At 30.9% G+C, this 115343-nt stretch carries 94 protein-coding genes, 1 tRNA gene and 1 other RNA gene (2 of these 96 running past the window's edge); 59 read left to right on the top strand and 37 right to left on the bottom strand.

What is annotated here, in order from left to right; translation table 11 throughout:
• From corA to AC3VJB_RS08610, 7 genes are all read left to right on the top strand, one after another.
• Positions 1-584: the 3' portion of a magnesium/cobalt transporter CorA gene (corA, locus tag AC3VJB_RS08640; protein ID WP_073181574.1), read on the top strand. The gene continues 481 nt to the left of window position 1, outside the view; only the last 584 of its 1065 coding nucleotides appear in the window; the start codon falls outside the window, past its left edge; its stop codon occupies positions 582-584.
• Positions 585-634: 50 nt separating this feature from the next.
• Positions 635-1054 carry an HYC_CC_PP family protein gene (locus AC3VJB_RS08635; RefSeq protein WP_047788424.1) on the top strand — a complete coding sequence of 140 codons (420 nt, stop codon included), beginning with the start codon at positions 635-637 and terminating at the stop codon, positions 1052-1054.
• Positions 1055-1157: 103 nt separating this feature from the next.
• A complete protein-coding gene (locus tag AC3VJB_RS08630; RefSeq protein WP_437822999.1) occupies positions 1158-4904 on the top strand; it encodes an efflux RND transporter permease subunit in 3747 nt (1248 codons plus the stop codon).
• Positions 4894-6129, top strand: a complete 1236-nt coding sequence (locus tag AC3VJB_RS08625; protein WP_497667038.1) for a TolC family protein — start codon at positions 4894-4896, stop codon at positions 6127-6129. Before AC3VJB_RS08630 ends, AC3VJB_RS08625 begins: the two co-directional genes overlap by 11 nt.
• Positions 6130-6133: 4 nt before the next feature.
• The gene (locus AC3VJB_RS08620) at positions 6134-7834 is read left to right on the top strand and encodes an efflux RND transporter periplasmic adaptor subunit (RefSeq protein ID WP_437822995.1); all 1701 of its coding nucleotides are present in this window, start codon (positions 6134-6136) and stop codon (positions 7832-7834) included.
• Positions 7835-7847: 13 nt separating this feature from the next.
• Positions 7848-8294, top strand: coding sequence for a heavy-metal-associated domain-containing protein (locus AC3VJB_RS08615; protein ID WP_349264437.1), 447 nt, complete (start codon positions 7848-7850; stop codon positions 8292-8294).
• A 125-nt stretch (positions 8295-8419) separates the two neighbouring features.
• Positions 8420-8998: a YdeI/OmpD-associated family protein gene (locus AC3VJB_RS08610; protein ID WP_497667037.1), complete on the top strand. Its 579-nt coding sequence runs from the start codon at positions 8420-8422 to the stop codon at positions 8996-8998.
• A 73-nt stretch (positions 8999-9071) separates the two neighbouring features.
• Here AC3VJB_RS08610 and AC3VJB_RS08605 read toward each other — a convergent pair whose 3' ends face one another.
• From AC3VJB_RS08605 to AC3VJB_RS08590, 4 genes are all read right to left on the bottom strand, one after another.
• Positions 9072-9515, bottom strand: a complete 444-nt coding sequence (locus AC3VJB_RS08605) for a carboxymuconolactone decarboxylase family protein (protein ID WP_047788419.1) — start codon at positions 9513-9515, stop codon at positions 9072-9074.
• A 186-nt stretch (positions 9516-9701) separates the two neighbouring features.
• A tRNA-Arg gene (locus AC3VJB_RS08600) sits at positions 9702-9775 on the bottom strand.
• Positions 9776-9850: 75 nt separating this feature from the next.
• Positions 9851-10084: a putative signal transducing protein gene (locus AC3VJB_RS08595; protein ID WP_047788418.1), complete on the bottom strand. Its 234-nt coding sequence runs from the start codon at positions 10082-10084 to the stop codon at positions 9851-9853.
• Positions 10085-10095: 11 nt separating this feature from the next.
• The gene (locus AC3VJB_RS08590) at positions 10096-10248 is read right to left on the bottom strand and encodes an SsrA-binding protein (RefSeq protein ID WP_274639318.1); all 153 of its coding nucleotides are present in this window, start codon (positions 10246-10248) and stop codon (positions 10096-10098) included.
• Between the two features lie 590 nt (positions 10249-10838).
• Between AC3VJB_RS08590 and AC3VJB_RS08585 the strand changes: the two genes are divergently transcribed.
• The 3 genes from AC3VJB_RS08585 to AC3VJB_RS08575 all read left to right on the top strand — a co-directional run bounded on the left by AC3VJB_RS08585 (position 10839) and on the right by AC3VJB_RS08575 (position 15416).
• Positions 10839-13223: a TonB-dependent receptor gene (locus AC3VJB_RS08585; protein ID WP_497667036.1), complete on the top strand. Its 2385-nt coding sequence runs from the start codon at positions 10839-10841 to the stop codon at positions 13221-13223.
• A 90-nt stretch (positions 13224-13313) separates the two neighbouring features.
• The gene (locus AC3VJB_RS08580) at positions 13314-14396 is read left to right on the top strand and encodes a PepSY-associated TM helix domain-containing protein (RefSeq protein ID WP_281979713.1); all 1083 of its coding nucleotides are present in this window, start codon (positions 13314-13316) and stop codon (positions 14394-14396) included.
• Positions 14397-14474: 78 nt separating this feature from the next.
• Positions 14475-15416 carry a calcium/sodium antiporter gene (locus tag AC3VJB_RS08575; RefSeq protein WP_047788414.1) on the top strand — a complete coding sequence of 314 codons (942 nt, stop codon included), beginning with the start codon at positions 14475-14477 and terminating at the stop codon, positions 15414-15416.
• A 71-nt stretch (positions 15417-15487) separates the two neighbouring features.
• Here the strand turns inward: AC3VJB_RS08575 and AC3VJB_RS08570 are convergent, their stop codons facing one another.
• Entirely contained in the window at positions 15488-16498 is a 1011-nt protein-coding gene (locus AC3VJB_RS08570; protein ID WP_073181556.1) for a glutamine synthetase beta-grasp domain-containing protein, read from the bottom strand.
• A gap of 184 nt (positions 16499-16682) precedes the next feature.
• On the opposite strand from AC3VJB_RS08570, the gene AC3VJB_RS08565 reads away from it, so the two are divergent.
• The 8 genes from AC3VJB_RS08565 to AC3VJB_RS08530 all read left to right on the top strand — a co-directional run bounded on the left by AC3VJB_RS08565 (position 16683) and on the right by AC3VJB_RS08530 (position 26061).
• Entirely contained in the window at positions 16683-18866 is a 2184-nt protein-coding gene (locus tag AC3VJB_RS08565; protein ID WP_073181554.1) for a glutamine synthetase III family protein, read from the top strand.
• 412 nt (positions 18867-19278) lie between these two features.
• Complete coding sequence (locus AC3VJB_RS08560) at positions 19279-20187, top strand: hypothetical protein (RefSeq protein WP_073181552.1); 909 nt, start codon at positions 19279-19281, stop codon at positions 20185-20187.
• A gap of 130 nt (positions 20188-20317) precedes the next feature.
• Positions 20318-20716, top strand: a complete 399-nt coding sequence (locus tag AC3VJB_RS08555) for a hypothetical protein (protein WP_047788411.1) — start codon at positions 20318-20320, stop codon at positions 20714-20716.
• 1 nt (position 20717) lies between these two features.
• Entirely contained in the window at positions 20718-21458 is a 741-nt protein-coding gene (locus AC3VJB_RS08550) for a CsgE family curli-type amyloid fiber assembly protein (RefSeq protein WP_281979712.1), read from the top strand.
• Between the two features lie 12 nt (positions 21459-21470).
• Positions 21471-21887 carry a curli assembly protein CsgF gene (locus AC3VJB_RS08545; protein WP_047788409.1) on the top strand — a complete coding sequence of 139 codons (417 nt, stop codon included), beginning with the start codon at positions 21471-21473 and terminating at the stop codon, positions 21885-21887.
• Between the two features lie 31 nt (positions 21888-21918).
• Entirely contained in the window at positions 21919-23265 is a 1347-nt protein-coding gene (locus AC3VJB_RS08540; RefSeq protein ID WP_159613149.1) for a CsgG/HfaB family protein, read from the top strand.
• An 11-nt stretch (positions 23266-23276) separates the two neighbouring features.
• Positions 23277-24776 (top strand): carboxypeptidase regulatory-like domain-containing protein, encoded by a 1500-nt coding sequence (locus tag AC3VJB_RS08535; RefSeq protein ID WP_281979711.1) that lies wholly within the window; start codon positions 23277-23279, stop codon positions 24774-24776.
• Between the two features lie 106 nt (positions 24777-24882).
• Positions 24883-26061 carry an AIR synthase related protein gene (locus tag AC3VJB_RS08530; protein WP_281979710.1) on the top strand — a complete coding sequence of 393 codons (1179 nt, stop codon included), beginning with the start codon at positions 24883-24885 and terminating at the stop codon, positions 26059-26061.
• A gap of 46 nt (positions 26062-26107) precedes the next feature.
• Here AC3VJB_RS08530 and AC3VJB_RS08525 read toward each other — a convergent pair whose 3' ends face one another.
• Positions 26108-26539 (bottom strand): DUF6265 family protein, encoded by a 432-nt coding sequence (locus AC3VJB_RS08525; protein ID WP_053056640.1) that lies wholly within the window; start codon positions 26537-26539, stop codon positions 26108-26110.
• Positions 26540-26617: 78 nt separating this feature from the next.
• On the opposite strand from AC3VJB_RS08525, the gene prfA reads away from it, so the two are divergent.
• The 7 genes from prfA (at position 26618) to AC3VJB_RS08490 (ending at position 36104) form a co-directional block, all read left to right on the top strand.
• A complete protein-coding gene (gene prfA, locus AC3VJB_RS08520; protein WP_047788405.1) occupies positions 26618-27694 on the top strand; it encodes a peptide chain release factor 1 in 1077 nt (358 codons plus the stop codon).
• A gap of 318 nt (positions 27695-28012) precedes the next feature.
• On the top strand, positions 28013-28201 hold the full coding sequence (gene rpsU, locus AC3VJB_RS08515) for a 30S ribosomal protein S21 (protein ID WP_047788404.1): 189 nt from the start codon (positions 28013-28015) through the stop codon (positions 28199-28201).
• A 201-nt stretch (positions 28202-28402) separates the two neighbouring features.
• Positions 28403-29590, top strand: a complete 1188-nt coding sequence (locus AC3VJB_RS08510) for an efflux RND transporter periplasmic adaptor subunit (RefSeq protein WP_159489964.1) — start codon at positions 28403-28405, stop codon at positions 29588-29590.
• A gap of 121 nt (positions 29591-29711) precedes the next feature.
• Entirely contained in the window at positions 29712-32852 is a 3141-nt protein-coding gene (locus AC3VJB_RS08505) for an efflux RND transporter permease subunit (RefSeq protein WP_281979709.1), read from the top strand.
• A 2-nt stretch (positions 32853-32854) separates the two neighbouring features.
• Positions 32855-34333: an efflux transporter outer membrane subunit gene (locus tag AC3VJB_RS08500; protein WP_073182654.1), complete on the top strand. Its 1479-nt coding sequence runs from the start codon at positions 32855-32857 to the stop codon at positions 34331-34333.
• 75 nt (positions 34334-34408) lie between these two features.
• Complete coding sequence (locus AC3VJB_RS08495; RefSeq protein ID WP_073181540.1) at positions 34409-35302, top strand: helix-turn-helix domain-containing protein; 894 nt, start codon at positions 34409-34411, stop codon at positions 35300-35302.
• Positions 35303-35426: 124 nt separating this feature from the next.
• Positions 35427-36104, top strand: a complete 678-nt coding sequence (locus AC3VJB_RS08490; RefSeq protein ID WP_047788401.1) for an SDR family NAD(P)-dependent oxidoreductase — start codon at positions 35427-35429, stop codon at positions 36102-36104.
• A gap of 124 nt (positions 36105-36228) precedes the next feature.
• Here AC3VJB_RS08490 and AC3VJB_RS08485 read toward each other — a convergent pair whose 3' ends face one another.
• The 5 genes from AC3VJB_RS08485 to AC3VJB_RS08465 form a co-directional block, all read right to left on the bottom strand.
• Positions 36229-38127 carry a monovalent cation:proton antiporter-2 (CPA2) family protein gene (locus AC3VJB_RS08485; protein WP_253056053.1) on the bottom strand — a complete coding sequence of 633 codons (1899 nt, stop codon included), beginning with the start codon at positions 38125-38127 and terminating at the stop codon, positions 36229-36231.
• Between the two features lie 3 nt (positions 38128-38130).
• A complete protein-coding gene (locus AC3VJB_RS08480) occupies positions 38131-38724 on the bottom strand; it encodes an NAD(P)H-dependent oxidoreductase (protein ID WP_047788399.1) in 594 nt (197 codons plus the stop codon).
• A gap of 243 nt (positions 38725-38967) precedes the next feature.
• Positions 38968-39810, bottom strand: coding sequence for a DUF4437 domain-containing protein (locus AC3VJB_RS08475; RefSeq protein WP_047788398.1), 843 nt, complete (start codon positions 39808-39810; stop codon positions 38968-38970).
• A gap of 10 nt (positions 39811-39820) precedes the next feature.
• Complete coding sequence (gene nfsB / locus AC3VJB_RS08470) at positions 39821-40480, bottom strand: oxygen-insensitive NAD(P)H nitroreductase (RefSeq protein ID WP_167713373.1); 660 nt, start codon at positions 40478-40480, stop codon at positions 39821-39823.
• A 611-nt stretch (positions 40481-41091) separates the two neighbouring features.
• Positions 41092-41451, bottom strand: coding sequence for a winged helix-turn-helix transcriptional regulator (locus AC3VJB_RS08465; RefSeq protein WP_073181533.1), 360 nt, complete (start codon positions 41449-41451; stop codon positions 41092-41094).
• A 104-nt stretch (positions 41452-41555) separates the two neighbouring features.
• Between AC3VJB_RS08465 and AC3VJB_RS08460 the strand changes: the two genes are divergently transcribed.
• The 5 genes from AC3VJB_RS08460 to AC3VJB_RS08440 are packed head-to-tail and all read left to right on the top strand — an operon-like array spanning position 41556 to position 44769.
• A complete protein-coding gene (locus AC3VJB_RS08460; protein ID WP_281979708.1) occupies positions 41556-42149 on the top strand; it encodes an NAD(P)H-dependent oxidoreductase in 594 nt (197 codons plus the stop codon).
• A gap of 50 nt (positions 42150-42199) precedes the next feature.
• Positions 42200-42718 carry a peroxiredoxin-like family protein gene (locus AC3VJB_RS08455; RefSeq protein ID WP_437822977.1) on the top strand — a complete coding sequence of 173 codons (519 nt, stop codon included), beginning with the start codon at positions 42200-42202 and terminating at the stop codon, positions 42716-42718.
• A 9-nt stretch (positions 42719-42727) separates the two neighbouring features.
• The gene (locus tag AC3VJB_RS08450; protein ID WP_073181530.1) at positions 42728-43360 is read left to right on the top strand and encodes a transglutaminase-like domain-containing protein; all 633 of its coding nucleotides are present in this window, start codon (positions 42728-42730) and stop codon (positions 43358-43360) included.
• Positions 43361-43367: 7 nt separating this feature from the next.
• The gene (locus AC3VJB_RS08445) at positions 43368-43946 is read left to right on the top strand and encodes a Crp/Fnr family transcriptional regulator (protein WP_073182651.1); all 579 of its coding nucleotides are present in this window, start codon (positions 43368-43370) and stop codon (positions 43944-43946) included.
• Between the two features lie 58 nt (positions 43947-44004).
• Positions 44005-44769, top strand: coding sequence for an MBL fold metallo-hydrolase (locus AC3VJB_RS08440; protein WP_437822974.1), 765 nt, complete (start codon positions 44005-44007; stop codon positions 44767-44769).
• 161 nt (positions 44770-44930) lie between these two features.
• On the opposite strand, the gene AC3VJB_RS08435 is transcribed toward AC3VJB_RS08440, so the two are convergent.
• Positions 44931-47072: a S46 family peptidase gene (locus AC3VJB_RS08435; protein ID WP_437822972.1), complete on the bottom strand. Its 2142-nt coding sequence runs from the start codon at positions 47070-47072 to the stop codon at positions 44931-44933.
• Between the two features lie 402 nt (positions 47073-47474).
• Between AC3VJB_RS08435 and AC3VJB_RS08430 the strand changes: the two genes are divergently transcribed.
• The 15 genes from AC3VJB_RS08430 (at position 47475) to AC3VJB_RS08360 (ending at position 66757) form a co-directional block, all read left to right on the top strand.
• On the top strand, positions 47475-48719 hold the full coding sequence (locus AC3VJB_RS08430) for a tyrosine-type recombinase/integrase (RefSeq protein WP_497667035.1): 1245 nt from the start codon (positions 47475-47477) through the stop codon (positions 48717-48719).
• A 14-nt stretch (positions 48720-48733) separates the two neighbouring features.
• Positions 48734-49585, top strand: a complete 852-nt coding sequence (locus tag AC3VJB_RS08425) for a hypothetical protein (RefSeq protein WP_497667034.1) — start codon at positions 48734-48736, stop codon at positions 49583-49585.
• Positions 49586-49800: 215 nt separating this feature from the next.
• Entirely contained in the window at positions 49801-50097 is a 297-nt protein-coding gene (locus AC3VJB_RS08420; protein ID WP_497667033.1) for a helix-turn-helix domain-containing protein, read from the top strand.
• Position 50098: 1 nt separating this feature from the next.
• Complete coding sequence (locus AC3VJB_RS08415; RefSeq protein WP_497667032.1) at positions 50099-50419, top strand: hypothetical protein; 321 nt, start codon at positions 50099-50101, stop codon at positions 50417-50419.
• A gap of 6 nt (positions 50420-50425) precedes the next feature.
• Positions 50426-51634, top strand: coding sequence for a primase-helicase family protein (locus AC3VJB_RS08410; RefSeq protein ID WP_497667031.1), 1209 nt, complete (start codon positions 50426-50428; stop codon positions 51632-51634).
• 427 nt (positions 51635-52061) lie between these two features.
• A complete protein-coding gene (locus AC3VJB_RS08405; protein WP_497667030.1) occupies positions 52062-55220 on the top strand; it encodes an Eco57I restriction-modification methylase domain-containing protein in 3159 nt (1052 codons plus the stop codon).
• Between the two features lie 65 nt (positions 55221-55285).
• Positions 55286-57103, top strand: coding sequence for a DUF6119 family protein (locus AC3VJB_RS08400; protein WP_497667029.1), 1818 nt, complete (start codon positions 55286-55288; stop codon positions 57101-57103).
• A 26-nt stretch (positions 57104-57129) separates the two neighbouring features.
• A complete protein-coding gene (locus AC3VJB_RS08395; RefSeq protein WP_497667028.1) occupies positions 57130-58089 on the top strand; it encodes a phospholipase D family protein in 960 nt (319 codons plus the stop codon).
• Positions 58090-58244: 155 nt separating this feature from the next.
• On the top strand, positions 58245-61022 hold the full coding sequence (locus AC3VJB_RS08390) for a KAP family P-loop NTPase fold protein (protein ID WP_497667027.1): 2778 nt from the start codon (positions 58245-58247) through the stop codon (positions 61020-61022).
• Positions 61023-61041: 19 nt separating this feature from the next.
• Complete coding sequence (locus AC3VJB_RS08385; protein WP_497667026.1) at positions 61042-61428, top strand: DUF6979 family protein; 387 nt, start codon at positions 61042-61044, stop codon at positions 61426-61428.
• Between the two features lie 47 nt (positions 61429-61475).
• The gene (locus tag AC3VJB_RS08380; RefSeq protein WP_497667025.1) at positions 61476-61703 is read left to right on the top strand and encodes a hypothetical protein; all 228 of its coding nucleotides are present in this window, start codon (positions 61476-61478) and stop codon (positions 61701-61703) included.
• A gap of 6 nt (positions 61704-61709) precedes the next feature.
• On the top strand, positions 61710-63887 hold the full coding sequence (locus AC3VJB_RS08375; protein WP_497667024.1) for an AAA family ATPase: 2178 nt from the start codon (positions 61710-61712) through the stop codon (positions 63885-63887).
• The gene (locus AC3VJB_RS08370; protein WP_497667023.1) at positions 63874-65112 is read left to right on the top strand and encodes a hypothetical protein; all 1239 of its coding nucleotides are present in this window, start codon (positions 63874-63876) and stop codon (positions 65110-65112) included. The genes AC3VJB_RS08375 and AC3VJB_RS08370 overlap by 14 nt, the downstream gene beginning before the upstream one ends.
• A gap of 13 nt (positions 65113-65125) precedes the next feature.
• On the top strand, positions 65126-65986 hold the full coding sequence (locus AC3VJB_RS08365) for a GIY-YIG nuclease family protein (protein ID WP_497667022.1): 861 nt from the start codon (positions 65126-65128) through the stop codon (positions 65984-65986).
• A 42-nt stretch (positions 65987-66028) separates the two neighbouring features.
• Positions 66029-66757, top strand: a complete 729-nt coding sequence (locus tag AC3VJB_RS08360) for a hypothetical protein (protein WP_497667021.1) — start codon at positions 66029-66031, stop codon at positions 66755-66757.
• A gap of 110 nt (positions 66758-66867) precedes the next feature.
• On the opposite strand, the gene ssrA is transcribed toward AC3VJB_RS08360, so the two are convergent.
• Positions 66868-67263: a transfer-messenger RNA gene (ssrA, locus tag AC3VJB_RS08355) on the bottom strand.
• Between the two features lie 230 nt (positions 67264-67493).
• Between ssrA and AC3VJB_RS08350 the strand changes: the two genes are divergently transcribed.
• Together AC3VJB_RS08350 and AC3VJB_RS08345 are read left to right on the top strand one after the other, a co-directional pair.
• On the top strand, positions 67494-68702 hold the full coding sequence (locus tag AC3VJB_RS08350; RefSeq protein ID WP_125343621.1) for an NAD(P)-dependent oxidoreductase: 1209 nt from the start codon (positions 67494-67496) through the stop codon (positions 68700-68702).
• Positions 68703-68741: 39 nt separating this feature from the next.
• On the top strand, positions 68742-68957 hold the full coding sequence (locus tag AC3VJB_RS08345) for a DUF3820 family protein (RefSeq protein ID WP_047789880.1): 216 nt from the start codon (positions 68742-68744) through the stop codon (positions 68955-68957).
• Here AC3VJB_RS08345 and AC3VJB_RS08340 read toward each other — a convergent pair.
• The 4 genes from AC3VJB_RS08340 to AC3VJB_RS08325 are packed head-to-tail and all read right to left on the bottom strand — an operon-like array spanning position 68937 to position 71758.
• Complete coding sequence (locus AC3VJB_RS08340) at positions 68937-69317, bottom strand: ribosomal maturation YjgA family protein (RefSeq protein WP_047789879.1); 381 nt, start codon at positions 69315-69317, stop codon at positions 68937-68939. The two genes, AC3VJB_RS08345 and AC3VJB_RS08340, sit on opposite strands and share 21 nt — an antisense overlap.
• Positions 69318-69376: 59 nt before the next feature.
• Positions 69377-70762 carry a cell envelope integrity protein CreD gene (creD, locus tag AC3VJB_RS08335; protein ID WP_167713390.1) on the bottom strand — a complete coding sequence of 462 codons (1386 nt, stop codon included), beginning with the start codon at positions 70760-70762 and terminating at the stop codon, positions 69377-69379.
• Between the two features lie 58 nt (positions 70763-70820).
• Positions 70821-71117 carry a winged helix-turn-helix domain-containing protein gene (locus AC3VJB_RS08330; RefSeq protein ID WP_047789877.1) on the bottom strand — a complete coding sequence of 99 codons (297 nt, stop codon included), beginning with the start codon at positions 71115-71117 and terminating at the stop codon, positions 70821-70823.
• A gap of 32 nt (positions 71118-71149) precedes the next feature.
• Entirely contained in the window at positions 71150-71758 is a 609-nt protein-coding gene (locus tag AC3VJB_RS08325) for a hypothetical protein (RefSeq protein ID WP_047789876.1), read from the bottom strand.
• A 78-nt stretch (positions 71759-71836) separates the two neighbouring features.
• On the opposite strand from AC3VJB_RS08325, the gene AC3VJB_RS08320 reads away from it, so the two are divergent.
• The gene (locus AC3VJB_RS08320) at positions 71837-72208 is read left to right on the top strand and encodes a DUF1801 domain-containing protein (protein ID WP_047789875.1); all 372 of its coding nucleotides are present in this window, start codon (positions 71837-71839) and stop codon (positions 72206-72208) included.
• 94 nt (positions 72209-72302) lie between these two features.
• Here AC3VJB_RS08320 and AC3VJB_RS08315 read toward each other — a convergent pair whose 3' ends face one another.
• The 3 genes from AC3VJB_RS08315 to kdsA form a co-directional block, all read right to left on the bottom strand.
• Entirely contained in the window at positions 72303-73199 is an 897-nt protein-coding gene (locus AC3VJB_RS08315) for a transporter family protein (RefSeq protein ID WP_437822966.1), read from the bottom strand.
• A gap of 90 nt (positions 73200-73289) precedes the next feature.
• Positions 73290-74039 (bottom strand): transglutaminase domain-containing protein, encoded by a 750-nt coding sequence (locus AC3VJB_RS08310; protein ID WP_497667020.1) that lies wholly within the window; start codon positions 74037-74039, stop codon positions 73290-73292.
• Positions 74040-74277: 238 nt separating this feature from the next.
• On the bottom strand, positions 74278-75096 hold the full coding sequence (gene kdsA, locus AC3VJB_RS08305; protein ID WP_497667019.1) for a 3-deoxy-8-phosphooctulonate synthase: 819 nt from the start codon (positions 75094-75096) through the stop codon (positions 74278-74280).
• Between the two features lie 67 nt (positions 75097-75163).
• On the opposite strand from kdsA, the gene AC3VJB_RS08300 reads away from it, so the two are divergent.
• From AC3VJB_RS08300 to AC3VJB_RS08290, 3 genes are all read left to right on the top strand, one after another.
• Positions 75164-76162, top strand: coding sequence for a M28 family peptidase (locus AC3VJB_RS08300; protein WP_497667018.1), 999 nt, complete (start codon positions 75164-75166; stop codon positions 76160-76162).
• Positions 76163-76333: 171 nt separating this feature from the next.
• Entirely contained in the window at positions 76334-77818 is a 1485-nt protein-coding gene (locus AC3VJB_RS08295) for a S8 family peptidase (protein ID WP_173359819.1), read from the top strand.
• Positions 77819-77921: 103 nt separating this feature from the next.
• A complete protein-coding gene (locus tag AC3VJB_RS08290; protein WP_437822959.1) occupies positions 77922-78437 on the top strand; it encodes a DUF4136 domain-containing protein in 516 nt (171 codons plus the stop codon).
• A gap of 187 nt (positions 78438-78624) precedes the next feature.
• Here the strand turns inward: AC3VJB_RS08290 and AC3VJB_RS08285 are convergent, their stop codons facing one another.
• From AC3VJB_RS08285 to AC3VJB_RS08270, 4 genes are all read right to left on the bottom strand, one after another.
• Positions 78625-79698 (bottom strand): phytase, encoded by a 1074-nt coding sequence (locus tag AC3VJB_RS08285; RefSeq protein WP_437822957.1) that lies wholly within the window; start codon positions 79696-79698, stop codon positions 78625-78627.
• Positions 79699-79700: 2 nt separating this feature from the next.
• Positions 79701-82448 carry a TonB-dependent receptor gene (locus tag AC3VJB_RS08280; protein ID WP_437822955.1) on the bottom strand — a complete coding sequence of 916 codons (2748 nt, stop codon included), beginning with the start codon at positions 82446-82448 and terminating at the stop codon, positions 79701-79703.
• Between the two features lie 260 nt (positions 82449-82708).
• Positions 82709-83182: a hypothetical protein gene (locus AC3VJB_RS08275; RefSeq protein ID WP_159613098.1), complete on the bottom strand. Its 474-nt coding sequence runs from the start codon at positions 83180-83182 to the stop codon at positions 82709-82711.
• Positions 83183-83224: 42 nt separating this feature from the next.
• A complete protein-coding gene (locus AC3VJB_RS08270; protein ID WP_497667017.1) occupies positions 83225-89344 on the bottom strand; it encodes an alpha-2-macroglobulin family protein in 6120 nt (2039 codons plus the stop codon).
• 197 nt (positions 89345-89541) lie between these two features.
• Here AC3VJB_RS08270 and AC3VJB_RS08265 point away from each other — a divergent pair, with 197 nt between their 5' ends.
• On the top strand, positions 89542-90897 hold the full coding sequence (locus AC3VJB_RS08265; protein ID WP_497667314.1) for a UDP-N-acetylmuramate--L-alanine ligase: 1356 nt from the start codon (positions 89542-89544) through the stop codon (positions 90895-90897).
• Here AC3VJB_RS08265 and AC3VJB_RS08260 read toward each other — a convergent pair.
• The 7 genes from AC3VJB_RS08260 to trkA all read right to left on the bottom strand — a co-directional run bounded on the left by AC3VJB_RS08260 (position 90878) and on the right by trkA (position 100980).
• A complete protein-coding gene (locus tag AC3VJB_RS08260) occupies positions 90878-91945 on the bottom strand; it encodes a nucleotidyltransferase domain-containing protein (RefSeq protein WP_281979679.1) in 1068 nt (355 codons plus the stop codon). The two genes, AC3VJB_RS08265 and AC3VJB_RS08260, sit on opposite strands and share 20 nt — an antisense overlap.
• Positions 91935-93056, bottom strand: coding sequence for a phosphoenolpyruvate carboxykinase (ATP) (locus tag AC3VJB_RS08255; RefSeq protein WP_281979678.1), 1122 nt, complete (start codon positions 93054-93056; stop codon positions 91935-91937). The genes AC3VJB_RS08260 and AC3VJB_RS08255 overlap by 11 nt, the downstream gene beginning before the upstream one ends.
• A 63-nt stretch (positions 93057-93119) precedes the next feature.
• Positions 93120-93302: a hypothetical protein gene (locus AC3VJB_RS08250; protein WP_047789856.1), complete on the bottom strand. Its 183-nt coding sequence runs from the start codon at positions 93300-93302 to the stop codon at positions 93120-93122.
• Positions 93303-93325: 23 nt separating this feature from the next.
• The gene (locus tag AC3VJB_RS08245) at positions 93326-97093 is read right to left on the bottom strand and encodes a beta strand repeat-containing protein (RefSeq protein ID WP_497667016.1); all 3768 of its coding nucleotides are present in this window, start codon (positions 97091-97093) and stop codon (positions 93326-93328) included.
• Between the two features lie 169 nt (positions 97094-97262).
• The gene (locus AC3VJB_RS08240; RefSeq protein ID WP_047789854.1) at positions 97263-97853 is read right to left on the bottom strand and encodes a phage tail protein; all 591 of its coding nucleotides are present in this window, start codon (positions 97851-97853) and stop codon (positions 97263-97265) included.
• 281 nt (positions 97854-98134) lie between these two features.
• Positions 98135-99634: a TrkH family potassium uptake protein gene (locus tag AC3VJB_RS08235; RefSeq protein ID WP_159613088.1), complete on the bottom strand. Its 1500-nt coding sequence runs from the start codon at positions 99632-99634 to the stop codon at positions 98135-98137.
• On the bottom strand, positions 99634-100980 hold the full coding sequence (gene trkA, locus AC3VJB_RS08230; RefSeq protein WP_047789852.1) for a Trk system potassium transporter TrkA: 1347 nt from the start codon (positions 100978-100980) through the stop codon (positions 99634-99636). The genes AC3VJB_RS08235 and trkA overlap by 1 nt, the downstream gene beginning before the upstream one ends.
• Before the next feature lie 164 nt (positions 100981-101144).
• Between trkA and radC the strand changes: the two genes are divergently transcribed.
• From radC to AC3VJB_RS08200, 6 genes are read left to right on the top strand one after another with little or no spacing between them, the layout of a single operon-like run.
• A complete protein-coding gene (gene radC / locus AC3VJB_RS08225) occupies positions 101145-101831 on the top strand; it encodes a RadC family protein (protein ID WP_073181449.1) in 687 nt (228 codons plus the stop codon).
• Between the two features lie 26 nt (positions 101832-101857).
• Entirely contained in the window at positions 101858-103165 is a 1308-nt protein-coding gene (locus AC3VJB_RS08220) for a polysaccharide deacetylase family protein (RefSeq protein ID WP_047789850.1), read from the top strand.
• A gap of 5 nt (positions 103166-103170) precedes the next feature.
• Complete coding sequence (locus AC3VJB_RS08215; RefSeq protein ID WP_073181445.1) at positions 103171-103845, top strand: YjjG family noncanonical pyrimidine nucleotidase; 675 nt, start codon at positions 103171-103173, stop codon at positions 103843-103845.
• The gene (locus AC3VJB_RS08210; protein WP_125064442.1) at positions 103846-104418 is read left to right on the top strand and encodes a hypothetical protein; all 573 of its coding nucleotides are present in this window, start codon (positions 103846-103848) and stop codon (positions 104416-104418) included. It begins immediately after the preceding gene.
• Complete coding sequence (locus AC3VJB_RS08205) at positions 104418-105800, top strand: DUF5723 family protein (RefSeq protein WP_281979676.1); 1383 nt, start codon at positions 104418-104420, stop codon at positions 105798-105800. The genes AC3VJB_RS08210 and AC3VJB_RS08205 overlap by 1 nt, the downstream gene beginning before the upstream one ends.
• Positions 105801-106544 carry a hypothetical protein gene (locus AC3VJB_RS08200; RefSeq protein WP_281979675.1) on the top strand — a complete coding sequence of 248 codons (744 nt, stop codon included), beginning with the start codon at positions 105801-105803 and terminating at the stop codon, positions 106542-106544.
• Positions 106545-106564: 20 nt separating this feature from the next.
• Here the strand turns inward: AC3VJB_RS08200 and AC3VJB_RS08195 are convergent, their stop codons facing one another.
• The 3 genes from AC3VJB_RS08195 to AC3VJB_RS08185 all read right to left on the bottom strand — a co-directional run bounded on the left by AC3VJB_RS08195 (position 106565) and on the right by AC3VJB_RS08185 (position 109737).
• Complete coding sequence (locus AC3VJB_RS08195) at positions 106565-107488, bottom strand: YeiH family protein (RefSeq protein WP_281979674.1); 924 nt, start codon at positions 107486-107488, stop codon at positions 106565-106567.
• 77 nt (positions 107489-107565) lie between these two features.
• A complete protein-coding gene (locus tag AC3VJB_RS08190; protein WP_159613077.1) occupies positions 107566-108447 on the bottom strand; it encodes a LysR family transcriptional regulator in 882 nt (293 codons plus the stop codon).
• Positions 108448-108465: 18 nt separating this feature from the next.
• Positions 108466-109737 (bottom strand): replication-associated recombination protein A, encoded by a 1272-nt coding sequence (locus AC3VJB_RS08185; protein ID WP_047789843.1) that lies wholly within the window; start codon positions 109735-109737, stop codon positions 108466-108468.
• Between the two features lie 22 nt (positions 109738-109759).
• On the opposite strand from AC3VJB_RS08185, the gene AC3VJB_RS08180 reads away from it, so the two are divergent.
• On the top strand, positions 109760-110521 hold the full coding sequence (locus tag AC3VJB_RS08180; protein WP_437822941.1) for a rhomboid family intramembrane serine protease: 762 nt from the start codon (positions 109760-109762) through the stop codon (positions 110519-110521).
• 30 nt (positions 110522-110551) lie between these two features.
• Here AC3VJB_RS08180 and rlmB read toward each other — a convergent pair whose 3' ends face one another.
• From rlmB to AC3VJB_RS08165, 3 genes are all read right to left on the bottom strand, one after another.
• A complete protein-coding gene (rlmB, locus tag AC3VJB_RS08175; protein ID WP_437822939.1) occupies positions 110552-111289 on the bottom strand; it encodes a 23S rRNA (guanosine(2251)-2'-O)-methyltransferase RlmB in 738 nt (245 codons plus the stop codon).
• An 85-nt stretch (positions 111290-111374) separates the two neighbouring features.
• Positions 111375-112886: a RagB/SusD family nutrient uptake outer membrane protein gene (locus AC3VJB_RS08170; protein WP_159490046.1), complete on the bottom strand. Its 1512-nt coding sequence runs from the start codon at positions 112884-112886 to the stop codon at positions 111375-111377.
• A 20-nt stretch (positions 112887-112906) separates the two neighbouring features.
• Positions 112907-115343, bottom strand: the 3' portion of a protein-coding gene (locus tag AC3VJB_RS08165; protein ID WP_281979671.1) for a SusC/RagA family TonB-linked outer membrane protein. It continues 845 nt past the right edge of the window; 2437 of the gene's 3282 nt are visible here — the last part of the coding sequence; its start codon lies off the right edge, out of view; its stop codon occupies positions 112907-112909.

The raw sequence follows: 115343 nt of genomic DNA, 5'->3' as shown, positions 1-115343 counted from the left end.
AAGGAAGAGTTAGAAGTTATAACGTAACATATTTAAAGTATTGTTTATTAGATGTAATTGTAGATAATTATAATTTCTTAATGGAAACCTTTGGAGAAAAAGTAGAAGATTTAGAAGATAAAATCTTACTTCAACCTAATAAAAATATATTACAAGAAATTAATAAATATAAAATAGAACTTAATTACTTTAGAAAAGCAATAAGACCAGCCCGAGAAGCAATAAATAACTTTAAAGCTTTAAAAACAGAATTAATTACTAAAAAGGAACAACCTTTTTTTAATGACTTACATGATTTAGTACAACGAAGTTATGACTCAGTTGAAAATTATAAAAACATGTTAAGTGAGCAATTAACGGTATATTCAACGAATGTAAATAATCGTTTGAATGATATTATGAAAATACTAACCATATTTTCAGTAATATTTATTCCTATTACTTTTATAGCGGGTATATATGGGACAAACTTTGAGTATATACCAGAACTTAGGTACCGTAGTGGGTATTTTGTAATGTGGGGAGTTATCCTACTTACAGTGTTGATTATGTTAGGGTATTTTAAATACAAAAAGTGGTTTTAAGGATTGTTTAAGTTTTTGAAATTTAATTTTTTGTACTTTTGTGTTGTAAAATGAAAAAAGTATTTCATAAAATAGCATCTATTGTAATGGCTTTTGTAGTGTTGTTATCTACAATGTCATTTACCGTTAATAGTCACTTTTGTGGAGACATGTTAGTGGGTACAAGCTATTTTGTAAAAGCTGAATCTTGTGGAATGGATATGAAGCAAGAAACAAAATCTGAAGACTGTTCAGTGATGAAAAAGAATTGTTGTCAAGATGTGGCTTCAGTAGTTGAAGGTCAAGATACTTTAAAGATTACATCTTTGGATCAACTATCTTTTGATCAACAAGTCTTTATAGCTTCATTTTACTATAGCTATATTAATTTATTTGAAGGAATTCACAATAAAGTAATTCCTTTTAAAGATTATACACCTCCACTGGTCATCAAGGACATTCATGTACTTGATGAAGTATATTTAATATGATTTTTAAACAATAACTAGTTATCCTTTTGAGAAACTCATTAGGATGATTTGTCGTATTCGATGTTTTTTAACATCAATGTTTAATTGTTTAAAATCATTTTTTATGCTAAATAAAAGCATTAAATTTTTAATAGAAAATAAACTGGTAGCAGTTATATTACTCGTTTTATTTGTAGGATGGGGAACTGTAAATGCACCATTTAATTTAGATACAGACTTTTTACCAAGTAATCCTGTAGCGGTTGATGCCATTCCAGATATTGGGGAAAATCAACAAATTGTTTTCACAAAGTGGGATGGACAATCACCACAAGATATAGAAGACCAAATAACCTATCCATTAACAACATCTTTGTTAGGGATTTCAGGAGTAAAAACCATTCGAAGTTCTTCTATGTTTGGATTATCTAGTATTTATGTCATTTTCGACGAAGATGTTGATTTTTACTGGAGTCGCTCAAGAATTCTAGAAAAACTAAATTCATTACCAAGTAATTTATTGCCAGAAGGAGTAAGTCCGTCTTTAGGACCAGATGCAACAGGATTAGGTCAAATTTTTTGGTATACATTAGAAGGACGAGATGAAGATGGAAATGTAACTGGAGGTTGGGATTTGCATGAATTACGTAGTGTACAAGATTACTATGTAAAATATGCGCTTTCATCGGCTAGTGGAGTGTCTGAAGTAAGTTCAATAGGAGGTTATGTTCAAGAATATCAAATAGATGTAAAACCAGAGTTGATGCGTCAATACAATATCAGTTTACAACAAATTGTAGCGGCAGTAAAACAAAGTAACCAAGATATTGGAGCGCAAACGATAGAAATAAATCAAGCAGAATATTTAGTTCGTGGTTTAGGATATGTAAAGTCTATAGCAGATATTGAAAATGCTGTAGTAACTGCTAAAGATTATACTTCAATACGAATAAAAGACATCGCAAAAGTATCGTTAGGAGCTGAACCCCGTAGAGGGATTTTAGATAAAGAAGGTGCTGAGGTAGTAGGAGGTGTAGTGGTAGCTCGTTACGGAGCAAATCCTTTAGAAGTAATTACAAATGTAAAGGCAAAGATTAAAGAGTTAAGTGCAGGTTTACCAAGTAAAGAGTTAACAGATGGTAGAACTTCTCAATTAACTATTGTTCCGTTTTATGATCGTACAGAATTGATTCATGAAACGTTAGATACGTTGAATGAAGCACTTACGTTGGAAATATTAATAACTATTTTGGTAATTGTTGTAATGGTCTTCAATTTAAGAGCCTCTGTATTAATATCAGGATTATTACCTGTGGCAGTGTTGATGGTTTTTATTGCAATGAAAGCCTTTGGAGTAGATGCAAACATTGTAGCCTTATCAGGAATTGCTATTGCCATTGGAACCATGGTTGATGTCGGGGTTATACTCTCCGAAAATATTATAAGTCATTTAGAAAAGGACGAGAATAAATTACCGATAAATACATTAGTTTACAATGCAACAGCAGAAGTTTCAGGAGCAATTGTAACTGCAGTAATGACAACTATTATTAGTTTTATTCCAGTATTTACCATGATTGGTGCTGAGGGAAAATTATTCCGCCCACTAGCATTTACCAAAACTTTCGCTTTAATAGCAGCTATTATAGTAGCATTGTTTTTAATACCACCATTTGCAGCTGTCTTATTCAAGAAAAAAGAGTTGACAAAAAACTTTAAGTATTTTATAAATGGAGTTTTAATAGTATTAGGTATTACAGCTGTTTTTTACGGAAGTTGGCTAGGAGTTGTATTAGTAGCTTTTGGAGCTGTACAATTTTGGAGTAACTATTTAGGAAAAACAAAGGTTAGTTTTTCACTTTTCACTTTTCACTTTTCATTTTCAGTAAATACCATCAATATCGTTATATCTGCATTAGCAATTGTAGGTTTGTTAGCAGAATACTGGAGACCTTTAGGAGTAGATAAAAGTATTGTAACCAACCTTTTATTTGTAGCGCTTATTTGTTTCGGATTGTTAGGCTTTTTCAGTTTACTTCAAAAATATTACAATCAGATATTACAATGGGCATTGAATAATAAGCTACTGTTTTTAACCATCCCGCTAACAGTATTAACTAGTGGATTCTTAATTTTTAAAAATACAGGAAAAGAGTTTATGCCTTCGTTAAATGAAGGATCATTTTTATTGATGCCAACTTCAATGCCACATTCGGGAACAGAAGAAAATAAGCGAGTATTACAACAGTTAGATATGGTAGTTGCCAATATTCCAGAAATAGCAACAGTCGTAGGGAAAGCAGGAAGAACAGATTCAGCACTAGATCCAGCACCTTTATCGATGTATGAAAATGTGATTAACTATAAGCCTGAGTATGCATTAAATTCTGATGGAGAACGCCAGCGATTTAAGGTTGATGAAAATGGTGATTTTATACTGAAAGAAGGAATGTCATTGCGAGCGAAGTATGATGAAGCGTGGCAATCTATTGATGCAAATACGGAACTTATTCCCGATGAAGATGGAGAGTTTTATCGTAACTGGCGTCCGCATATCAAATCACCTAATGATATTTGGAATGAGATAGTAAAAGTAACCAAGTTGCCAGGAGTAACATCAGCACCTAAATTACAACCTATTGAAACTCGATTGGTAATGTTACAAACAGGAATGCGAGCTCCAATGGGGATCAAAGTAAAAGGACAAGATTTAAAACAAATTGAAGCTTTTGGAGTAGAACTTGAAGGAGTTTTAAAAGAGGTTGAAGGTGTTAAAAAAGAAGCTGTTTTTGCTGATAGAATTGTAGGAAAACCTTATTTGTTAATTGATATTGATAGAGAAAAATTAGCTCGCTACGGAGTTGCTATTCAAACGGTACAAGATGTGTTGAAAGTAGCGGTAGGAGGTATGCAATTATCACAAACGGTAGAAGGAAGAGAGCGTTACGGAATTCGAGTTCGTTATCCAAGAGAATTACGTTCCGATCCAACGGATTTAGAAAATATTTATGTGCCAGTAGCCAAAGGAGCTCCAATTCCGTTAAGTGAATTAGCAACGATTCGTTATGAGCAAGGACCGCAGATGATTAAGAGTGAAGATACTTTTTTAATAGGGTATGTGTTGTTTGATAAGTTAGATGGTTTTGCTGAGGTAAACGTGGTAGAAGCTGCTCAAAAAGCAATTCAACAAAAAATAGATTTAGGAGAGCTAGTTGTTCCTAAAGGAATCTCTTATCAGTTTACAGGAACTTATGAAAATCAATTAAGAGCAGAAAAAACATTATCGGTAGTAGTACCATTAGCATTGATGATTATCTTTTTAATACTGTATTTCCAGTTCCGTTCAGTAGCTACTTCATTAATGGTATTTACAGGGATCACAGTAGCTTTTGCAGGAGGATTTATCATGATGTGGTTATACGGACAAGACTGGTTCTTGAATTTTAGCGTCTTTGGAGAGAACTTACGAGAGCTGTTTCAAATGCATCCAATTAACTTGAGTGTTGCAGTTTGGGTAGGGTTTATTGCGTTGTTCGGAATAGCAACCGATGATGGTGTGGTAATGGCAACTTATTTAACGCAAACTTTTAAAAGAGATAAACCTCAAACAATTGAAGCTATTCGAGCATCTGCATTACACGGAGGAAACAAACGTATCAGAGCATGCTTAATGACAACAGCAACTACTATTTTAGCCTTGTTGCCAGTATTAACTTCAACAGGAAGAGGTAGTGATATTATGATTCCAATGGCAATTCCTGCTTTTGGAGGAATGATTATAGATGTGACTTCATACTTTATAGTACCAGTACTGTACAGTTGGAGGGAAGAATTTTTATTAAAACGAAAAACGAAAAGAGATGAGTTTTAAAATGAAAAATAAAAAAGTAGTCTTGTTTCTTGTTTCGATAATCTTTGCATTTAAAATGCAAGGACAAGATCTACAGGAATATATAAACATTGCCTTAGAAAATAATCCAGAAGTACAGCAGTTCGATACAAAGTACAAGCGTATTTCAGAAAAGAAGGAGGAAGTAAATACACTACCCAATACTGAATTTGGAGCGGGTTATTTCGTAAGTACACCAGAAACACGTACAGGTCCGCAGCAATTTAAACTTTCTGTAAAGCAAATGATTCCTTTTTTCGGAACCATAACAGCACGAGAAAACTATGTGTCTTCATTAGCTGATGCAGCTTATCAGGATATCGTAGTTGTAAAACGTAAACTAGCAACATCAGTAGCACAGTCGTATTACAGGCTTTATGAGGTTAAAGCAAAACAAAAAGTATTAGACGAAAATATTGCGTTACTTGAAACGTATGAAAAGTTAGCGTTAACTTCTGTTGAAGTGGGAAAAGCTTCCGCAGTAGATGTGTTAAGGTTACAAATAAGACAAAACGAGTTAGCACAACAAAAAGAAGTGTTACAAGAAACTTTTTTAGGAATGCAAAAAGCATTTAATAAACTACTGAATCAAGATGTTAATACATCAATTTCAGTGGTTGATAGTTTGCATATTCCGAAAGAAACGGATAAAATACAACCAAGTACTTTAAAGTTGCATCCAGAGTTGGTGAAGTTTGACAAGTTGTATACTTCTGTAGAAAAGTCTGAATTCTTAAACCAAAAAGATAAACAACCAATGATTGGTTTTGGACTTGATTATGTGAATGTTGGTAAACGTACAGATATGAACGTGGTAGATAATGGAAAAGATATTGTAATGCCTATGGTGTCGTTATCAATTCCCATTTTTAATAAGAAAAATAAATCTATAAGCAAGCAAAATAAGTTACAGCAAGAGGAAATTTTATCGCAAAAGGAACAGCGATATAATATGCTGGAGTCTGTATTATACAGAGCAGTTTCAGATAGAAAAGCATCTGTAATAAATTATCAAACACAACTTAAAAATTTAGAGCAAGCTAAAAATGCAGAGCAAATTTTGGTAAAAAGTTACGAGACAGGAACCATAGATTTTAACGATGTGTTAGATATTCAAGAATTACAAATGAAGTTTCAAACGAATATGATAATGTCAGAAGTAGCTTATTATACACAAAGTGCCACTATTAATTATTTAATAAAGTAAACAGATGAAAAAATATATAGTATATATAGTAATTTTAATTGCCGGGGTATTCTTAGGATGGCTACTTTTTGGTGGAGGTTCTTCAAAAAGTGAGGCAGCTCATGATCATACTGCAGCAGAAAAAGGTAAAATGTGGACATGCTCTATGCACCCACAAATTATGCAACCAGAACCAGGAGACTGTCCTATTTGTGGAATGGATTTAATCCCTGCGGAAGCAGGAGCTGAAGGACTAGCTGCAAATCAGTTTAAATTGACTAAAAATGCATTGGCACTAGCAAATGTACAAACTACTGTGATTGGTAATGTTATGAGTGCAGATAATACAATTACACTATCAGGAAAAATAGCAGAAAACGAAAAGTCGAATGCAGTACAAGTGAGTTATTTTGCAGGAAGGATAGAACGTTTAAACGTGAACTTTACAGGAGAAAAAATAAGTAAAGGTCAGTTGTTGGCAACAGTATATTCTCCTGAATTGGTAAAAGCACAGCAAGAATTATTAACAGCAGCGTCAGTAAAAGAAAATCAGCCAGCATTGTATAAAGCAGTTAGAAATAAGCTAAAATTGTGGAAGCTGTCTGAAAACCAAATTAATCAAATTGAAAAAACAGGGAAAGTCAAAGAAAACTTTCCTGTGTATGCTACAGTTTCTGGTACAGTATCAGAAAAATTAGTAGAACAAGGAGATTATGTAAGTCAAGGACAGGCCTTATTGAAAATAGCTAATTTGAATTCAGTATGGGCAAACTTTGACGTATATGAGAATCAAATCAGTAATTTTAAAGTAGGTCAAAATATATCAATTACAACAAATGCATATCCTAACGAAACTTTTAAAGCAAAAGTTTCGTTTATCGACCCTGTGTTAAATCAAGAAACTCGTACGGTAACTATGCGTGCTGTTCTTAACAATAGCAAAGGAAGGTTTAAGCCAGCTATGTTTGTTACAGGAAAGGTGGAGGCTACAGAAAAGCAAACAGAACAACAATTGAGTATTCCAGCTACAGCAGTTTTATGGACAGGAAAACGTTCAGTTGTATACATAAAGCCTGACGCAAGTAAACCAGTTTTTGAAATGCGAGAAGTGGTATTAGGAAGAAGAGCAGGAGAGAGTTATTTAGTAGAGAAAGGGTTGAAGTCAGGAGAAGAGATTGTTACGAATGGAGTGTTCACAATTGATGCATCGGCACAATTACAAGGGAAGAAGTCAATGATGAATCATACAAAAGAGATTATGGAATCTTTTAGTACATCAAAAAAGTTTAAAGAGCAATTGCAAAAAGCTTATGAAGCCTACATTGTCTTAAAAGATGCTTTGGTAAAAACTGATGCAAATGCAGCAAAAATAAGTGCAGGCAACCTACAAAAAGCCTTAACATCGGTTGATATGAAGTTGTTAACGAATGAAGAAGCTCATAAACAGTGGATGCAATTAGTTCCTGCATTAAAATCAAGTAATGAAGAAATTACAAAGACAACTGATGTTGCTATACAACGAAAATATTTTAAAGTATTATCAGAGCATTTTATTATGGCAGTTCAATCTTTCGGGATAAGTGAGGTTACCTATAAGCAATACTGTCCTATGGCAGATAGTGATAAAGGAGCTTATTGGTTAAGTAAAGAGAAACAAGTGTTAAATCCATATTTTGGTGAGGGTATGCTAAAATGTGGTGAAGTAAAAGAAATAATTAATAATTAAATATCAATTCAAAATGAAAAAAGTAATCTTAGGAGTAGCTATGTTGGCTACAATTGGTTTAGTAAGTTGTAAAAATGAAGCTAAAAACGAAGCCGAAACAAAAGAAGCACAAACAGAGCAAACAACAACTCAAGAAGTAGCGATGACTACTACAACTTTTGGAGTAAGAGGTAATTGTGGAATGTGTAAAAATACAATTGAAAAGGCAGTAAATGGTATTGATGGAGTAGCGTCAGCAGATTGGGATAAAGTAAGAAAACAAGTTAATGTATCGTTTGATGGTTCTAAAACAAATGTAGATGCAATTCATAATGCTATTGCAGCTTCAGGATATGATACTGATAAGGTAGCAGGAAATGAAGAAGCTTATGGAAACTTACCAGGATGTTGTCAATATGATCATGGAATGGAAATGAGCTTAAAAGGTGAAGTAAAAGCAGACGAAACGTCTAACCACTAATTGGAAAAAAGTGTAACGAAAGTTTAAAATCGTTACACTTTTTTTAAGTTATACTTAAAAAATCAATAACTTTAAGCAAAGTTTCTGTTGAAGCTGCATATTTAAAAAGAACACAAAAAGTTGTAATGGAGAAAGTAGATAAATACATAGAAAAAATAAAAAACTGGAAAGAAGAAACAAAGCTGTTACGACAAATTTGCTTGGACTGTGGTCTTGAAGAAGATTTTAAATGGATGCATCCTTGTTATACCTTTCAAGGAAAAAATATTGTATTGATTCATGGTTTTAAAGATTATTGTGCACTACTTTTTCATAAAGGCGCATTGTTAAAAGATACAAACGAGGTTTTAATTCAACAAACAGAAAATGTACAATCTGCTCGTCAAATTAGGTTTACAAAGCTAGAAGAAATAGTTGTTATAGCAAAAACGATTAAAGAATATATTTTTGAAGCGATAGCAGTTGAAAAAGCAGGTTTAAAGGTGGAAACTAAGAAAACTTCAGAATTTGAAATGGTAAGTGAGTTTAAAGAAACCCTAAAAGAAAACTCAGATTTACAAAAAGCTTTCGAAGGCTTAACACCAGGAAGACAAAGAAGTTACTTACTGTATTTTTCTAAAGCTAAACAATCAAAAACACGTTTGTCAAGAATAGAAAAGTCCATACCTAAAATGTTCCAAGCTAAAGGACATAATGAAAGGTAATAAAGCTACTCAAAAAGAATAGCTTTATTGAAAATTTAGATAAGACTTTATTTATTAATCTTATAACAAACCATTATGATGATTGATGAAACATTAGTGTAGATACTGCAATACGATTCCAAATATTAATTTCTCCTATTTGTATAATAATTTGTGCTATTTCATTATCGGTAAAGTGTTCCTTAAGTTCCTGAAAGGTGTTTTCTGATAATCCATTATTACTTACTTGTGTTATTTCATCAGTAGCAGCTAACAAGGCTTTTTCTTTTTTAGAAAATAAAGGAGATTCTTTCCAAGCGCTTAAAGCAAAAATTCTGTTTTGTTTTTCTCCATTTTTTAGAGCCTCCGAAGTATGCATTTCTATACAATAAGCACAAGAATTAATTTGAGAGCTTCTTATTTTTATAAGATTTTTAATGTCTTTTGAGAGGGATGTTGTTTCAAGATATTTAAAAATTTCTAAAATAGCTTTGTAAGAATTTGGCTCTAATTTTTGAATGTTTAGTCTTTGTTTCATGATTTTTATTTTATAAAATCAAAGGTATTATTATGACTATTGTTACAACTTAAGCTGGTTTAAGAAAGAATAATACTTTTCTATTAGAAGTAATTTAAAAAAATCAATTTGATTTTTATGTAGTATGTTTTGAGTAGGAAATATTATAAAAAATAAAACCCTGTTAGATTTCTAACAGGGTTTTTGTGACCTCGGCAGGATTCAAACCTGCAACCTCTTGAGCCGTAATCAAGTGCACTATTCAGTTATGCTACGAGGCCGTTTTGCGGGTGCAAATATAAGAATGTTTTTTAAATTGTAAAGCAAAAAAATAATATTTTTTCACCTTTTTTAATTTATTTTTCTTCTGCTATTTCTTCTTTAAAACTATCAATAGTGTCTTGAGCTTTTTCAAGGTCTGATTCATAGATAAATACGTCAATAGAATTGCCTAAAGTTCCAAAACCAGCAACTCTTCCAGCTTCTTTATTATCTTTTACTAAATATGGAACTTCAATTTCGTTAAGTAGCTGACTTAATCTGTTCACAAAGATTTGAGAGCCTGAGAAAACTTTAATATGCTTGTTCATAATGGTAAATTTTAATCCAACGAATTTATTGTAATATAAGCACGCCATCCAATAATAGCCAATTGAAATTTTGATGCTTTCGAAATATCCAATTCCTTTTTAGTAAAGGAAGGTAGTAGCGCCTTGTTTAGTTTGGCTAAAAACTTAAAAAAACTTTTTTTCATTAGTAGTTGATTCTACTATCAAAAATAACGAAAAATAATTTGTTCTGATAAGAAAAACTAAACTTAACTTAGTTTAAAACGAAAAGTATAGGTTTAGGTTAATCAATCTCTTAAAAGATCAATTCCAGTAATAAATAAGCAATTTTAATAGTTATTAGAATTAGTTTTAAAGCAAGTATAATCATGTTAGGTTCATGTGTTTTTAGTTAGTAAATAATGATGAATTCCGGAATTGTTTTTTCAATATAGGAGAAAGGAAATATTACAACCAAACTTTGGAATCTAATTTAATTAGATTGAGTTTAGATTTAAATCTATAAAAACACTATTAGTTTTAATTTATAACCTTATAATCTATGTTTAAATTATTAAATGAAACTTAAAAGTGTTCTATTAGTCATGTTTAATAAGCTTTTAAAGAGGCTTTTTTTACGGAATTTGAAAAGTAAAGGAAAAAGTATCTTTAAAATAAGCAGTTTTTAGGTGTTTCATTTCTTCAGAAAGAAAAAAATAAGTTTTTTGTAATAAATGTTTGCTACTATTTTGAGAGGAGATATATTCGCGATTTAAAATAAATCTAAATAAATATAATGAAATTTTACATAGCAGCAGTGGCTTTATTTTTAACCTTAGGAGTATCAGCTCAGTCTAGTTTAAAGGGAAAAATAAAGGATGAACAAGGTCAACCAATTTATGGGGTTAATATTCATATTTCAGAACTTCAAAAAGGTACTACCTCTGATGAAAATGGAGGCTTTATATTAAAAAATATAAAAGAAGGAGTTTTTAAGGTAACTTTTAGTATGGTAGGTTTCAAAACAGAAATAAGAAAAATAGCATTTACTCAAAACAACACTGTGGAGATTTTACAAATATTAAAAGAAGATTCGGAGAGTTTAAGCGAGGTTGTTGTCTCTGCTAGTAGACGTTCAGAATACCTTTCCGAGATACCAGCATCAATTACTGTTGTCAACCAAAAACAATTGGCAGACTTATCAAACTCAACAACTAATATCAATGAAATTTTAGAATTTACTGTTCCAGGTTTAGCTGTGTCTACAGGAACCTTTTCTAACTGGGGACAAACATTACGTGGTCGTTCTTTATTAGTTATGATTGATGGTGTTCCTCAATCTACTCCTTTACGCAACGGTCAATTAGGAATAAAATCTGTGAGTCCTAACGATATTAGTCGTGTAGAAGTAATAAAAGGAGCAACCTCTATTTTTGGAAATGGAGGAAATGGAGGTTTTATTAACTACATAACAAAAAAGCCAAATGCAAATGAAAAGATAGAAGGAACTACTAATATTTGGGGAACTTCTAACTTAACAAAAACGAAAGATGCTTTTGGATTCGGAGCTTATCAGTCATTACGAGGAAAAATAGATAAGTTTAATTACTACGTAAGTGGTAGTTATGAGGAAACAGGAAATAAATACGATGCAGATGGTAAAGTTATACTTCCTACTTATGGATTAGATAATACAAGAATTTATACAGCTTTAGCTAAGTTAGAGTATGAAATATCTGATAGACAAAAAATAAGTATTGGAGGAAACTTGTATAATTCTTTACAAGACACTCCATTTGTACCTGTTCTTGGATCTTTTGAAGTGTATAATGAGAATGGAGATTATACTTTAACACCTGGTTATGGTGTTGAAGGCTCTATTGAAGGACAAGAACCTACAGGATCTAAACTGTATAATGGTAACTTGAAATATGATTTAAATAATATTTTTGATGGAACAACAGATTTTACAGCTGATGTGTATTATCAAAAAACAAAAAACATATTCTTTTATTCAGATAAATTTGAAAACGGAGGTCAATCAGTAATTAATGCAGAAAAGTATGGTTTAAGACCAAATTTTAACACTACACTTACTCCAAATGAATCAACAGAGATTTCATTAACCTATGGTTTAGATTTGTTAAAAGATAAAACCAATCAAGGATTGTTAGATGGTAGATTATGGGTGCCAAATATTGATATGTTTAGTTGGGCACAATACATACAATCTACAGTAAAATTTAATGACGAATGGGTTTTAAAAGCAGGGTTAAGATATGATGATATGAATCTTACAATAGATGATTATAATACGTTACCATACTCACCTTTAGGAGATGGTAATTTTAATCCATCAGTAGCGGTAACAGGAGGTGAAATAGGGTTTGATAATTTAGCGTTTAATGCGGGTGTAAGGTATATTAAGCATCAAGAGTTTATCCCTTATGTAAGTTATTCACAAGGTTTTTCAATTGCCGATTTAGGTTCTGTTTTACGTTCTGCAACTGCCGATAATATTGAAGATATTCAATTAGAACCAGCAGTAACCAAAAATTATGAGTTCGGATTTTTATCAAAGTTTAAAAATTTTAGGTTAGAAGCAGTAGGGTATTATAGTGTTTCTAATTTAGGTACAGGGGTTGCATTTGATGAAAATATAAATTCTTTTGTGCCATCTAAAAAGCCGCAGAATATTTATGGTGGAGAAATAGCAATAGATTATACTGCTTTTGATAGTAAGCTAAAAGTAGGAACATCATATTCTTATGTTGAAGGTTTAACTCACAATGTGGGAGATGAAAATAACTTAACTTATTTAGGAGGTGATGTAATTGCTGCTCCAAAATTAACAGCTTATGTGACTTGGGTTCCAACAAAAAAAATAAGTACTTCTTTACGTATGACTAATTTAGGAGATAGAAATCGTTTTAATCCGTATTTAGATGCAAACGATAATTATACGTTTAGACATACACAATTTCCTGTAGAAGGATACACTTTACTTAACTGGTCTATGAACTATAAATTACAAGAAAATATATCGGTTTCATTAGCTGTAAATAATTTGTTAAACGAATATTATTTACCAGCAAGATCACAATGGGCAGCACCTTTAAGAACTTTTACAGGTACAGGTGAAGGAACAAATGCTAAATTAAGTGTGTTGTATAACTTCTAAAATAATAAACAACATCTTACATTTGCAAAAGTATAAACCTAGTGTCTATTTTATTTTAGACTCTGGGTTTTAAAAATAAAGAGATATCAATTGCAGCAGATACATAAAATAATTTGGAAGATACACTTATGGCTAGGACTTAGTTGTGGGGTTATTGCATCATTTTCAGGTTTAACAGGAGCATTGTATGTTTGGCAACCAGAAATAACTGCATTACTAAATCCGAAATTGTTAAAAGTTGAAGATTTTTCTAAAATAAACGAAAAGACAATTTTAAGTTCTGCTTATTTTTTAGCTATACAGAATAAGGGAGAAGTAAATAAAGTTTTTTTGCCTTATAGAGAGCAGCAAACGATTTCAATAAATTATAAAAACGGTAAAACATTGTATTATCACCCGAAAACCAGAGTTTTGTTAGGTGAAAAATCGGTGTCAATACAGTTTTTTGAAACCCTCCTGAAGTTACACCGTACGTTAGGAATGCCTACAATTGGCAAGTATGTTATAGGTACAAGTGCTTTATTGTTTTGTTTCTTCTTATTAACAACAGGGTTTTATATGTGGTGGAAAATATATAAAAACAACCTGTCAAAAGGATTTACGATGAAGTGGAAACCCAAAAAGAAACGATTTTACTTCAATCTACATAAAGTATTCGGAATTTATTTTTTGTTGCCTTTATTGATAATAGCATTTACGGGAGGTTACTTCACGTATCATAAAACCTATAAATCTACTTTATCTATATTTAATAGTTCAGATAAAACTGTATTGGATGAAGAAGCAAAGCAAGAAAAGATATTTTCATTAGAAGAAGCAGTTTTACAAACTGATGGAAAATATGCTTTAAGAGCTATTTATTACCCGAAAGACAGTTTAGGAGTATATAGACTTCGGTACATAAAAGATCGATTTATTAAAGCAGGGTTTAGAAAGACAAAAGAAATGGAGTTAAATCAGCAAGGTAAATTACGAACACTATCAAGTTTTGATTTTGATGCAAATAATAATCGAATAGCGGCTCAGTTTTACCCAGTACATATAGGAGAAATAGGAGGAATATTGGGTAGAGTTTTAGTATTTGTATCTGGTTTAGTGCCTTTGGTGTTATTGATAACAGGCTTTAAAGTTTATAGTTCAAAACGTAAGAAACTAAAGAGGCAACTTAATTAAGGTTTTATTGGTTCAGGAGCTTGAATTTGTTTTCATTTTTGCTGGGTAAAAACCTTATCTTCGCCTAAAAAATATTTTATGAGCATTCTATATATTATTATTGGTTTAACATTGTTGGTTTTAGGAGGAAATTGGCTGTTAAAAGCAGCGGTAGGCTTATCACTTAAACTACATATACCAAAAATAGTAATAGGTATGACAGTAGTGTCGTTTGCAACATCAGCACCAGAATTAATTGTAAGCATAAAGTCTGCTTTGAATGGAGCTACCGGGTTAGCGGTAGGAAATGTTATTGGGTCTAATATTGCAAACTTAGGTCTGGTTTTAGGAATAACAGTTATATTATCGTCAATTGATGTAGAAAAAAGTTTTTATAAAACAGATTGGCCAGTAATGATGATTGCTTCAGTACTACTGTATTTTTTTATAGCGAATGACAAGACCATTCAATTTTATGAAGGAGCTATATTATTTGGAATGTTGGTAGTATTTTTAATTTATTTATTACGTTTTCAAAAACAAGCAGTTGTTGATGAGATGCCTGAAGACGATGAAGAGTTACCCTTATATAAAATAGCCTTGTTTCTAGCTGTTGGAGGAGTTGGTTTATGGGGCGGTTCAGAACTATTGATTAATGGTTCGGTAGCTATGGCTCAACATTTTGGAGTAAGTGACGCGATTATTGGAGTAACTGTAGTGTCAGTAGGGACAAGTGTTCCAGAATTGGCTGCCTCAATTATTGCAGTGTTAAAGAAAGAAAAAGCCATCTCATTAGGAAACCTTGTAGGATCTAATGTGTTTAATATTTTAGCCGTTTTAGGTATTACAGCAATGATTACGCCTGTTCAGGTAAAACCAGATGCCTATAGTTTGATTAATAATGATATTTATTGGATGTTAGGAATTTCGTTTGCCATATTACCTTTAGTATTTATTCCAAAAGGATTACGTTTAGGTTGGAGAGACGGAGTGCTGTTGTTGGTTTCTTACATTACTTTTGTGTATTTAACGATCTCTTAAAAGTGAGGGAGAAAGAAAGTATAAAAAAAGCCGCTATTAGCGGCTTTTTAGTTGTGTTGTTGTTGTGTTAATTATATATTGGCACCTTTTACGGTTTCTATAATTCTTCCAGCTACTTTGTAAGGATCAGCGTTTGAAGCAGGTCTTCTGTCTTCTAGCCAACCTTTCCATCCTTTTTCTACAGTGATGATAGGAATTCGGATTGAAGCACCTCTATCTGAAACTCCATAACTGAAATCAGATACGTGAGCAGTTTCATGTAAACCAGTTAAACGCTCGTCATTATTTGCTCCATATACATCAATATGTTCTTCTGTAACAGGTCTAAAAGCTTCACAAATTTTCTCGTAAGTTTCTTGAGAACCACAAGTTCTTAATGTAGTATTAGAAAAGTTTGCATGCATACCAGAACCATTCCAATCTCCTTTTACTGGTTTTGGATGGTATTCAATGTAGTAACCATATTTTTCAGTTAAACGGTCTAATAAGTAACGGGCAACCCAAATTTCATCACCAGCTTTTTTTGCTCCTTTAGCAAATAATTGGAATTCCCATTGTCCTGGAGCAACTTCTTGGTTAATCCCTTCAAAGTTTAAACCTGCTTCAATACATAAATCGGCATGTTCTTCAACAAAATCTCTTCCCCAAGTGTATCTTCCTCCTACAGAACAGTAGTATTTTCCCTGAGGTCCAGGGAATCCGCCACGAGGGAATCCTAAAGGTAAATCAGTTTTAGTATCCATTAAAAAATACTCTTGCTCAAAACCAAACCAAAAGTCATTATTATCATCATCAATCTTAGCACGTGCATTTGAAGCATGTGGAGTTCCATCAGCATTTAAAACTTCAGACATTACTAAGAATCCATTTTTTCTAGTCGGGTCAGGATAAATAGCAACAGGCTTTAATAAACAATCAGAAGCACCACCAGATGCTTGCTCAGTAGAACTTCCGTCAAAAGACCACATAGAACAGTCTTCTAATTTACCGCTAAAGTTTTCTTCAACTTTAGTTTTACTACGCATGTTTTGAGTTGGCTCATGACCATCTAACCAAATGTATTCTAATTTTGATTTACTCATGATTTTTGTTTTTGTGTTGTTTTGAGTTAATTATGAAGCAAAATTCAGTATTTTTTGTTAAAGGGCAAAATTTTTAAGGGTCTTTTTGTTTAAAGTTAACTTTAAATTAATTTAACCCCTATTTTTTTAGGGGTGTTTAGTTTAAAGTTTGTATTTTTGAGTATCTAATTTAATATTTTATTATATGTCAACTTTAAGATTCAGTGCATTACAAGAGGTTTTACATAGAAAAACTGTTGTAGTAGAAGAAAACGAACGTCGTTCAGAATTGTTTGGTAAAAACGTATTTAATGAGCAAGCAATGCGTCAATATATGACCAAAGAGGCATATCAAAGTGTAATGGATGCTATTGAATTTGGGACTAAGATTGATAGGAAAACCGCTGATCAGATTGCGGTAAGCATGAAAGATTGGGCATTATCTAAAGGAGCAACGCATTATACACACTGGTTTCAGCCTTTAACGGGATCTACAGCAGAAAAGCACGATGCGTTTTTTGAAACTGTTGACGGAGGAGGAGCAATGGAGAAGTTTGATGGAGGTCAGTTAGTACAACAAGAGCCAGATGCATCAAGTTTTCCTAATGGAGGAATTAGAAATACTTTTGAAGCACGTGGTTATACGGCATGGGATCCAACATCACCAGCGTTTATTTATGGTACGACCTTATGTATTCCAACTGTTTTTGTGGCATATACAGGTGAAGCGTTAGATAATAAAGCACCCTTATTAAGAGCATTACAAGCGGTTGATACTGCGGCGACAGCAGTTTGTAAATATTTTGACAAAAATGTAACAAAAGTAAACGCAACCTTAGGTTGGGAACAAGAATACTTTTTAATTGATACAGCATTAGCAGCAGCACGTCCTGATATAATGATGACAGGAAGAGCATTGTTAGGACATGCACCAGCAAAAGGACAACAGTTAGACGATCATTATTTTGGATCAATACCTACTAGAGTATTGAACTTTATGCGTGATTTGGAAAATGAATGTATGCTCTTAGGAGTGCCTGTTAAAACACGACATAATGAAGTAGCACCAAATCAGTTTGAGTTAGCGCCAATTTTTGAAGAAGCAAACTTAGCAGTAGATCACAATTCATTATTAATGGATGTGATGGAGAAAGTGTCTCAACGTCATAAATTCAAAGTGTTATTCCATGAAAAGCCATTTGCAGGGATTAATGGTTCAGGAAAACATAATAACTGGAGTTTATCTACCAATACAGGAGTTAATTTACTGAGTCCAGGGAAAACCCCGATGAAAAACTTACAATTCTTAACCTTTTTTGTAAATACCATCAAAGCAGTTCACGATTACGAAGAATTAATTAGAGCGTCGATAGCAAGTGCTAGTAACGATCATCGTTTAGGAGCTAATGAAGCACCACCAGCAATTATATCAGTTTTTATAGGTTCACAATTATCATCGGTATTAGATGAGCTAGAAAATGTAACGAAAGGAAAACTATCACCTGAAGAAAAAACAGATTTAAAATTAAACATTGTAGGGAAAATTCCAGAAATTTTATTAGATAACACAGATAGAAACAGAACTTCACCTTTTGCTTTTACAGGAAATAAATTTGAGCTACGTGCAGTAGGTTCATGGTCTAACTGCGCAGGGCCTATGACTGTATTGAATACAATTATAGCAAGACAACTGAATGAATTTAAAGAAGAAGTTGATAAGTTAATTGATACCAAAAAACTTAAAAAAGATGAAGCCATATTTAATGTATTGAGAGAATATATTAAAGCATCAAAGAATATTCGATTTGAAGGAGATGGTTATGGAGAAGCATGGGAAAAGGAGGCTAAGAAAAGAGGGTTGTCGAATAACAAAACAACTCCAGAAGCATTAAAAGCAAAAGTTTCTGAAAAAGCAATTTCTCTTTTTGAAGAAATGAAAGTGATGAATAAGGTTGAGGTAGAAGCTCGTCATGAAATCGAGTTAGAAGAATATTCAAAGAAAATACAAATAGAAAGTAGAGTGCTAGGTGATATTGCAAGAAACCATATTATACCTATTGCTATTCAATACCAAAATACGTTGATAGAAAATGTAAGAGGACTGAAAGAGATTTTTGGAAATAATTTTGAGAAATACGCTAACGAACAAATCGATTTAATTCAGAAAATATCTAATCATATCGCTGAAATTAACTCTAAAGTAGAAGATATGATTGAAGAACGTAAAAAGGCAAATAAACTAGAAGGACAAAAAAATGCAGATGCTTACTGTAACAAAGTGAAACCTTATTTTGACGAAATTCGTTATCACTGTGATAAATTAGAATTAATGGTAGATGATAATTTATGGCCTTTAACTAAGTACAGGGAGCTTTTATTTACTAGATAAAGTAACCTGTTTTGAATGAGAAAAAACATTTGTTAAAAAAGGGGGAAAACCCCTTTTTTTAATAAAAATTAAAATAAAAAAAACAAAGCCAAAGACTACGTTTATAGCGTGTTTTTGGCTTTTTCTTATTTTATTTTTTTAAGTAAAGAAATCTTGATTGGTTTTTGAAGCTAAAAAAAATTGTATATTAGCTATGTTTAAACAAACAGTCTATATATAGATTCTTACAGTTTTATTTTAAACTGATGGATGTAATTACAGTTACCAAACTAATCTTACATTTTACCCCATAATTTTATCTTACCCTTATTTACTTAGCATTCTCCTATAATAAGCATTATTAGTATTTGTATGCTTATATCATACATAGAGTATGCTAAAAATCAATTAACGTATTTTAAAATTATCTATTATGAAAAATTTTTTATTAGCAGCTATTTTTTTAGCTTCAGGAACCGTTTTCGCACAGTTCGCAAACCCATTACCAACACCAAAAGCTAACTGTTTAGGGTGTTCAGTAGCACAAGTAGGACCTTCTTATGGAGATAGAGGAGCAGCAATAAACACGAGTTACGTAGATCAAACAGGACACATGAATGATGCAAGTGTAGTTCAAACTGGAGTAGGTAACTTATCAAATATCGATCAAGATGGTCAAAACCAAGGATTTTCTGGAGGTTTAGGAAACGAAGCGACTGTATACCAAAGAGGAAGAAAGAACGAAACCGACATTAAACAACATGGAGATTACAATTCTGGTTTTGTAAATCAAGTAGGATATAAAAACTACGCACAACAAGATGTAGGTGTAGGTTGGGCAGAAAATAACAGAGCATATGCTTACCAAACAGGACGTCAAAATACTTCTATTCAAAAACAACGTTATGATAATAATGTAGCTATTGTAGCACAATCTGGTAGAAGAAATTTAGCTCACCAAGATCAAAGTACAGGAACTAATGGTGCACCAGGTAGTGTAGCAGGTATTTTACAAGTCGGTAACTACAATAAGGCTAAACAAGTACAAAGAGGTAGTTTTAATATAGATGGAATAGCTCAATTTGGAAACGGAAATATGGCTTCTACTACGCAAACATCAACAGGGGGAATAAATATTTCTGGTATTGGACAGACAGGTTCGGGGAATGAAGCTTGTGTTGATCAAAACGCTGATGCTGGTATTAACTTAAGTTTAATTAGTCAGTTTGGTGTAGAAAATCATGCGTCTGTTATTCAAGACGCACAAGGTTCAGGTAATGCTAGCTTTATCGGTCAAGCAGGTTATATGAATAAGGCTTGTGTTGAACAAACAGGACTATAATTTATTTATTAATAAAACTTTAAGAGAAGGGAGAAACTCTTCTCTCTTCTCTTAACTTATTAAAATGAAGGTAATGAAAGATATGAAAACAATATTATTTATAATGCTGGTTACTTTTAATCTGACTATTATGTCACAGCAAAAAACATCTACATATTTTGTATCTGTACCTCAAATAGGAAATGATGTTTCTTTTGTAATACTAGAGAAAAATATTAATTCATTAAATAATTCACAAGATTTTACCTATTCAGCAGCTAATCAAAATTACCTAACAATAAATCAAGTAGGAATAAATAATGTAGCAGAATTAAAAAGTGGAGTTAGAGATGTACAGTTAGTGGGGCAAAAGGGAAAAAACAACTATTATAGCTTTATAGATTATTACAATGCTTCTCCTACAAAAATGAATATTCTTCAACAGGGGAATGCAAATTCATTACAGGTGTACGGAACAAACTCTTTAATGGAAAATGTAAAAATCATTCAAAAATCTAATTATAAAACAATTATAGTTAGGAACTATTAAAATGATGCTAAGGTTTAATTTCTTTAAAAGAAAAATAAAATATATTACTCTGTTTTTACTTTGTATAACAACAAGTTATGCTCAAGAAATAAATGAGGTAAAAGCCAAAATTCTAGTTCTTAAAAAAGACAATTTTATAGCAGTAAAAGCACAAGCTGAAAATGAAGGAGTATTGTTTAAAGATGAGTTTAATTACAACTTATTGGTGTTAAAAAAGAGTAAAGATGGAAGCTACTCTAACAATAAACAATCAGGAGAATTTTCTTTAAAACCTAATGAAAAAAAAGAGCTATCATTAATAAGGTTAAGCTTAAACCCTGATGAAGAGCTAAGAGCTTATTTATTTATAAAGCACAAGGAAACTTTAATAGATAAAGATACTTTATTAATAGTACCTAAAAAGGTAGGTATAATAAAAAAAGAAAAAATAGACGAATCTAATTTTGTGTTAAAAGGATTGGTTATTGAAGAAGCAATAACAAAAATAGGGAAAGACTTTTATGATTTTTTTTACCAAGAATACCTGCTTTCAGGCTTAAAGTATCCTTTCATTATAAAAATAAAAGAGAAACCAGGATTAAGAAGAACTACAGTTTTAATTATTGAAGCTGATGATAAAAAGGTTTTTGAGTTCATGACAATGCCAGGAGAAGATTTTCTTAAACGAGCTGTTAAAGCATCTTTGGTAAGATTAAGTAGTTACTCAAAACAGAGAAATACATTATTAAGTTATAAAATTTAAACAAAGTAAGTTATGAAAATAGCAACCAAACTTATAACAATTGTTTTATTTTTAATAAGTTCATTTACTTTTTCACAAGAACTAGTTTATAAACCAGTTAATCCATTTTTTGGAGGAAATAATCCATTCGGGTATCAGCAAATTTTGGCATCAGCAAATGCACAAAACGATTTTCAAGAAGAAACACAAGATCCTTTTCAACAACCATCAGACTTAGAAAACTTTACTAATAGTTTAAACAGGCAACTACTAAACTCATTATCTCAAGATTTATTTCAAGAACAATTTGGAGATCAAGGATTAACTGTTGGAACTTATGTGTTTGGATCTTTAGTAGTAGAAGTAACACCTACCAGTGGAGGTTTATCTGTAAATATTTTAAATACCCAAACAGGTGAACAAACACAAATTATAATACCAAACAATTAACAACAAAACGACTAACCATAACTTAAATTTTATGAGAAAATTATTATTCAAATTACTATTCTCTTTAAGTTTTATTTTGTTTTCTAGTTGTGGAGCATACCTAAATCAGCCATTCCAAACAACGAATGCTAGAATAGGGGAAAACACCTCTTTACAAAACGATTTAATTAAGAATATTCTACCTGTCGAAAAAGTAATCGTAGGAGTTTATAAATTTAGAGATCAAACAGGACAATACAAGCCGACTGAAAACGGTTCTACATTTAGTACCGCGGTAACGCAAGGAGGTACATCAATTCTATTAAAATCACTAGAAGAGTCAAAATGGTTTACTCCAATAGAAAGAGAAAATATCGCTAATTTATTAAATGAACGACAAATAATAAGGTCAACAAGGCAAGAATATCAAGGAGTTAATTCCACAAAAATGCCACCATTACTTTTTGCTGGAATTATTTTAGAAGGAGGCGTGGTTTCTTATGATTCTAATATTATTACAGGAGGTTCAGGAGTTAGATATTTTGGAGCAGGAGCATCTAATCAATATAGACAAGATAGAATAACCGTTTATTTAAGAGCCGTATCTACATCAAATGGACAAATTTTAAAAAATATTTACGTATCAAAAACAGTACTCTCTCAAGGAATTTCAGCAAACTTGTATAGATATGTTTCTTTAAGAAGATTGTTGGAAGTTGAAACAGGAGTAACCAAAAATGAGCCTATGCAATTAGCTGTAAAAGAAGCGATAGATAAAGCAGTCGAACAGTTGATTATAGAAGGTGTTGTAGATGGTTTATGGACTCCTCAAGGAGGTGATAAGGTTGTTAACCTCTTTAAAGAAGAGTATTTAAAAGAAAAAAATGAAGCAGACAATACATTACTTTTTAATAGAAAGCAGGAAACAAGAAGAGCAAAAAATTCAATGAGTGTAATGGGAGGAGCTTCAATAATTTCAGGAGATTATTCAAAACCCGTAGCAAGATTTGGTTTTGACCTAAAATACAGATATTTTTTTAAGAACCCTCGATTTAGTTTTGGAGGAAGCATAGGAAGGTTTGAGTTAGAAAACGAACAATCTTTTAAAAATACTTTTTTAACATCTAGTATTTTTCTAGAATACAATATGATGCCTTACGATAGGTTAACACCGTATGCATACATAGGTGTAGGTTCAGTTTTAGAGAAAAACCTAGACAATCCTATGTTTAAATTTCAATATGGTTTAGGGTTAGAGTATTTAGTAACAAATAAAATAGGATTAACTCTTTATGGAGAAAATTATCTTTTAGGTTCAGACAACTTAGATAAGCTAGTTAGAGGAAAGAGAAATGATTTTATTTGGAGAGTAGGAGCAGGTATAAATGTTTATTTTTAAGAAAAGAAATAATGAAAAAAATAATAAAAATAACAATACTCTTAATTTGTGTAACCTTATTTAATTGTAGTGAAGATACTGTAGATTATGTAGAGTTCGGAACAATTAAAGGTCGTGTAGTTAAAAAGAAAAGTTTCGAACCTATTACAAATGCAAAAATAGCATTATCACCTACCAATAACACAAGTTTTACCGATGAAGATGGTTACTTCTTAATGGAAGATGTACCAGCACAAGAATATTCAGTAAGTGCCACTAAAGAGGGGTATTTAACAGGTTTTCAACCTGTAGGTTTAGATGCAGGGACAGAAATTAATATAGTATTTGAATTAGATATAGAAACAGCATTAAATGACCCACCAACAGCACCAGAGCTTAGAGCTCCAGCTAATGGCATAGAAGATTTAAATAATACAGTAGAATTAAGTTTTAAATCAAATGATCCTGATGAAGATGAAATAACATACAGGATAGAAATTAAAAACGACTTAAATAATGATGTTATATCTTTTGAAAATGTAAAAGACACTTTATACACAGTTTCCGATTTAAAATTCGGAGTAAAATATTTTTGGCAAATAGGAGCATCAGATGGTATTAATGCCGAAGTATTAAGTACAGTGAGTACATTTAAAATTACATCAACACCCAATAACAGATATTTTTATACACGACAAGAGGGAGGAAATAATGTAATATACTCTGGAGATTTTATCAATGAAGCCTCTGTAAATGAATTACTGTTAACATTACCAACAACAAACTCTTGGAGACCAAGAAAAAACTCAGCGGCAAATTTGGTAGCCTTCTTACGAACAGATAATAACGAAACTCATATTTATACAATGAAAACAGATGGTTCAGATGTTAAAAAAGTTACATCTAATGTTCCTGTAGTTGCATTTGACTTAAACGAAGTTGATTTCTCCTGGTCTTCAAACGGAGATCGAATTATATATCCGCATTACGATAAATTATACTTGATAAATAAAGATGGAAGTGGTTTACAGCAAATTTATCAAACAACAGACGGTAGTTACATTACTGAATGTGACTGGAATAATGATGAATCTAAAATAGCACTGAAAACCAATAACACAAGTGGCTATAATGCACAAATCTATACGATTGATATGGCAGGAAATATAATTGATACTGTTTTAACAGGAATGCAAGGAGCTGCAGGTGGAATTAATTTTACAATAGATGGAAGCTCACTGTTGTATACCAGAGATGTTTCTGGATATGAATCAAGTAATTATAGGCAACTAAACAGTCATCTATTTTTATATGAATTTGCTACGGCAGAAGTTACTGATTTATCAGAAGGAAAAGCAGATGGAACAAATGATTTAGACCCACGTTTATCACCTAATGAGGCTGAAGTTATCTTTGTGAATACATCCAATGATGGTATTTCTACAAAAACAATTTATAAAGTACCTTTTAGTGAAGGATCTACAACTAGAACAGCATTGTTTGAAAATGCGACAATGCCAGATTGGGAATAAAAGAAAACAAACTATTACTTAGAGAGCGAACGTATAAAAAACGTTCGCTTTTTTCTTGATAAAAGCGTAATAAAACCTAAATTTGCAGGTAACAACAACACAACAAATGAGTAACGAAGTATCTAAACGCTACGCACAACGCGGAGTATCGGCATCTAAAGAAGATGTACACAATGCTATAAAAAATATTGATAAAGGATTATTTCCAAAAGCTTTCTGTAAAATAGTTCCAGATTATTTAACAAATGATGATGATTACTGTTTAATAATGCATGCAGATGGAGCAGGAACAAAATCGTCTTTAGCATACATGTACTGGAAAGAAACAGGAGATATTTCGGTATGGAAAGGCATTGCTCAAGATGCTTTAATCATGAATATTGATGATTTATTGTGTGTGGGTGCTACCGATAACATTATGTTATCTTCTACTATTGGACGTAACAAAAATAATATTCCAGGAGAAGTTTTATCGGCAATTATTAATGGAACAGAAGAGTTAATTAATGAGTTGAAAGAATTCGGAGTTACGATTCATTCAACAGGAGGTGAAACTGCTGATGTTGGTGATTTAGTACGTACTATTATTGTAGATTCTACGGTAACCGCTCGTATGAAGCGTACCGATGTAATTGATAATGCAAATATTAAAGCAGGAGATGTAATTGTTGGTTTAGAGTCATTCGGACAAGCAACGTATGAAAAAGAATACAACGGAGGTATGGGAAGTAACGGATTAACTTCTGCACGTCACGATGTGTTCCATAATTATTTAGCAGAAAAATATCCAGAAAGTTTTGATGCTTCAGTACCGTCAGATTTAGTGTATTCAGGAAATACAAAATTAACAGATGAAGTAGAAAATTCTCCAATTGACGCTGGTAAACTAGTGTTATCGCCAACAAGAACCTATGCGCCAATTATCAAGGAAATTTTATCGAAATTTTCTTCGGAAGAAGTGCACGGAATGATTCACTGTTCAGGAGGAGCTCAAACAAAAATTTTACATTTTGTAGATAATTTACACATCGTAAAAGATAATATGTTTCCAATTCCACCATTGTTTAAATTGATACAGGAGCAATCAAAAACAGATTGGAAAGAAATGTATCAAGTGTTTAACTGTGGACACAGAATGGAGTTATATGTATCTCCAGAAATAGCAGATGAGATTATTACTATTTCAAAAACGTTTAACGTAAATGCACAGATTGTTGGTAGAGTTGAAACTTCTGATAAAAAGAAATTAACAATCAAAAGTCAATATGGAACTTTTGAATATTAATACTGTAAAATAAAAGTATAATCCTCAGATTTCTCTGAGGATTTTTTTATTTCATTTTTTCAAATACAAAATCAATTGAAAACTCATCGTTACTAACGTTAGCTTTCAGTAGATTGTTTTCTTTCCAGTATTGTATTGTTTTAGGGAATTCGTTTAGTTTGTTTTCCGCAGTAAAAGAAGTATCAGTTTGTTGTGTAAAAGCAAATAATGTCGAGGTTTCATTCACGCCTGTAACCTGTAAAAACAAAGAATCATTTTTAGTAATGATGTGTAAGACTTCTTTAAATACAGTATCGTTTTTTTGTAAGGAAAAACCAATTCCAGAAAAATCATTTTCCCAAAACTCGTAAGTTCTTTTACCAGCTTCGTTATAAATACGTTTCCATTTACCAAACAGCCAAGTAGGTTTTTTAATTTTCTTTTCTTGTAGACAAGAAAAAAGTAGTGTACAAGTAAAAAATAAGATTAAAATTCGCATAACAAAAGCCTTAATGAATTAAAGATATGAATAAAATTCGATAAAAAATCGTAAATTCGCACCCCAAGAAAAGATACTATGCTAGATAAATTACAGATAGTTAAGCAACGTTATGATGAGGTATCAGATTTAATCATCCAACCAGATGTTATCTCTGATCAAAAACGTTATGTGCAATTAAATAAAGAGTATAAAGACTTAGGAAAGGTTGTAAAAAAGGCAAACGAGTACGAAACTTTATTAAATAATATAGAAGAAGCTAAGGAGATTATTGCTGACGGATCGGATGCAGAAATGGTAGAAATGGCTAAAATGGAAATGGATGAAGCAAAAACTCGTATTCCAGAATTGGAAGAGGAGATTAAGTTTTTACTAATTCCTAAAGACCCAGAAGATGCTAAAAACGCGGTAGTAGAATTGCGTGCAGGTACGGGTGGAGATGAAGCAAGTATTTTTGCTGGTGATTTATTTAGAATGTACACCAAGTACTGTGAAAGCAAGGGATGGAAAGTATCTACGGTAGATTTTTCTGAAGGAACCAATGGTGGATTTAAAGAAATTCAGTTTGAAGTTTCTGGTGAAGATGTATACGGAACTTTAAAGTTTGAAGCTGGTGTACATCGTGTACAACGTGTACCGCAAACCGAAACCCAAGGACGTGTTCATACATCGGCAGCAACATGTATGGTGTTTCCAGAAGCAGAAGAGTTTGATGTAGAAATCAACCCAAAAGATGTACGTATTGATTATTTCTGTTCGTCAGGACCAGGAGGTCAATCGGTAAACACTACCTATTCAGCAGTACGTTTAACGCATATTCCTACAGGGTTAGTGGCGCAATGTCAGGATCAAAAATCACAGCATAAAAACAAAGAAAAAGCATTTAAGGTATTACGTTCTCGTTTATACGATTTAGAGTTAGCTAAAAAGCAAGAGGAAGACGCTGCAAAACGTGGATCGATGGTAACCTCAGGAGATCGTTCCGCGAAAATTAGAACGTATAACTATCCGCAAGGACGTGTAACTGATCACAGAATAGGGTTAACCTTATACGATTTATCAAATATTGTAAATGGAGATATTCAAAAAATTATAGACGAGTTAATGCTTGCGGAAAATACTTCTAAACTAAAAGAATTAGGAGAAACTATTTAGTAAAAAGCGTTACCATATTGGTAACGCTTTTTTTTATAGAAAAGAATTAGAACTATGAATACTTGTAGAGCCAATAAAGAAACCCTACCTTTGTCATAATATTAATGTTCTATCCTTTTTTTAGGAGAAAATCTACAAGTCTCTACACTATTTTTCTGTTATACATCAGTTTTTTAGTCTTCAGTTTCTTTATAAATTTATTTTCAATAGAATTTTTAATCAAAAAAATAATATCATATAAAAATCATAGAACTTATTATGAAGTGCTGTGAAGTTACTTTCATGTTGTAAGATTTAATAATTAAAAAACCATATCATATGTTAAGAATAGTAGTAAAAGAAGGCGAAAATATTGATAGAGCTTTGAAACGTTATAAACGAAAATTTAGAGACGTAAAAGTTTTACAAGAATTAAGAGAAAGAAAGCAATATGTAAAACCATCAGTAACAAGAAGAGCTCAAATTCAAAAAGCAGCTTATAAAGAGCAATTATTTAACGAAGAATAATTTTGATACAACACAAAATATAAAACGCAATCCGAAGGGGTTGCGTTTTTTTGTAGAATAGCTTTTAACATTTAATAGTTTTTTTTATTAGCTAAATAAGCAAAAGATTAAATTTTGGTCATTCCTGCAAAAATTTTGGTTAAAAAAGACATTAACATCTAAATTAATTTTGCCCTTCAAATAATAAATGATTAATTTAAGATGAAAAAAAAGAATACTTCACAAAAAAATAAAGTATTAACTTACACAATTATAGGCTTATTTATAGTTATAGTTTCTAGTTATGCATTTAGTTCTTCAGAAGTAAAAAAAACAGAATTAGTTTCTCAAAAGTTACCTGTAAAAGTTACAACACCTATATACAAAACTATTACGGAATGGGATGAGTATACAGGACGTTTCGAAGCAAGTAATAAAGTAGAAGTTCGTGCACGTGTAAGTGGTTTTTTAGAGCGTGTAAATTTTAAAGCTGGACAAATTGTAAAAAAGGGACAGACGCTCTTTATTATTGATGACAGACCTTTTAAAATAGCCTTAAATAAAGCTAATGCCAATTTAGCTCAAGCCAAAGCAAATTTAGAAATTGCACAAGACAATTTTAAGCGTGTCGAAGATTTAAAGGAAACAGGTGCAGTATCTATTGAAGAATTCAATCGTAGAAAACAAGCTCTAGAGTATGCTAAAGCTAGTATTCAGGTGTCGGAAACACACGTGGCTGATGCTAAATTAAATTTAGAGTTTACACGTGTTAAAGCTCCAATTTCAGGTTTAGTGAGTAGAGATCGTGTGAACGAAGGAAACCTTATAGATGGAGGTTCTTCAAACTCTACATTATTAACCACTATTGTAGCTACAAACCCTATTCACTTTTATTTTACAAGCAGCGAGTCTGATTACTTGCGTTATGTACGATTGGCAAATAATGGGGAAAGAAAAGCGGTTCGCACAGACGGACTTCCGGTACATATTAAACTTCAAGATGAAGATGAGTTTTTACACAAAGCAAAAATAGACTTCGTAGATAATCAAATTGATAATAGTACAGGTACAATAGAAAACAGAGCCATTTTACCAAATAAAGACTTACTGTTAGAGCCAGGAATGTTTGGTAAAGCTAGAATAAGTGAAAGCACAGCACATAAAGCGATTATGATACCAGAGGATATTATTGGTACCAACCAGTCACTACGATATGTTTATGTTTTAGGAGAAAACAATATTGTAACCAGTAAAAACATCATTTTAGGACCATTACATTCTAACGGATTTCGTATTGTTAGAGAAGGATTATTAGAAACAGATAAGTTGATAATTAATAATATTCAAAAAATTAGGCCAGGTACAGTAGTTACCCCCGTTGAAACTAATTTAGAAATCCCAAAAAGCTAACTGTAAATCAATAACAAGTTAGTAGTAAAACCATATTAAAAAATAAACTCATTTATAGTTTTATGTCTTTAAATAAGGATATGAAAATCTTAGAGTTATGTTCAAATTTTAACAAAATACAATGAAATTTAGTCACATATTTATCAAAAGACCAATATTTGCTGCAGTACTAAGTGTACTCATACTTATTGTTGGTGGTTTATCCTATTTTTCATTACCCGTTTCACAGTTTCCAGATGTAGCCCCACCAACGGTAGAAGTAGTTGCTATGTACCCTGGTGCGAGTGCCAAGACACTGTCAGAAACTGTAGCAGCGCCTTTAGAAAAAGAAATTAATGGTGTTGAAGGTATGATTTATATGACCTCCCAATCATCAGCTGATGGTAGAGTAACAGTACAAATTGCCTTTGAACTGGGTACAGATTTAGATCGCGCCCAAGTACAAGTACAAAACCGAGTTGCTATCGCAGAACCACGTTTACCAGAATCGGTAAGACGTTTAGGAATCACTACAAAGAAAATATCACCAGATATTTTACTGTTGGTTAACTTAATTTCACCTAATGAGACCTATGACCAGATTTATATGGGTAATTACGCTACGTTACAGCTTAAAGATGAGTTGGCACGATTAAAAGGTATTGGTGATATCCAAATTTTTGGAGCGGCAGAATACGCCATGCGTATTTGGTTAGACCCAGATAAAATTGCTAATTTAGATATGACAGCTGGTGAAGTAGTTGCAGCCTTACGTGCTCAAAACGTACAAATAGCTAGTGGTACATTAAACACCTTACCATCAGGCACGCAATCAGCATTCGAGGTAAATATTCAGACGCAAGGAAAACTAATTACACCTGAAGAATTTGAAAATGTGATCGTTAAATCAGCAGAAGATAACAGAATAGTAAAACTTAAAGATGTTGGTCGTGTTGAATTAGGTGCACAAAATTACGCTACAAAAGGCTATTTAGGCAAGAAGCCAGCAATTGCTATGCCTATTTTTCAACAACCAGGAGGTAATGCGTTAGAAACCGCTAGAAGTATTAAAGAAACTATGGAAAGGTTATCCAAAAGCTTTCCAGAAGATTTGGAGTACAAGATAGAATATAACCCCACTGAATTTATTCAAAAATCGGTAGATCAAGTATACAGTACAATTTTAGAAGCCGTAATCCTTGTGATTTTAGTAATTTTATTATTCCTACAATCATGGCGTGCAGCTATTATTCCAATTTTAGCAATTCCGGTATCATTGGTAGGTACATTTGCTATTATGCAAGGTATTGGTTTTTCTCTTAACAACTTAACCTTATTTGGGTTGGTGTTAGCCATTGGTATTGTGGTAGATGATGCAATTGTAGTAGTAGAAAATATGGAACGTTATCTCGAAGAAGGCTATTCACCAAAAGAAGCAGCTTTTAAAACTATGGACGAAGTTGGAGGTGCTTTAATAGCAATTGGATTGGTGTTAATAGCTGTTTTTATTCCTACTGCTTTTTTAGACGGATTTTCAGGTCAGTTTTATAAACAATTTGGAGTAACCATTGCTGTGGCAACAGCTATTTCGGTATTTGTATCGTTAACTTTAAGTCCAGCTATGGCAGCTTTATTAATGCGACACGAAGATAAAATTAAAAAGAAAAATACACCATTGGTATTAAAGCCGTTTGTGTTTTTGGGGAATACCTTCAATCGTTTTATGGATACGATTTCTGAAAAGTATGGTAGTAGTGTTCAAAAATTAATACGTACAAGTACTATGGTTATGCTAATTTATGGTGGATTAATAGCTTTAACAGGATTTGAGTTCAGTCGTGTTTCGCAAGGGTTTGTACCAGCAATGGATCAGCAGTACTTTGTAACGGTAGTACAGTTACCCCCTGGTTCTTCAATAAGTAGAACTGATGAGGTGGTAAAAAACATTTTAGATTTAACCTTAGATACTGATGGTGTAAAAACAGCTGTATCTTTTACAGGATTTGATGCACCTTCATTTACCAATTCATCAAATGCAGCAGCTATTTTTATAACATTAGAAGATTTTGATGAAAGAACAAAAAAAGGAATTGATTACCACAATTTATTAAATACATTGCGTGGTAAAGTAGCTGTTGTAGACGATGCGGTTGTATTTATTATTCCACCTCCATCGGTTGCAGGAATAGGTAATGCTGGTGGATTTAGAATGATGCTGCAAGATCGTGCTAACTTGGGTACAGCAGCGTTAATAGAAGCTACAAATAATTTAGCATTGGCTGCCAATCAAGACTCTGTTTTAAGTAATGTGTTTACTTTTTTTAACGATAAAACACCTCAGTTGTATTTAGATATCGATAGAAACAAAGCGCAACAATTAGGAGTTAATATCAATGAAATATTTCAATCATTGGAAATCTATATGGGGTCTGCATTTGTAAACGATTTTAATTATTTAGGTAGAACCTTTCAAGTAACAGCACAGGCAGATTCACCAAACCGTTTAACACCAGACGATATTACTCGTATTAAAGTACGTAACAATAAAGGAGAAATGGTGCCATTAGGAACCATAGCTACACAGAAAGATATTTCTGGTCCAGCTAGAATACCACGTTTTAACTTGTATCCTTCAGCATCTTTAAATGGAGATGTCGCTGCAGGATTCAGTTCAGGTCAGGCATTAGAGCGTATGGAACAATTAGCAAAAGAAATTTTGCCACAGGGAATTTCATATCAATGGACAGAAATGGCCTACCAAGAAAAACAAACGGGTAACACAGCAGGTATCGCTTTTTTATTAGCTGTGGTGTTTGTATTCTTATTATTAGCTGCTCAATTTGAAAGTTTAGTTTTACCATTAGTGGTTATTTTTATTGTGCCTATGGTATTACTGTCGGCAATTGTTGGTATTGATTTAGCAGGATTAGACAACAATATTATGGTACAAATTGGTTTAATTGTATTAGTTGGTTTAGCAAGTAAAAACGCGATTCTTATTGTTGAGTTTGCAAAACAATTAGAAGACCAGGGAACAGATTTAAAAACAGCCGTTATACAAGCATCAAAATTGCGCTTACGTCCTATTTTAATGACAGCAATGGCTTTTATTCTTGGAGTAGTACCATTAGCAATTTCAACCGGTGCTGGTGCAGAATTACGTGTATCTTTAGGTATCGCAGTATTTAGTGGAATGCTAGGAGTTACCATCTTCGGTATTTTTTTAACACCTGTATTTTATTATTTAGGTAGAAAATGGACAACCCCAAAAAAAACAGTATAATAATGAAAAAAATAAACTATATAAATCTTGTCGTACTAACTATAATACTAACATCTTGTGGTATTACAAAGCGCGATTTTAATGTGCAGTCTGGTGTGAATGTATCTAACTATTTTTTAAAAGATAATGTAAAGGAGGGTATTTTTGTAAGTAAAGAAACTGCTCAAAAATGGTGGACAGAATTTAATGACCCTATTTTAGATACATTAATTAATAAAGTTATGCAGCATAATTTAGATATTAATGTTGCTGTAGCTAATTTTGAAGCATCTCGTGCCTTTTTAAAAAACACAAAATTAGACCGTTTTCCAACGGTAACGTTAAACGGTAATTACACCAGAACACGATTAGGAGAAAATGTTTTTGTACCCGGTGCAAACCCAACGTACAATAACTTTAATGGTAGTTTTGATGCATTTTGGGAAGCCGATGTTTTTGGTCGTGTGTCTAACCGTATTAAAGGCGCTTATGCTAACAGTCAATTAGCTTTAGCAGATATGCAAAGCGTATACATTAGCATGTTTGCAGAAACTGCTAGAAACTATATGGAGTTACGAGGTACACAACACATGTTAGGTATTGCTGAACGTAATTTAAAAGGTCAACAAAATACTTACGATTTAACAGTAAAATTATTAGAAGCTGGTACAAGTAGTAATTTAGATGTTTCAAGAGCATTGGCACAATTAGAAAATACCAGAGCTACAATTCATCCTTTAAAAGCACGTATTGAAGCCTTAAAAAATAGTTTAAATGTGTTAATTGGCGAAATACCAGGAGAGATAGATGATACCTTATTAACAGAACAGCCATTACCAAGCTTACCTGAATCGGTTGCATTAGATGATAATATTAACGAGTTGTTACGTCGCAGACCAGATGTTAGAAGTGCCGAAGCAACCTTGCAAATCCAGATTGCAAAATACAATATCTCGGTAGCTGATTTATATCCTAAAGTACAATTTGGTGGTTCTATTGGGTTTTCGGCAGTAGATTTTTCTAACTTTGCACAAAAAGAGTCTTTTACATGGAGTATTTTACCTAGTATATCTTGGGAAGCCTTTAATTTAGGTCGTGTAAAACAACGAATTAAAGAAAATGATGCATTAACGCTTGCAGCTTTAAATAAGTACGAAAAAACAGTTTTAAAAGCTCTAGAAGAAACCAAAACTGCATTAACAAATTATGTTAACGAGTTACAGCGACGAGAAAATTTACGCGCGTCATCAGCAGCCAGTGCTAAAGCAGCTACCATAGCTAAACAACGTTACGAGGCAGGTTTAGATAATTTTATAGATTATTTAAGTGCTGAAAATACCATGTTGGTTTCAGAAAATTCATTAGCAACAAGCGAAATTGCAGCAACTACATATCTAATTGCTATATATAAAACCTTAGGTGGTGGATGGGATATTATAACAGAAGAAGATATAGATGTGAAAATGATGCAATTAAAGCAAAAAGAAACTACAATAAATTAAGTAATGAAATGCAAAACGGAACGACCGATATAGGGTCGTTTCGTTACCAAAAAAGTATTTAATCAACAGAACAATATGTCTAAAACACAAGTTCCTGTTTTTAAAAATAGTAATGATTTATATAAAGCTATTGGTTTTCCTCATAGAAGTCATATACCTAATTTTGATGTTCACGCAATTGATGAGTTAGAGCCTGCTTCTAGTCGATGCATGCCTCCGTATAGACAAGATTTTTTTCAAATAGCTTTGTTAACCTATGTTGGTAACAGCCGATTAAACATTAATACAGATTGGTTAGACTTAGGAAATCACCCTTTGTGGTTTACAGTTCCAGGGCAAGTGGTGTCTTGGATTAGAGATGAAGATATTGCAGGGTATAACATAATGTTTAAAAAGGAGTTTTTAATAAATGGAATACCTAAGTTAACAGATGATTTTCCGTTTTTAAAAATGACTGAAAATCAAGTGTTGATGATGACAGAAGATGAAATGAATTCTTTGCTTTTTGATGTAAAACGTATGGTTTCAGTATTTGAAAACCCACACCCTTATCAAGAAAAAATGTTGGAAGGTATGTTGGTGTCGATACTCTACTATTGTAAGGCTATTTATGAACGACATAAATCTACTCAAAACAATTTATCTAGAGAGCAAATTATTACACAGAAGTTTGAAAATTTGGTAGAAAAAATGTATGTCGATACTAAAAATGTAAGCGATTATGCTAGAGCATTAAATATTACACCAAGTTATCTAACCACTATGATAAAAAAACAAACAGGCAAAAGCGCTAAAGATATTATACAAAACCGTTTATTGTTAGAAAGCAAGAGTTTACTGAAGTTTTCAGATTTAGATATTGCAGAGATTGGCTATCGTTTAAATTTTCAAGAGCCAACGCATTTTACCAGATTTTTTAAAAAATTAAGCGGCACTACACCAAACCGTTTTAGACAAGAGGGCATGTAAATTATTATTTAACCACTTACCAAAAGTTTAAAAATAGAGCTTTTAATTTTAAATGCCTTAGTAAAGAAAGTGGTTATTTTTTAAGTTAATTTATATTTAAATTTGATTATTAAAATTAGAATGTATGAATGTAAAAAGAACAGCAGTAGTTACAGATTCTGGCAATGGGTTAGGAAGAACTTTTGCCAATACTTTACTTAAAAATGAGTACAACGTTATTCTAGCTGCAACCCAAGATAGTTTTGATAACCTGTCTATAGAGACAGATGATTTGCATAAATACAAATTAGTTAGAACAGATTTTACATCTGACGAAAGTGTTTTTGAGTTAAAAAACACAATTATTAATACATTTGGTCATTTAGATTTATTGTTTAACAATGTTGAAAAAGCTAATGGTTTTGGTCAGAAAATAGAACAAATAAATATTGAAGAGGTAAAATCTCTTTATGAGATGAATGTTTTTGCTGTAATGCGTACTGTAAAAATATTAAAGTCTTTGTTTGAGAAAAGTGAAGACCCTAGAATTATTAATGTTACAAGCGCTATGGGAGACCTTAATAAAATGTCGGATGAGTCATTTTGTTATTCTAATTATTGTATGACTGCTTATGCTAGTTCCAAAGCAGCCTTAAATATGTATACACATTTACAGAGTAAAGAATTTAGTCCTTCAAGAATAAGTGTAAAAGGTTTTGACCCAATTGCTCTAAAAAATTGTACTCATAATTCAGTTGTAATTTGTAATGACGTTATGGATGAATTACTAGAGCTTATTAGTTATGAAAAAAGAGTTAAATAAAATTTATACTTTTAAGTAAGTATAAAGTATAAAAGCCTTCGTTTCAAAAAACGAAGGCTTTTATATTCTAAGTTAAATATGATAAATTTAACTTTATATGCACACAAAATAAAGCACTCAGAAATTAAGAGTTTTTACTTTTTTTATTTTTACTTAATATATTTCGAATATGTTCTCCATCCCAATGTTTATCAAAGGTAACAATTCCTCTTTTAAAATCATCTTCCAATAATTGTTCTTGTTGTTCTAGTTCTTTTCTAGCTTTAAAAATATAATTTTCATTTCTATTAGGGTCTGCTGCTAATCTTTTTAAACTAGCTTCATCATATTTAATAAAGTTCTGTACCTGACGATTTAAGGTGTATTTTCTGAAACCTAATTTATTAAGAGCATCACTTGCTAATGCTAAAGAGGTATCTAATGATTCTCTGTAAATATTATTAACATTTAAATTAAGTAATTCATAAGCATCAAATCTACTTTTAGTTCTAACCATTAACTCTATATGTGGATACTTTCTTTTTACAATTTTTGAAATTGCTTTAGAAACAGAAACTTCATTAGTAGCGCAAATTAAAATTTTAGCCTCAGCTATTCCAGCAGACTCTAATAAATCTTCTCTTGTTGCATCTCCATAATATACTTCAAACCCCATTTTTCGTAGAAAATCAACACGATTAGAATCAAAATCTAAAATAGTTGTTTCAACACCATGTGAACGTAAAAAACGTCCAACAGTACTACCAAACTGACCAAAGCCTACTAATATGACTTTTTGAGATTTAGCTATATGATCCATAGGTCGTTTAATAAATTCTTTGGTGCCAATTCTTGGAAGAATTAAACGTTCGTTTACTACTGTTAAAATAGGTGTTAAGGACATTGAAACTGCGGTAACCACTAACATTATGTCCATTTGTTCTTGTTCTAAAATATTAAGCTGAAAGGCGAAAGACAATAAAACAAAAGCGAATTCACCAACCTGAGCTAAACTAAAAGTAAGCAGTATATTTTGGTCTATTTTTAAATTAAAAATACGACCTGTAATAAATAAAACCAATGCTTTTATAATAATAATAACGAGCAAAATACCACTAATAGTTAACGGGCTATTCGCAATAACTACAAAGTTAATAGACGCACCAACTGCCATAAAAAAGAGTCCTAGTAAAAGGTTTTTAAATGGTTCTAGTGTGCTTTCTAGCTCGTGTTTAAACTCACTAGTAGATAAAACAACACCACCTAAAAAAGCACCTAATGCAGGGCTTAAACCAACAAATTCCATTAAGTATGAAATTCCAAAAACGATTAAAAAAGCAGAAGCTATTAATAACTCTCTAACGCCAGTTTTAGCTACTTTGCGTAACATTGGTACCACTATAAAACGACCAGCTAAAATAATAATCACAACAGAAAGTATAATTGCCAATGTTTGTAAACCAATAGGTAAACTTTGAATTAAAGTTGATGCTGAATGAGAAGCTTCATTACTTGTGTGTTCCGACGAATTACTTAATAGTGGTAAAGCACCAATCATAAATATTACAATGATATCTTGAAATAATAGTATGGAAAAGGAGCTAGAGCCAAAAGTAGTATTCATTAGGCCTTTTTCTTTAATGGTCTGCAAAGCTATTGCGGTGGATGATAAAGCAACAGCCATACTAATGGCCAATGCTACTTGCCATTCGTAACCTATAAATGTAAACAATATATAAGTTAAGCCAATTGTTAAAGCGACTTGTATTCCTCCCATACCGAGAATAGTTTTTCGCATATTCCAAAAATTTTTAGGTTCAATTTCTAATCCTATTAAAAATAGCATTACAACTACTCCAAACTCAGCAAAATGTAGAATATCTTCACCTTCTTCACCAATAAAGCCAAGTACATATGGACCAATAAGTACACCAGCTAGTAGATAACCTATAACAGAACTTAACCCTAATCGTTTTGCTATAGAAACGCAAATAATAGCACCAGCAAGAAATACAATAGCTTCAAATAATAAATTTCCAGACATACCTTAGGTTGTTAAAATTTCTAAATCGTTAAGAAAAGAACAATTTGATAATTGCGTTGTATTAAAATCACCTTGTAATAAATCTATTAATTGTTCGTACTGGTTGGTATAATCCAGTAAATCTTCATCAGATAAATTATGTGTACCCATTACTGCAAATGGAGATAAATAATTCATTCCACATAATTTAGCAGTTTGTTCATATGGTCTTAAAAACTCGTTAATTGTATAGGTATTATAACCCTCGGTACAATACACCTCTCGAGAACCGCCCGTGGTTATAACATTAAAAATAGTTTTGTTATGAAGTACTTTTCCTTCAGGACCATAAGCCCAATTAAACTCTAACACCAAATCTTTCCATTGTTTTAAAATAGCAGGGCTACTGTACCAATATAAAGGGTGATGCCAAATAATAATATCATGTTGGAGTAATAATTCTTGTTCACGCTGTATATTAATATGAAAATTAGGATAGTTTTCGTATAAATCATGAAAAGTTACATGCACTTTATTTTTTAAACGATTAACTAGAGTTGAATTAACTCTTGATTGTTCAAACTTTGGGTGGGCAAAAAGAATAAGTACTTTTTTCATGAGTTTATTTAGTTTTATGTTGGAAAATATGTTTTTTATGATTGTATTTTGATAAAGTTAATAATTTAAAATCATTGTTGTTTATGCTAAAAGCGCAAGAGTAATTTTTTTTAGTAATTATTAAGCTAGTTTATAAATTATAAAAATAAAAGCCACACAGAATGTTTTACATTTGGTGGCTCTTATATTTTTTTATTATGAAAATAAATTTATAACACTGTTATTTAGTGTTTTAGGTTTTTGTTAGTGAATTTTAAAGTCTCCGTTGCTTCTTATGTAGAGAATAGACTCTTTGTTGTTTTTTACAGCTATTGTATGTTTAGTTCCTTTTTTAGAACTAAAGTAGTTCCCTGCTTCAAGCACATTTATAACCTTATTATTTTCTATTTGATGCACTATTTTACCCTTTATTATTATAGCTCTAAAATTCTCGCTTAGGTTTTTAATATTACCTTTAAAACCAGCAGGTAATTTAACTAAAATAGCCTGAAGTTTATTGTTTTTATGTGTTTCCCATAAAAATGCAGTTTTAATATCACTTTTATTTGTAACCCAAGTAATATCGTTTGCATTTAACCATACGAGGTTGTGTTGGTCTACATTTATTGGTCGTTCACCATTATCAAAAGCTTCATCTGTAGGTTTTACTAAATATGGACCTTCTTGAATTTCAATATATGCTAAATTGTCTTCAGCATTGGCAGCAGTAATATGCGTTTCGCCTGCAGGCTGCATCCAAAAAGATCCTGTAGGTAACCATTGTTTTTTTGCGTTTTCATCATCGTTATGCAATAACCCTTTAATAACTACACCTCGATAAGTGACATTATGAATGTGTGGTGGAGATGAAAAACCTTTTTTAAATTTTACTAAAAAACCTGAAGGTTCGTTTTTGGTACGATCACCCCAAAGTTTTCCCGCAGCTGGACTTTTGTCTCCACGTAACGGATTAAGCCAGCTCCATTCTATTTGTTCAGTGGTTACTACTTCGTTTTTAGTCTTTGTGTGATCTATAGTTGAAGTCTGAGCATTGATTTTAACTGTAAACATTAAAAAAAATGAAGCTAACAGGACAGTTTTAATCATTTTAATATTTTTAGATTTCTGTAAAAACTTCAGATTGTGACAATCTTGATTTAGGAGTTTTATCAGTAGAATTAAAGTCGGATTTTGCCCTGTATCCAATAGAAACAGCAACTAATGAGGTATAACCTTTTTCTCTTAAACCAAATTCTTCATCTAATGCTTTTACATCTATACCTTCCATTGGTGTGGCATCTATACCTAAACTTGCAACACCTAGCAAAAAACTTCCTACGTTAAGGTATACTTGCTTTTCCATCCAATGTTGAAGATCTTTTAAGTCATATTTATGAATATCTGCAAAGGTTTTAACGGCGCCTATAAATCCATTTTTAACATCTTGATTAGGAAATCGTCCATTTTTATCATCTACCTCCGCTATATATTTATAATAATCTTCATCAGCATTAGTCTTTACACAAAATAAAATAACAGCTGAAGCATTAGTTACTTTAGGTTCATTAAAGTGGAAAAAACCTTGAGTGCCTTTTGCAATACGTGCTTTACCCTCTCTAGTTTCAGCGATAATAAAGTGCCAAGGTTGAAGATTAACACTTGAAGGACTCATTTGTAGTAAATGTTTTACTTGCTCCATATTTTCTTTAGAAATTGATTTAGATGGATCAAATTCTTTTGTGGTATATCTCCAATTTAATATGTCTTTTAAATTCATTTTAATTGTTTTTTATTTGTTTAATTCAAACTATCAAAAGTATAGTGTCAAAAGTATTGATAGTTTAAGGTTTTTGCAATAACGGTCAAAAATGATAGTATGTTTTTTATGTTAAAAAACACTGTTAGCTACTATTTTTAATAGCTTTATAGGTAATGTTAAATTTACTATAAAAAGTAAAGTTTTATAATTAATGATAGTATAATGTTTTTGGAACATTAAATTATAGTAGCATTTGGAGCAGGCAAAATAAAAGATTAATTAAGTATAATTATAGAGAGCTTTAGAGTTCTACAAGTATTACTATTTAATTGATAGGAGGTAAAAGGAAAAGTATAATCTTTTATTTATTTTTGAACGAAAAAAGTGCTGTAACAAATTATACGAGTTAACTTCCATCATTATATAACATACATTAAGTCTTCAATTAAAACAGTTAGAGAAAGACGGCTTAATAACTAGAAAAGGGTATACAAAAAACATGTCTTTAAAAGTAAAGTACGAATAAACTCCGTTTGAAGAAGTCGTAAGAATTTTGTTGGCTACTATAGTTAAGTAGAGAGAAGTTGTTGTTAAAAAGGGAAGAGTATTAGGGTAATTTTACTGGTATTTTATAAAGTTACTATTCTACAGGCTTCAAACTCAATGTCCTTAAAACTATCTTGGGTCCATTCACTCAAACTTTTAAGAATTGGCAGTAAAGCTTCACCTTTTTTAGATAGTGAATATTCAACTCGTGGTGGTATTTCAGCATATTTTTTTCTAATTATGATACCATCTTCCTCAAGCTCTCTTAATTGCTCTGTTAACACTTTTTTTGATATAGTAGGAGTAAATATTAAGAGTTTTCCAAAGCGTAAACTTCCGTTTGCTAATAAGTAAATTAAAATAGGCTTCCACTTATTTCCAATTACGTTCATCGCGTGAACTAACGAACACACATTTGGATTATCAATTACTTTTCTTCCCATTAGTTACCATTTTGTAACCACTATTTAATGTGGTTATATTATTTTGGTTTCAAAAATAAACTATTATTAGTTTCTTTGTAATACTAATTTAAAGTTTTATAAAAATGAAAAACATTTTAATCATTAATGGTCATCAATATTATCCATTTGCAGAAGGAAAATTAAATCAATCTTTTATTGAAAAACTATCAGCTCAATTAAAAGAAGCTAACTTAAATATAAAGATTACCGTAACTCAAAATGACTATAATGTAGATGAGGAAGTAGAAAAGTTCCTTTGGGCAGATGTTGTATTTTTACAAACGCCTTTAAACTGGATGGGAATTACTTGGTCGTTTAAAAAATATATGGATGATGTATTCACTGCAGGTATGATGGGGAAACTATCGCAAGGTGATGGTCGTACTTCTGAAGCACCAAAAAAGAATTATGGTTTAGGTGGTTTGTTAAACGGAAAATACATGATGTCAGTAACTGCAAATGCGCCTAAAGAGGCTTTTAACAATCCTGATGAGCCTTTTTTTGCTGGTAAAAGTGAAGACGACTTGTTATTACCAATGCATCTCAACTTTAAATGGTTTGGTTTAGAACCTTTAAAAACATTTTTTGCTTACGACGTGATGAAAAATCCGGAGATTGAAAATGACTTTGCAAGATTTGAAAAACATATAAATGAAGAGTTACTTCAAAAACTATAATCTATTAAGAGTTTTCACGTTTAATAAATCATAACTAATACATATATAAAATGAATAGACCAACACCAGAGCACACAGCACCAAATTTAACTTTTCCAGTATTAGATGGTAACGAATGGCAGATTAACAATCAGCAACCAGAAAATTTCACTTTAGTGGTTTTTTATAGAGGTTTACATTGCCCATTGTGCAAAAAATATTTACAACAATTAGAAGAGTTATTACCAGAATTTAAAGAAAGAGGCGTTAACGTTATTGCTGTAAGTATGGATTCTGAGTCTAGAGCACGCTTATCACGTCAAAAATGGGAACTATCAGAATTAAAATTAGGGTATAACTTAGATTTAGAAACTGCTAAAAACTGGGGGTTATATTTAAGCAAAGGTATAAAAGATGGTGAACCAAACACATTTAGTGAACCAGGACTTTTTTTAATAGACAATAACAATCAAATCTATTATTCTGCTATGAATAGTAATCCTTGGGGAAGACCTTATTTACCTTCATTTGTAAAAGCTGTAGATTATATTGTGTCTTCAGATTATCCTGCAAGAGGCGAAATGTTATAAATTTGTAATATGAAATACACCGAAAAAACCTATTATTTCGATTATAATAGTTCAGTTATTGAAGATGTTATAAAAGACGTTAAGCATTTTACCTCTCAACAAGATATTATAGAGCAATTATATCTAAAGGTTAGAGATGGTTGGCGTTATTTACCTTTTAATATTGGTTTAACTAAAGAGCACTTTAAAGCTAGTAATATAGCAAAAAAGCCAGATGGACATTGTATTGATAAAGCTATTTTATACATTGCTTGTTTACGTGCCTTCAATATTCCAGCAAGATTACATTTAGCCAAAGTATCCAACCATATTGCTACAGAACGCTTAGAAAAAGTGATTGGAACTAATGAATTAGCTCCTCATGGTTTGGTAGATGTATTTTATAATGATAAATGGGTTAAATGTTCGCCTGCGTTTAATAAAGAACTGTGTGCCATTTACAATGTTGATGTTTTAGATTTTAATGGTGTCGAAGATGCAGTGTTGCAAGAATACAATAAAGACGACCATAAATTTATGACCTATATAGAAGATTATGGTCATTTTGATGATGTACCTTTGGAATTTATAAAGGAAACATTTAAATCAAATTATCCTAGTCTTTATGAAAAATTTAAAGATCAGGATCATATCAAAATATAAGAATGATTTGCAATCAGAACTAAGTCAAATACAAGCATTTTTTAACACCGAATACCCTCTGAATCAAGAAGGTTTAAAAGAATTATTCGGTTTATTTAAAGTTGAAAAAGTAGCTAAAGGCGAAATGCTTCTTGCTGCAAATACCACTGAAAATTATTTAAGGTTTCTTAATTCTGGTGTGGTGCGAGAGTATTATGCTACACCAGACAAGGAGACCAACATTAATTTTTACGCCGAACCACAATTTATCACAGACTTAAGTTCGTTTATTAATAATATCTCTACTAACAAAAACCAAGAATGCATAACAGAAGTAGAACTATTATCTGTTGAAAAAAGTGCCTTTAGAAAGCTGTTGGATAATTACGAATGCGGAAAATCGTTTATAGAAATTTCGTTTCAACGATTATTGAAACAAAAAGAACTTTTTGAATATAATCGTATTACTAAAACAGCAGATGAACTATACAAAGAGCTAATTATTTATAGACCTAACTGGCTAGACAATATTCCACAATACCACATTGCATCTTACCTAAATGTTACACCAGAAACTTTAAGTCGTATTCGAAAACGCATTTCTTGATTTGAATCAATGCTTAAGTGTAATACGTTTGTAACCTTTGCAAAAACATTTAAGCATTATGAAAATTCATCACTTTAGAAATGCCACAATGGTTATTGAAGCTAATAGTCATTTTATTTTAATAGATCCTATGTTAGGCTCAAAAGGATCTTTGCCTCCATTTACATTTTTTAGGTTCAAACCTGTTAAAAATCCTATTGTAGAATTACCAGAAATTAGTAAAACCTTTTTAGATAAAATTACGCATTGTGTTATAACGCACAACCATCCAGATCATATTGACAAACCTGCAGAAGATTTCTTAAAAGAGAAGAATATCCCTGTGTTTTGTAGTGTAAAAGATGAAAAAACATTTTCAAAGAAAGGTTTAAACATTGTAAAAACTATTGAATATTGGACTAAATCTGAATTTTTAGATGGTAGTATAGAAGGAATTCCGGCAAAACATGGTTATGGTTTTGTAGCCAAACCAGCAGGTAACGTTACGGGATTTTTTATACAATTACCTCATCAGCCATCAATTTATTTAAGTAGTGATACTATTTATACAGATGCAGTAGATAAAGTATTTAGAGACTATAAACCAGAGATTAGTGTTGTTGCAGCAGGATCGGCTCAGTTTGATATTTTTAAACCTTTATTAATGACTATGGATGATATTTTAAAATTTGCTAAAAATGCACCAGGTAAAGTCATCGCCAATCATATGGAGGCAGTAAATCATTGCCCTACAAGGCGTGAAGAATTGAGAGCAGAAGTTTTAAATTTAGATTTGTCTAAAAAAGTATATGTACCTGATGATGGAGAAACTATAAGTTTTTAAGGTTAGTTATATTAATTAGTAAATATTTTAAATATGATTTTTTTATAAAACGTTTATTAAAAGAAATATCTTATGTGTAAAAAAAATCATGAATTATCTAAAAAAGAAAAACGTAGCTAAAGAAGTAGCTACGTTTTTTTAGTTCGTGTCAGTGTTATACTTTATTTCACAATAGTAAGTTCATCTACAATACGTTTAGCACCAGCATACTTATCAATTAACCAAAGTACATATCTAATGTCTACATTAATAGTTCGTTGTAGGTTTTTGTCAAAAATAACATCACCAGCCATCGCTTCAATATTACCATCAAATGCTAGCCCGATTAATTCACCTTTTCCGTTTAATACTGGAGAACCAGAGTTTCCACCGGTAATATCATTATCAGATAAGAAGTTTACAGGTAATTCACCTTTACTGTTAGCATATCTTCCGTAATCTTTTTTCTCATAGATATCTAACATATCTTTAGATAAATCAAACTCGCTATCGTTTGGCTTATATTTTTTAACCATTCCTTTTAACGTTGTGTAGTTGTTAATGCTAGCGTCGTTTCTAGAATCTTTAGGTAAAGCTCTTACTTTTCCGTAAGTTAAACGTAAAGTAGAGTTAGCATCTGGATATTTAATGTTGCTTAGACCAGACTTACGTAAACCATCTACTAATAGTCTAAATGATTTTTGATAATCGTTTAATGGTTGTACTAAGTTTTCAGGTTGCTCTCTATACTTATCTAGTAATTGAGAAGATAAGATATATAAAGGATCGTTAGCTAACAATTCTTTATTAGGATATTTTAAGAAAGCCGTAGCACGCTCTTTAGATGTAAAAATACTTAATTCAAAAATAGAATTTACGTAGTCGTTAAAATTACCATCCTTAGCAATTTTAGCTACAATCTCTGGTAATTCGTAATTTGCTTTAGCTGAATATAACTTTAGTTGCTCAGTTAAAATTTCTTTTTCTAAAGGTAAATGATAATTTGTGTAGTTACTTTCTATAAAAGCATTCAATCGAGGCATTAAATTCTTACGAGCAGCTTCATTAGCATTAATATAAGACTCAAATCCTTTACCTATTTGATATGGTAAAACTGCAAATTTACTAGAACGTAATAATAACATTAAGTAATTGTCATGCTTTGCTTTGTTGTTGGTTAAGTTGTAGTAATTATTGATGTTAGTAACAACATCTCCGTAAATTACTTTGTTAGACTTTTTGTTAGCCCATTTGTCAAATTTCTTTTCTACGTTACGTTTAGCCTCGGCAGTTTTATGAGCTGTTAAAGCATCAATCATACCTTGTCTGTTTTTCCAATAGTTGGCAATTCTAGCATATTGAGATGCATACATTAAATTGATAGATGCATCTTTATCCATGTATTTTTTCATTACATCCATGCTAAGTTTAGATCCTTCTACCCAAGCAGGATATGCGTAATTTACGTTTTGTTCGATTCCTTCTGCAGGCATCCAACGGTTTGTTCTACCAGGGTATCCTAAAATCATAGCAAAATCATTTTCTTTTACCCCTTTAATGTTAACAGGTAAGTGATATTTTGCTTTCAATGGCACGTTGTTTTCAGAATACTCTGCAGGGTTTCCTTCTGCATCTGCATATACTCTAAATAAAGAAAAGTCTCCTGTGTGACGTGGCCATTCCCAGTTATCAGTGTCTCCACCGTATTTACCAACTTTATCAGAAGGTGTACCTACTAATCGTACATCTTTATAATCTTCGTATACAAAATAGTAATATTCATTACCTTGGAAAAAAGAACGTACAGAAACAGTGTATTTACCACCTTCGTTGTTTTCTTGTTCTATTTTTGCAATTTCTTTGTTAATAGCAGCTTCACGTTCTTTTTCTGTCATAGAATCGTTTACTTTAGATAAAATACGTTTAGAAACGTCATCCATTCTCACAAAGAATCTTACAAAAAGACTTTCTGGTTTAAGCTCGTCTTTTAATGTTTTAGCCCAGTACCCATTTTTAAGGTGATTTTGCTCTTCAGAAGATAATTCTGCAATGGCGTCATAACCACAGTGGTGATTTGTAAGTACTAATCCATTATCAGAAATAATACTAGCTGTACAACCACCGTTGAATTGAACGATAGCGTCTTTGAGACTTTGATTATTGATACTGTAAATTTCTTCAGCGGTTAGTTGAAGTCCCATTTTTTGCATATCACGTTCGTTTAAACGCTTAATATGCATTAAAAACCACATTCCTTCATTAGCGAACAATGAAGCAGGTAGTAAGATTAAAAAAGCAATTAAAAAAAGACTTGTTTTTTTCATAATATAATTTGAATAATAAAAATTAGGTTGATTTTGTTTTTTAGTTTTAGAATATCTTCTTTTAAAAAACATTAAGTTCTTTAATCAATTAAAGAATCAGTTCGTAAAAATACTCAATAATTTATTTTGTATAAGGAAGTAAACGTTAAAAAAATATAAGGATACGCATGTTAATTTAGCGTAGAAATGAGCTTTAATAATAAAAAAATCCCTTACAAAACCAGACTTGTAAGGTTTTTTTTGTGGAGACGCCGAGAATAGACCTTTTTTTGCCTTAGTATATCTCATCCCTTGCTGTATCTGCTGAAAACGTTGGGTTTGTTAAATTTTTATAATTATTTTTATGGTGGTTTATATAGAGAATATTACCTTTATTGACACCTAAATTGACACCCATTCGCTATGACATGTACATTTAACCTTAAGGATAAAAATAAAGATGGACTAACCTTAATTTATCTAAAAGCCTATTTTAAAAAAGAGGGAAAAAGGTTTGTTTATTCAACAGGAGAATCTATTCATCCCAAGGAATGGGATTTTAAAAATAGATTACCTAATAATTTAACAGGAAGAACTTCGCAAGCAGATAGTCATAGAACTATAAAAAGACAATTAGATAGATATTCTAATTTGTTTTTGCTCATTACTGAAACTTATAAGAATACAAATCAAGAGTTAACAGTAGAAAAAATTAGGCAAGAATTCGATAAAGAATTTAAAAGAGTTACTGCTGGAAAAAATAAATTTTATGAAGCCTATGATGAGTTCATGTCTTTTAAGCAAAAAAATCAAGAATGGTCTAAAGCAACGATAAAAAGATATAATAACATAAAAGCTTTACTAGAAGATTTTGAAAAAACAAAAAAGTACAAAATTACATTTGATACTATTAACCAAAAATTTTATACTGAGTTTACCGATTTTTGTATGGTAAACAGAGGGCATATAAATAATACGTTTACTAGAAATGTAGGGTTGGTTAAAACTTTTCTTTTTTGGGCTTTGAAAAACGGTCATACCTATAAAGCAGATTTTATAAATTTTAAGAAAAAACCTAAAGTTATTACAAACCAAATAGCTCTTAGAAAAGAAGATTTAGAGATTCTGTTAAAATCTGAAATGCCTTCTAAGAAATTAGAACGAGTGAAAGATGTTTTTATCTTTTCTTGTGTCACTGGTATGAGGTTCGGTGAATTAAAGTTTGTTTCTAAAAACATTATTGAAGGAAAAACTTTATTACTTAAAGAAGAAAAAGGTTCAGGCAAAAAAAGTAGAGAGATTCCTTTGAGTAGTATTGCCTTACATGTTTTAGATAAGTACGATTATACTTTACCAATAATTGCTAATCAGAAATACAATGATTACATAAAAGATGTTTTTGAAGAAGCAGGTTATACTCATGATGTTGTGAAAACCTCTACTAGAGGTAAAGAAGTAATACGAGAAACGATACCTTTTAACAAAAGAATAAGTTCTCACACAGCTAGAAGAACATTTATTACCATGATGAAAAGAAATGGAAAAAGTGATAAACTTATTGCTGAAATATCAGGTCATAATGATATGAAAACACTAAATCAATATTACCAAGTATCAAATGAAGATGTAAAAGATGCTGTAAATGAAACTTTTGATATAGAATTTTAAAAAATAGCTTAATAATGAATTACGGAGAAAAATTTGTTGACTCATTTAATGAAAAATTTGAAGAGATATGTAGTCATGCTAAAGAAAAGTTTGAAAGTTGTTATGATACAAACTACTCATTTAGAAAAGTAGAATTAATGATTGTTAATTCTCTAGGGGATGAAAAAAGCAAAATAGAAAAATCAATAGACCTTAATCAAGAAGTATTTGATAAATGTCATAATCATCTAAATTGGTTTACTGCAAATTATACTTCTAATGTTTCAGTTTCTTTGATTAATGATGAAGTAAGAGAAGAGTTTTTAAGGCAAATAAAAAAAGAAAGCGAATCGGTTAATTACTCTAAGTTTATAGACTTATTTTCAAAATGGGAAGCTATTCGTCGTTATACCATTTTTGTAAAAGAAAATAATAGTGAATTAGCAAAAAAATTTAAGTCAAAAAAGATTGGAGATTTTTTAAGTGTTGTGAAAACAAAAAGAGAATTACATAGTCTACAAAATCTTAAAAAACCTAAAAAAGAAATTGAAGGGGCAAGTTATGATTTAACACAAAATGAAAAAATGATTCTTTTACATGTTTTAATGCATCGATTTGTTAAAGAAGATTGTGAAAATAAAAGTACTCAATACTTTAGAATACTGTCCTTAACATCGGGATGTTTGATTGAAGATGATGTTAATAATGCGAAAACCAATAATACTAAGTATAATTATTTTCTAAGTGGAGTACTTACTTCTAATAAATCAGATAATGATAAAGGTAAAATGATTGATGATATTTTAACGAAAATAAAAGATGTGAAAAATATTAATGACTTTAAAAGAAGTCTTAAAATGTATAAAATGCGTTATAATAACCATTAAAATACTGTTTATTTTACGGTATTTTTTATTTTATGTTGTTGTAGATCAGTTTTTTAAGTTTTTTTTAATGGCACTAAACTACCATTGAGTTAATATGTTTTATAATTAAACCACTAATCTTTGCGGTAATAAAACATAAATATTCATCCATGGATATTAGTAATTACTGAATATGATGTGTTTTTAAATATTAATTAAAATAAAAAAAGCATATTATGAAAAGTAGTATAATAGTAACAACACCAGAAGAACTTATAGGTATAATTGATACAGCAGTATCATCAAGAATTAACCCACTAGAAGAGTTAATCAACAGTAAGTTAAATCCTAAAAAAGAAAATGTAACAGTAAAAGAAGCTGCAAAAAGGTTGAACGTTACAGAGCTTACAATAAGAAACTATATTAAAAAAGGTGTGATTGATGCTTCAAAAATTGGAAGAAGGATTGTTATAAATCTTGAAGCTTTAGAAGGTACATTAAAGGAAGTTAAATCTTTAAAGTATCGCAGATAAGATGGAAGATTTAAACACACAAAGCGAAGTTTTTAAAAACAACTTGATTTTTATTGCGGATAACCTCCAATCTGAAATGTATAAATTAAAAATTAATAGAGCGACTGATTTTCTTTTAAACAAACATTTAGATTTTTATACCAATGAGCTGGATAGGATTAAAGAATTAACAACTAATAATCCAAGGTTTAAATGGCAACTTTTAGAACAAGAAATTGATTCTAATTTTAAAAAAGATAAGTCATTAACAGGAGCAACTATTTTTTTTGACTGGAAACATGATGTAAGTCCTAATAGGGTAGTGTTAAACTTTAAACTATAGGTTGTTATGGATTATGTTAGAATAGGTACAGATTATTACAAGATTTGTAGTGTACCGCTTTATAGTGGAGACGCAACTAGAACATTGCTTAAATGGTCGAAAGGAGAAATAATTACTGATAAAGGCAAAGACTTTTTACAATCAATCAAGAAGTATGATGGCTTTATTACTATACCAGATCATCAGAACTATAAGCAAGAAATAAATTCTTTTTACAATCAATATGAAAAGTTAGAACATAAATTGGTTGAAGGTAAGTTTGATAAAACAAAGGAGTTTTTGAAACATATTTTTGGAGAACAATATGAGTTAGGTTTAGATTACCTTACAATATTATGGCAAATTCCAACGCAAATTTTACCTATACTATGTTTGGTTAGTAATTCTCGGAACACAGGAAAAACTTCTTTCTTAAAATGGTTGAAACTTATATTTCAAGGAAACATGACTATTAATAAAAATGAGGATTTTAGAAGTCGATTTAATAGCGACTGGGCATCTAAATTAATTATTTCGGTCGATGAAGTTCTTTTAGATAGAAGAGAAGATAGTGAACGGATTAAAAACCTTTCTACTGCGGGTACATATAAGATAGAATCTAAAGGAAAAGACAAAGTAGAAACTAATTTCTTTGGTAAGTTTATATTGTGTTCTAATAATGAAGAAAATTTTATTCAAATAGATGAAAACGAAATTCGTTATTGGGTAATTAAAGTAAACTCTTTTCAAGTTGAAGATGTAGATATGTTGGAGAAGTTAAAAAGTGAAATTCCGTATTTTCTATACTTTTTAAATAGTAGAAAAATAGTTTCTGAAAGAATGACTCGAATGTGGTTTACAAAACAGCAGATTTATACACCTGCGTTAGATAAACTTGTAAAAGGAAACAAAACATATTTAAGTCAAGAAATCAAAGAAATTATAACAGATGACTTCATTGCGTTTGAAGTTGATGTTTTGTGTTACGCCGCAAAAGATTTAGTTGAAAAGTTAAGTAAAGGATTAAGAACCACTAGCTTTAAAGTTTCAAAAAGTTTGAAAGACGATTATAAATTAAAACCTTTTAATGGAAGTTATAAAAAATACTATTTCTCCCTTAGCACTTCACAAAAAACAATTGTCGATTTTGAAACAATAAAAGGAAGACACTATAAGTTTTTAAAAAATGATTTCATAGATAGCTCGTTGACTGTTGACGAAGCGACCCATTCGTGAGTAAGATAGCAACATTCAGAGGGTAACAAGAGTTCAACAGTTAGTCAACACAAAATGTAAAAAGCGCATGTTGACTAACTGTTGATTTTTTGTTGAGCTTATAAGCCCTTATTTTACGGTGGTTTATTGGAGTTGTTCAACACAACAACGAAAATTTAACTGTTTGTTTCTTTTTTTTAAGTGTATTGTTGCGTTTTGCGTTATTTATGCAAAAACCAACTATCAAATTCATAGTTGGTTTCTTTGTGCCGTATTGTAAGCTTTTAGTTATACTTCTTTGCTAATTGCGTTTTGCTCTTTCAAAAAAAATTAAGGGTTTTATTCTGTGTAAGAAAGCAATGCTACATCAGGATTACTAAATATTAATAATAATTGCATATTATTTTTTTTAAAGTAATTTTATAGCTAATAAAAAAAATAGCTATTAATGGCATTATATCAACCGTCAGTACTTAAACACTATTTAAAATTACAAGATAGTGATGCACTAAATAAAGCCTATAAAAAATATACAAAGTACTTTCTTAATCCTACTATTCAAGATAATATACGTAGTTCTAAAGAAGAAGAATATCAAGGTCTTTTTTTAACTGAATTATTCGTAAATGTATTAGACTACACATTAAAGCCTAATGCAAATTATAATTTGGTTGCAGAGTATAAAAATCAAAACAATGCACGTAAAGCAGATGGAGCTATTTTAAGCAATGAAACTGCAATTGGAGTTATAGAACTAAAAGGTACAAATACAAAAGATTTAGAAAGTATTCGTAAACAAGCTTTTGATTATAAAACCAATCAAAAAGGATGCGTTTATGTAATAACTTCAAACTTTGAAAAATTACGTTTCTATATAAATGACGTAACCGAGTTTGAAGAGTTTAACTTGTTTGCACTAACGCAAGACCAATTTGCGTTGTTGTATTTATGCTTGCAAAAAGATAATATTCTTAATAACGTACCACTAGCAATAAAAGAAGCATCGGTAGTTGAAGAAGAAAAAATTACCAAACAATTTTACAAAGACTACTCGCTATTTAAACGAGAGTTATATAGAGATTTAGTAAAACGTAATGCAAGGCAATTAAAAAACGAAGCGCAATTGCGTATAACTGCAACGCAAACGCAAGAAGCAACAGAAGAAGAGCAAAAAGAATTACTACGTTTAGAGAAAAATGTAAAACTTACGTTGTTTAAGAAGTCGCAAAAATTAATAGATAGGTATTTATTTATCTTTTTTGCGGAAGATCGTGCGTTATTACCTCCTAATAGTACACAGCAAATCCTAGGCAAGTGGAAAAATGATGTAGATTTTGGAGATGAAAGACCGTTGTATGATTTGTTTAAGCAATATTTTAATTTTTTAGATCAAGGTAGGGTAGGAACTAAAAGTAGGGCAGAAATATATGCCTATAATGGAGGGTTGTTTAAACCTGATACAATACTTGATGCACTTGAAATAGATAATGAACTCTTATATAAGCATACCTGCAAATTAGCATCCTACGATTTTGAAAGTCAGGTAGATGTTAATATTCTAGGGCATATTTTTGAAAATTCGTTAAATGAGATTGAAAGTGTTAATGCTGAAATTGAAGGAGGAGATTTTGACAAACAAAAAAGTAAACGTAAAAAAGATGGTGTTTTTTACACTCCAAAATACATTACCAAATACATAGTAGAAAATACAGTAGGTAAACTGTGTGAAGAAAAGAAAACCGAATTAGGTTTTAAAGAAGAAGAATATTTTAAAGGACGTAAAAAGCGACAAAAAGCAACGATTGAAAAGTTAGTTGGTATTTTAGACGCCTACCGAGATTGGTTATTGCAACTTACTATTTGCGACCCTGCTTGTGGTTCAGGTGCGTTTTTAAACCAAGCTTTAAACTTTTTAATTGCTGAGCATAATTATATAGATGAGCTTAAAACAAAAGTGTTAGGTGGAGGGTTTCAGTTTCCTGATATTGAAAATACCATTTTAGAAAACAATATTTACGGGGTTGACTTGAATGAAGAATCTGTAGAAATTGCGAAACTATCCTTGTGGTTGCGTACCGCACAACCACGACGCAAGTTAAACGATTTAAGTAGCAATATTAAGTGCGGTAACTCTTTAATAGATAGTAAAACTGTTTCGGGTGACAAAGCTTTTAATTGGCAAGAGCAATTTCCGCAAGTTTTCGCAAAAGGAGGTTTTGATGTCATTATTGGAAATCCACCTTATGTTACTAATAAACTAGGAAAGAAAACAAATTCTACCAATCAAGAGGAAATGAAGTTTTATGAAAATAAGTTTGGTGATTTGGTTGAATATAAAGGAAATCTTTTCTCTCTATTCATAGGTCAATCATTTTCTCTTCTTAAGGAAAAAGCTTCTTTTTCTTTTATTATACCTAACTCTATAATGTTTAACTCTACATTTAAAAATATTAGGGAATTTATTAGAGACAAATTTAGTATCATTGAATTTGTAAATTTAACTTACGAGCCATTTGAGGATGCTAATACAGGAGGGTGCTTAGTTTTTACTCTGAAAAAAGAAAAAGAAAATAGGTTGTCTAGAGTTATTGAAGTCAACTCGGAAGAGGAGTTTTTATTAGATGACTACAGTGTTAGAACAATAGATTACAACAATGATATTGAAATATCACAAGGGAAATTTTTAACAAATGTAGATAGTATTTCTATTATAAAAAAGTGTTATAAAAAATCTGAATTATTAGGTGATTTGGTAAAGTTTTATCAAGGGATAATAACAGGCGATAATAAAAAGTATATTTCTAGTACAAAGGTTGATGAACGATACAAAAAGATTATTAGAGGAGCTGATGTACAAAAATATAGTTATAATTTTAATGATAATTATGTTTTATTTGATAAGGATTTATTGTGGAGTAATACTAATGAAGAGATTTTTGAGACATCCCCTAAATTAATTAATAGACAGACCAGTAGTAGTTTGATTGTAGCTTATGATGAAAGTCAAATTTATTCCTTAGATTCTACACATTGTCAAACATTAATTTCTGATAAATGCAGTTTAAGATTTCTTTTATGTATAGAAAATTCCAAATTGATGAATTTTATATACAATTTCTTAGTTAATGAAGGGGGAAGAACTTTTGCACAAGTTAAAACTGTTAATTTGAAAAAGTTACCTGTGAGAATAGGTAATACTGAGGAGCAAAAAAACTTTGATTTAAAATCTGAAATCATTATAGCTTTATCAAGTGAATTAGGAAGTTTTAATATAAAATTTATTAAATATCTAAAGCAAACTTTTCAATTAGAAAAACTCTCTAAAAAACTGCAAAATTGGTATGAATTAGAATTTGGAGACTTTATAAAAGAATTAAACAAAGCCATAAAAGCCAATAACAAACTACGTGTTAAAGATGGTTTAGAAGAAGTGCCAACCTTAACCAAAAAAGATGAGTTTGAATGGTTAGACCTATTTGAAGAGAACAAACAAAAAGCGCAAGAGCTACAAACGCAAATAACGCAAACCGACGCAGCAATTGATGCTATGGTGTATGAGTTGTACGGTTTAACTGAAGAAGAAATAAAAATTGTAGAGAATAGTTAACCTGATTGCTATAAGGCAACTTAATAATTTTTTGAAAGAAGAAATGTCTATTAAAAAATAAAAAAATGGAAAAAGAAATTGAGTCATTAAGTACAAAATTGCGTTTAAAGTCTGAAAGTCAGTTTACAATAAAAATATACCAGCTAGATTTATGGCATCATAAATTAAGAAACTTATCATCTGTTAATGATAAAATTCAAACAATAATTAAGCTTCATAGAGAAAAAATAGGAGAAGAAGTAATTAACATTAAACCGATAAGTATTGAAGGTGTAAATTATTACAGATATCTGTATAGAGAAGATGAAAAGGAATCTTTTTGGTTTGATTTTTTACCTAAAGAACTAAAAGAAAACTTAGACTTTAAAGTAGATAAAATTTCATTTGTACTTTTTGCACATGTTGATAATAGTGTTTTTGCTATTATTGGGGGAGGAGGAACAAGAGTAGTGAAACCATACTTAAATGATAGGTTTGGGATTGAATTATTTGAACGATTAACGGAAGAGAATAGCGAGGAAATTATTTCTATAACTTATAGAGGTATATCAGGTACATTAAATCAAAGTAACTTAATTTATAAGGAAGGTCAAAGGTTAAGTGATACGTTAGAGTTTGATAGCGTTCCAACAAACATTGTTTTAAGCTTAACAGACTATATTAAGGATAGTTTTTTTGAATTTATAGACTTTGATGATAGAAATGTTAAACTAGAAATAAGTTCTTCTTTCTTTATAAAACAAAGAATTAATTTTTATGAGTTACATAAGCTGTTTATTAGAATTGATGAGATCTTAAAAGAAAGAGAGAGGCTTTATTTAACTTCATTTGTTCAAGTAACTGATAAAAAGTTTGAAGATGATGAATACCCTAAGGTTTTAATGAAAGAATTAAGGGATGTAATGGTTTATGAATTTGGTTCAGATAGAAAAAGAGTGAAAAAATTTGACATAGATTTTGTGCATCCATCTAAAATAAAAGACTTTTATGAAAGTGATAAATATGTGATTAAATGGAAGGGAGATCATAAAGGAATTGAAGTTAATGATAGGAGTGAAATTTTTAAAACTGGATTGAAGTATATTTATGATGATTTAGGAGAACAAGTAGGTCAAGAAGATTTTAATAATTCGATGTGGAGGTTATTAGTATTGTGTTATAAGTCAGGTAGAGTTATTAAAGCACCTTTTTTTAAGTATATCACATGTGAATTAGAATTCAATAAGCAGCCAATTTTTCAGATAGATGCTAATTGGTATAAAGTAAAAAGTGATTTTAAAGAAAGAGTTAATGAATTATGTGAAAATTACTTAGACGAATATTGTTTAGAAAAGAATTTTTTAGAAGAAACTTGGAATGAAGATGTCTCCGAGGGAAAATACAATTTACAATATTCCAATCGCCTTAATTATTGGGTTTTTGATAAATGTTTGGGAGATAATATTGAATTATGTGATGTGATGATTGAAGCTGATGAGAAAATTTACTTAGTACATGTAAAGTCAGGTTTTGATGCTAAAATGAGGGATTTGTCAAATCAAATAATAATTTCAGCAAAAAGATTAAAAAATTCTTTAGACTCAGGTGATTTTAAATTTATAAATCAAGTTATTGATAGTTATAATCAAAAAGAAGAAACAAGACCAAAAATTGAAAGTAAACAAAGTTTTTTTTCAAAATTTAAAGAGAAGGATATAGTATATGTTTTGGCTTTTAAAAGTACTTGGAAGTCGGGAGAAAAGGTTAAAGATAACATTGATAAAGCAAATTCAAATATTGCAAAATATTCATTAATACAATGTGTAAAAGAAATGAAAAGTTCAAGTTTTCAAATTTCAATAGCAGAGATTGATAATGGTTTTAAAATAGAGAAGAATTTATAGTTAAACCCTGAAAAGATAAAAGAAAAATGAGTAAATTTTTAACAGGAAAAGAATTAGAAGATAAACTAACAGATATAATCTGGAACGCAAAAAAGTACATTGTTATAATATCGCCATTTATTAAGTTAGATGATTATGTAAAAAACATACTAGAAAAAGTAAAAACGCATCACGATATAAAATTTTACCTATTATTTGGTAAAAATGAGAATAGTCGTAATCGTAGTATAAGTAAAGAAGACTTTAAGTACTTTACTGAATTTAAAAATATAACTATTCTTTATAATAAAGACTTACACGCAAAACATTATTGCAATGAAAATGAGGGATTAATAACCTCTTTAAATTTATATGATTATTCTATGATAAATAACGTAGAATATGGAGTACATTTTACAGATAGTCTTATAAGTACAGATAAGCTTTTTCGAGAAACAGAAGCATTTACAGATGAATTGATGTATGTAAAGTCAGATGTTATTTATCTGAAAAAACCGCAATATTCTAAGGGGCTTTTAGGTTTAGGTAAAAAGTATCAAGATTCTAAAATTATATATGATATTTCAGAAGATTTCTTTGCAAACAACGAAAATTATGAAAAAAGAATTCTCGATAGTTTTGATTTAGAGGTTGAATCTGTTATAGAAAAGAAGTTTAACATTAAACCTACTAGAGAAGTTAAAAAAGAAAAGGTCTCAGAAGAAAATATAAACTCTAATGAGAATTTAAAAGAAACAATTGAAGTTGATAAAGAGTTACAATTTTCAAAAACAACAAATGATTATAAAGAAGAAGTAGGTTACTGTATAAGAACAGGTAGAGAAATACCTTTTAATCCAGATAAGCCATTTTCTTTAAGTGCTTACCGTATGTGGGATGTTTATGGTAATTATGATTACCCAGAAAATTATTGCCATAAAACAGGGAAAGAATCGTACGGTAAAACTAGTATGGCAAGCCCAATATTAAAAGGGATTTATAAATAAAATAATTATTCCTGAAATATTTAATAAATATATTGAGCATATTGTGAGGCTTTTAGGTGTTGTTTAATCAAAATGGATGTATAAAAAAAGAGAATAAATAAGAGCTGTTTCTAAGGAAAAGCTAAGTGATAAACAGAAAACAAAAAGTATAAGTAATGAAATTTATTAAAATGAACACTAAACCATTAATAATGTTTATTGTGCTAATGTGTCTTGTATTAGTCTTTTTTAATCAAATAGGTGTTTTATTAATAAGTATAGGTAACAGTATAGATTATAAATCTAATACGTTTATTACGGGTTATTTTATCTTTTCTATTTTATTAATAGCCATTTACGTAGTGTTAATTTCTAAACGTTATATTCACAATAAGTGGTTAACATTTTTAATCTCATTTATTACAGTTTCTTTTATCTTATACAGATTTGTTTTTGATCAAGATGTCTTTTTTTACAAAGTTTTTAGTCCAATTGCTTTTGCTGATATTATTATAGTTATAATAATATTACATTACTTAAACTTCTTGTTAGTATGGAAGAAAGAAGCAAGAATTAACAAGCAAAAAAATGTTGTAAAAGATAACTTTTTTATAGAAGACAATGTTTTTAATGATGGAGAAATAGATAATGAAATACATCTTCAAAAATTATTAAAAGAAATAAAAGGATTTAAGCCAAAGGAAGCTTTTAGTATTGGACTAAATGCTGTTTGGGGCTATGGTAAAACAAGTTTTTTACATAGATTTAAAAAAAAATATGAAGAAGAAAACCCAGACGAAATTATTTTTTGGTATCGTATTTGGAAAAATAAAGGGTCTGATTCCGTTATTGAAAACTTTTTTGAGGAACTCAAAAAACATTTAACCGCTTTCTCTGGTGAGATTTCTGGCACTATAGATAAGTATGTGTCTTCTATTTTAAGTTTATCAGGGTCTGATTTAGAAAAAATAGCTGATATAGGTAAAAGCATCTTGTTTGATGATAAAAGTTTAGAAGGATTCTATGAAAATATTAATAATGAAATTAAAAGAATAGATAAACAAATAATAATCTTATTAGATGATTTAGATCGATTAGAAACTGAAGAGATTTTAAATACATTAAAATTAATTAGAACCCTATCAGATTTTAATAATGTTATTTTTATAAGTGGATACGATAGGGAGTATGTGATTGAAAAAATAAATGCCACAAAAAATAATTATTTAGACAAGGTTTTTAATGTTGAAATTAATTTGCTTCCTTTTGATTCAAGGTTAATAGATGACGAATTACTTAGAATAGTTGATAAAACTTTTCCAAATACAGAAGAGCAAAGAGATGTAAATATTTTCAATTATACTTTTAAAAACTTATTTCAACAATTAAAGGAACAACTTTCAATAGAAAATGATACAGTCCAAGGAGAAATTACCATAGAGCCAATTGTATCTTCATCTTCTAATGAGGGCGACGAGATCAACACCAATAATTGTGAAGAAAGTTATAATTTTAATTATCAATCTTTTTTACCAACGTATAGGGATGTTAAACGGTTTATAAATGAATTTAAATTTTATGCTTCATTCATAGAAGATAAAAATTTAGAAGGAAAAGCGGATGTTATTATTAGTGAATATATACTATTAAGACTTCTTACCTATAAGTATAGGGATGTAAATACGAAAGTTTTATATAAAATAAATGATTTCCTGTCGAGGGAATACATAGATTTTGCAAATGAAAGAACTATTGTTTTAAGTGATGTCAATTTACATAATGTTTATATTTATAATAAGAGTTTTGATGAGTTAAAAATAATTTTCAGCTATTACAACAACGAAGATGTTAAAATAATACATGGTGTTTTGTGTAGGCTTTTTGGAAAAAAGCCCGTAGGTTATTATAAGAAATACTATAACACTATCTCGAAAATATATTACACAAGTATATATATACAAAACAATGTATTAAATAATATTATATCTATCTCAGATCTTCAAGAATCATTAAGTGAAAATAGGTTGCATTCTTTTGTTAAAGAATTGTCAGAAAAAATATCTTTAGATGGAAGGTATCATTTAGTTAGTGAAATTAAATATTTCATTTTTGATGTGTTTATGACTATTGATTCGAAGGAAAAGTTCAGAGATATACTGAAGACACTACAAACTATATTAGAAAGAATAGATTTTAAAGATGCTCAAAAAATCATCCAATTTATAAATAAAGTATTTAATGAACTTTATGAAGGAAATAAAACTAATATTAAAGAGGATGTAATTGAAGTTATAAAGCAATCTAATTTTAAAGGGGGGTTAGATTATTTATTTAGTGATATAAACTTGAATAAAAAAAGAAAAGATAGTGGCTTATATAATAATCTAGTTACTTATGAAGACTTGCCTTTTGAAAAAGATTTAAAAGAATTATATTTAAATAAGTTATCTCTTTTAGTAGAAACAAAAGAGGAATGTAATAGTATATATTCAGTCTATGTATTATACATTGAGGCTATAATTTTTGATAAAAAAATACTTTTTAGTCCTGAAGCCAATAAATTAATAAGAAAGGATATTGAAAATAGGTTCTCAGATTATTTTAATTCTAGCCTTTTTGATTCTTTAAGAACTATTAAAACAAATGATGAACTTGATGTCTTTAATGGTTTTGAACCCTTATTTAGTATTGCTCAAATTTTTTCTAGTTCAGAAACTTTAGAACAGTTAAAAGAGAATCCAGAAAATAAAGACCTGTTTAATATATTTTATAAAGAAGGATGGAAAAATTTATTTGCTTTTTTTGAATCTTTCGAAATTACAAACAGTGATTTAAGAGATGAAGGAGCTTTTAACAGAGCAAAAAAAATATTAAAAATATATATAATTAATAATTGTAAAGCATTGGATAGGAGACAATATAAAGAGGCTACTGAAGGAGATTTACCATTTTAAAAGAAGAGGCTTCAATTAAATGAATAATTATAATAAATATGGTTCAGTAGCAAAACAAGCTTCAGAAATAGATGAAAATCCTGTTGACTCTTGGGAACAAGTGGTGTCTAAATATTTTTCATCTGAAAGCTCAAGACAAAAAGCTTGCCCTAGAAATGCTTTTTTAGGATTATGTGAAGCAGGTTTAGTTAAAGGAATAAAGGCAGGAGTTTACCTTAAAAGTAAAAATGAAAACCTTAATAAAAAATATGCGATAGCAGCTATTGAAATACTAAAAGAAAATCCAAACTTATTTAAAAAAGAACTATGGAATAAAGTAAGAGAAAGATTAGCTTTAGGTAAAAAAAAACACAATTCCCAAATGGATGTCGTGCTAGCACTTTGGGAAAATAATTTAATTAAATGAAAAGCTTGTGACTTAGAAACAAAACTAACTTAAAAAATTATATGAACATGAAAAAACATCCTCCGTTTGAAATTGGTAGTACTTTAAAACATATACCAACAGGAACAATTATAATATTAGAAAAGTATGATACTCAACTTGTGAAAAGTTTAGGCTTGTCTATTGGTGGGGGTAGCACTAAAAGTGCTCCGAATTATAACTTTTTGTATGGAAAAGTAAGTGATTCCAATACTTCTTTTAAGGGGTTAACAGAAGAGTTTATAATAGTAAAATAGTAAGGTGTGAGTGGATTTAAGTTGTTAGGAATTAGAACTAAGAAAAACCTGAGTAAAGAATTTCATGGTAAGGATTATATTAACTTTTTTAAAGTTTTAGAAAAAAATAGTTTTTATAAGTTTTATTCTGAATACGACTATTATAATAATAAAAGGAATAAAGTTAAAGATAGTAACGAAGAAGTAGCTTTTATAAAATATACTCCATCTATACCTCAAGAATTTTACAACAGAAAAAATATAGATATTAACATATCAGCAGTAGTAGGTAAAAATGGAAGTGGTAAAAGTACTCTTTTAGAATTGTTTTATATATCTGTTTATCTTTTGTCAGTTGGAAAAGAATTATTGGAGTATAACTTTAATTCAATAAATGAAAAATTAGTAGAATTAAAAAAAAAATCAATTAGACATGGTGAAAAGTTAAATAATTTACTAACAAAATTTGATAATTTCACAGAAATAGAAGAGTTAATTGACAGAATTAAAGAACATTTGGATGCATTTGATGCAAATAACTTGGAATTTTTACCTCAATATGATTTTTTAAAAAAACAGATAGAAAAATATAAAGAAATTAGTGATTCTGCTTATGAACAAAATTATTATTGGGAACAATATGATGAATATATAGAATGGATTGAAAACACTAAAAGAATTATAAATTCTTTAGATCTTGAAATTTTTTATCAGTTAGATAATAAGTTTTATATGTTTAAGGTAGGTATTCATGAAGAGGAGGATAAATTTGTTTCGATAAGAATTATTCCTGAATTTCCGATTGAAAAGAAGAAAGAAGAACATTTTGAAATAAAAAACGTTGAAAACCTCTCTGAACACTTTTTTTATACTGTTGCTGTATCCTATTCTCATTATGGTTTAAATTCTCTAGAAGAAGGAGTGTGGTTAAATGATTTATTTCATAAAAATGATAGTTACCAAACTCCTATTGTTATAAATCCTATGAGAACAAATGGGAATATTGATGTTAATAAAGAAAAAAGTTTAGTTAAACAAAGATTACTTTCAAACTTATTAGAACCAGTTGACGATAGCTCTAAGGAGACTTTAAGGAATTTAACACCAGAAAAGAAAGCGGTTACACTAAGGTTAAAATTTAATGATGACAAATTTGAAAGATATAGAAAGAATCATGAATTAAACTCAATAACTGATATAGAAGATATAGCTAAAAAGTTATATGAGAAATATACAGGAGATAGCCTACCAAAACTCAATAAACGTGTTTTTGTAGCGATGCATTACTATATCCAAAATAAAATTATTAGGATATGTAAAGTTTACAAACGTTATAAGGTTTTTATAAAAGGAGATAAAGTTGTTGATAGAGATAAATTGATAGAAGAGTTAATTAAAGATAAAAGTCATATTACATTTAAATTAAAACAAGCTATAAACTTTATAAGACATGATCACATAAAATGGTATTCTGAAATTGAGTTTGATGAAGAGATAAGTAGTTTATCAAAAAGAATAAATGATATTATCCACTCTGAAAATGAAAAAGGTAAAAAATTTACAGTAATAGAGTTTTTACCTCCTTCAATATTTGATGTTAAAATAGAATTGGAAAATGGTAGTTTGTTTGAAAAAATGAGCTCAGGAGAAAAGCAGAAAATTTATACCATTAGTTCTATAGTTTATCATTTAATTAACTTGAATTCTGTTTTTAACAATAACGATAATGATTCTAAAGGAAAGTTATTAAAATACAAGTATGTCAATATACTTTTTGATGAAATAGAGCAATATTTTCACCCAGAAATGCAAAGAGCTTTTATAAATGATATGCTAGATTATATAGAAAAAATGAATGAACTTAATAGAAATTATATTAAAGGAATTAATATTCTTTTTGCAACACATTCTCCTTTTATATTATCTGACATACCACATCAAAATGTTTTAAAATTAGATGGTGGAAAGATCATAGAAAATGAACAATTAACTTTTGGAGCGAATATTCATGAACTCTTAGCGGATAGTTTTTTTATGAAAACTTTAGTTGGAAAGTTTGCAGAAAAGAAAATACTAGAATTAATTGGCGACATTAATGATGGTTTAAATGATAAAAGCCATAATAAACTTATTGAGTTGATAGGTGATTCTTTTTTAAAAGAAAGTATATTACAATATATAAAGCAAAAAAATGATCAAAATTGAAATTTCAAATAAAGAAAAAATAAAAGGTGATTATTTTAAGTTGTTAAAAGATCTTATTCAAGAAAGAGCAAGATTACTGCGTATTTCCTTAAAACATTTGAATGGTAGTTCTATAAACATAACCATTAGTGATCATAAAAAATATAAATATATCACCAAAGGTATTGTTAATAAACTTTCTCCAAGTATAAAAAATAAAATTAAAAAGTTTGAAGAGCGTAATTACTTAAATACAGTCCAAAATTATCTTAAAACCAATAGCTCTGATCTAACTAACGTAAGTTTTACAGGTCTTTTTTTATTTTTAAACGATATATTATCTAATAAAAATGATTTACTAAAAGATATATTAGTTTGTGAAGCGTCAGACTTGAGTAAAACCAATACTGATATATTAACCTACTATAATATTAGCACTACTGAAGACTTACAAATTCTAAAGTATGTTTTTGATTATGAGAATAATAGTATTAATTCCGAAATTAAATCTTTTTTTAGAAGTAATAATTTTGTTGACTATTGCCCATATTGTAACTTAACTGAAGTTAAATTTAGATCAACTCAAGAAGGCACTCAAATTGCCACTTCTCATGAATTAGATCATTTCTTTAGTAAAAGTGAACATCCTTTGTTAGCTTGTTCTTTCTTTAATCTCATACCAAGTGATAGTATGTGTAATGGCCCAGGAAATAAAGGAAAAATACAATTCACAGATGAATATCACTTGAACCCATATATAAGAGGTTTTAATAGAGATTTAACTTTTATTCCTATTTTAAAAGGTAGTTATGTGTCCAATATAGATATGCAAATTAATGTTGCAAAGGGATCCAAAATTAGAAAACAAATGTTGGGGTCATTACAGGAAATACATGAAGATATACACAGCCAAAAAAAACATCAAGAGGGTAATGTAAATGTGTTTAAACTCCATAGTAAATATGAAGATAGAAAAAAAGAAGCTCAAAATGTTCTCGATTGTATTAGAGCCAAAGATAATGGTATGAGTGCATTGAAGAATTTTTTTAAAAAAATGAAAAGTTTAGATCAACAAGAAGTCTATTTGAGTTGGTATGAGAAAAAAACACAGACTTCATTTAATCCTAAAGAATTTAATAAAGAACGTTTTTCTAAACTTAAAAGAGATATTCATGATTATTATTATGAACTAAACTCTAAAAAGAGAAATAACTTTATTAAGGAGCTTATAGATAAGTATGTTTAAAAGGAAAAAGAATATGACAAACCGCCCACAAACAATACAAATATTTTTACCAGATGGTTCACCAACTAGCATAAGGGAAGCAGAAATTACTAGTAGACTCGTAAAAGCTATTTTATTTCCTAGAAACAAAATACAAGAAGTAAGTCAGCGGGAAATGGTTCGTTACACAGGAGTGTACTTTTTATTTGGTATTTTAGAAGATGAAGCAAAACCTATGGTTTACATCGGTGAAGGAGAAGATTGTTTAACAAGAATACAATCACATAACCGAGAAAAAGACTTTTGGACACATTGCGTCATTGTCGTTTCAAAAACGAATGACTACAACAAAGCTGATAGTAAATTTTTAGAACATTACTGTATAAAAAAAGCAGAAGAAATAGGAAGATATAAATTATACAATGGTACAGGTTCTAATAAACTATCAATTTCAGAAAGTAGAGAACATGATTTATTAGATAGTTTTGAAACAGCAAAAATTTTACTTGCAACTTTAGGTTACCCCATTTTTGAAGAAAAACGAAAGGCAAAAACTAACAAAGAATTATTCTATTGTAAAGGTAAAGAGGCTTCTGCAATTGGAGAACTAACAGATGATGGTTTTCTTGTTTATAAAGGGTCTAAAAGTAATTTTAAAGAAACTAAATCAATTGGTTCTTGGGTGTCTAGAATTAGAAAACAACTTATAGAAGACTCTACTTTAAAAGAAGAGGAGGGACTGTATATTTTTCAATCAGATTATGTTTTCAATTCACCAAGTGCAGCTGCTGCAATTGTCTTAGCGAGAGCTGCTAATGGTTGGACAGAATGGAAAGATAAGAATGGTAAAACCTTAGATGAGTTAAAAAGAAAGATCAAAAATCTAGATAATTAAAAAACAATTCAAGCCCCAGTAATCAACTGGGCTTTTTTATACATGAAAAACACATACCATCCACTCGTTCAAAAAACAAAAATAGAATTATTAAAACTAGATAAGCTAAAACGTATTAGTTGGGAAGTTCAACAAGATTATAATTCACAATTTTTACCTATTTCGGTAGAACCCAAACTAAGAAAAAGAGCATTAGATTTCATGGATGCTCTAATCAAGTTACTAGAAGAAAACAACCATGCGATTAAGTTTGAACATAAACGATGTCATGTCGAAATGTATGGGCAACTAACAGGAATCCATTTAAGACAAAAACACTATCGTAAAAGAGTTAAAAATGAAGGAGGATATACACATGAGTACTATGAAAAAAGTAATAAACTAGAGTTTCGAGTGGGGTCTTGTTATCGTAAAGGCTGGATTGATAGGAAAACAAAAAAGTTGGAAGATTATCTACAAATAATTTATAATTATATTGAAGAGGATAGTAAAGGGTGGGCTGATTTAAGAAAGAAGCAAAAATTACAAGAAGAGGAAAGAAAAATCGAGCTTAAGAGAGAAGAAGAGGAGGCTAGGAGTATAGAAATTGAAAATAAAAAGCTAGATCAACTGATCACTGATTCAGAAAGCTTCATAAAAGCAAGAAACATTCGAGATTACCTAAAAAAAATGGAGGATGAATGTTTACAAACTGGTAATTTAACAAATGAAGTGAAAGAATATATTAAATGGGGTTATATGAAAGCTAATATTTTAGATCCGACTAAATAATTTTAGTGGTTTTTGGCTTTCTAATGTAATATGATGTAATTATTTTTTTGACACCTAAATTGACACCTTAAAAATAAAAACCCTGTAAATATAGTGTTTACAGGGCTTTTTGGTGGAGACGCCGAGAATCGAACTCGGGTCCAAACAAGTAGCTCAAAGGCTTTCTACATACTTAGTTTTTGTTTAATTTTCGATTAAGACCTGACCAAAAACCGTCCAATCTTAACTTATCTTCTTTAGTTTCGAAAACCTATCGAAGCCCTAAGTTTTCTATGTTTACTTTTACGATGCCCAAAAGTGAAACGCCGTAAACCAAGGCTTTTCGTGGACATTTAGCTTGCGCACCTTGTGCGCCGAGGCTCTATCTTACTATTAATTCAGATTAAGCAGCTAAAGCGTAGTTATCTTCGCCGTTTAAATGTTTGAAATAAGTTTAACGAGTTGTCATTTCACTCCTCGGTATGCTTACATTTTTACTAATCTTGCTGTCAAAACCAGTCGTCCCCAATATGTCAAAGATGCTATATGTACCCGTGCAAAAAATATACCAGATAATCTTTTTGATTCTATGCAATTTCGTTTAACAGCAATATAAAACAATACTGTTGAAACAAGAGGATGCAAATATAAAAAAATACTACTTGTACAATCATTTTAAAACAAGTATTTTCGCTGCAATTGTTATAAACTATAACATTATATGTAAAATTGTTTAATTTTAATACAAAGGTCAATTATGAAATTCGGAATTATTAAAGAACGTAAAAATCCACCAGATAGAAGAGTTGTGTTTTCTCCAGAAAAATTGCAAGAGTTTAAAGAACAGTTTCCTCAAGCAGAAATAGTCGTGGAAAGTTCCGATATCCGAGTTTTTTCTGATGAGGCTTACACAAAAGCAGGTTTTGAAGTAACAAATGATATTTCTGATTGTGATGTGTTATTAGGAGTAAAAGAAGTTCCTGTAGACAATTTAATTCCAAATAAAAAATATTTTTTCTTTAGTCATACGATTAAAAAGCAACCATATAATCGTAAGTTGTTAAAAGCAATGCTTGATAGAAATATAGAAATGTTTGATCATGAAACCATTATTGAAGAAAATGGAGCTCGTTTAATTGGTTTTGGTCGTTATGCAGGTTTGGTAGGTGCTTATAATGGTTTTAGAGCCTTAGGCATACGTGAAGGATTGTTCAAATTACCCAAAGTAGAAACGTTACCAGATTTAGATGCTGTAAAAGTTGAATTAGATAAAATAACTTTACCAAACATCAAAATTTTACTAACAGGAACAGGAAAAGTAGCTAAAGGAGCACAAGAAATTTTAGATCATTTGCAAATTAAGCAAGTAAGCGATGCTTTATATTTAACAAGTGAGTTTACTGAACCAGTATATTGTATAGCCGATGTTATGGAGTATGCCAAACGAAAAGATGGTAAAGTAGGAGATAAGTTTGAGTTTTATAAAGATCCAACAGGATACGAAAGTAATTTTATGGCGTATGCGAAACAAACTGATTTCTTTATAGCAGGGCATTTTTATGGAGACGGAGCTCCGTATTTATTTACACGTGAAGATGTAAAACATCCTGAGTTTAGAATAAAGTATGTAGCAGATATTTCATGTGATATTGATGGACCAGTAGCAACAACACTTCGTGCGTCAACAATTGCAGACCCTATTTACGGCTATAACCCAGAAACGGAATCAGAAATTGATTTTAAAGACGAAAAAGCCATCACGGTAATGGCAGTAGACAATTTACCTTGTGAGTTACCAAAAGATGCAAGTGAAGGTTTTGGAGAAATGTTTTTGGAGCATGTAATTCCGGCATTTTATAATGATGATAAAGACGGAATTTTAGCTCGATCAAAAATGACAACAAATACTGGTAAATTAACCGAACGTTATGCATATTTGCAGGATTACGTAGACGGAAAAGAATAACACTTAATAACTCCCGCTTCAGCGGGATTTTTATTTAATATGATACCAGACAAACAGTTCTTAATTGATACAGCAAACATGAGAATGCCTTTTGGTAAATACAAAGGAACGTATTTAATTGACATTCCTGAGTATTATATTGTTTGGTATAAGAATAAAGGATTTCCACAAGGGAAACTAGGCACAATGCTAGAGCTAGTTTACGAATTGAAGTTAAACGGACTAGAAGACATTTTACGAAAGATTAGAAGATAATTTGCGAGTTAAAAATTTTTCTAAAAGTAAAACAGTGACAATTCCTAAGGTATAAGCTACTAAATCACCAATACTAAAAGTAGTACCAAATACGATTACTGCCAATCGGTTATTTTCTAAACCGAGAAATTCTAGAAGAGGAGTTAACTGTAAAAATTCTACTAAATAAGCAAAAATAAGTACTGAAACTCCAGTGTTTTTATCAGAGAAGTTAAAGAAAGCTTTCACCAAATAAAAAAGTAAGATAACGACTAAAAAGTCACCAAAAGTATGTCTTATAAACCCTGAAGTTTGAGCTATTATAATTTCTAACAAAAGAAGAAATATAAAGGCAAGGAAGTATTTTATATTGAATTTCATAATCATATATTAAGCAAACTATTACATAATATAATAGTTTGCTTATTTATTGTTGTTAATTAACCGTTTTGCCAATCTATTTTTCTTGAAGCATACATCACTGAAGCAAGAATTATAAACAGTCCTACACTACCTACCAAAAGAGCATAATTTTCTAGTTGAATAATTACAAAAATAAAGGCATATAATGTGGTAAGAGAAGCTCCAACAAATAAAGGAAATTTATTACTTTTTAAAATGGATTTAGAATACAAAGAAATTAGCAATACAACAGCTATCGAAGCTATTAAGTAAGCTTTTAAAAAGCTACTATGTTCAGAAATTGATATTAGTAAGGTATAAAACATAGTTAAGGCAACGCCAATCATTAAATATTGAAAGGGATGAATGGATATTTTACTCATTGTTTGAATTAGAAAGAAAATTAAGAATGTAAGTCCAATAACCATAAAGCCATATTTAGCAGATCGTTCACTTTTTTGGTATTCGTCTACAGGAATCATAAAGTTTACACCAAAAGCATATTCTTTTAAGTTAGGAATTCCGTTAAAAGATTGTTGAGAGAAAGGTCTATTTATATCCAGTATTTTCCATTTAGCATTAAAGCCATTTTCAGAGATTTTGTCGGAGTTAAAAGGAAGGTATTCTCCAATAAAATTAGCGGTTTTCCAGTCAGAATTTATATGAACAGTTGTTTCTTTTCCGATAGGAATAAAACGAATTTGTTTGCTACCATTGATGCTTAGTGATAGATTAAAGTTCGTGTCTGATTTTTTAGGAAGGTCTTCTTCATTTAAAAATTTACTTTCTAATTTATGAAGGTTTAAATAGTTGTAGTAGGCTTTTTCATTACTAGCATCATCTTCATATTTAGAAGTAAAAGCGTAGTTGTTTTTATTCAGTTTTATTTCAACTAAATTGTTTACCCCCTTTAAATTAGAAGTTTTAATAATTAAACGAGCTTTGTTCCAAAGTATGTCTTTTTCATTAATATCTTTTTCACTAAAATCAGGTGTTGTAAAACTGCCATCAATATCTATTTTACTATTATATACAGCTGTTTTATAAATACCACGCTTTTTCTCTTCAGGGTTTATAGAAGATTTGACATTTAGTTTCTTCGGAAAAAAGTAAGCATATTTAATCTTTTCTTCAATCTCAGTTTGAGTTTCTTTTGTCTTTTGATTTCGAACAAATTTCTCTTTATAAGTTTTGTAGGGAATTTTTAAAATAGGTCCATATAGCAAGACCTCTTTACCCCATTTTTGATTGATTTCTTGTACAACTTCTTGCTGTCGATTCATTCGCTCAACAATTAAACTTTTAATAAAAGATAAAGGAATTAAAAGTATGAGAATTAAAAATCCAATCATTAACATTCTAGCTGTGATTGATGTTTTTACCCACTTTCCGAATTTTCCGTTTTGTTTGTTTGATATTTCCATAGTTTATTGTCTTAAAAGAACTTTGAATTTCAAAGTTTAATAATAAAAAAATTAGTTTTTATTTATTTTTAATTAGTTTTTCTAAAGCGTCAATATGTTTTTTAAATTCTTGCTTACCAAGCTCTGTAGCATAGTATCTTGTATTGGGTTTTCTACCAATAAATTGTTTTTCTATCCTAATAAATTCAACTTTTTCTAAGGCTTTGGTATGGCTTGCCAAATTACCATCTGTAGCACCTAATAATTCTTTTAATGTAGTAAATTCAGCATATTCATTAACCATAAGAACAGACATAATTCCGAGTCTGATTCTATGATCAAAAGCTTTATTTATATTTAGAATAATGTTTTTCAAAAAAGATAAATTTTAAAGTACGAAAATAGTGCTTATTTTCTATCGTGTTTAAAATACATGACAGTACCATAAACAATATGCATAACTCCAAACCCTAGAACCCAAAACCAAAAACCATAACCGGGAAGCATAGCAGCAATAAGTCCTAAAACAACTTCAGTATACCCTAAATACTTAATATCACCTACAGTATATTTTGAAGCATTAATCAATGCTAAGCCATAAAAAAGTAACATCAAAGCTCCAGTTTGTCCATATTTCTGATGTCCTAAAATAATAATGATATAGATGGCTCCAGAAACCAGAGGAATAAGGAAATTCAATAATAACCTTCTTGTGGTGGCATCCCAAATTCTTTCACCGTTTTTTTTAGCTTTTCTCGTAGTTAAAAAAATGGCGGTAGTAATGCTCAAAAAGCCAACTAACAATAAATCAAGGATGACCATTTGGAAAGTTTTTCCATCTAGTATCAAATAACCACTAGAATTAATATTGACTAACCAATATGCATAAGCTGCACCAATTAGAGCATAAATTCCTGCTAAAATACCAGACAAGCCGCTTAATGATATAAATCTTGATGATTTATTCATTAAGTTTTTAATTTCTGATATGTCTTTTAAATAATCTTCTGAACTCATTTTTAAAGAACTTTGAAAAACAAAGTAAGCTTAATTTTATGAAACATACAAATAAAAATTTGATGTATTTTTGAAAGAATGAAACCAGCCGAAGAATACATACTTAAACAGCCAGAACCATTCAAGTCTATTTTACTGCATTTACAAGTACTGATAGAAGGGAATTTTCAAAATTTAGAATTAAAATACAAATGGAAAATTCCAGTATATTATATTAATGGTAAGCAATTATGTTATATAAATGCATCCCATAAAAAAGGATTTGTTGACGTTGGATTTTGGGCAAAAGGTATTTTACAGGACTTTGATACTTTTTTAGTTTCAGAAGGTAGAGCAGTTGTAAAATCACTTCGTTATTCATCAATAGAAGAAATTAATGAAGAAATACTACTACAAGTTATAGGAGAAGTAGCAAAACACAATCATAAAGGTTTTTGGAGGAAAGATTAACTAATTGAATTTATAACGTCACTAATCTTGTTAAAGCATATCTATAAAAAAGAGCTTTTTTTAAAAGCTCTTTTTTTTATCTAATTGTGTTTGATTATAGGACATTATATGTTAGGCTTACAGAGTAAGTAGAAGATTCACCAATATTTCTACCATCTATTACTTTACCGTAACCAACTCCAATTCCTAGTTTAGGAAGAATATTTTTATAAACAGTTATACCCACACTCTTATAATCTACATCAGTTTCAGGGAAATTACCTTTAAATGAAGGGCTTCCGATATCTACTCCTTCTTCTGAGTTATAATAATCTCCCCAAGCTTCTACATAAATAAAGCTACTAGCATAACCAATTTTACCAGTAGTGGTAAAGGCATTAGGAACACCAAAGTCACCACCAGGAGTTAAATTATTATCAGCATTTCCTCTTAAGTTGTAACCTGCAAAAATGGTAGAGAAAAAGCCAACGTTTGTGTTTAAGTGTAAACCAGCTTTTAAATCAAATCCGAAGCCTCCGTTACCAATAGATAATATTCCGTTTGGCTCATACCCTGTAGGAATAACGGTAGTAATACCTGTTATAATATTTAAATCTCCACTTTTAAACTGAAACTTATGCGCATTAAACTTTAAAGCTATTGAAATGTCTTGAACTTCAGAGATAGAGGTTAACCCGTTTACAGGGTCTGGTTGATTACTAGTATTTGTGGCATCAATAAAAGGAATGCTTACAATAGCTGAAAGTCGATCAGTGATACCATATTTTGCATAAAGAGAATAAATATTCTGATTAATCTTTTCATGAACAGGAGTAGCGTTTTGTTTAGTTTTACCTAGATAAAACTTTTCATACTCGCTTTTGGTAAAAGAAGTAGTAATAGATAAACTATTTTTCTTTGGAGTAAAGCCATCATATAGACCTTGACCGTAAGAGGTTATTGAAATTCCTAATAAAATAGAAAAGAATAGGAGGGTGTAAAATTTTTTCATGTAATGTTAATTTGTTTTCACCCTTTGTCGATTTTCTTTTAAATCATTACAGAGAAATTTACTTTAATAAATCAAAAGAAGAAAATATTGTTATTCAATTAAAAATTCAAGCATTACCTCTTTATCTACGATTAAAAATAGCTGTTTGCTATTATCAAGTGGAGTTGTTGTAACTGTAGTAATATTATTTTTAGTAGATATTTTATCTGGTTTAACAGCATATCGATATCCACTATAGCCTAAGAATATTGATTGATTAGGGTGTATGTTTTTAATTTTTAGTTCAATAGTAGCTTTTTTATCTAATATCCCTTTTAAAGGTGAAATTAGCTCTAAGTCAGATTTTAAAAAAGAAGCATCGTAAATAGGCTGATTGTAAAAGTCTTTTTTCCCCATTCTACCAACTCTTAACTGCCAAAGTGTTTTTTCTGGAAAATGTGTTTTAAAGTATTTTTCTTTAGGAATGTTATAGTAGTAAGCATTAAATAAAGGTTGCCATCTGTTATTATTTACAACTCCAGCTGCCCAGGTGGCATCAATATAAATCCACTTTCCATTCAATTTAACAGCGTTCCAAGCATGATTGGAATTGATTTTAGGATTAGCTATATCATTTGATGAATTTCTGATGTAACCTTTTATAACTTCGTTTTCAATTTGAAGTATAGTACATATTTTAGCAAAAGTTTGTGCATAGCCTTCACAAACTGCTTTACGAGTTAATAGAGTTTGGTTAACAATATCGTCTTTTATAGCCTGTAGCTTTGCTAATTTCTCTTGCTCATTCCTGTATCTAAAAGAAATTCGTTTGTTTTTAGGACGATAGTATGCATCTATCATACTGTATGTTATGGGCAAGCCAATAAAACGCAGCCTGTACTTGTTGTTCTTCAGTTTTAAAATCGCTTGCTATCTGTTGAGCCAGACGTTCTACTTCATTAATTTTAGAATACCCATTTACTTTCTCTTCAATTAAGGAAAAGTCTTGTGCACTTACGATAGTAGTAGCTAGAAAGAATAAAAAAAGAAGTTGTTTCATATATAAACTAAAAACAATTGTATGAAACAAAAACTGTGCCTATAAATTATTAATAGTTTTTCTAATGCTAACCAAGTTGGTTAACAAACTTTCTAAATAATCAAGGTGTAACATGTTAGCTCCATCACTTTTTGCATTTGCAGGATCAAAATGTGTTTCTATAAATAAACCATCTACATTATTTACTACACCAGCACGAGCAATGGTTTCAATCATATCAGGACGCCCACCAGTAACACCGCTTGATTGGTTTGGTTGTTGCAAGGAGTGGGTAACATCTAACACAGTAGGAGCGTATTGACGCATCGAAGGAATTCCGCGGAAATCAACAATCATATCTTGGTACCCAAACATCGTACCTCTATCAGTTATCCACGCTTTTTTATTTCCTGCATCATGAACTTTTTTTACAGCATGTTGCATAGCTTCAGGACTCATAAATTGTCCTTTTTTCAAATTCACAACTTTACCAGTTTTAGCAGCAGCAACTACTAAATCGGTTTGACGAACTAAGAAAGCAGGAATTTGTAATACATCTACATATTGAGCAGCTTTTTCAGCATCAGAAACTTCATGAATGTCGGTTACGGTAGGAACATTAAAAGTTTCAGAAACTTTACGTAAAATTTTTAATGCTTTTTCATCACCAATTCCTGTAAAACTATCTATTCTACTACGATTCGCTTTTTTAAAACTTCCTTTAAATACATAAGGAATTTCTAATTTGTCAGTAATGGTAATTGCCTTTTCAGCAATACGCATTGCCATATCTTCTCCTTCGATGGCACAAGGACCAGCAAGTAAGAAAAAGTTGTTTGAATCAGTATGTTTTATGTTTGGAATTTCAGTTAAAGCCATCCTTAAAAATTTTCAACAAAATTAAGAAATTAAATTGGCTATATTTAGGCTTTTAAATAAATAAAGAATGAAAAAAGTTTTATATCCATTAGCACTTGTAAGTGTATCAATTTTACTGTCGTGTAAGCAAGCTAAAAATACTAGTAGCGAGGTTGCTATGAATACTGTTGAGGTAACTCAGAAAAAAGAAAATAAAGAAGAGTTAATTGATTCTGTTTTAGTAAGAAAACACTTATATACACTTGCTTCAGATGAAATGGAAGGTAGAAAACCAGGCACTGAGGGAATGGAAAAAGCAACTCAGTATATAGAAAATGAATACAAAAGAATTGGTTTAAAAACTTTTGATACATTAACTACGTATCGCCAAAGTTTTGAGTATAAAGGAATTAAGATGAGTAATATTATAGGCTTGTTAGAAGGAAAGTCTAAAAAAGATGAGTTTGTTATTATATCAGCTCATCACGATCATTTAGGGGTAAAGAAAGATGGGGAAGGAGATCGAATTTTTAATGGTGCGAATGATGATGCTTCTGGTGTTACTGGTGTATTATCATTGGCTGAATATTATGCTAAAAAAGGAAACAATGAGCGTAGTATTTTGTTTGTATGTTTTACTGCTGAAGAAATGGGGTTGGTAGGCTCTGAGTACTTTGGAAAAGGAATTGATGCGAATAAGTTTGTAGCGGGAATTAATTTAGAGTTAATAGGGAAACAACCTAAAACAGGACCAAAAACAGCATGGTTAACTGGTTTTGATAAATCAGATTTTGGTAAAATAATTCAGAAGAACTTGGAAGGGTCAGGATATAAGTTATTTCCAGATCCATACCCTAAATTTCAATTATTCTTACGATCAGACAATGCTTCTCTAGCACGTTTAGGGGTGCCGTCTCATACATTTTCAACCACTCCGATTGATATCGATGCGGATTATCATAAAGTAACAGATGAAGCTGAAACCTTAAATATGACTGTATTAACAGAAACTGTTAAAGCAGTTGCTAGAGGAACTCAAAGTATTATTGAAGGAAAAGACACGCCTACTAGAGTAAAGATGGAGTAAACATATTGAAAACTTAAAGTAAAGAAGGAGCCATGAACTCCTTTTTTATTGGGGTTGGGTGTTTTGTTTTTAATAAAATGTTAACTTTGTATAGGTTAAATTGTTTAAAGTGTTAAAATTGTATTAAAATTTTACTATATTCGAAAAGTTTTAATTTAAATCCCTTCGAAAATGAAAAAAATACTTTTAAGCCTAACGGTTGTTTTAACTATGATCTCATGTTCTAATAATGATGAAGCATTAGACATAAAACAAGATCAAGATTTACTTACCAAAAAAGAAATTAATTCAAAAATCAAGGAATCTTTACAAAAAACTGGAGATTTCAAATGGATGTCACAAGATGCTCATACTATATGGAGTGCAGTAAATCATGGAGAAAATATCTTAACAATTGGTTATGGTACTTCAAAAAACAATTATGCTAGGAGTGAAGAAAGTACTAATATAAAAGATGAGTTAATAGCATTAGTAAAAAGCTTTGAATCAACTTCTGCTAAGGGAGAAACGGAATTATATGTAAATGAAAATATTAATGTATTAGATATTAAAGTTACTAACAAGGAAACAATAAATGTCTTATTAAAAGATAGTAGAGTTCGTTATATAGAACCGGGAGGTTATAGTTTTTTAGAGTCTACTGCACAAGCTAAGTCAAGTTCATCAGGTTCTTCAGGATGTGGCTATGGTACGGCTACTTTAAGCACCAATGACTATAGAACAGTAGCACCAGGAGCTAAATTACCATGGTCTTTTGATGCGCACAATATTTCACAAGCTTGGAATTACAGTACTGGGTCAGGAATTACTGTAGCAGTAGTTGATTCAGGTCTATCACCAGAACAAAAATGGATGAATCAATATTTTAACGATGGATATTCATCAGGAAGAACAGTTCAGAAATATGGAACGTTTGTAGATTCTTGGTGGGCGTGGTCTAATAATTATGATGGAGTAAATGATAAGTGTGGTCATGGAACCAAAATGGCTGCAGTAGCGACTGCTCCAAGAAATAATGACAACTTACCTGTAGGGGTTGCTTACAATGCAAACTTAGTAACGTATAGGGCTGTTGAAAATGTAGTAATTGATGATTATCATGAAAAAAGAGGTATTGTTGAGGCGTTAACAGCCTTGGCAAATAGAAGTGATGTAAAAGTTATTTCTATGTCATTAGGTTCTCCTTTTAGTATTGGTAATGTATCGGATGCAGTAAAGTATGCACATAGCAAAGGAAAAATGATTTTAGCAGCAGGAGGAACATCTACTTCGTTTACTACTTGGTATGGAGTAATTTTTCCAGCAAGTATGTCTGAAACTGTTGCGGTAACAGGTGTTAAAGAAGGACAATATAGTAAGTGTGATGTATGTCATACCGGATCACAAATAGATTTTACGGTACAAATGCAACGTACTAACGGAACGGATAATAAAATTCCTGTATTGAGTTATTATGATGGACAAGCAAATTATGTAGGAGGTTCATCTGTAGCAACAGCAACAACTGCTGGTATTGCAGCGTTAGTATGGGCAAAACATCCAAGTTGGTCAAGAGAACAAGTTTTACAAAAAATGAAAGAATCCGCTGATTTTTATCCGAACAAACATTCAGAGTTTGGATATGGAAATATTGATGCGTTAAAAGCAGTTCAATAAAAATCAACTAATTAACCTTAGAAAAAAGTCTCGTGTAAACGAGGCTTTTTTGTATTTTTATAAGGTATAGTTTTTGATTAATTATATGGTAAAGAATTTATATATGAAGTATTACAAATATTTTTTTCTGTTAGTTATTATTGGTTGTGCCTCTTCTAAAGTAGTATATGATTACGATAGCCAAACAGATTTTAGTCAGTATAAGACCTTCAATTTTTTTGAAGATGCAGGTAAAGGTTTAAATGAATTAGATGTAAAAAGAGTCACTTATGAAATAACGGCTGCTTTGGAAGCCAAAGGGATGCGATTAACTGAAACCCCTGATATGTATATTAATATTTTAGCTGAAGAAAGAGAGTCTCTTAATAGAAATACGATAGGTGTTGGCTTAGGAAGTGGAGGAAGAAATGTTGGATTTGGAATTTCAGGAGGTATTCCTATTGAAAGTAGAAAAATAAACCAGCAATTAACCATTGATTTTGTTGAGAGTAAAGACAACCAGTTAATATGGCAAGGAATTGCTACTAGTGAAATAAGAGAAAAAGCAACACCAGAACAAAAGAAATTACATTTTCAAAAAGTAATTGGTAAAGTGATTAATAATTATCCTCCAAAATAACAGCTACTTTTCTAACACTTAACAACCTATAAAAACAAAACACTAAGAAGACTTACAAAAAAGACCTTGATGTTTTCATCAAAACATCAAGGTGTTTTTTCAAGACTATATTTTAAGCTAATTTTATTAGCATTAAAAAAGCCTCTTGGTTTTACCAAAAGGCTTTTTTAATTACACAACAAACACACTAATTTGACGAATCTAAATGTAGGCTTTTAGAAATTTTTTGCCAGTCAATGATTTTAAAATTTTGATGCAAGCTGTCCTTACCTTGGGTATTAGCACCATCTTGCGCAATAAAGAACCCTTTAGGGTATTTTGTACCAAAATTAACAGAGGTTACATCAATTCCGTCCGTATCGTAGGTGCCGTCAATAGTACCGTCTTTTAATGAAAAGCTTCCTAGGTATTGATTGCTAACTCTATCAAAAACAGCATAACTGTTATTTCCTTGTGAGGATAAAATAATGTATCCTTTTCCATTTCCAGCGTCGTATAAGGTAACACCTTCAAAATCATCCTTCATATTCAAATCGTTGGTGCTGATAACCTTTACACGGTTGTTTTCAGCATTGGGTTCAGCATCATATTTCCATAAGGCCTTGTTCTCTTCTCCAATATATACCTTAGCGTGTACATCATCGGCAACAATACCTTCTCCTTGACTTCCTAATGAAAATTCACGAACTAACTTGGCATCAATTTGAGTGTTGTTTTCAAACAATTCCCATTGCTCAACACCACCTTTTTTACCAACCATAAAAACATAAAATTTGTTAGTTTTTGGGCTCTTGTACATTCCTAAACCATAAACCTCTTTTAAGTTAGAAGTTATTTTTCGTGCAGCAGCATCTTCTAATTCACCTGTAGGTTTTACAATCAATATAGAAATAGTATTGTAGGTTCTATTACTAGCGGTAACAATCGAAACTTCTTTTCCGTTTAGTGAAAAACCATCGCGAATATCAACATTGTTTACACGTCCTATTTTATAAGAGTACAAACGTTCTCCTTCTAAATTATAAACTTCTAAACCTTCTTTTTTGTTTGTACCAATTATGGTTGATTTTGTTACATCAGCGGGATTTATCCACACACACGGGTCATCAGCAGCGTCGTCAAAAGAAGTAACAGGTGCTGTTTCAGCATCAGCAACTAAAGCTACTACTGGTTTGGCTTGCGGGTTTTGATGGACTATTTTTTCAACTTTACAAGCGCTTAAAATAAGGCAAGTAAGTATTATTCTGTATACTTTATTCATTCTTAAAAATTGTATTTTAAACCAGCATTCCAGTTATAGTTATAAAACTCAGCTTGCATTGTTTGATGCTTTGCTCCTTGGTAAAAACGTAATTCTTGATTGGTTAAGTTTTTTGCTTCAGCAAAGACTTGTAAGTTTTTAGTAATACGGTAAGAAGCATTTAGGTCTACAAACAATTGTTCGTCATAAAATACATCCGTAAAAGCATCGTCTCCGTATTCAAAAATGTAATCATCAGCAAAGTTTAAAGAGGCTCTAATTGATAGTTTAGAACTTTCATAGGCCAACGATCCGTTAAACATGTTTTTAACAGCACCAGCCAAAGGCAAGCCATCTTCTCTGTCGGCAATACCATCTGTTTTAGAATCTGTATAGGTATAGTTACCATACACTGTTAAGTTTCTTAAGAAACCAGGTAAGAAGTTTAACTTACGTTGTAAAGCCACTTCAAAACCATAAATTTCGGCAGTACCTCCATTAAAAGGTCGTGTAACATCATAGGTTTCTGTTACACCTCCAATGGTAATTGGTTCTTCAGTAACTGAATTGTAAATAAATTTATCTAAATCTTTGTAAAAAACTCCTGCTGATATAATTCCGACATTACTAAAGTAGTGTTCAAACATTAAGTCAAAGTTCATTGCTTCAGTAGGATCTAAATTAGGGTTTCCATACTCAGCTTCCATATCATCACTATTAATGTTTCTATAAGGAACTAAATCGTAATAGTTAGGTCTCGCAATAGTATTTGTCCAAGCAGCTCTAACAATAGTATTTTTATCAATATTGTATTTAACTTGTAGGTTAGGTAACCAGTTGGTATAGTTTCGAGTTCCTGATGTTTTAGTTACATCACTTAAATCATCAGCTGTTTCAACATCAATGGCAAAACCGTTATAATCTATTGTTGTTTTTTCAACTCTTACACCAGCTATAAAAGAAAAGTTGTTACCTAAGTTTTGTTGTAACATTCCGTATGCAGCATAAATGTTTTCATTAGCATCGTAGTTTTCAGGAACAAATTCATCTAATACAAGTTCACCACCTGTTAGGTTTAAATTTCCTAAAAATTCTTTTGAAACGAAAAGACCTGATTTATAATCGTCACCTGCTAAATAACCATTAATAGTATAATCTTTAGTAGTGGTAGTATTCATGGTCGGAAATTGATCTTCTAAATCATACTCATAAAAGCTATTGTCTCTTACTTTTTCTTTGTACTTGTACTTAAAACCAAATTTTAAAGAGTTTTTGTAAGCTCCTGTAGCATTGATAGGAGCCAAGACATCAAAATTAGAACTGATTTTACGTTCTTGTGTAAATCCTTGTTGTTGGGTTACTTCTTTGTAATCAAAAGTTGAAGGATCGTTAAAGTCATTGTTTGTTGGTCGTAATACAGGGAAGTTTGTTCGCGAGAAGTCTTGCATAACTTCAATATCATCGTTTTCAAAACTAATATAACGTTCGTCTGGACGTTCTTCCTTGGCTTTGGCAGTTCCTGTTTTCCAGTTTAGTTTAATGTTTCCGAAAATAATGTGTTCTCCACCTACAGATATATTGTAAGTGCTTTGGCGCTCTAAACGTGTGTTGTCGTTTGTATCATTGTTGATACCTCCTTTAGTTTGACGACGTACTTCAGCTTTTGATAATCCTGTAGCATCTGGTTCGTCTATTTTTCTAAAGCGTACTCTATAACGGTTTTCATAATCGTTTCTTTGGTTGTACATTGATTTAAAGAAAAGCGTATTGTTGTTGTCAGGTGTCCAGTCTAAGTTGGCGGAAACACTCATTCTATTTCTTTTTACATCGTAACGTCTAATATCGTGTTCACCAATGTATGTTTTGTTATTTTCTTTTTCCCACTCAAACTCAACATTATCTGAACCATAATCGTTAGAGTTGTATGAAGCATTGATTACATAGCCTAGTTCGTTTTTAAAAGCCCTGTTGGCAACTAATGCAGAAACATTATAGTTAGGCGTATTTCTTACAGGATTTTGTCCGTAAGAACCAGCAACGAAAGCTCTAAAAGTAGTAGGAGCAGAACGTGTAACTAAATTAACAGAGCCACCAATAGCATCTCCTTCCATATCAGGAGTTACTGCTTTGTTAACCTCAATGGTTTGAATCATGTCTGAAGGAATTAAATCCATTTGAACTCTACGGTTATCTCCTTCAGCAGACGGAATTCTGTCACCGTTTAAGGTTACCGAGTTTAATTGAGGAGCTAATCCGCGAATAACAATATCTCTAGCTTCACCTTGGTCGTTTTGCATAGAAATACCAGGAACACGTTTTAAGGCATCACCAATATTGGCATCAGGGAACTTTCCTACTTGATCGGCAGAAATAATGTTGGTTATATTCTCTTTGTTTTTTTGTTGATTTAAGGCTTTAGCTTGCCCTTTCCCAATACTTCCTTTAATAACAACTTCATCCAACCTATCTATTTTAGGTGTTAGCGAAAAGTTTTTAGATTGAATATTGTTTGTAAGCGTAATGTTTTCTGTTAGGGTTTGATAACCTAAAAATGATATTTGAACCTCGTAATTTCCTACAGGAATATTTAAAAGTTCATAATTTCCATTAAAGTCGGTAGAAAACCCAACTTGTAAAGAAGGAATGCTAATAGTAGCTCCAGGTAAAGGTTGATTGGTTTCATCTAAAACTCTTCCTTTTAAACCGGATTTGCTTTGTGAGTATCCTAAAATACTTACCAAGCAAAGTGTAATTAGTATTATTTTTTTCATTTTGAAATCTTTAGTGAATTGTCCACGGCGAAATTATTTACGATAACTAGCAACAAGATTTCAAATTTGTTAGTAAAAAATTATTAAAACTTATACATAAGGTTGATTATATGTTAATTGGTTGAGGTTTTTATAATGTTTAAGTATTCTTTATTTAATATAAAAATTACCTTTTAAAAACATTTAACTTTTGAAGTTTTAAAATAAAAAAGCCTCCAAATTAATTTGGAGGCTTTTGTTATATGTAGTTTAACGTTTTTTTAGAATTGGTAACGGATACTTAAACCAAAGTCAGAGTTGAACCCGTCATAATAATCACCAAAACCAATTTCTGGTCTATAATCTAATGACAACATCAAAGGAATATCAAAATTATATTCAATACCAACAACACCAGCTGCGAAAATATAGGTTTCTGAGGCATCTACATTTTTTACATTCCAATGCCCAAGACCACCACCAGCACCAGCATACCAGTTAAAACGATTTTCTAATTGCCATACCCATTGATATAAACCAGTAGCTTTAAAGCCGTCATAATTACTACCGTTACGTAAACCTAAATCTATTTCCAAACGATTGGCATCACTTAATCTACGTTGGTAAGTTATTTCAGCTCCAAAACCATCATTATCACCTAAACGAAGACCTATTGCGTTATTTGAAATTTCTTGTGCATTTGCAGTGAAAAATGAAATGGTTAAAAAACCGATGAATAAAAAGATTTTCTTCATAATTTTTAATTTAGTGTTTTGTGAATGCTAAGATAAATTATTTTACTTAATTAGTAACCTTTCTCCTTTTGAATGACTACTAAACTCGGGAGCATACATACTTTGAATAGTTGTGATTCCGTTACTAAAGTTTCCTGCATTATTTACACGAACATCATACTCAAATACATATACTCCTTTAGGTAAACGATCGAAAAAGAAATTTGTTGCAGCATCTTTTGTACTTTCATAATACCCTAAACCATCTTGCCATTTGTATTGTGATAATACGTTAATAGGTTCAAATCCGCTTGCTCTCATATCTTTCATGTGTACAAATTCCATATCTCTATCAGAACGAAGTTCAATTCTAACAGTCATTAAATCTCCTACATTTAATTGTGTGTTTTCTGTAATTTCTTGAAGTTGTTTACCCACATTAGTATTTACTTTTTTAAATAGTTTTTTCTTTAACTGTAAAGGTGTTTTAGCAGAGGTAATTTTATCTAAATCTTCAAAATATTGCCAATACAATCCACCCCAAGCAGTACCTTTTCCTTTTTTAGTAATGCTAACTGTACTCATATTAGGAGTGATTTCAGAACCATTCCAAGAGGTTTTAAAATAACCAGTACCCGCTTCAACTTTTGTGTCTTCTAATTTAGAAGGATTGATTGTTTTCTCTCCAATTGTTACATCCACCATATCAGTTACCGAAATCCAATCACTACCTTGTAATAATAATGCATATACAGCTTCAGTAGTTGCTTTGGTAGTTTTCCAACGATTGGTTTGTTTATTTTTTAGTAACCATATTTTTAGATTATCAACAGTTTGAATATCATTTTCAATTTCTGAAAAAGCTTCAATTAACAACGATTGGGTTTCAATAGGGGCTTGATGCCAATACCAACTCGGTTGATTTTCTTTCCAATACATTCCTAATTCATCAGAAGTAATACTGTTTTCTCTTAAAGATTTTAAAACTTTATTAGCAACTAATATATTATCGTTTCTAAACTGTATTAGGGCAATTTGTCCTTTTCCGTATAAACTAAACTCTTTCCAGTAAGTTGCTGTTTGATTTTTGTAATATTCAAAAGCGGTTTTTGCCGTATCGTTAACTTCAATATTTGTATAAAAAGAACGCATGTATAAATACTGAATAATAAAGTAGTTTAGGTGGTTTTTTTCCAGATACTTAGTGTATTCTTTTTGTCCTTTTTCAGCTTTAATGCGTTCAGCACTTTCTAATAACTTCTTGTAGGTATGTTCAATTTCAGCATCTAAAAAGTGAATAGCATCCACAAGCATTTTCTGTAAAGAATCATCTTTATTATCAATACCTAATTTTTGTAAATGTCCAAAACCAGTAGCAATATGATTCGTTATATAAACATTAGGCTTATCATTCCCTTTAAACCAAGGGAATCCTCCATTGCTTAACTGCATTTGCAGTAGTTTATTAATAGCGTTTTGTTGTTCGTTTTTCATTTTGTTTAAATCAAATAACAAAGCAATACGCTTCTTTTGTTCTGTCTCTGATTGAGCATCACGTAACCAAGGAGTTTCCTGGATAATCAACGACTTTAACTCTTGATTTTTTTCTAAGTTACTCAATAAAGCGTCTGAAGATTTCCAAGCATTGAACACCTCTTGTATTCTTGGATTTGAATTTGCAATATGACTAGCGAGTGTGTTTGCATAATAACGAGCAAATGTTTGTTCACTACACTCGTACGGGTATTCCATTAAATAGGGTAAAGCCTGTACAGCGTACCAAGCAGGATTAGAAGTTACTTCTAACGTTAATTTAAGGTGGCTGAGCGTAGTCGAAGTTTGATTTTTTAGTTTATCTAATGTGAATGTTTTGGTTTGATTTGAACGAACCCACATAGGTAGCGTTTCTGTAACTAACATTCGGTTTGATAATACTGGTAACACATTTTGTTCTCCATCAGAAAAATCTCCTGCCTTGGCAATTACTTTATATTGAATTGCTTGATAAGTATCAGGAATTGATAAGTTCCAAGATACATTCGTGTTTCCGTTAGAATCAACACTGAAAGACTGATTTTTAGAAGAATTACTTAACAGGTTGATTTCTTTTCCGGTAATAGCATCAGTTAATATAAGTTGTGCTGTACCTTCTAAGTTTTTATCAGAAATGTTTGCAATTTTAGAGCTGAATGTAATTTGATCTCCTTCTCTTAAGAATCTAGGAGTATTAGGCATTACCATTAACTCTTTTTGAGTAACAGTAGTTAATGTTTTGGTAGCAGATTGCAATTCTTTTGTGTGTGCTAATAGCTGCAATTTCCATCGTGTTAAAGCCTCTGGAGTGGTGAAGCTAAATGTGATATTCCCTTCTTTATCGGTTTGTAAATGAGGATAGAAAAAAGCAGTTTCTTGAAGATTTTTACGAATTTGAACTCCATCTAAAGAAACGTTTTCTTGTTTAGATTCTTTTTTAGCGTATCCCGTCATAACTGAATCATTTGCCAAATCAGCTTCTTGAGCATCTAAAAGTTCTTTTTCTTCAACAATTATTTCTCTTTCTGGAGAAGGTTGCATTTTAGCACTCATAGCTAAGCCTCTTAAACGAATATTTCTATTTATTCCGAAGTAAAAACCAAACCAATTCAATTGGTCATATCGTTGAGTTTTAAAAGATGATGGATAAGTATTGTTAAAAACTCTGAAACGTTCATTACCAAAACTTTGATATGCATTAGCGTTACCGCTATAAGAGTAATATGTAGAAGTAGAGATAGGTGAAAACTCCCAGTTATGAGGTTTAAATTCATCTAAAGAAGCATCGTACATACTTGCAAGCATCTCTGCTGCTACTTTGTTGTTTTTATCGTTTTTAATGGTAAAACTCCACGTTTCTTGAGTTCCAGGTTGTAATTTATCTCTAAACGTATTGGTTTCTATAGTAATGTTATCTTGTTCATTTGGAACAGAAATAGGAATGACTCCACTTACAAAACTATTGTAATTCACAAAGTAATATTTGATAACAAACCCGCCAACATCTTGTTTCGTAACAGGAACTTCAATTGTTTTGATTTTGTTATTTAAATGAATAAGCTCTGTGTTTACGATGGTATGATTCTTTTCTATTTGAACTATAACCGTAACATCTTTTGAAGCAGAACCAATTTGTAACTTAGCAATGTCATTTGGCTTATAAGTTGTTTTATTTGTGTTATACGTGAACAACTGATTGTCGGTTACACTTTTTTCTTTGTTATCAATTATTGTAAAAAGAGCTTTGTCTGTAACATCTTGTCCAAACTTATCTTTAGAACTTAATACGGTTATGTATTTACCAGAAGCCCATTTTTTATAGTTATTAAGTATAATTTGTTTAGATTCTTCTGTATTGAAATTTTGCTCAAATACTAATTTTTCTTTTTTCCAATTATGAGGATTTTGTTCTTCCGAAGTGTAAGCTTCATGAGGAAATAAGTTTCTAAAATCACTTTCTGAAATGTCTTGATAATCTGGAGTATTCCAAGGTCTTTTACGTAACGGATTTTTAGGAGCTTGTAATTTGTATACTTTAATGCTTCCTTTAGCAGGAGCAAATTCCCCGTTTAAATTTTTACTTGATATTTCAATTGTTGTTTCCTTGTCCGATTTATGTATTGTAGAAGGAATTTGTAAAGTAGCAAGTAATGCATGATACCCAACTTTTACAATAGAGGTTGCTGAGCGAGTTTCTCCATTAACATCGGTAACATCAGCTGTGATTTCATATTCAAAAACAGGTAAGTTTTCTTTGTTTACACTTTCATCAGGTAAGGCTTTGAAAGTAATTGAAAAGTTACCTTGTGCATCAGTTGTTAATTCACCGTGTGTAATTTCTTGTGCTTCTGAAGTAAACTGAGGTTTACGCCAGTACCACCAAATAGGGTATTGTACTTTACGATGCACGCGATATACTACTTTAGCATCTGTGATAGTTGAACCAGCAAAAGCTTTTGCAAATCCGTTTACGGTAATGCTGTCATGTAACTTATAGGTTTTTGTTACAGGTTTAAATTCTGTTTTAAACTTAGGACGTTTATATTCTTCTACTGAAATACGAGTAATATAATCTTCTCTCTCAAAATCAAAATCTATAGTCTTATAAAACCTGCTTTCTTGTTTTTCACTTTTATCAATAGAAAACCAATATTCACCAGTTAATCCTGTATTTGGTAGTATAATTTCACCTGAAGCTGACCCATATTCGTTTAGCTTTAGGTCTAGTGTTTTTACTGCTTCACCGTTAACATTATTTAATGTTACTTGTACAAACTCATTGGTGAAAGGCGTTGATTTGTCTTCATTTTCTTGAATGAAAATAGTTTTGAAGTATACAGTTTGTCCTGGTCGATAAATGCTTCTATCAGTAAAAATAAAAGATTTAATATTTATACGATTATCATTTGTAGTTGGAGAGGCTTGTTTTTGATATTTATTCAGGTAATAGTTACCAAAAATTGCTGAATCGTTTTTGTGAGTTACAGTAACGTACACATTACCATAACTAGCATCACTTTTAAAAGAAGCAAATCCGTTTTTATCAGTTGTTAGTTTTTTATGAATCGATTTTCCATACCTATGTTGCTTGTTTTGTAATAATAATTCAGCGTCTTTAACAGGCTTTCCAGTATTTCTATCAACAACTTGGTAGGTTTTTACACCATCATTATTATTTTCAACCAAAACTAAATTGGTTGCTTGTAAATGAGCAGTAGCATATAAGTCTTCAGAGTTAAAAGTAGCATTTTGGTGAGCTACAATTAAATAATTTCCTTGAGTTAATTCGGGAACTACTACCTCAGTTGTATGTGACAAATAATCTTTTTCGTTACGTAAGTTACTATTCCATGAAGTAGCTTTTGTAAGCTTTTTTATAAAGTTAAAGCGTTCTTCTTCTTTGTGAATTTTTTGAAGCTCTTCTAATTGTTTATGATCAATTTTATAAGCAGAGAAGTACAGCTTGTCAATATTATTGTAAGTAACTAGTAACCTAGAGTGAGATAGGGTTGGTACAAATTTTTCAGAAAGAATACTGAGTGATGTAGCTGTGATTTGTTGTTGTAAAGTTTCACATTTTTCAGCAGCTAAACTCTTAGAAAATTGTTTAATAACCTTTTTACAGATAGCAAGTGCTTCTTTGTTTTTAAAACGAAAGTCTTCGTTTTTTTTAGTTTTATAAGATCCAGCTTGTTGATTATAATTTCTAGCTATTTCATAACTATACAATCCTGAAACTTCATTGTTCTTGTAATTATTAACTGATGTTTTTAGTGTTTGTAATAATAACTCTTGTTTGTTATTTAAAGTTATATGTTGCTTAACAAACTGTAATCGTTGAATGTCAGCATCCACAAGCGCATTAAGATTCTTGTTTTTTAAATGAAAGGTTATTAATTTTTGATAGATTTTTAAGGCATTAAACTGCAATGATAAATCATCTTTTGTAGTAAGGTTTAATGCAGAAAACTTATCAGCTTCACTTAAGTATAAAGCGTTATCAATTTTAAATTGATAAGTAGGTTTTGTAATATTAGTTTCTGTTGTTTTATAAAACTCTAAGGCATTATGCGCTAAAAAATCAAATAGAGTAGGGCGGTATTTTTTAGAGTCTTTTTCAGATTGAATAATATCTTTAAAGGTATAAATATCTGTTTTTTGTAGTACAGATTCATTTTCTAAAGAATTTTGATAGTGACAATGAATTTCTGCAAACAACGTATTTAAGTCCCATGTTCTAAAATCATTTCCATCTACTTTTTCTTGTGTTTGGGTACGATTGTAAAATTTCCATCTATTTTGATTAAAATACTGCCAGTATAAGTTAGCTAATACATTTTCTAATACATTTTTCGTCGGAAAATTATGTTGATTAATTTGTTGTTTAAACTCATCAATAATTTTTAATTGCGCATTTTCTTCTAAAGTTAGAGCATACTTGCTTTTATAAAACAATGATTTTATAATTTGAGGAGCATTGTTACTTTTTTCAGCTTTATCGTAAATAGTGTTTACTATTTTTAAAGCAGATTTAGGTAAGTTTTCAGCTTCAAGCTTGTGCACCTTTTCCCATAGGTTGGCATAGTTTTCTTGGGCGTGTGCTAAGGTTGAAAATAAAATCATTAGTAAAATAGGGGTTATTCTTTTCATTTATCTATATTTTTTGATGCTAATCGTAAGTTTATATGAACAAAACACTTAAAAACAATAGCTTTTTACAAGTTAAAGTTTGTAAAGATACTATTTGAGTGAGTTAACATAGCTATTTAATGAGTTTCGATTTAAAGATACTTAAAATTCTCGCTTGGTTTTGTATTTTTGACGCTTACATTACAGATAACAACACTATGAAAATTCATTTTATAGCTATCGGAGGTAGCGCAATGCATAACCTAGCAATCGCATTACAACAAAAAGGATACCAAATAACAGGAAGTGATGATACAATTCATGACCCGTCAAAAACTCGTTTAGCAAATAAAGGTTTATTACCGAATGAGTTTGGTTGGTTTTCAGAAAAAATAACCGCTGATTTAGATGCTGTAATTTTAGGAATGCATGCAAAAAAAGATAACCCAGAGTTATTAAAAGCGCAAGAACTTGGAGTGAAAATTTATTCATATCCAGAATTCTTATATGAGCAGTCTAAAGATAAAACTCGTGTGGTTATAGGTGGTTCTCATGGAAAAACAACGATTACTTCTATGATTTTACATGTGTTGAATTATCATGATAGGGAAGTAGATTACATGGTAGGGGCTCAGTTAGATGGTTTTGATACAATGGTACATTTAACCGAAGAAAATGAGTTTATTGTTCTGGAAGGTGATGAGTATTTAAGTTCTCCTATAGATATGCGTCCAAAGTTTCATTTGTACAAACCGAACATTGCATTGTTAAGTGGAATTGCTTGGGATCATATCAATGTGTTCCCAACGTTTGAAAACTATGTTGAACAGTTTTCAATTTTTACAGATTCTTTAACGAATGGTGGAATTATGGTGTATAATGAGGAAGATGCGATTTTAAAAGAAGTTGTAGAAAGTTCTAGTCATCCGATAAAAAAGTATCCTTATAAAACCCCAGATTATTTTATTGATAATGGAATTACTTATTTGGAAACTGAAGAAGGAGATTTGCCGTTAGAAATTTTTGGAGAACATAACTTACAAAATTTGGCAGGAGCAAAGTGGATTTGTCAACACATGGGAATTGATGAAGATGAGTTTTATGAAGCGATAGCAAGCTTTAAAGGTGCAAGTAAACGTTTGGAAAAGGTTGCTGAAAATTCTTCAACAGTTGTGTTTAAAGATTTTGCACATTCACCATCTAAAGTAGCAGCTACGACAGCAGCGGTTAAAAATCAATATTCAAATAGAACTTTGTTAGCATGTTTAGAGTTGCATACCTATTCCAGTTTAAATGCTGAGTTTTTATCAGAATACAAAGGAGCTTTAGATAAAGCAGACAAAGCAGTAGTGTTTTATTCTCCCCATGCTGTAAAAATTAAACAGTTAGAAGAAGTTTCAACAGTACAAATAGCGAAGGCTTTTGAACGAGATGATTTGATTATATATACAAACCCAAAAGAGTTTAAGGAGTTCCTATTTAGTCAAAACCTTGAAAATGCAGCCTTATTATTAATGAGTTCTGGTAATTATGGCGGTTTAGACTTTGATGAGGTTAGGAGTTTGGTTGATTAAAAAATTTATCAAACAGATATTTCCTATATTCTTTTACATAAAAAGACTTTAAAATAATAGAAAAACGGTGTTTGTATAAAAAGTATAATTCCCATTTTCTTTTATTATGAGTGCTTTTTTTAGGGGTATTCATAAAGAAAATCACTTTTTTGATGTATTTCTCAGATTTATGAGTTTTGTTATATTCTAATGATTGAGGAGAGTTAAATATGTAGTTAGTAGCTGCGAGAAAGTTTTTTAAATAACTGGACTCTGAATGATCAAAATTGTTTAAAACGGTTTTTACAGAGGTTTTTTTAGATAACCTATAAAGGTCATAAGAGTTTCTTAAAGAGATAGTTTTAGTCCATTGTCCCTTGTCGTTGACTTGCTTGTTAAAACTAGTTAAGAGAACTTGGTTCCCATAAGAAAGAACGGTGGTCTTATTAGCTAGTTTATTTACACTTTTTTCAATAAAATTAAAGTCAAACCCTTTCTCATTAGAAATCATTTTGTAATGAACTTCAATTGCAGCAATTTTACCTTTCTTAGTTATTTTTGGATAGTGTCTATTTAAGACTGTATTATCTATATAGTGGGGAGTTTTTTCTATATATCCGTTTTTTTTAAGAAGGTTGACAGTGGAGTGAAAGCTTTTAGGGTTTACCAAAAAATCAATATCTCCCACCATACGTTCAGCAATATCTTCATATAAACCTTCAAGTAAATTACCAGTTCCTTTTAAAAAAATAGGAGTGATATTATTTGAGAGCAAAAGCTCGTTGATTTCTTTAGCTTCAGCTATAATATGTTCATTTCGTTTTCTGTTTAGCTCAGTAATGTGTTGCATATACTCTACTAAATCAGTTGGTAAATAGTGTAAGAAGTCAGCTCGTTTTAAATTACAATATAAAGCAGGAAACACATATTGAGCTGTACTTACTTTAACTATAGTGTTCCAATCAACCGTATTGTTTTTTATTTTTTCTTCAACCAGTTTACAATTGTCTCTTTCATGAGTGATTGTTAAACATTTTGCAACAAATAAAAGGGTTTCTTTATAATTCATCAGCAAAGATATTTTTGACAGTAGTAATCATTTTTTGATTATCAGAATAGGTTAATTGATAGCATGGTAGCTTTTCAAACCAATCCAAGAAAAGCTCTGCATTTTGAGATATTGGGGACAACCAAGAATCAGGAACTAACTGTTCAAAAGCTGTAATGTTGGAAATTTTATCAATGATTAAACCACTGTTTTTTTGATACTTAATAAAAATTAAAGCTTTGCAAGGTAATTTTAAAGAATAATCATGATTATTTGTAGGCAGATAACGAACAATTTTATTTAGTCTTTTAAAATGATATTCGGCAGATGTTTTTAACTCAGGGTATATTGGAAGTAAGGTTTTTAGACTATTCTTCTTGATAGATATAGCAGAAGGAAAACTGTGTACATTTAAAGAGTTGTCAACAGGTACAAAATCATCGGCTAAACAAGTAAAACCATTGGCTTGTAATAATGCTAAAGATGTACTTTTTCCATTTCCAGAGTCTCCTAAAAATAAAATAGAATTATTGTTATTGCTAACTGCTGAAGCATGAAAAACACCTATCCATTCATCTTCATTTTTTTTATAGATTTTTTGTACTAATTCCATAGAAAATTTGCCCTGAAAATAATGTACTTCTCTCAAGCTCCAAGTATCAATAACAATATCATCTACGGAAAGAGAAATGCTATTGTCATTACTAAAGATTTCAAATTTATGATTGATATTTTTAGTTTCTTCAGTTTCTAAATGAGCAAACTTAGGATGAATTAGAGAAGTTTCTATGTCAGAAGCATATTTTACCTCTAAAATTATATCCTTTATTTTATAATATTTTATTGAAGCAAAAGATGTTGGTTTAACTACAGGATGAACTTTGCTTTTATTGTTAGTTTCTTTTGAAGAGATAAGTAAAGTCTCAATATCTATAACTAAACTGAGCGCTTCTTTATAAGTAATATCAACTTGCTTAGTAATCTGAGTAGTTATCTCTTGCTTATCAACGTTTTGATCTAAAAGAGAGAGTATTTCAGCCACAAGAGAATCTACAACAAGATATTCATTGTTATCTTGAAACCAAACAATACTTTTATTATCTGTGCTTCGTTTAATTATTTTATTTATCATGATTGACTAAAGATAAAAAACCTCGATAATTTTATCGAGGTTTTTTGGATGAAGTTTTTAAGATTAAAATCCACTACCAGGATCTTCTGGGGCGCTTTGTGCTTGTGCTTTTTGAGGATTTAAAATCATGTAAGTTCCTAAAGCCGTTAAAGCAGCATATTTACTATAACCGCCAATTTTTTTTAGAGCTTCTTTGCGAGTGATATTTTTAGAATCTGTATCAGTCTTTTTTATGTTTTTCTTCATAATTACTTGATTTTATAGCTAGCTTATTTTAAGATTATTTTTTTAGTGATTTCTCCTAATTCAGAATTTAACTTTACAATATATACACCACTAGATACCTCAGGAAGGCTTACTTTACTTACTCCGTTAGAGTTTATGTTTTGATTTAAAATTTCTTTCCCTAAGATTGAGTAAACAACTATATTGGCTTTAGTTTGCAATCCTACAATGGTAACTTCATTATTAGAAGAACTATATATACTAATATTATCTAATGAAGGGGTAACAGAAGGTGTTTCAAGTTTTTTAGAGCTAGTATGCAAATAGAATTGACCAATACCGTTTGTATCATTCGTAAGAGTTATAGTATAATTATCTTCAGATAAATTGGTAAAAACTCTATTTGTTCTATCTTCTAAGTATACTTTAAGATTAGCTGGTAGATTTTTAGAAATAGTTGAAAAAGTTATTTTTTCACCTGCTTTTCCTTTAATACCTACAGGAACAATCATATTTTCATGATTAGTGTTTGGTAATGTTTGAATAGCTAATTGTTTTCCTTGGTTATTAGTTATTAGCTCAGTAAAAACAGCTAAGTTAGAAGTATCTTCCCCAAACATTTTTGAGTCATAGCTTCTATCATATCCTGTAGTCTTTCCTGAAACATAAAAGATATCTGTAGATCTTTTAACATCGTTATTGTCAATAGATAATTCAATTGAAGGAATAGGTTCCTGTCTCATGAATGTATCTGAATTTTGATGACTTTGGTTGGCTGAACTAAAGATAACATTATTGTTTACCGCAGCTTCTACAAAGAAAGCTTGCCCTGGAGCAATTTCAATTGGATTGATAGCGTTTTTGGTTATGTATTGAGTTCCATTCCACAACCAAATAGTTTCGCTGGTAAGTACAGCAGAATTAGCAGCTGTAAAACTAGCAGAATTAATGTATGATGTATACGGATTTCCTACAAGGTTGTAATTAGTTCTACTACCTGTAGAAATAGCTTTAGTAATATTAGAAGTATTAGCTGTTCCACTGATTGAAACTTCTCCAGGAGTAGCTAATTTAATAGAAACACCTATTCCATTAGTAATGGTTCCTGTATTACCACTTTGAACATATAACCATGCAGGGCCAGTAATATTGCTATAAGGAGCAAGTCCTAAATTACCACCAGTACCAGAAGCCAAGGTATGATTAGCAATAATATCTTCTAAAGTTTCACCAGCAACAGGGGGTGATACTAAATACCAGTTTGTAGTTGGTAAATTTCTTTTATAAGTAACGGTACCAGTAACAGTACTTTGAGGTATAAAAGAAGCCCCATTACTAATTGTTAGAGAATTAAAAGTAATAGCAGATGAAGCTGTTGGATAATTTGTTAATCCAGATGGAATAATAATATCAGAATTTGTTGATGGAACACTATTAGAATCCCAGTTTGAAGCTGTATTCCAATCATTATCACTAGCTCCTGTCCAAGTAATAGTTTGTACTCCTACAAGAACACCAGCTGTATTTCCAACACTATTTAAAGTTAAGTTAGCGTCATTAGTGGCGGCGTCTTTTAAAGTACCACCGTTAGCAGTTAAAGTAGAAATCGTTATACCGTCAGTGTCTAAATCACCTGATTGTACTGTGTATCTAAAGACTATAGCACTTGTTCCACTACCACTGATGTAAGTTGCTTGACGTATAGTAGCCCCAATAGTAATAGCGACTTGAGGAATTCCTCCAGTAGTACTGATTGTAATATTTTCATTAAAATTAACAGTAAAATCCAGATTATTACCTGCTATATAAGTAGCATTTGAAGGCACATTAACACTTGTTACAATAGGAGCAATTGTATCTACTAATATAGCGGTTGTACTTCCAACACTATTTAAAGTTAAGTTAGCGTCATTAGTAGCGGTGTCTTTTAGAGTACCACCGTTAGCAGTTAAAGAAGAAACCATTATACCGTCAGTATCTAAATCACCTGACTGTACAGTATATCTAAACAGTAAAGCACTTGTTCCGCTTCCACTGATGTAAGTTGCTTGACGAGTAGTTGCTCCTACTGTAATACTTAATTGAGGAGTTCCTCCAGTAGTACTGATTATAATATTTTCATTAAAGTTAACGGTAAAATCTAGATTATTACCTGTAACATAAGTAGCGTTTGAAGGCACATTAACACTTGTTATAATGGGAGCAACTGTGTCCACTAATACAGCGGTTGTGTTTCCAACACTATTTAAAATTAGATTAGCATCATTAGTAGCGACGTCTTTTAAAGTACCACCATTTATAGCTAATGTACCAATAGCAATACCATCAGAATCTAAATCACCTGATTGTATAGTATATCTAAACAGTAAAGCACTTGTTCCGCTTCCACTTATGTAGGTTGCTTGACGAGTAGTTGCTCCTACTGTAATACTTAATTGAGGAGTTCCTCCAGTAGTGTTTACGATTACGTTTTCATTGAAGTTAATAGTAAAATCTAAGTTTTGACCTGATATGTAAGTGGCGTTTGCAGGTACATTAACATTTGTTACAGTAGGGGCGACTGCATCTACTAATACACCAGTAGTTGCCCCCACATTATTTAATGTTAGATTAGCATCTTTTCCTCCAGAATCTTTCAAAGTACTGCCATTAGCAGCTAAAGAGCCAACAGCAATACCATCAGTATCAAGATCCCCTGAAAGAACCGTATGTCTAAAAACCAAAGCACTTGTTCCACTACCGCTAATGTAGGTTGCTTGGCGTATGGTAGCTCCAATGGTAATAGCTATTTGCGGTATTCCTCCTGTAGTATTTACAGTTACATCCTCGTCAAAGTTTACGGTAAAATCTAAATTTTGTCCTGTTACGTAAGTTGCATTGGTAGGTACACTCACACTAGAAACAGCAGGTGCAACTGCACTTGAAATCACAGTTGTTGTGTTATCCGTATCATCAACAGTACCATCATTAATAACTACTGTAAAAGTGGTCGTTTCTGTTGTTGATGTTCTATTGTCTGTTGGATTAAACGATAAAGCTCTTAGTTTTGATTGTAGGTCTGCGGGAGTAGTACTTGAAATTGTATAAGGACCAGAACCAATAAGGCCGGTACCTGTTAATGTTCCTTTTGCATTATTATCTAATGTAATGGTAGCAGATAAGTTATCTCCATCTGCATCTGTAGTTGTGATACTTGAAAAAGGAGAAAGAGTACTATTATCATTTACACTTTGACCAGCGGTTGTTCCTCCAATTACAGGTGCTGTATTGGAAAAAGCAGATGTAACTACCATACCATCTATTGAAAATCCCCCAAAAATAGGAGTAGCAGGTGTTATAACTATTTCGTCAATATCTGAAAAAGAACCTGTAGTAGGTGAAGCTAAGTTTATATTTATAGCAGAGTTATGAGCAGGGTCTACTAAGACAAGTGTACCAACTGTTGCACCATCTTTTTTACCAATGAATGTGAAATCAAGTGTGCTACCACCTATAGCTTGTTGGTAAGCAAATTGCATTGATGTAATACCTATTTCCCCACCACTATCTGTTGATAGTGTTCCAGAACTAACAGAAAAAGTACCGTTTCCTGCCCAAGCTAATACAGCATCCGAGGCTCCACCAATTGCATCAGTACCTACTCCGTTCCCATTTGTGGCAAAGGCAAGAACAATGTTGCCACTAGATGTACTAGAGATATCAAAGCTATTTAATAGAGAATTAACTGATTGATCAGCACTAGGATTTGTACCAGTTGCTAAAACCACAGTTGATGAACCAAATTCCATAGTACTAGGGGTCTGAGCGTTCAATTGCTTATTAGAAAAAATAAGCACAAAATAAACAAGTATATTCAATAAGAATTTAAAGTAATGATGTTTCATTTTTATTTAGTATATGATTGGTTAAATAATTTTACAGATAAAACTCTAATGATTTTCACTAGAGTTTTATTTTATCAAATGAATTATAGCAAATAAGTTAATTTCTAGAAGGAAAAACACCTACCAAAGCAATAATATAATTAACAGCTAAGTAAGGTTGTACATTAGTATGTGGTAGGTTTCCACCTGTATTAAGTATATTCAAACCAGCATTAGCACTAATAGTTTGTCCATTAACAGTATTGTTAGCTGGTCCATAAGCATTTACAGGTGTGGCACTAATACCAGATCCAAAACTTGCTCCAGCAGGAACATCTCCTGCCTGAGGAGTACTACGAATACCAGCATCAGCACTTAATTGAATATGTTGGTCAGCAGCTGTATTGTTTTGAGTTGCATGATTATGACTTGGCATTTGAGTAATGTTTAAGGTAACCGTTTCTACCCCTCCTCTTTGACCCAATCTATAATCACTTAAGCCAGGGCCATTTCTAGGGCCTATTGGAGCTCTACCTCTTAAATCGGGTAAAGCAAAAGTTGTTCTTCCGTCTCCTCCGTACGTGGTTCCTAAAATTGAAAATAAAGCAGAGTTTTGTGAAATTGCCAGTAATTGTCCATCGCAAAATGCCCAACCTCTTGGAGCAAAGTTTCCTCCGAACATCGTAATTTGACCTAAAAATGGTTCCATAAATAAAAAGTTTAGTAGTTAATGTTAAGAACAACAATTTAGTAAAAAAAACAATATGCTTTGTGTAACTGTTTAATTATTTGTTGGTTATAGTTTTTTGTTACAAGTGTGTAAAATTGCTAAATGTTGAATATTTGTTTTCTATAAACCAAATATAAAAACAAACCGCACTAAACTTTAATTCTATTGTTTAAGCGTATTCGATTAATATGCAAACGTGTACTTTTAAGGTATATACGTATAAGTAGAGATGTTTTTTATAGGTAAGTTTATTACTTAAGTTAGTTTTTTCTCCAGAAAAAAGGAGTTAATAAAATTAACACAGTAAATAGCTCTAGACGACCAATTAACATTAGAAAAGAGCAAAACCATTTAGCACCTGCTGATAAATGGTTAAAATTGTCTACAGGACTAACACTTCCAATAGCAGGTCCGATATTACCCAATGAAGAAGCGCATGCTCCTAAAGCAGACTTTATATCTAAACCTAAAAGGGCTAGAACAACAGTACCAATTATAAAAATTAGCATGTAGAGTACAAAAAATGAAAGTATGTTGAATATAATTGTTTGATTAACTGCTTTTCCGTCATAACGAACAGGTATTATGGCATTTGGGTGTAATGATTTTTTAAATTCAAGAAAGCTATTCTTCAACAAGATAATGTGACGAACAATTTTCACTCCTCCAGATGTAGACCCTGCAGAACCTCCTAAAAAAAATAAAGAGAAAAATATTGCGGTAACAAAAAAGCTCCACATTGTAAAATCGGCAGTAACAAAACCAGTTGTGGTCACTACAGATATAACAGAGAATAAAGAATGTCTTATTGCACTTTCTACTTCACCCCATACTTTAGGATGTTCTATAGTAGTTTGTAGATTGGGATCTTGAAAAAAGATAATCATTAAAGCTACAATGGTAGCTATTCCAAGAATACCAAAAAGGTAGTATTTGAATTCTTCACTTTGTATAACTTTTCTAACTTTTCCTTTTAATGCAAAATAGGTGAGTACAAAATTAGTACCAGCAATAAACATGAAAAAGATGATAATGTACTGAATTAATGGAGCATTATTCCAATGAGCTACACTAGCATTTTTAGTAGAGAATCCACCCGTGCTTACGGTCGCCATAGCATGATTAATAGCATCAAACCAAGTCATTCCAGCTACTTTTAGTAGTAAAAATTCAATAGCAGTTAACAATACATAAATTAACCATAAGCGTTTTGCTGTATCAGTAATTCTTGGGTGTAGTTTATCAGCAGAAGGACCTGGGGCTTCAGCCATAAAAAGTTGCATACCTCCGATACCTAATAAAGGTAAAATAGCAATGGTAAGTACAATAATTCCCATGCCTCCAATCCAGTGTGTACAACTTCGCCAAAATAAAATACCCTTAGGCATAGATTCTATATCGGTTAAAATAGAGGAACCTGTGGTTGAGTAACCAGAAATTGTTTCAAAAAAAGCATTAGTTACGTTCGGTATACTTTCTGTGAGTAGATAGGGAAGCATTCCTGTGAACGATAAGGTAAGCCATCCTAAAGTAACAATAAGGTATCCCTCTTTTTTATGAATGTTTTTATTATCGGGTTTATTGAAAAAAAACAATAAAGAACCAATTGCTATCGTAATAATTCCGGCATTTAGAATTCCTAATTTAGCGGATTCGTTGTAATAAAAACTTATGGGTAAGGCAAGCCACATAAATAACCCATTCAGGATAGCTGTAACTCCTAAAAAACGATAGACTAATTTAAGATTAAGGTTTTCCATTACTTAAATAGGTCTTCTACGATATTTATAGCTTCAGGTAAGCAGAAAACAATGGCTCTATCACCGCTTTGCATTTGAAAATCACCAAAAGACATTAATGCTTCTCCATTTCTAATTACACCTCCAATAATGGCTTCTCTAGGAAAGCGTAATTCTCTAATGATTTTTTGAGTTACTTTAGCACCTGGATGTACTTCAAATTCAAAAACTTCAGCATCAACATTATGCAGATTAGCTAAGGCTACAATTTCCCCTTTTCTAATATGACGGAAAATATTACTTGCAGCAATTAATTTTTTATTAATTAACGTATCAATACCAATAGTTTGAGAAATGTTAATATAATCCATATTCTCTACTAAAGCTACTGTCTTTTTTACACCTTTGGATTTAGCTACTAAACAGGACATGATGTTGGTCTCAGAGTCTCCAGTAACAGCCACAAAAGCATCCATTTCTCTAATACTTTCTTCTTCCAGCAATTCTAAATCTCTACCATCACCGTAAATAACTAATGTATTACGTAAATCTTCTGCAAGTTGTAAGGCTTTGTCTTTATCTTTTTCAATTAGCTTTACTTTAAAATTATCTTTGCAGAGTTTTCTCGCTGTTTTTCTTCCAACACGGCTTCCTCCCAAGATCATTACATTTTTAATATCTATATATTCTTTTCCTATGATAGGGTATAGTTTATCAATACTATATTTTGGCACAGAAAAATATACTTGGTCGTTTATTTTATACTCAGTATCTCCACGAGGAATAATTGTTTGAGAGGTCCCTTCACGTTTTATAGCTATAGTAATGAAGTCTACTAAACAAAACTTCTCTTTAGTTTCTTTAACAGTAAGGTCTAAAATAGGAGATTTATAGCCAAGTGTAGTTCCCATGATATTAAAAACTCCATTTTCAAAGGCTACAGTATCGTTAAACGAAGATTGATTTAGTAGAGACTTAATTTCCTCCGCAGCTAATTCTTCTGGAGAGATCATAAAATCTACACCATAATCTTTAAAATTAATACAAGGGTTGTTTAAAAATTCAGGATTACTAATTCTAGCAATTGTTTTTTTAACACCTAATGCTTTACCTATTACAGAAATCGTAAAGTTTGTATTAGGACTTTCAGTAACTGCTAATAATAAATCGGCAGAGCTTACACCTATTTCTTTCAATAACTTTATAGAGGTAGCGTCTCCTTTTTTGGTGATAACATCTAAATGATTATTTAGATATTCTAATTTTTCACCATCAAAATCGACTACATATGTGTCTTGTGCTTCGTAAGAAAGGAGTTTAGCCAAATGAAAACCAACGTCTCCAGCCCCGGCTATAATAATCTTCATATTAAAAATTAAAAAAGATAGAATGCAAAGATACTGTGCTTCTTTTGGTTGTGCAAAAAATGAATTATATTTATAAATTTAAAAGAAAAAACAATTAAAGTTTTGTAATTAAACGACTACGTTTATTTACGTATTTATAAGACTGTGAAAAGAAAAAAAATAATATGAATAAGATTTCTATTAAATCGTGGGCATTAGATGATAGACCAAGAGAAAAGTTAATGTCTAAAGGAAAAACAGTATTGTCAGATGCCGAATTAGTAGCTATTTTGATTGGCTCTGGAAATAGAGATGAAAGTGCAGTTGCTTTAGCAAAAAGAATATTATTATCAGTAAACAACGACTTAAATGCTTTAGCAAAATTATCTATAGAGGAGTTAATGAAATTTAAAGGAATAGGGGAGGCAAAAGCAATATCTGTGGTAACTGCTTTAGAGTTTGGTAAAAGAAGACAGTTTGTAGGAAGAGCAAGTGTGCCTAAAATAAAAAGTTCTATTGATGTAGCAAAAATTATGCAACCACTTATAGGTGATTTACAATACGAAGAATTTTGGGTATTATATCTTAATAACTCAAATAAAGTATTAGCAAAACACCAATTAAGTAAAGGAGGATTTACCGCTACTTTGGTAGATGTAAGATTGTTGTATAAGAGAGCCTTAGAGCTTTCTGCAATTGGAGTAATTGTTTGTCATAACCACCCTTCAGAAAAATTATCACCAAGTAAATCAGATATTGATATCACTAAAAAAATAAAGCAAGCAGGTGTTACCTTAGATATTAAATTACTAGATCACTTAATAGTTACTGAAAAAGCTTATTTTAGCTTTGCAGATGAAGGAATTTTATAGTCGTTTTACGATTCTAGTTACTATTTATGATACTTATTTATACCCATAAAGTTACTCCTAGAGTACGTTATATTTTTAAACATATATTTACTCGTATTTTACAAGTTCAGATTGATTTTACAGGGAAAGTAGAGGAATTTGTAGCTTATAATGGACCTAAGTTTTCATATACAAATGTTCCTTTAGGAAAAGAGTTTTTTGTTGAAAGTAATGAGTTGTTGTTTCAACAAGGTGTAAAGGATGTAGAAATAATTATTCAAAAATGGGATGAAGCTCCTTGTTTTTTTTCAACGGCTGAAACTTCTGAGATCCCATTTGATATTTTTGCTGCTAGTTTTTATTTAATATCAAGATATGAAGAATATTTACCGCATATTAAAGACGAGCATGGCCGTTTTTCGGTAAAAGAAAGTATAGCATATCAAAATGGGTTTTTAGAAAAGCCACTTGTTGATATATGGGCATATAAGTTTCTCGATACTTTAAAGCAAAAATTTCCTGATTTTAAACATACTACAAGAAAATATAAGTATATATCTACAATAGATGTGGATAATGCTTATGCATATAAGTATAAAAGTTTTATTAGGATATTGGGAGGTTTTTTAAAAGACATTTCTCAGTTTAAGATTTTTACAGTTTGGGATAGATTTGCTGTCTTTTTTAATATTAAAAAAGACCCATTTGATACCTTTAAAGAAATAATAGATATAAAGAAAACATATAACATAAGAACTATATTTTTCTTTTTAATAGGTGATTATACTACATTCGATACTAATGTTTCTGCTTCTAAAAGAAAATTTAAATTGTTAATAAAAGATATGGTTGATTACGCTCGTGTAGGCTTACATCCTTCTTATTACACCGTTAATAATGCGGCTATGTTAAAAAAGGAAAAAGAGCGTTTAGAAAACATAACTAATATGCCTATTAAACGTTCAAGACAACACTATTTAAGAGTGTCTTTACCAGAAACATATCAACAGTTAATAGATTTAGAGATAGATGAAGACTATTCGATGGGATATACAACACATGTTGGTTTTCGAGCAACTACATGTACACCTTTTCACTTTTACGATTTAGATTTTGAAATTCAAACACCATTAAAAATATTCCCATTTGCTTTGATGGATACAACGTTAAACGATTACATGAAGTTAACACCAAAACAGTCATTAGGAAAAATTAGAGATTTAAAAAATGAAGTAAAGGCGGTAAATGGTACTTTTATAACAGTATTTCATAATGAAAGTTTAAGTAATTATTTAAGATGGAGAGGCTGGAATAGATTATACAATTCAATGATAAAAATAGTAAGAAATACATAGATAATATGGATATAAAACATTTGTTTTTTGATTTAGATCATACATTATGGGACTTTGATAAAAACTCTAAACTAACCTTTAATCAAATTTTTAAAGAACAAAATATAACTATTCCAGTAGGTGATTTTTTAAAAGTTTATATGCCTTTGAACTTTAAGTTTTGGAAACTATACAGAGAAGATAAAATAGAAAAATCAGCTTTAAGGTATTATCGATTAAAAGAAACATTTGATAATTTAAATTATGAAGTTTCTGATGATTTAATAAACCAAATATCTAAAGATTACATAGAATATTTACCAAACTTTAACCACCTATTTGATAATACTAAAGAGGTACTAGAGTACTTAGAAAAGAAGTATGATTTACACATCATTACTAATGGTTTTGAAGAGGTGCAGAAATTAAAATTAAAAAAGTCAGGAATTAGTAATTTTTTTAAACAAGTAATCACATCTGAATGTGTTGGAGCTAAAAAACCTAATTCAAAGGTTTTTAAGTTTGCATTGGAAAAAGCAGGAGCTAAAGCAAAAGAGTCTGTTATGATAGGTGACAATTATGAGGCTGATATTATTGGTGCTCTAAATTCAGAAATGAAAGTAATTCACTTTTCAGAAGAAATAAAAAGTAAAGATGTCCAACAAATAACTTCATTAATTGAATTAAAAAAATATTTATAAATGAATAATATTCTGAAAATAAATAAAAATAAGAAAGTAAAACACTTCTTTATATTATTTGTTTTAATAACACATATGTCATGTATAAAAGATATTGATTTTAGTCAAGCAGAAGATATAGAAATAACACCAGTTATTGTTGCATCATTAGTGTATGCCAATCTTGATCAAACTTCATTAGTTACACCAACAGGAATTGAAATAGCAAGAATAAGAGAGGTTTCAAGGTTAGAAGTTTTTAATAATGAAGGAGCTGAAGATTTAAATAAAATTGAACTTAATTTTGAAATAAATAATCCTTTTGATAGAAACTTTAAACTTAATTTTAATTTTCTTGACGAGAATAATGCAGTAACGTATAGAGTTACATCAATTAATATTCCAAAAAACACTCAGGCTTTTAACTTTCAAGAGGTTATTGATGTTTTGAGTAATTCAAGTATTTTAAATTCAACTAAAATTGAATTAATTCTTGAGCTATTACCAAGTTCAGACGGTACCGTGATTGATATCAACGAACCCAAAAAGTTTACTTTTAAATCAGCAGGAACCCTTTATTTTAAAATAAATTAATGAAACATTTATACATTTTATTGCTGTTGTTTATAATCGTAATACACGAAATAAACAGTCAAAATAAACAAGTTTTATATGGGTTCGATGAAATACCACAAACATTATTATTAAACCCAGGAGCAACCGTTAATTATAAATATCATGTAGGAATTCCCTTTTTATCAGGAGTGTCTTTTCAAGCCGGAGTAACAGGTGATGTTACAATAGCTGATGTTTTTAGAAATGATATGATTAATTTTAATGTTAAGTATAGGAATGCATTAAATAAATTATCAGTTAACGATTATGTACAGTTAAACACACAAATAGAAATACTAAATGCAGGCTATAAACTTAATGATAAGTATTATATATCTGGAGGTTTTTATACAGAAGTAGACGCATTTATGGCGGTGCCAAAAAATATATTACAACTAATTAATGATGGCAATGCTTCCAACTTAAATAAAGATTTTTTGGCATCAGAAGTTTCGGTAAAATCTGAAGTATTAAGTGTTCTCCATGTTGGTATTTCAAAAAAAGTAAATGATAAGTTAACAGTAGGGGGGAGGTTAAAAATTTATTCGGGAATAGCTAATGTTACTTCTACTGAAAATAAAGGAAGTTTTGCAACAAAATTAGGTCAAGATAATATTTACACACACCATTTAAATAATATTGATGCCGCGGTTTATAGCTCTGGTATTTATAATGAAAATAATAATGTTGAAATTTCTACAAAAGATATCATTAGTAGATCACTTTTGGGAGGAAACTTGGGCTTAGGTATAGATTTTGGAATTACCTATAAGATTAATAAACAAACTGAATTAACAGCTAGTTTGTTAGATGTAGGTTTTGTGAATTATTCAAAAGGAAATAGAAATGCATCTGTAAAAGGAAGTTATGATTTTTCTGGTATTGAGTTTAAATACGATGGAACAAATCGTAATTATTGGGAAGACTTAAAGAACGACATAGAAAGCCAAATACCTAATGAAGAAGATAAAAATTCATATACAGTAATGCGCCCTATAAAGTTTAATAGTTCAGTTAAACATAGTTGGGGAAAATCAAGAAGAGAAGAAACTTGCTACGATATGACGTATAATAAATTTTATAACAATGCTATTGGTGGTCAGTTGTTTGCTGTTTTTAGACCTACAGGACCTAAATTCGCATTTACAAGTTTTTATGAAAGAATTTTAATAAAAGGAGTGAGGAGTAAAATAACCTATACAATTGATGATTTTTCATACACTAATTTTGGATTAGGATTATCAGTAAAAACAGGAAAGTTAAACATATACGGTGTAGTGGACAATTTGTTTAAAATTGCCGATATTGCTGATGCCAATACAACCTCTTTTCAACTAGGAGTTAATTTAATATTTAAATAAATGAAAAAAATAGTTTACGTTTTATTATTAATCACAGCAACAAGTTTTGCGCAAAAATCTATTAATACTTACAAGTATGTTATTGTACCAACAAAGTTTGACTTTTTAAAAGGTAAAGATAAATACCAAACAAGTTCATTAACAAAATTCTTATTCAATAAGTATGGCTTTACAGCACTATTAGAAGATGAGAAGTTACCAGAAGAAGTTGTAAATAATAGGTGTTTAGCTTTAACAGGTACAGTAAGAGATGAATCAGGATTATTTACAACAAAGAGTATTGTAGAGTTAAAAGATTGTAATAACAAAGTGGTGTTTGCATCTAAAGAAGGAAGAAGTAAAGAGAAAGATTACAAAAAGGCCTATCATGAAGCTATTCGTAATGCTTTTAAATCAGTACAGGCATTAAAGTACAAGTATACACCATCAAAAGAAGTAACTACTGTAAAAGAAGAAGAAGTAGCTCCAGTGGTTTCAACTGTTGAGGTAGTAAAAAATAAAACAGTGCAGGCTAATGAAGAAAACACAACAAAGAATGTATTGTATGCACAATTAACAACTAACGGATTCCAGTTAGTAAACACAAAACCTGAAGTTGTTTTTCAAGTATTAAAAACAAATGTAAAAGACGTTTTTGTAATTAAAGATAAGAATGGAGTTTTATATAAAAATGGAAATTTTTGGTTTGCTGAGTATTATATGGATGGAACTAAAACAATAAAACAATATCAAATAAAGTTCTAATGCATATTTTTCACTACTCTTTAAGAAACAATAATAAAGAGTAGTGAAAAAACACTTATAAATATCCATAAAAGAGAAGCAACAATAACAGGCTTAATACCACTTTCTTTTAAATCCTTACCAGTTAAATTCATTCCTACTAAAAATAAGGTTACTACGAGAAGTCTTTTAGATAATTCTACGATGTTTATTGAAAAACTTTCAGGAACAACTTGATAACTGTTGAGTAGCATTGCTACAATGAATCCAATAATAAAATAAGGGATTTTAATTTTTCTATCACTAGACTTAAAAAGAAGCATAGCAAAAAAAGATAAAGGTATAATCCATAAAGTACGTGCAAGTTTCACAGTAGTTGCTATTTGCAAAGCTTCATCACCATACTCTAAAGCAGCCCCTACAACAGAACTGGTGTCGTGGATAGCTATGGCGCACCAAATTCCAAATTGTTGTTGAGTTAAACTAAAAAGATGTCCTAAAGGAGGAAATATAAATAAGGCAATAGCATTTAAAAAGAAAACAACTCCAATAGCGATACTTATAGTTTTATGATTAGCTTTAATTACAGGTGAAATAGCAGCGATAGCACTTCCGCCGCAAATAGAAGTCCCCGAAGTAATTAAAAAGCCTAACTTTTTCTCAATTGAGAAAAAATTAATAAAAAAGAGACCTAGAGTTACGGTTAAAATAATTGATAAAGTAGCTAAAATAAACCCTTCTTTGCTTGTTTGTATAGTTTCAGTTAAAGACATTCCAAAACCTAAACCAATAACAGACGTTTTTAAAAGAATTTGAGTTGCTTTTTTGGTTTTTTCTGGAAAAGGATTACCAAAAATAGATGTCAAAATAAAGCCAAATACTAAAGCAAAAGGGCTAGAAATGTAGCCAGCCAAGGCTAGTGTTAAAGAGAATATAAAAAAGATAATTAGATAGAATTGTTTCATTTTTTCTAAGAATTTGATGAAACAAAACTACGACTGAAATATAGCTAAAAAGGAAATTAAATAGTTATACAAGATAACTAAAAGTTATAGTTGGTTTTAATTAATTTATAAAGTAGGTCCATTTTTTTTGATTGATAGTTTGTCCTACAAACAAAATCAAACTCACGTTCAAAAGAAAGTCCTTTAATATCAACTATTTTTAATTTGTTTTGAATAAGTTTTTCCGTTACAGCGTGGATAGATAAGAGAGCATAAGAGTTAGAGTAGTGCAAATACTGTTCAATAGCCTCTGTGTTATTTAATGTTATTACTCTGTTTAGTGTAGTAATGTTGTTTTTCTTTAAAGTTTCTTCAATTACCTCACGTGTACCCGAACCAACTTCACGACTTACATAAGGTATTTCACTTAGTTCTTTTTTTGATATAGAGCTTTTACTATTGCTATTGTTAGTGCTTGTAACCAGCACAATCTCATCTTTTATAAATTTTGAGTATCGTAATAATTGATTAGAAGATTTTCCTTCTACAATACCAAACTCTAATTCTTGATTTAAAATCTTATGTTCAATATCTTTTGTATTACCACTAATTATATTGAACTTTATATTATTAGAGTTTTGTTTTATTTTAGCGAGTACTTTTGGTATCACATACGTAGCAATTGTGGTGCTCAATCCTATATTAAATTCAAGAGAAATGCTCTTTTCATTTAAAAGAAAAGAGTTCTTTAATTCTTCAAATAACTCAGTAATTTTATAAGCATAATCAAGAAAAATTTTTCCTTCATTTGTTAATGAAATAGAGTTTCGTGATCTATTAAAAAAAGTTGTATTGTATTCTTCTTCTAATTTTGAAATAGTTTTAGAAACGGCAGGTTGTGAAATATTCAACTCTTTAGAAGCAAGTGTAAAACTTGAATACTGAGCAACTTTGATAAAAGTTTTTAGTTTATAATTCATAACCTATTTGTATTGTAACTAATAATTGTATTTATCTTTCCAACGTTGCTTCAGTAGTTCTCTAAATTGATTTTCACGAGCATTGTTACCTGGTTCATACAATTTTGTGTTTTTTATCTCATCGGGTAAAAATTCTTGATTTACGAAATTACCAGCGTAGTTGTGAGAGTATTGATATTCCTTTCCGTAGTCTAGGTCTTTCATTAATTTAGTAGGAGCATTACGTAAATGCAACGGAACAGACAAATCACCAGTTGTTTTAACTAAATTTTGTGCTTCACCTATAGCCATATAAGAAGCATTACTTTTGGCAGAGTTTGCTAAATATACAGCGCACTGGCTTAAAATAATCCTAGACTCTGGATAGCCAATTACAGAAACAGCTTGAAAGGTATTGTTGGCTAAAATTAACGCAGTAGGGTTTGCGTTACCAATATCTTCAGAAGCAGCAATAAGCATTCTACGAGCAATAAACTTCACATCTTCCCCGCCTTCTATCATACGAGCTAACCAATACACAGCTGCGTTGGGATCACTTCCTCTGATAGATTTTATAAAAGCAGAAACAATATCGTAATGTTGTTCACCTGTTTTATCATAACGAACCGTATTTTTTTGAATTTTAGATAACACCAATTCATTAGTAACCTCAATTTCATCATCAGCAGAAACTAATAATTCAAAAATATTCAGAAGTTTTCTCGCATCACCACCAGAAACTTGAAGCAGTGCATCGGTTTCTTTTAAGTTGATTTTTTTTTGAGAAATGATTTCATCTTTTTCCATTGCGCGATGTAACAAAGCAACCAAATCATTTTTATCAAAAGAATTTAATATATACACTTGGCAGCGAGAGAGTAGGGCAGGTATAACCTCAAAGCTTGGATTTTCAGTGGTAGCGCCAACTAGAGTTACCCAACCTTTTTCAACAGCGCCTAATAAAGAATCTTGTTGAGATTTACTAAAACGATGAATCTCATCAATAAATAAAATAGGGTTTTTTTGCGTGAACAATCCGCCACTTTTCTTTGCTTTTTCAATTACTTCGCGAACATCTTTTACTCCAGAGCTAATAGCACTTAAGGTATAAAATGGACGTCCAGATTCATTTGCAATAATATTGGCTAAGGTAGTTTTTCCAATTCCTGGAGGCCCCCATAAAATTAGTGAAGGAATAATTCCTTGTTTTATATGATTGGTTAAAATTCCATTTTCGCCCACTAAATGTTGTTGACTAATATAGTCACTTAAACTTTGTGGACGGATTCTTTCTGCCAAAGGTTGATTCATAATGTAAAAATAGCAAAGATTTATGACAGAATTTCAGAAATACTGCTTTGGATTTATTTTTGTTATTTTAATGGCTATGAACACAGAACAGCAACTAAAATTTTCTCCAACAGTTTTTACTATTCCTTTCCTGTTTGTTTTTACAATTTGGCTTGTATACTGGATAGAAATTAAATTTGGATGGAATTTCAATAAATTTGGAGTTTTTCCGAGAAATTTTAGTGGTTTAAAAGGGGTTTTGTGCTCTCCTTTTATTCACAGTGACACCAAGCATCTTTTTAATAATTCAGTTCCTTTATTTGTGCTCTCAGCTTGTCTTTTTTATTTTTATAAGGAAGTAGCAATTAAAGTTTTGTTATTTGGAGGGATTATTACTGGATTACTAACTTGGTTAATTGCAAGAGAATCCTACCATATTGGAGCGAGTGGAATTGTGTATTTGCTTTTTAGTTTTGTTCTTTTTAGTGGGATTATAAAGAAAAACTACAGGTTAGTAGCTGTTTCTTTTATCACCATATTTTTATACGGAAGTATGGTTTGGTATGTATTACCGATTAAAGAAGGAATGTCTTGGGAAGGTCATTTATCAGGGTTAATTACAGGAATAGTATTAGCTTTGTTATACAAAAATAAAGGTATAATTAAGGAAAGGTTTGAGTTCTCTAAAACAGAATTTGATGATATGTTTGATGAAAATGGAAACTATATTCCACCAATTGTAGAAGAAGCCGAGTTAGAATTGAAGGAAATAAAATACCGTTATATCTACAAGGAAGAGGAATAAAAAAACCTGCACTAAGCAGGATTTAAAATATTATAAACGTTGTCTTACAGCTTCATATAAGAACGCACCACAAGCAACTGAAACATTTAAAGATTCAATTTCACCTAGAAGTGGTAATTTAGCCTTATAGTCCACCATTTTTAAAACAGAGTTACTTACTCCTTTGTGTTCAGAACCCATGATGATTGCCATAGGTTGATTAAAATTAACATCAAAAACTGAATTTTTAGTTTTTTCAGTAGCAGCAGCTAATTTAATATCTGCAGCTTTTAGTTGAAAAATGGCATCTTTAATATGATCTACTTTACAAATAGGTACTTTAAAAGCAGCTCCAGCTGAAGTTTTAATGGTTTCAGCATTTACAGGAGCACTACCACTTTTTTGAATGATGATTCCGTTTACACCAGTACATTCTGCTGTTCTAATAATAGCCCCAAAATTCCTTACATCAGAAACTTGATCTAATAATAAAAATAGGGGAGTTTTATCAGATTCTAATGCTTCTTCAATTAAGTTCTCTAAATCATAAAAGTCAATAGGTGAAATTTTAGCTACAGCACCTTGATGATTGTTATGTTTAGATAAACGATCTAACTTCTCAGTAGGAACTACACTAGTTGATACTTTATTCTTCTTTAGGAGCTTATCTAATTGAAAAAATAATTCTCCTCGTAAACCTTTTTGAAGATATACCTTGTTAATTGAAGCTCCACTTTCTATAGCTTCAATAATGGCTCTAATACCGAAAATATTTGTGTTTTGTTCCATGTTGCAAATGTAGTTGATTTTATGGTATAAAAAAACCACCTCGTTAGAGGTGGTTAAGACTATGAATAATTATGTCTTATTATAATTATTGATTTTGATCATTCAAGAAAGGATTGTTTTGAATTTCATCTTGAGGAATTTCAAAAGTCATTTTTTCTTCATTATAATCCATTGATTCATTAGCTAAGAAAATATGATTTGAACCTCTATTTACTGTAGCTTTAAAACGCTTCATTGCTAAATAACTCTTACCTTCTCCCCATAATTCAATACGAGTTTGCAAGTATATCTCATCTAATAATGATTGACCACTTAAAGCATCAATATAAGTAACATCTGGAACTCTATTTTGCATAACAGCTTTCAAACTATTTCTAGCAGCCCCTTCATTACCAGAGCGAGCATTTGCTTCAGCGTTTAATAAATAAACTTCTTCAATACGCATATAAACATAATCAGCACCAAGACCAGTTTGAGGTCCAGAACCTACATCTACATTAGGAGCCCAATAGAATTTAAATAAAGGTTGTAAATATCTAGTACTTGATGAGTTCGCAAAAAATTGAGCTTTTCTTGCATCATTAGCAGGGATTTGGTTATAAAGCCCTATATCAATGGCTTTATAATCACCAGCCCATCCGTAACTATAGGAAAAGGCATCGACTTGACCCCACCAAGAAACTAAACCTAATCCATTTTCAGGAACTATGTCAATACCCCACATCCAACTAGGGTCATTAACACTGTTGAAGCCATCGGTAACAGTATTAGCAGACTTAATAATAAACTTATTAGCATCAATAACATTTTGCGTTAGAGTTGCCATTTTAGGGAAGTCAGTACCCCTAGCACCTAAAACATATGCATATAAAGTTTGAGCAATATCTTTATTTACTTGGTTTTTAGAAGTTCTTTCAAAACCGTCTAATAAAGCTATAGCCTCTGTTAAATCTTTCTCCATCAAGTCATAAACTTCTTGAGCAGAAGATTTAGGAAGATTTGTACTAGTAGCCTCAATAGGCATAGGTAAAATTAACTCACTAGGATTATATTCTCTTTGATAATATTGAGTTAAATAAAAGTAAGCATAAGCCCTCATTGCTTTAGCTTGTCCCATTGCAAACTTGTTTTCATCAATAGTAGGAGTAAAGTCGTTACCACCTAAACTCTTAATAACTGTATTAGCTGATCTAACGATTCTATAATAATATCTCCAAATGATTCTATTTTCACCTCTTATGAAGTTTTGAGTAACATCAAGTTGAGATATTCTATTATACCAGCGGAAAGCAGAAGCAGTTAGAGCCATATCTCCAGATACAATATCAGCATAAATATCTTGCCCTTTTTGTCCAAAGTCAGTTTGAGAGTCAGAACCACCACTACCAACTTGAATCATTTGTGCGTAAATACCATTAGCAAAAGCAGCAGGTATATCTGGATTTGTGTTTGTGCCAAATTCAGCTTGAGCACTAGTAAGGTACTGGGTAGGTTGACTATCACCAGAAACTCCACTATTATCTAATAGTTCATCAGCACAGCTATATGAAAACCCTATAGTCATAATTGCTAATGATATTTTTATTATTTTTTTCATAATTATTATGTTAATAAAATTTAAAATTTAACTCTTACACCTAAAGTTAACGTAGTAGCAGGAGCGTATATTCTACGTGCAGAGCTTCCAGTTTCTGTAACAGCAGGGTTAAAACCTCTTCTAGTAGTTTCGTTAAAAAGATTATCTCCAGATATCCAAATATTTAATAAATCAATACCAGACTCTCCTAAGAACTTATTAGGTAAGGTATACCCAATTCTAGCATTGTTTAATGCTATAAAATCAGTACTAGTTATAAAGCGAGAAGACGCAGAAGAAATATTAGCAACAACATCAGAATCGTTAGCTAAAAGAGGCACATTAGTTTGGTCACCAGGATTTTGCCATCTATTTCTAATATCTACGTGAAAGTTGTTATTTCCAGACATAAGTTCTGCGTAAGTGTTGTCATATGCATATCCTCCTAAACTATAAGTAAACTGAGTAGAAAAATCAAAGTCACTTAATTTACCAGATAATCTAAAAGCACCTCTTACATCAGGAATTAGTGACTTATTAAGAAATACTTGAGTTGCATTAGAGTAGTTTTTGGTTGTAGTTTTTTTAATATTAGCATTTGATGCGCTTAATCTATATTCATAAAGAGAACCAGTAGTACTGTCATCTCCATTTTCTAAAGTGCTAAAATCATCTTCACCAGCATCTAATACATCATTGTTATTTGCATCATTATAGTATTGATTCCATAATGGCGCACCATCATTAGGGTCTACACCAGCCCACTCTTGCATATAAAAGTCAAAAATAGAACGTCCTTGAGCATAAGCGTAACCTCCATCCTCACTTGAATTTGAATCAAGAATTTTAGGTAAACCAGTTGAAGGATCCAAAGGCATAGTCTTCATTTCGTTACTTAAGACTTCTCCGTTCAAAGACAGGTCAAGTTTAAAGTTTTCTTTATTTATTATATGTGTAGTAACATCAAACTCGAATCCGTTATATTGAACTTCTCCATCATTTACCAAAATAGAAGAAAGTCCTGAAGAAGGTCCAAGTCTTCTGTTGAAAAATAAATTATCAGTATTTCTTATATAATAGTCAAAGTTAGCATCAACATAATTACCTAAACTCAATTCGACACCAGTTTGGAACATTCTAGTTGTTTCCCAAGTTAAATCAGGGTTACCAGCTAAACGTAAATCAATAGCAGCACCACCTCCAATAAAATTAACATTGAATATATCAAAACCAGAAGTATTTAAGGCACCGTCTTGATCTCCTGTTACACCCCAAGAAGCTTTTGCTTTTAAGTAAGAAATAAAACTGTCTTGCATAAAGTCTTCTTCACTAACAACCCATGAAGCACCAACTGAGCCAAATACACCCCACTTATCGTTTACAAATCTAGAAGAACCATCCGTTCTCAACGATCCTGTGAAATAATACTTTCCAGCATAGTTATAGTTTACTTGTCCAAAATAAGACTCAATTCCCGAGCCAACTTCATAGCCTGAGGCTGCAGCACTAGCTTCTAAATAATTATTTAAGTTATATAAGCCAGGAACAACTATATTTTGTTTAAAAGCTTGATCTTGTACAAATCTTCTCTCAAAAGTTTCATGAGCAGCCAAAGCCTCTAAATTATGATCTCCAAAAGAGGTTTTATAACGCAAAAGTTGTAAAAATGTTTGAGACCATCTAACTCTGTTTCTAACAGTAATGTTTCCATTAACTCCAGCAGCAGTACCGTAAGCGTGGTTACTAACATTATTTCTTTGTTCTATAGAGTATTGACCTCCAAATTTAGTTTCAAAAGATAATTTATCAGTTAATTTAAAATTAGCACTAAAACTACCATTTAAAGCATGAGTATCAAATGCATCTAAATCTAAAATAGCAGAACCGATAGGATTTAATAAGTTTGATATAGGTCTATCTCTATCAAAACCATTTGTAGTTCCTGTTGGAGCACCATAGTCAAATTGGTTGCCACCATAAATAGGATCAGGAATTAATTGGCCTGAGTTAGGGTATCTCGCATATACTGGATAAATAGGAGCCATCTTATCAGCAAATTCGAATACATTTTCAGCTCCTTCAATCTGACCATTATTTGTGCTTTCAGAATAAGCATAACCTATATTTACTCCTATATTTAACCAATCTTTAACATCAGAGTTTAAATTAAGTCTTGTAGTATATCTTCTATAATCTGAGTTTAAAGAATAACCACTGTCATCAAGATAACCAAATGAAGCAAAATATTTAGATTTTTCTGAACCGCCTGAAAAACGTACGTTAGCTTCTTGTCTTATCCCAGTACCAAAAGCTAAATCTGCATATTTTTCTGGAGTAAAAAGACGTTGAACACCAGGTCGAACAGTTTTTGTAGCAGGATCTATTAAAGCAGAAGCATCAGCAACATTCCACATATTATAACCGTTACCAGCTCCAACTGAAGTAAATAATCTTGCATTGGCATAAGCTACAGGGTCA

Source organism: Tenacibaculum sp. TB-53 (assembly GCF_059716285.2).
The sequence above is the reverse complement of the archived record's forward strand: the minus strand, read 5'-3'. Positions and strand labels throughout refer to the sequence as shown.

What these genes read in the sequence shown, in the direction of transcription:
- AC3VJB_RS08260 (WP_281979679.1), bottom strand. Translation starts at nt 91,945, where the DNA reads ATGAATTATAAAGAAACCCTTTTATTTGTTGCAAAATGTTTAACAATC.
- AC3VJB_RS08395 (WP_497667028.1), top strand. Translation starts at nt 57,130, where the DNA reads ATGAGTAAATTTTTAACAGGAAAAGAATTAGAAGATAAACTAACAGAT.
- AC3VJB_RS08385 (WP_497667026.1), top strand. Translation starts at nt 61,042, where the DNA reads ATGAATAATTATAATAAATATGGTTCAGTAGCAAAACAAGCTTCAGAA.
- radC (WP_073181449.1), top strand. Translation starts at nt 101,145, where the DNA reads ATGAATAAGATTTCTATTAAATCGTGGGCATTAGATGATAGACCAAGA.
- AC3VJB_RS08240 (WP_047789854.1), bottom strand. Translation starts at nt 97,853, where the DNA reads ATGGAACCATTTTTAGGTCAAATTACGATGTTCGGAGGAAACTTTGCT.
- kdsA (WP_497667019.1), bottom strand. Translation starts at nt 75,096, where the DNA reads ATGGCTTTAACTGAAATTCCAAACATAAAACATACTGATTCAAACAAC.
- AC3VJB_RS08625 (WP_497667038.1), top strand. Translation starts at nt 4,894, where the DNA reads ATGAGTTTTAAAATGAAAAATAAAAAAGTAGTCTTGTTTCTTGTTTCG.
- AC3VJB_RS08555 (WP_047788411.1), top strand. Translation starts at nt 20,318, where the DNA reads ATGTCACAGCAAAAAACATCTACATATTTTGTATCTGTACCTCAAATA.
- AC3VJB_RS08340 (WP_047789879.1), bottom strand. Translation starts at nt 69,317, where the DNA reads ATGAAATTCAATATAAAATACTTCCTTGCCTTTATATTTCTTCTTTTG.
- AC3VJB_RS08270 (WP_497667017.1), bottom strand. Translation starts at nt 89,344, where the DNA reads ATGAAAAGAATAACCCCTATTTTACTAATGATTTTATTTTCAACCTTA.
- AC3VJB_RS08530 (WP_281979710.1), top strand. Translation starts at nt 24,883, where the DNA reads ATGAGTAACGAAGTATCTAAACGCTACGCACAACGCGGAGTATCGGCA.
- AC3VJB_RS08195 (WP_281979674.1), bottom strand. Translation starts at nt 107,488, where the DNA reads ATGAAACAATTCTATCTAATTATCTTTTTTATATTCTCTTTAACACTA.
- AC3VJB_RS08365 (WP_497667022.1), top strand. Translation starts at nt 65,126, where the DNA reads ATGACAAACCGCCCACAAACAATACAAATATTTTTACCAGATGGTTCA.
- AC3VJB_RS08310 (WP_497667020.1), bottom strand. Translation starts at nt 74,039, where the DNA reads ATGATAGATGCATACTATCGTCCTAAAAACAAACGAATTTCTTTTAGA.
- AC3VJB_RS08325 (WP_047789876.1), bottom strand. Translation starts at nt 71,758, where the DNA reads ATGAGTTCAGAAGATTATTTAAAAGACATATCAGAAATTAAAAACTTA.
- AC3VJB_RS08425 (WP_497667034.1), top strand. Translation starts at nt 48,734, where the DNA reads ATGAATTACGGAGAAAAATTTGTTGACTCATTTAATGAAAAATTTGAA.
- AC3VJB_RS08250 (WP_047789856.1), bottom strand. Translation starts at nt 93,302, where the DNA reads ATGAAGAAAAACATAAAAAAGACTGATACAGATTCTAAAAATATCACT.
- AC3VJB_RS08570 (WP_073181556.1), bottom strand. Translation starts at nt 16,498, where the DNA reads ATGAGTAAATCAAAATTAGAATACATTTGGTTAGATGGTCATGAGCCA.
- AC3VJB_RS08560 (WP_073181552.1), top strand. Translation starts at nt 19,279, where the DNA reads ATGAAAAATTTTTTATTAGCAGCTATTTTTTTAGCTTCAGGAACCGTT.
- AC3VJB_RS08590 (WP_274639318.1), bottom strand. Translation starts at nt 10,248, where the DNA reads ATGAAAAAAAGTTTTTTTAAGTTTTTAGCCAAACTAAACAAGGCGCTA.
- AC3VJB_RS08430 (WP_497667035.1), top strand. Translation starts at nt 47,475, where the DNA reads ATGACATGTACATTTAACCTTAAGGATAAAAATAAAGATGGACTAACC.
- AC3VJB_RS08550 (WP_281979712.1), top strand. Translation starts at nt 20,718, where the DNA reads ATGATGCTAAGGTTTAATTTCTTTAAAAGAAAAATAAAATATATTACT.
- AC3VJB_RS08295 (WP_173359819.1), top strand. Translation starts at nt 76,334, where the DNA reads ATGAAAAAAATACTTTTAAGCCTAACGGTTGTTTTAACTATGATCTCA.
- AC3VJB_RS08265 (WP_497667314.1), top strand. Translation starts at nt 89,542, where the DNA reads ATGAAAATTCATTTTATAGCTATCGGAGGTAGCGCAATGCATAACCTA.
- AC3VJB_RS08465 (WP_073181533.1), bottom strand. Translation starts at nt 41,451, where the DNA reads ATGGGAAGAAAAGTAATTGATAATCCAAATGTGTGTTCGTTAGTTCAC.
- AC3VJB_RS08215 (WP_073181445.1), top strand. Translation starts at nt 103,171, where the DNA reads ATGGATATAAAACATTTGTTTTTTGATTTAGATCATACATTATGGGAC.
- AC3VJB_RS08315 (WP_437822966.1), bottom strand. Translation starts at nt 73,199, where the DNA reads ATGAAAAAATTTTACACCCTCCTATTCTTTTCTATTTTATTAGGAATT.
- AC3VJB_RS08525 (WP_053056640.1), bottom strand. Translation starts at nt 26,539, where the DNA reads ATGCGAATTTTAATCTTATTTTTTACTTGTACACTACTTTTTTCTTGT.
- AC3VJB_RS08635 (WP_047788424.1), top strand. Translation starts at nt 635, where the DNA reads ATGAAAAAAGTATTTCATAAAATAGCATCTATTGTAATGGCTTTTGTA.
- AC3VJB_RS08420 (WP_497667033.1), top strand. Translation starts at nt 49,801, where the DNA reads ATGAAAAGTAGTATAATAGTAACAACACCAGAAGAACTTATAGGTATA.
- AC3VJB_RS08210 (WP_125064442.1), top strand. Translation starts at nt 103,846, where the DNA reads ATGAATAATATTCTGAAAATAAATAAAAATAAGAAAGTAAAACACTTC.
- creD (WP_167713390.1), bottom strand. Translation starts at nt 70,762, where the DNA reads ATGGAAATATCAAACAAACAAAACGGAAAATTCGGAAAGTGGGTAAAA.
- AC3VJB_RS08235 (WP_159613088.1), bottom strand. Translation starts at nt 99,634, where the DNA reads ATGGAAAACCTTAATCTTAAATTAGTCTATCGTTTTTTAGGAGTTACA.
- AC3VJB_RS08615 (WP_349264437.1), top strand. Translation starts at nt 7,848, where the DNA reads ATGAAAAAAGTAATCTTAGGAGTAGCTATGTTGGCTACAATTGGTTTA.
- AC3VJB_RS08405 (WP_497667030.1), top strand. Translation starts at nt 52,062, where the DNA reads ATGGCATTATATCAACCGTCAGTACTTAAACACTATTTAAAATTACAA.
- AC3VJB_RS08255 (WP_281979678.1), bottom strand. Translation starts at nt 93,056, where the DNA reads ATGATAAATAAAATAATTAAACGAAGCACAGATAATAAAAGTATTGTT.
- AC3VJB_RS08370 (WP_497667023.1), top strand. Translation starts at nt 63,874, where the DNA reads ATGATCAAAATTGAAATTTCAAATAAAGAAAAAATAAAAGGTGATTAT.
- AC3VJB_RS08605 (WP_047788419.1), bottom strand. Translation starts at nt 9,515, where the DNA reads ATGAAACAAAGACTAAACATTCAAAAATTAGAGCCAAATTCTTACAAA.
- AC3VJB_RS08390 (WP_497667027.1), top strand. Translation starts at nt 58,245, where the DNA reads ATGAAATTTATTAAAATGAACACTAAACCATTAATAATGTTTATTGTG.
- AC3VJB_RS08435 (WP_437822972.1), bottom strand. Translation starts at nt 47,072, where the DNA reads ATGAAAAAAACAAGTCTTTTTTTAATTGCTTTTTTAATCTTACTACCT.
- AC3VJB_RS08450 (WP_073181530.1), top strand. Translation starts at nt 42,728, where the DNA reads ATGAAATACACCGAAAAAACCTATTATTTCGATTATAATAGTTCAGTT.
- AC3VJB_RS08535 (WP_281979711.1), top strand. Translation starts at nt 23,277, where the DNA reads ATGAAAAAAATAATAAAAATAACAATACTCTTAATTTGTGTAACCTTA.
- AC3VJB_RS08620 (WP_437822995.1), top strand. Translation starts at nt 6,134, where the DNA reads ATGAAAAAATATATAGTATATATAGTAATTTTAATTGCCGGGGTATTC.
- AC3VJB_RS08565 (WP_073181554.1), top strand. Translation starts at nt 16,683, where the DNA reads ATGTCAACTTTAAGATTCAGTGCATTACAAGAGGTTTTACATAGAAAA.
- AC3VJB_RS08380 (WP_497667025.1), top strand. Translation starts at nt 61,476, where the DNA reads ATGAAAAAACATCCTCCGTTTGAAATTGGTAGTACTTTAAAACATATA.
- AC3VJB_RS08410 (WP_497667031.1), top strand. Translation starts at nt 50,426, where the DNA reads ATGGATTATGTTAGAATAGGTACAGATTATTACAAGATTTGTAGTGTA.
- AC3VJB_RS08495 (WP_073181540.1), top strand. Translation starts at nt 34,409, where the DNA reads ATGTCTAAAACACAAGTTCCTGTTTTTAAAAATAGTAATGATTTATAT.
- trkA (WP_047789852.1), bottom strand. Translation starts at nt 100,980, where the DNA reads ATGAAGATTATTATAGCCGGGGCTGGAGACGTTGGTTTTCATTTGGCT.
- AC3VJB_RS08350 (WP_125343621.1), top strand. Translation starts at nt 67,494, where the DNA reads ATGAAATTCGGAATTATTAAAGAACGTAAAAATCCACCAGATAGAAGA.
- AC3VJB_RS08510 (WP_159489964.1), top strand. Translation starts at nt 28,403, where the DNA reads ATGAAAAAAAAGAATACTTCACAAAAAAATAAAGTATTAACTTACACA.
- AC3VJB_RS08275 (WP_159613098.1), bottom strand. Translation starts at nt 83,182, where the DNA reads ATGAAGAAAATCTTTTTATTCATCGGTTTTTTAACCATTTCATTTTTC.
- AC3VJB_RS08485 (WP_253056053.1), bottom strand. Translation starts at nt 38,127, where the DNA reads ATGTCTGGAAATTTATTATTTGAAGCTATTGTATTTCTTGCTGGTGCT.
- AC3VJB_RS08280 (WP_437822955.1), bottom strand. Translation starts at nt 82,448, where the DNA reads ATGAAAAAAATAATACTAATTACACTTTGCTTGGTAAGTATTTTAGGA.
- AC3VJB_RS08180 (WP_437822941.1), top strand. Translation starts at nt 109,760, where the DNA reads ATGACAGAATTTCAGAAATACTGCTTTGGATTTATTTTTGTTATTTTA.
- AC3VJB_RS08475 (WP_047788398.1), bottom strand. Translation starts at nt 39,810, where the DNA reads ATGATTAAAACTGTCCTGTTAGCTTCATTTTTTTTAATGTTTACAGTT.
- AC3VJB_RS08455 (WP_437822977.1), top strand. Translation starts at nt 42,200, where the DNA reads ATGAATAGACCAACACCAGAGCACACAGCACCAAATTTAACTTTTCCA.
- AC3VJB_RS08540 (WP_159613149.1), top strand. Translation starts at nt 21,919, where the DNA reads ATGAGAAAATTATTATTCAAATTACTATTCTCTTTAAGTTTTATTTTG.
- AC3VJB_RS08415 (WP_497667032.1), top strand. Translation starts at nt 50,099, where the DNA reads ATGGAAGATTTAAACACACAAAGCGAAGTTTTTAAAAACAACTTGATT.
- AC3VJB_RS08610 (WP_497667037.1), top strand. Translation starts at nt 8,420, where the DNA reads ATGGAGAAAGTAGATAAATACATAGAAAAAATAAAAAACTGGAAAGAA.
- AC3VJB_RS08440 (WP_437822974.1), top strand. Translation starts at nt 44,005, where the DNA reads ATGAAAATTCATCACTTTAGAAATGCCACAATGGTTATTGAAGCTAAT.
- AC3VJB_RS08285 (WP_437822957.1), bottom strand. Translation starts at nt 79,698, where the DNA reads ATGAATAAAGTATACAGAATAATACTTACTTGCCTTATTTTAAGCGCT.
- prfA (WP_047788405.1), top strand. Translation starts at nt 26,618, where the DNA reads ATGCTAGATAAATTACAGATAGTTAAGCAACGTTATGATGAGGTATCA.
- AC3VJB_RS08220 (WP_047789850.1), top strand. Translation starts at nt 101,858, where the DNA reads ATGATACTTATTTATACCCATAAAGTTACTCCTAGAGTACGTTATATT.
- AC3VJB_RS08345 (WP_047789880.1), top strand. Translation starts at nt 68,742, where the DNA reads ATGATACCAGACAAACAGTTCTTAATTGATACAGCAAACATGAGAATG.
- AC3VJB_RS08595 (WP_047788418.1), bottom strand. Translation starts at nt 10,084, where the DNA reads ATGAACAAGCATATTAAAGTTTTCTCAGGCTCTCAAATCTTTGTGAAC.
- AC3VJB_RS08460 (WP_281979708.1), top strand. Translation starts at nt 41,556, where the DNA reads ATGAAAAACATTTTAATCATTAATGGTCATCAATATTATCCATTTGCA.
- AC3VJB_RS08190 (WP_159613077.1), bottom strand. Translation starts at nt 108,447, where the DNA reads ATGAATTATAAACTAAAAACTTTTATCAAAGTTGCTCAGTATTCAAGT.
- rlmB (WP_437822939.1), bottom strand. Translation starts at nt 111,289, where the DNA reads ATGGAACAAAACACAAATATTTTCGGTATTAGAGCCATTATTGAAGCT.
- AC3VJB_RS08505 (WP_281979709.1), top strand. Translation starts at nt 29,712, where the DNA reads ATGAAATTTAGTCACATATTTATCAAAAGACCAATATTTGCTGCAGTA.
- AC3VJB_RS08200 (WP_281979675.1), top strand. Translation starts at nt 105,801, where the DNA reads ATGAAAAAAATAGTTTACGTTTTATTATTAATCACAGCAACAAGTTTT.
- AC3VJB_RS08185 (WP_047789843.1), bottom strand. Translation starts at nt 109,737, where the DNA reads ATGAATCAACCTTTGGCAGAAAGAATCCGTCCACAAAGTTTAAGTGAC.
- nfsB (WP_167713373.1), bottom strand. Translation starts at nt 40,480, where the DNA reads ATGAATTTAAAAGACATATTAAATTGGAGATATACCACAAAAGAATTT.
- AC3VJB_RS08500 (WP_073182654.1), top strand. Translation starts at nt 32,855, where the DNA reads ATGAAAAAAATAAACTATATAAATCTTGTCGTACTAACTATAATACTA.
- AC3VJB_RS08400 (WP_497667029.1), top strand. Translation starts at nt 55,286, where the DNA reads ATGGAAAAAGAAATTGAGTCATTAAGTACAAAATTGCGTTTAAAGTCT.
- AC3VJB_RS08480 (WP_047788399.1), bottom strand. Translation starts at nt 38,724, where the DNA reads ATGAAAAAAGTACTTATTCTTTTTGCCCACCCAAAGTTTGAACAATCA.
- AC3VJB_RS08545 (WP_047788409.1), top strand. Translation starts at nt 21,471, where the DNA reads ATGAAAATAGCAACCAAACTTATAACAATTGTTTTATTTTTAATAAGT.
- AC3VJB_RS08320 (WP_047789875.1), top strand. Translation starts at nt 71,837, where the DNA reads ATGAAACCAGCCGAAGAATACATACTTAAACAGCCAGAACCATTCAAG.
- AC3VJB_RS08300 (WP_497667018.1), top strand. Translation starts at nt 75,164, where the DNA reads ATGAAAAAAGTTTTATATCCATTAGCACTTGTAAGTGTATCAATTTTA.
- AC3VJB_RS08575 (WP_047788414.1), top strand. Translation starts at nt 14,475, where the DNA reads ATGAGCATTCTATATATTATTATTGGTTTAACATTGTTGGTTTTAGGA.
- AC3VJB_RS08290 (WP_437822959.1), top strand. Translation starts at nt 77,922, where the DNA reads ATGAAGTATTACAAATATTTTTTTCTGTTAGTTATTATTGGTTGTGCC.
- AC3VJB_RS08360 (WP_497667021.1), top strand. Translation starts at nt 66,029, where the DNA reads ATGAAAAACACATACCATCCACTCGTTCAAAAAACAAAAATAGAATTA.
- AC3VJB_RS08490 (WP_047788401.1), top strand. Translation starts at nt 35,427, where the DNA reads ATGAATGTAAAAAGAACAGCAGTAGTTACAGATTCTGGCAATGGGTTA.
- AC3VJB_RS08170 (WP_159490046.1), bottom strand. Translation starts at nt 112,886, where the DNA reads ATGAAAAAAATAATAAAAATATCATTAGCAATTATGACTATAGGGTTT.
- AC3VJB_RS08585 (WP_497667036.1), top strand. Translation starts at nt 10,839, where the DNA reads ATGAAATTTTACATAGCAGCAGTGGCTTTATTTTTAACCTTAGGAGTA.
- rpsU (WP_047788404.1), top strand. Translation starts at nt 28,013, where the DNA reads ATGTTAAGAATAGTAGTAAAAGAAGGCGAAAATATTGATAGAGCTTTG.
- AC3VJB_RS08205 (WP_281979676.1), top strand. Translation starts at nt 104,418, where the DNA reads ATGAAACATTTATACATTTTATTGCTGTTGTTTATAATCGTAATACAC.
- AC3VJB_RS08630 (WP_437822999.1), top strand. Translation starts at nt 1,158, where the DNA reads ATGCTAAATAAAAGCATTAAATTTTTAATAGAAAATAAACTGGTAGCA.